Below are 114,722 nucleotides of genomic sequence, written 5' to 3'. Positions count from 1 at the left end.
ACAGCAGCTGATGCTTGATGTACGGGTTACGGAAACGTCCGGTGACTGCACTGGCGAAAGATTCCAGTTCATCACGAGGCAAATCCAGTACCGGAATAATTTCTTCGTAGATGGCTTTTTCAACGAATGCGCAAATTTCAGCATCGTTCATCGCTTCACCTACGGTATCCAGCCCTGCCTGGAACGCCACCGGCACCAGCGCGGTGTGCGCACCGTTGAGGATTGCCACTTTGCGTTCTTTGTACGGTTTAATATCGTCAACAATCAGCACGTTGAGCGGATATTTGTCCAGACGCAGTTCAGTCGCTAAGGATTTCGGCCCCTGAATCACAAACAGGTAAAAGTGTTCAGCGGTGTCGAGGAAACCATCGTGATAACCCAGTTCTTCTTCCAGTTTAGCCACTTCATCACGCGGATAGCCGGTAACGATACGGTCCACCAGCGTAGAACAGAAGCTGTTAGCCTGATCCAGCCATTGAATAAATGCTTCTGGCAGTGCCCACTCTTGCGCATAGCGCAGAACCAGTTCACGCAACGCGTCGCCATTGTAGTCGATCAACTCACACGGGATGATGATCCAACCTTTATCCAGCGCACCGTTGAAATGGCTAAAACGTTCGAACAGCAGACGGGTCAGTTTTGCCGGATAACTTACCGCCGGCGCGTCATCGAATTTATCGCCCGCATGGTAGCTGATACCCGCTTCGGTGGTGTTAGAGAAAACAAAGCGCATTTCCGGGTTGTGCGCCAGTTTCAGGAATTCATCGTATTCACTGTAGACGCTGATTTCACGATTAACCGAGCGAATCAGACGCGCGTCGCTGACCGCTTCACCCTTCTCATTCAGGCCACGTATAATGGTGGTGTACAGACCATCCTGTGTGCTCAGTGACGGTGGGAATGAAGTTTCAATCGGACGAACAACGACCACGCCAGAATTCAGATCGGTGTGCTCATTCAGGAGATCGATTTGCCAGTCAACAAAGGCGCGCAGGAAGTTACCTTCACCAAACTGAATGATACGTTCTGGATACTGTGCACCGGGAAAATCGCGACGATTTAGTGTTTTCACAATGGGTTCCCTTCTGATTAGTCATACAACCTGTTTGAATTGGTACGACAGGTTAGCAAACTTTAATACGCCGAACCCCTGTTTTGATCAACTCCTGATGATTAATGAGCAGTTTTATGAGAAAAGTGTGGCGCGGATCATGGTTTAATCGAGGAACTACGCCTTTTATTCGCTCAATAAAGTGGTAGAACACATTCCGTTTAAATCGCTGTGAATGAATAAAGATGTCAGACAACTTCCTCACCGTAACGCATAGTGCTGGTACGGTTGCGCCCATCTTTCTTCGAGCGATACAGACATGTATCGGCTTCGACCATCAATTTATTAAAGTCATCGGTCAGCGTTCGGTACGATGCGCAACCACTACCGACGCCAATACTTACCGTGAGATAAAGCGTTTTTTGTTGCCAGGTGAACGGTTGCAGTTCAACGCCTTTACGGATTTTTTCCGCCATTAGCAGACCATCGACAGGATTCACCGACGGCACTGCAACAGCAAATTCTTCGCCGCCCATTCGCGCCACCAGCCCCTTATCACCGACAATCTTCTGAATATGCTGGGCAAACACGCTTAACACTTTATCGCCACATTCATGTCCATAGTTATCGTTAATGCTTTTGAAATAGTCGATATCAAGCAGCATGACAGTCAGATGTTGTGTCTGTTTCAGCGATGGACTTTTCAGCGCCTCATAAAGACCGGACCGTGAGTAAACCTGAGTCAGAAAATCAAAGTCGGCTCGCAGCGCAACTTGCTTCATTAGCGAATTGATCGCTGCCACGCTAAAAGAAACCATAATTGGGCATATCGCCATCGTGGCAATACCGAGACGTGCGGAGAACATTTGCGGAATGGAGAACGGCGAACCGACCGAGATATCAATCACTGAATTTGCCACCAGTACGATTTCCACCGCACCGGTGACAAAGGTCAACAGACATGTTACCTGCGGCGTATAGCGCACTGCACACCAGATTAATGCAGGCAGCGGGAACGCCAGACTCCCCGCTCCGCCAATGACTACCGAGGCAATAACCGACACAATAAGCGCGATAGCGGGCATCATCTGTTCTGCTTTAAAGCGCGGCAGCACTCCAGGAATTGCCAACGTCAGCATACAAGGCACGATCAACACGCCCGTTGAGAATTGCTCACTGAACCAGTCCGCAAGCAAAGGCCAGAAATCCAGACTATCAATACTGACCGAACCGATCGCCCCGACAATAGCGCATAATAATGCGGCAATCAGACAGTAATTAAATAGCCGTAAGGCACTTACTGGCTCGTACTTATTTTTCCCCAGACGCTTATCCCGCGCGACCAGTAAGGCGACGGTAACAATAAACATCATATTGGAGAAATTGATAGCCAGTGAAACCAGCCCCCATTCGGTGGTTATGGCATCATAAACCAGCATTGCCACATAACTGATCGCATAGTAATGCAGTCGATTAAGCCAGACATAGCGGGCAAACACCCCCGCCATTACGCCATTCAGCGGCCAGAAAAGAGAAAGTTCGTGAACCAGCCGTAACTCTGCACCAATAAAATAGAACAGCGTGGTTAGCGCAAAAATAGCGATGCTATTACGTAGCAGATGACCTTCCTGGAACAAACGGAAAGTTGAAATGGGCTGTACATGCATTAATTATCTGTCCATACAATTGCTGATGGCAATTATCTCAACGTAATAAGTAAATTCTCATAAAGGATAGCATGTTCGCTGACAGCGGCGGCAAATAAAGATATCCTGGGAATGCTATTTTATCGTTTTCCGCAATTATCATGGCTGATTCATCTGTATAACCAACCAGTGATAGATTACCGCCACGATATAACGTTGTTGTTCCTCGCTTAACGAAACACCCTGCGGAATGTTATGCCACTTAGCCAGACAACCGCGACAACAGGTTGCAGTGGCGTGCTGAGCGATAAACACCGGATGCCCGCGCATGGGGGTTTGCTTACCGTCGTTAGCCGGTAATGCCGGAGCAAGACGTTTAGCGACAAAATCCGCCGCATGTTGTTCGATGACTGGCGCGCCTTTCTCCAGACAATACTGACGCTCTTTCACCCCCAAACGAAAGCGAGAGCGAAATTTTGAACGGGATAAACGCGCGAAGAGTGGATCGAGAGACTGCATTAATAAACCGAACGCCCTAACTGTTTCGTTAATTGTTCAAGAACGGCAATGCCCGCAAGCGAGTTACCAGCATCATCCAGTTCCGGACTCCAGACTGCGATGGCCATTTCATGCGGAACAATCGCCACAATACCGCCACCAACGCCAGATTTCGCTGGTAGTCCCACCCGCCAGGCAAACTCCCCCGCGTTCTGGTACATACCACTGGTCGCCATCAGCGCATTAATTTGCCGCGCCTGCATTGGCGTCACCACAGGTTCATCAATATGAATAGCTTTCCCCTGATTAGCCAGAAAGACAAACGTCCGGGCCAGCTCTACACAGCTCATTTTCAGAGCGCAGTAATGAAAGTAGTTTTGCAGAACGGTTGTCACATCATGATGGAAATTGCCAAACGACTTCATCAGCCAGGCGATAGCCGCATTTCGCGCGGAATGTTCAAATTCGGAACGCGCTACCACCGTATCGTATGAAATATCAGACACACCGCTTAAGCCGCGCACGACTTCCAGCATACGTTGCCGAGGAGCGCTTAATCGCCCTTGCAACATATCGCAGACCACCAGCGCACCGGCATTAATAAACGGATTACGCGGAATACCCTGCTCCATTTCCAGTTGCACTAAAGAATTGAACGGTGATCCAGACGGATCTTTGCCGACGCGTTGCCAGATTTCCTCTTCGGAGTAATGACGCATGGCGACAACGAGACTCAGCACTTTGGAAATAGACTGAATGGAAAAACGTTCTTGTGCATCTCCGGCCTGAAAAAGCTGTCCGTCAACTGTACAGATAGCAATGCCCAGCCGGGAACCGTCTACCGTAGCCAGCGCCGGAATATAATCCGCGACTTTACCCTGACCAATGAGCGGCCGCACTTGCCGCAAGATGTTTTCTAAAATTGCATTATCCATGGCGACTGCCACTTTCTACTCCTGGACCGCAGGTCTGAAAAGACCTGCGAGTATATCAGAGCTGAATATGTAGCGTCAGATCCGGTCTTTCCACACCGTCTGGATATTACAGAATTCGTGTAAGCCGAAATGGGAAAGCTCACGACCAAAGCCACTCTTCTTCACGCCACCAAAGGCGACTCGCGCGTCGCTGGCACAATAACCATTGATAAACACCCCACCGCATTCCAGACGTGCCGCCATCTGTCTGGCCTGTGTTTCGTCGGTGGTGAAAATGGTCGCTGAAAGGCCGAACTCACTATCATTAGCCAGTTCCAGCGCATGTTCTGCATCTTTCGCAATGGTGATTGCCGCAACGGGGCCAAACATTTCTTCCCGAAACGCGGTCATTTCTGGGGTAACATTCGCCAGAACCGTTGGCGGATAGTAGTTACCTGCCCCAGCCATCTTTTCCCCGCCCAGTAACAAACGCGCACCCTGCGCCAGGGTTTTCTCCACCTGATGATGCAGCTCATCACGTAAATCAAAACGAGCCATTGGTCCGAGAGTGTTCTCTTCGTCACGGGGATCGCCCATTTTCAAGGCTGCCGCAGCTGCCACAAAACGTTCGGTAAATGCCGAAGCAATTCCCTCTTCGATAATAAAGCGTTTTGCAGCTGCACAAACCTGTCCGGTATTCTGATAACGTCCGGCTACCGCCGCTTTAACCGCCAGTTCCAGATCGGCATCGTTAAGCACAATAAATGGATCCGAACCGCCCAGTTCCAGTACGCATTTTTTCAGTGCCGCTCCAGCCTGTGCGCCAATAGCCGCTCCCGCACGAACACTTCCGGTCACCGTGACAGCAGCAATGCGCGAGTCTTTAATCATCTGACTGACGCCGTCGTTGTCGGCATTCAGCCAGCCATATACGCCTTGTGGGATACCCGCATCTTTAAACACCTGGGCAATGAGCTGTGCACAGCCCATCACATTCGGCGCATGTTTAAGTAAGTAGCCGTTACCTGCAAGAATGATGGGAACCGCGCCACGCATCACCTGCCATAACGGAAAATTCCACGGCATAATCGCCAGAATTGTCCCCAACGGTCGATACTCAATAACTGCCTGCTGATTTTCCACCAGCGTAGGTTCCGCCTTCAGCATTGCCGGACCATGTTCTGCATACCAGTCACACAAATTCGCCGATTTCGCCACTTCAGCGCGCGCCTGGTTGATTGGTTTGCCCATTTCACGGGTGATCATTTGCGCCATTTCTTCGCTACGGACACGCAGAGCCTTACCGATATCACGCAGTTTTTCAGCACGATAATCTATATTTGTCTCGCGCCAGTCGCGAAAGCCAGCTGCCGCCAGCTGTAGTGCGTTTTCGATATCGTCAGCGCCAGCCCACGGCAGCACAGAAAGTTGTTCACCGGTGGCAGGATTTATCGAAATTGCATGAGTTTCCGGAGTAATGGTCATCGGGGTATCTCCTTTATGAGTCATTGTATGAAGATACGCAGATTTACTCTTGCTTTAAAATGAATAATATTAAGCCACTTATTCACGAATCGAGAATATTATGGATCTGACCCAACTGGAGATGTTCAACGCGGTTGCCGAAGCTGGCAGCATAACCCAGGCTGCAGCAAAAGTGCATCGCGTGCCGTCGAATCTCACTACCCGTCTACGCCAGCTGGAAACAGAACTGGGGGTTGATCTGTTTATTCGCGAGAATCAGCGTTTACGTCTCTCTCCTGCCGGGCATAACTTTTTACGCTATAGCCAACAAATTCTCGCGTTAGTGGATGAAGCGCGGAGCGTTGTCGCTGGCAATGAGCCGCAAGGTTTATTTTCTCTTGGTTCGCTGGAAAGCACCGCAGCAGTTCGCATTCCGGCCACGCTGGCGGAATTCAACCGTCGTTATCCCAAAATTCAGTTTTCACTTTCCACCGGCCCTTCCGGCACTATGCTGGAAGGGGTGCTGGAGGGAAAACTGAATGCGGCGTTTATTGATGGGCCCATTAACCATACTGCCATTGACGGGATACCGGTGTACCGCGAGGAGTTGATGATTGTCACGCCACAAGGACATGCGCCAGTAACCCGTGCCAGTCAGGTTAATGGCAGTAACATTTATGCCTTCCGCGCCAATTGTTCGTATCGTCGCCACTTCGAGAGCTGGTTTCATGCTGACGGTGCCGCTCCGGGAACTATCCATGAGATGGAGTCTTATCACGGAATGTTGGCCTGTGTGGTCGCAGGAGCTGGCATTGCGCTTATTCCACGCTCTATGCTGGAAAGTATGCCGGGGCATCACCAGGTTGAGGCGTGGCCGTTAGCTGAGCAATGGCGTTGGTTAACAACATGGCTGGTCTGGCGTCGCGGTGCAAAAACGCGTCCGCTTGAGGCATTTATTCAACTACTGGATGTGTCTGACTCGGCAAAACAGAGTTAGCAATGAGCTATTTTTGATAGTTCTTGCGGCTAATATGCTCTATATAGTGATGTTCCGATGACTTATGACTATATGGGGCAAATATGGTTACGCCAGTAAGCATCAGCAATTACATATCTCTTCCTGAAGATTTTCCCGTACGTAATATTGCACCTCAGGTAAAAGAAGTTTTAAAGGATTTTATTGATGCACTCAGTACCATAATATGTAATGAAGAGTGGCGCACGTCTTTAAACATCAACTCAGCTACAAAAAAGATATTTAATAACCTTGACAACTTATCATATATTCAGAGGACTTCTTTTCGGGGTAACGACACGCTATACAATGAAAAGGTTCAGTTTAAACTCACTTATCCCGCCAGGAATGGAAGACACAAAGAAAATATTGAATTCCAGGTAGTAATAAATTTAAGTCCTATTTATTTAGATAATTTCCGCCATGATGGGGAAATTAATATTTTTTGCGCTCCTAACCCAAAACCTGTCACTATGGGGCGCGTATTTCAGACCGGCGTCGAGCGTGTACTCTTTCTGTTTCTGAATGACTTTATTGAACAATTCCCAATGATCAACCCTGGCGTTCCCATCAAAAGAGCGCATACACCACATATTGAACCCCTGCATCCGGATCACCATACCGCTGCAGATTACTTACGCCAGTTTGATTTGCTTGTCCTGAATTTTATCACCCGCGGTAATTTTGTCATACTCCCCCGATTATGGAATAACTCTGAAGTTCACAGATGGTTCGTCAATAAAGAGCCTAACTTGATCACCGCCATTCTTGACATAAAGGACAGCGAATTAAAAGAGGATTTATTGCAAAGCCTGATGGATTCATTAGGTTCTAACAAACATGTACTACCCGAAGTCTGTATCTGCTTTTTATCCCTTTTAGCAGAACAAGAATCTCCTCATTTTCAGGAGTTGTTTTTATTTTTCGCCAATATGTTGTTGCATTATCACCAATTTATGAATCCCAATGAAAGTGATTTGAATGACGTGTTGATGCCAGCATCATTAAGTGATGATAAAATTATCAAACATATGGCGCGCAGGACCCTCAAACTTTTTGTAAAAAATGAAACGCCGCCAAAAGTTACTCACAAAGACCTGGTGAAAAACAGGCCTCGCTCCCCTGTCAGATCACCTATACCCGCAACCGCCAAAACGCCAGACCTCCCTGAACGTCATTAAACCGTGATGTTACCGACTCTCTGACGCGGAACAGAATCAGCGTCAGAGAAACGGAAAACGCGATCCAGATCACAAATGCATTGTATTCACATCATTAACCGTTTTAAGATCATTTCATCACTTTTTCGCAACTCACCCGATAATCTGTTATGACAACAAACACTGTTTCCCGCAAAGTGGCGTGGCTACGGGTCGTTACGCTGGCAGTCGCCGCCTTCATCTTCAACACCACCGAATTTGTCCCTGTTGGCCTGCTCTCTGACATTGCGCAAAGTTTTCACATGCAAACCGCTCAGGTCGGCATCATGTTGACGATTTATGCATGGGTAGTGGCGCTAATGTCATTGCCTTTTATGTTAATGACCAGTCAGGTTGAACGGCGCAAATTACTGATCTGCCTGTTTGTGGTGTTTATTGCCAGCCACGTACTGTCGTTTTTGTCGTGGAGCTTTACCGTTCTGGTGATCAGTCGCATTGGTGTGGCTTTTGCACATGCGATTTTCTGGTCGATTACGGCGTCTCTGGCGATCCGTATGGCTCCGGCCGGGAAGCGAGCGCAGGCATTGAGTTTAATTGCCACCGGTACAGCACTGGCAATGGTATTAGGTTTACCTCTCGGGCGCATTGTGGGGCAGTATTTTGGCTGGCGAATGACCTTCTTCGCGATTGGTATCGGGGCGTTTATTACCCTTTTGTGCCTGATTAAGTTACTTCCCTTACTGCCCAGTGAGCATTCCGGTTCGCTGAAAAGCCTACCGCTATTATTCCGCCGCCCGGCATTGATGAGCATTTATTTGTTAACTGTGGTGGTTGTCACCGCCCATTACACGGCATACAGCTATATCGAGCCTTTTGTGCAAAACATTGCGGGATTCAGCGCCAACTTTGCCACGGCATTACTGTTATTACTCGGTGGTGCGGGCATTATTGGCAGCGTGATTTTCGGTAAACTGGGTAATCAGTATGCGTCTGCGTTGGTAAGTACGGCGATTGCGCTGTTGCTGGTGTGCCTGGCACTGCTGCTACCTGCGGCGAACAGTGAAATACACCTCGGGGTGCTGAGTATTTTCTGGGGGATAGCGATGATGATCATCGGGCTTGGTATGCAGGTTAAAGTGCTGGCGCTGGCACCAGATGCTACCGACGTCGCGATGGCGCTATTCTCTGGGATATTTAATATTGGAATCGGCGCGGGTGCGTTGGTAGGTAATCAGGTCAGTCTGCACTGGTCAATGTCGATGATTGGTTATGTGGGCGCGGTGCCTGCTTTTGCCGCGTTAATATGGTCAATCATCATTTTCCGCCGCTGGCCAGTGACACTCGAAGAACAGACGCAATAGTTGAAAGGCCCATTCGGGCCTTTTTTAGTGGTACGTTTTAATGATTTCCAGGATGCCGTTAATAATAAACTGCACCCCCATACATACCAGCAGGAATCCCATCAGACGGGAGATCGCTTCAATGCCCCCCTTACCCACCAGCCGCATAATTGCGCCAGAGCTGCGTAGACTTCCCCACAAAATAACCGCCACCAGGAAAAAGATCAGCGGCGGCGCAACCATCAGTACCCAATCAGCAAAGGTTGAACTCTGACGCACTGTGGACGCCGAGCTAATAATCATCGCTATGGTTCCCGGACCGGCGGTACTTGGCATTGCCAGTGGTACAAAAGCAATATTGGCGCTGGGTTCATCTTCCAGCTCTTCCGACTTGCTTTTCGCTTCCGGTGAATCAATTGCTTTCTGTTGCGGAAAGAGCATTCGAAAACCGATAAACGCGACGATTAAGCCGCCTGCAATTCGCAGACCGGGAATCGAAATGCCAAATGTATCCATCACCAGTTGCCCGGCGTAATACGCCACCATCATGATGGCAAAGACGTACACCGAGGCCATCAACGACTGACGATTACGTTCGGCACTGTTCATGTTGCCTGCCAGGCCAAGAAATAACGCGACAGTTGTTAATGGGTTAGCTAACGGTAGTAACACCACCAGCCCCAGGCCAATTGCTTTAAATAAATCTAACATTGGTGGTTGTTATCCTGTGTATCTGGGTTATCAGCGAAAAGTATAAGGGGTAAACAACGATAAAGTGTCACTCTTTAGCTAGCCTTGCATCGCACTGACCAAAACTTGAACCGATTTAGCAAAACGTGGCATCGGTCAATTCATTCATTTGACTTATACTTGCCTGGGCAATATTATCCCCTGCAACTAATTACTTGCCAGGGCAACTAATGTGAAAAGTACCAGCGATCTGTTCAATGAAATTATTCCATTGGGTCGCTTAATCCATATGGTTAATCAGAAGAAAGATCGCCTGCTTAACGAGTATCTGTCTCCGCTGGATATTACCGCGGCACAGTTTAAGGTGCTCTGCTCTATCCGCTGCGCGGCGTGTATTACTCCGGTTGAACTGAAAAAAGTGTTATCGGTCGACCTGGGGGCGCTGACCCGTATGCTGGATCGCCTGGTCTGTAAAGGCTGGGTGGAAAGGTTGCCGAACCCGAATGACAAGCGCGGCGTACTGGTAAAACTTACCACCAGCGGCGCGGCAATATGTGAACAATGCCATCAATTAGTTGGCCAGGACCTGCATCAAGAATTAACAAAAAACCTGACGGCGGACGAAGTGGCAACACTTGAGCATTTGCTTAAGAAAGTCCTGCCGTAAACAAAAAAAGAGGTATGACGATGTCCAGACGCAATACTGACGCTATTACCATTCATAGCATTTTGGACTGGATCGAGGACAACCTGGAATCGCCTCTGTCACTGGAGAAAGTGTCAGAGCGTTCGGGTTACTCCAAATGGCACCTGCAACGGATGTTTAAAAAAGAAACCGGTCATTCATTAGGCCAATACATCCGCAGCCGTAAGATGACGGAAATCGCGCAAAAGCTGAAGGAAAGTAACGAGCCGATACTCTATCTGGCAGAACGATATGGCTTCGAGTCGCAACAAACTCTGACCCGAACCTTCAAAAATTACTTTGATGTTCCGCCACATAAATACCGGATGACCAATATGCAGGGCGAATCGCGCTTTTTACATCCATTAAATCATTACAACAGCTAGTTGATAACGTGACAACGTCACTGAGGCAATCATGAAACCACTTTTATCCGCAATAGCAGCTGCGCTTATTCTCTTTTCCACGCAGGGCATTGCGGAACAAACCACGCAGCCGGTTGTTACTTCCTGTGCCAATGTCGTGGTTGTTCCCCCATCGCAGGAACAACCACCGTTTGATTTAAATCACATGGGTACTGGCAGTGATAAGTCGGATGCGCTCGGCGTGCCCTATTATAATCAACACGCTATGTAGTTTGTTCTGGCCCCGACATATCGGGGCTTATTAACTTCCCACTTTTACCGCTTTACGCCACCGCAAGCCAAATACATTGATATACAGCCCGGTCATAATGAGCACCGCACCGAAAAATTGTAGACCCGTTAAGCGTTCATCCAACAATAGTGCCGCACTTGCCAGTCCTACTACGGGCACCAGTAACGATAACGGTGCAACCCGCCAGGTTTCATAGCGTCCCAGTAACGTCCCCCAGATCCCATAACCAACAATTGTCGCCACAAACGCCAGATACATCAGAGACAAGATGGTGGTCATATCGATAGTGACCAGACTGTGAATCATGGTTGCGGAACCATCGAGAATCAGCGAGGCAACAAAGAAGGGAATGATTGGGATTAATGCGCTCCAGATTACCAGCGACATCACCGCCGGGCGCGTTGAGTGCGACATGATCTTTTTATTGAAGATGTTGCCACACGCCCAACTAAATGCTGCCGCCAGGGTCAACATAAAGCCGAGCATCGCCACATGCTGACCGTTCAGACTATCTTCGATTAACACAAGTACGCCAAAAATCGCTAAGGCGATCCCCGCCAATTGTTTGCCATGCAGTCGCTCACCGAAAGTAAACGCGCCAAGCACGATAGTAAAAAACGCCTGTGCCTGTAACACCAGCGAAGCCAGTCCAGCAGGCATACCGAAGTTAATGGCACAAAAAAGAAAAGCAAACTGCGCAAAACTGATGGTTAATCCATACCCCAGCAGCAAATTCAGTGGTACTTTCGGTCGTGCGACAAAAAAGATAGCCGGAAAAGCAACCAGCATAAAGCGCAAACCGGCCAACATCAGCGGTGGCATGTTATGAAGCCCCACTTTGATGACCACAAAATTTAGCCCCCATACGACCACTACCAGTAGCGCCAACACCCCATCTTTTCGCGACATTCTACCGCCTCTGAATTTCATCTTTTGTAAGCAATCAACTTAGCTGAATTTACTTTTCTTTAACAGTTGATTCGTTAGTCACCGATTACGACGGCATTAATGCGCAAATAAGTCGCTATACTTCGGATTTTTGCCATGCTATTTCTTTACATCTCTAAAACAAAACATAACGAAACGCACTGCCGGACAGACAAATGAACTTATCCCTACGACGCTCTACCAGCGCCCTTCTTGCCTCGTCGTTGTTATTAACCATCGGACGCGGCGCTACGCTGCCGTTTATGACCATTTACTTGAGTCGCCAGTACAGCCTGAGTGTCGATCTAATCGGTTATGCGATGACAATTGCGCTCACTATTGGCGTCGTTTTTAGCCTCGGTTTTGGTATCCTGGCGGATAAGTTCGACAAGAAACGCTATATGTTACTGGCAATTACCGCCTTCGCCAGCGGTTTTATTGCCATTCCTTTAGTGAATAACGTGACGCTGGTGGTGCTCTTTTTTGCCCTTATTAACTGCGCCTATTCCGTTTTTGCTACCGTGTTGAAAGCCTGGTTTGCCGACAATCTTTCCTCCACCAGCAAAACGAAAATCTTCTCAATCAACTACACCATGCTCAACATTGGCTGGACCATCGGTCCGCCGCTCGGCACGCTGTTGGTGATGCAGAGCATCAATCTGCCCTTTTGGCTGGCAGCTATCTGTTCCGCGTTTCCCATGCTTTTCATTCAAATTTGGGTAAAGCGCAGCGAGAAAATCATCGCCACGGAAACAGGCAGTGTCTGGTCGCCGAAAGTTTTATTACAAGATAAAGCACTGTTGTGGTTTACCTGCTCTGGTTTTCTGGCTTCTTTTGTTAGCGGCGCATTTGCTTCATGCATTTCACAATATGTGATGGTGATTGCTGATGGGGATTTTGCCGAAAAGGTGGTCGCGGTTGTTCTTCCGGTGAATGCTGCCATGGTGGTTACGTTGCAATATTCCGTGGGCCGCCGCCTTAACCCGGCTAACATCCGCGCGCTGATGACAGCAGGCACCCTCTGTTTCGTCATTGGGCTGGTCGGTTTTATTTTTTCCGGCAACAGCCTGCTATTGTGGGGTATGTCAGCTGCGGTATTTACTGTCGGTGAAATCATTTATGCGCCGGGCGAGTATATGTTGATTGACCATATTGCACCGCCAGGAATGAAAGCCAGCTATTTTTCCGCCCAGTCTTTAGGCTGGCTTGGTGCCGCGATTAACCCATTAGTGAGTGGCATAGTGCTTACCAGTCTGCCGCCTTTCTCGCTGTTTATCATCTTAGCGTTGGTGATCATTGCTGCGTGGGTGCTGATGTTAAAAGGAATTCGTGCAAGACCGTGGGGGCAGCCCGCGCTTTGTTGATTTAAGTCGAACACAATAAAAATTTAATTCAGCCTTCGTTTAGGTTACCTCTGCTAATATCTTTCTCATTGAGATGAAAATTAAGGTAAGCGAGGAAACACACCACACCATAAACGGAGGCAAATAATGCTGGGTAATATGAATGTTTTTATGGCCGTACTGGGAATAATTTTATTTTCTGGTTTTCTGGCCGCGTATTTCAGCCACAAATGGGATGACTAATGAACGGAGATAATCCCTCACCTAACCGGCCCCTTGTTACAGTTGTGTACAAGGGGCCTGATTTTTATGACGGCGAAAAAAAACCGCCAGTAAACCGGCGGTGAATGCTTGCATGGATAGATTTGTGTTTTGCTTTTACGCTAACAGGCATTTTCCTGCACTGATAACGGATCGTTGACACAGTAGCATCAGTTTTCTCAATGAATGTTAAACGGAGCTTAAACTCGGTTAATCACGTTTTGTTCGTCAATAAACATACAGCGATTTCTTCCGGTTTGCTTACCCTCATACATTGCCCGGTCCGCTCTTCCAATGACCACATCCAGAGGCTCTTCAGGAAATGCGCGACTCACACCTGCAGTCACGGTAATGTTGATATGCCCTTCAGAATGTGTGATGGCATGGTTATCGACTAACTGGCAAATTCTGATACCTGCACGACATGCTTCTTCATCATTAGCCGCTTTGACAATAATGATAAATTCTTCGCCACCGTAGCGATAAACCGTTTCGTAATCGCGCGTCCAACTGGCTAAGTAAGTTGCCAGGGTGCGTAATACTACATCGCCGATTAAATGCCCGTAGGTATCATTAACCAATTTAAATCGGTCAATATCCAACAACATTAAATAAAGATTCAGAGGCTCAGCGTTGCGTAACTGATGATCAAAGGATTCATCAAGAACCCGACGACCCGGCAATCCCGTCAAAACATCCATATTGCTACGGATCGTCAGCAAATAAATTTTGTAATCGGTTAATGCCGCAGTAAAAGAAAGCAACCCTTCCTGAAAGGCGTCGAAATGCGCGTCCTGCCAGTGATTTTCAACAATAGCCAGCATTAATTCCCGACCACAGTTATGCATATGTTGATGGGCAGAATCCATTAGCCGAACGTAAGGTAATTCATCGTTATCGAGTGGTCCCAGATGATCAATCCACCGACCAAACTGGCACAGTCCATAAGAATGGTTATCCGTTATTTCTGGCTTACTGGCATCTCTCGCGACTACGCTGTGAAACATACTTACCAGCCACTGGTAGTGGGCATCGATAGCCTTATTGAGATTTAACAAGATGGCATCAATTTCCGTTGTCTTCTTGATCATTGCCACTCCTTTTTCACAGTTCCTTGTGCGCGCTATTCTAACGAGAGAAAAGCAAAATTACGTCAATATTTTCATAGAAATCCGAAGTTATGAGTCATCTCTGAGATAACATTGTGATTTGAAACAAAATCAGCAGATAAAAAAGTGTTTAATTCTGTAAATTAAGCCTGCATTATCGCAATTAAAAGGATGACAAATAGCATAACCCAATACCCTAATGGCCCAGTAGTTCAGGCCATCAGGCTAATTTATTTTTATTTCTGCAAATGAGTGACCCGAACGACGGCCGGAGCGCTTTTCTTATCCAGACTTCCGCTAATGTTGATCAGCTGGTCCGGCTGAACTTCTCGTCCATCAAAGACTGCCGCAGGAATAACAACATTAATTTCACCGCTCTTATCGCGAAAAACGTAACGGTCCTCTCCTTTGTGAGAAATCAAATTACCGCGTAGTGAAACCGAAGCGCCATCGTGCATTTTTTTTGCGAAATCAACGGTCATTTTTTTTGCATCATCGGTTCCGCGATAGCCATCTTCTATTGCATGAGGCGGCGGTGGCGCTGCATCCTGTTTTAATCCGCCCTGGTCATCTGCCAACGCATAAGGCATGACAAGAAAACTTGCTAATACAATGGCCTGAAATTTCATACTGACTCCTTAATTGCGTTTGGTTTGACTTATTAAGTCTGGTTGCTATTTTTATAATTGACAAATAAGAATACTGCCAATTGTTATAAGGCATTTAAAATCAGGCAACTAGCTGTCAAATATTCAGAGAATTTTACTCACTAAAGTAAGAAGAAGATTAAAGAGTCTTAAACATATTTCAGAACAATCAGATTTATAAATTTGAAAATTATTATAACGGAAGGGTATACAAAAAAAGTAATTTTGCTGGCGACTGCGAAACGGCATTCGCATTAGCGGTGAAGTTTGCCCTCACCCAGCTGCTGCAATTACTGCTATAACGAGGCTGGTCTGGCGATAAATCCAGGCCAGCCATTGGTGGTGTTTATACGTTCAAGCCACGATGTTGCAGCATCGGCATAATCTGAGGTGCCTTACCGCGCCATTGTCGATACAGGCGTTCCAGATCTTCGCTGTTACCTCTGGAAAGAATCGCCTCGCGAAAACGCCGCCCATTTTCACGCGTTAATCCGCCCTGCTCAACAAACCACTGGTAACCATCATCGGCCAACATTTGCGTCCACAGATAAGCGTAATAACCTGCGGCATATCCGCCACCAAAAATATGGGCGAAATAACTGCTGCGATAGCGTGGCGGTATAGCAGGAAGATCCATATTTTCCGCCACCAGCGCCCGCAATTCGAAATCATCGACATCCTGCATTGCTTCGTTTTCTTCCAGGCAATGCCAGCGCATATCGAGAAGTGCGGCGCTAAGCAGTTCGCTCATCTCATACCCTTTATTGAACAGGCTGGCATTACGCATTTTCTGTTGCAGTTCATCAGGCATTGCTGCCCCGCTCTGATAATGCCGGGCGTAGCGAGCGAATACCTGCGGATGCGTTGCCCAGTGTTCGTTGATTTGCGACGGAAATTCGACAAAATCACGCGGCGTGTTGGTGCCGGAAAGCGTGGCATAACGCTGGCGGGCAAAGAGGCCGTGTAGCGTATGACCAAATTCATGGAATAAGGTTATGACATCATCCCAGAGTAACAACGCAGGCTCACCGGCAGCGGGTTTCTGATAATTGCAGACGTTATAAATTACCGGATGCGTTTCATTCAGCGTTGATTGCTCAACAAAATTGCCCATCCATGCACCGCCGCTTTTTGAATCACGGGCGAAGAAATCACCGTAAAATAACGCCAGCCCCACGCCATTATGATCAAAAATTTCCCATACACGAACGTCAGGATGGTAGACAGGAATATCAAAACGTTCGACAAACTTAATACCGAAGAGCTGATTCGCAGTCCAGAATACGCCTTCATTCAACACCGTGTTTAATTCGAAATAAGGCTTGAGCTGCGCTTCATCGAGATCGAATTTCTCACGTCTTACCTGCTCGGCATAAAATGCCCAGTCCCACGGCTGCGCGCTAAACCCGCCCTGCTGCTTATCGATAACCGCCTGTATGGAGGCTAATTCATCGCTCGCACGTTGACGCGCCGCTGGAACAATTTCCCGCATAAAGTTGAGTGCTGCTTCTGGCGTTTTTGCCATCTGATCGGCGATTTTCCATGCGGCATAATGAGGGAAACCAAGCAGTTTCGCCTGCTGCGCGCGGATCTCCACCAGACGTTGAATGATAGCGCGGGTATCATTGGCATCATTTTTTTCCGCTCGCGTCCAGCCCGCAGTGAACAGTTTTTCACGCGTCGCACGATCGCGCATTTCGGCAAGCGCCGGTTGTTGGGTGGTATTCAGCAGCGGAATCAGCCATTTGTTATCCAGACCTTTCTCGCGAGCCGCCTCTGCCGCCAGCGCAATCTCTTGCTCACTTATTCCTGCCAGCTGCGCGATATCGTTCACAACCAGACCGCCGGATTTATTTGCTGCCAGTAACCGCTGGTTAAACTGGCTGGTCAGGGTCGCAGCTTCTGTATTCAGTACTTTTAATTTTGCTTTATCAGCTTGCGCAAGTTTGGCTCCGGCAAGGACAAAACGTTGATGAATGACCTCCACCAGGCGGATGGATTCACTATCAAGCCCCAGGGATTCTCGGCGCTGCCAGACAGCATCTACCCGCGCGAATAATTCACCGTTCAGATAGATATCATTAGCCAGTTCCGCCAGTTCAGCGGAAAACTGTTCATCAAGACGCTGTAATTCATCATTGGTATGCGCCGCAGTCATCGCAAAAAAGACGCTGGTAACGCGGGTAAGTAATTCTCCGCTTTGTTCCAGTGCCAGAATAGTATTGTTGAAATCAGGCGTTTGCGGGTTAAGCGCGATGGCAGTAATTTCTGCCCGCTTTTGCAGCATTCCCTCATCGAATGCCGGGCGATAGTGATGATTGGAAATTTGATCAAAATGGGGAGCCAGATACGGCAGTGTGCTTTGCACAAGGAAAGGATTCATTGTTGTCATTTTCTTCTCCTGAACGCGAGGTGTTCCATAGCGTAGGCTTACTGATAACGGAGTGCAATCTTGCAAACCAGTATTACCCGCTCTTAAGCATCACGTGCTATGTTATTGACACACAAAAGCGTTGAGGAACAGTGAGATGATCGTTTTAGTAACTGGAGCAACGGCAGGTTTTGGTGAATGCATTACTCGTCGTTTTATTCAACAAGGGCATAAAGTTATCGCCACTGGCCGTCGCCAGGAGCGGTTGCAGGAGTTAAAAGACGAACTGGGAGATAATCTGTATATCGCCCAACTGGACGTTCGCAACCGCGCCGCTATTGAAGAGATGCTGGCATCGCTTCCTGCCGAGTGGTGCAATATTGATATCCTGGTAAATAATGCCGGTCTGGCGTTGGGCATGGAGCCTGCGCATAAAGCCAGCGTTGAAGACTGGGAAACGATGATTGATACCAACAACAAAGGCCTGGTATATATGACGCGCGCCGTCTTACCGGGTATGGTTGAACGTAATCATGGTCATATTATTAACATTGGCTCAACGGCAGGCAGCTGGCCGTATGCCGGTGGTAACGTTTACGGTGCGACGAAAGCGTTTGTTCGTCAGTTTAGCCTGAATCTGCGTACGGACCTGCATGGTACGGCGGTGCGCGTCACCGACATCGAACCGGGTCTGGTGGGTGGCACCGAGTTTTCCAATGTCCGCTTTAAAGGCGATGACGGTAAAGCGGAAAAAACCTATCAAAATACCGTTGCATTGACGCCAGAAGATGTCAGCGAAGCCGTCTGGTGGGTGTCAACGCTGCCTGCTCACGTCAATATCAATACCCTGGAAATGATGCCGGTTACCCAAAGCTATGCCGGACTGAATGTCCACCGTCAGTAATTTTTATACCCGGCGTAACTGCCGGGTTATTGCTTGTCACAAAAAAGTGGTAGACTCATGCAGTTAACTCACTCACAAGCAAGAACGAATGACCGTCGAAACGCAACTTAATCCCACACAGCCTGTCAATCAGCAGATTTATCGTATTCTTCGTCGCGACATTGTCCATTGCCTGATTGCACCAGGCACACCGTTGTCGGAAAAAGAAGTTTCTGTTCGTTTCAATGTGTCACGCCAGCCGGTTCGTGAAGCCTTTATTAAACTGGCGGAAAACGGCCTGATTCAAATTCGTCCGCAGCGTGGCAGCTACGTCAACAAAATTTCCATGGCCCAGGTGCGCAACGGCAGTTTTATCCGTCAGGCCATTGAGTGCGCGGTGGCGCGTCGGGCGGCGAGCATGATTACCGAAAGCCAGTGCTACCAACTGGAACAAAATCTTCACCAGCAGCGCATTGCCATTGAGCGCAAGCAACTGGATGATTTTTTTGAACTTGATGACAACTTCCATCAACTCCTGACCCAGATTGCCGACTGTCAACTGGCGTGGGATACCATTGAGAACCTGAAAGCGACCGTTGATCGCGTGCGCTATATGAGTTTCGACCACGTTTCTCCACCAGAAATGCTGTTACGCCAGCATCTTGAGATTTTCTCTGCCCTGCAAAAACGTGATGGCGATGCGGTAGAACGTGCAATGACGCAACATTTGCAGGAAATCAGCGAATCCGTGCGCCAGATCCGTCAGGAAAACAGCGACTGGTTTAGCGAAGAGTAATTCATTTCCTCTCATCCCATCCGGGGTGAGAGTTTTTCCCTCCGTCATATGGCTCATGCATGCATCAAAAAAGATGTGAGCTTGATCAAAAACAAAAAATATTTTACTCGACAGGAGTATTTATATTGCGCCCGTTACGTGGGCTTCGACTGTAAATCAGAAAGGAGAAAACACCTATGACGACCTACGATCGTAACCGTAACGCAATCACCACTGGCAGCCGTGTTATGGTTAGCGGCACCGGTCACACTGGCAAGATCCTGTCGATTGATACTGAAGGTCTGACCGCAGAGCAAATCCGCCGCGGAAAAACCGTAGTTGTTGAAGGTTGTGAAGAGAAACTGGCACCTCTGGACCTGATTCGTCTCGGCATGAACTAAGCGTGTGAATGCCGCCGATGGCGGCATTGCTTTTTTACTTCACGGAATATTTCGCCACGGTCGCTTTCGCACCATGCGCTAATAAAGACAAGTACGCTTCCGTCACTTTTGCAGTAAACAAGCTATTGTCTGGCAAATCATCACCAAAGATTGCCTTAATCGCCAGCAATGACTGGACGCGCGCTTTCCCTTCGGCACTACTTTGTACAGCCTTCTGAATAACAGGTAACAGTGGGTCACTGATTTCTATCGGATTTCCCTGTTCATCAACACCACCCACATAACGCATCCAACCTGCGACGCCCAGCGCCAGCAGATCGAACTTGCTGTCATGCGCCAGATGCCAGCGAACAGAATCCAACATCCGCTGTGGCAATTTCTGGCTGCCATCCATCGCAATCTGCCAGGTTCGATGACGTAACGCCGGGTTGCTATAGCGTGCAATTAATCGGTTAGCGTAATCTTGCAAATCAACGCCCTGCACTTTCAGCGTCGGCGCTTGTTCCTGCAACATCAAGCCATACGCCGCATGACGATAATGTTCATCTTCCATACAGTCATTAATGTGCTGATATCCAGCAAGATAACCCAGATACGCCAGGAATGAATGACTGCCGTTGAGCATGCGCAACTTCATCTCTTCATAAGGCAGCACATCGCTAACCAGTTCGGCTCCCGCTTTTTCCCATTCCGGACGTCCGGCAACAAAGTTATCTTCGATTACCCACTGGCGGAAAGGTTCACAGGCAACGCCAGCAGGATCGCGCACACCGGTAAGTTGTTCGATTTTCGCCAGCGTATCCTCTGTCACTGCGGGCACAATACGGTCCACCATTGTTGATGGGAAAGTCACGTTATCTTCGATCCATTGTGCCAGTTTTACATCAACGGCTTGCGCGTAGGAAGTGACAACGTCACGCATAACATGACCGTTTTCTGGCATGTTGTCACATGACATGACGGTAAATGCGGGAAGTCCTGCCGCTTTACGGCGAGCCAGCGCCTCGACAATCACCCCTGTTGCAGTTTTCGGCTGGTGGGGATTTTGTACGTCGGCAACGACCATCGGGTGATCGAGCATTAACTGTCCGGTCGCCGGAGAGTGGAAATACCCTTTTTCGGTGATTGTCAGAGAGACAATCGCGATTTGCGGTTCACACATCGCAGCCAACACGGTTTCTAAGCCATCAATCTGTACGTGCAAGGCTTTTTTAACGACGCCAACGACGCGAGCCGTCCACGCATCGGCCGACATTTCCGCAACGGTATAAAGATTATCTTGCTGTTGTAAATCGGCAATTTGCTGTTCGCCGCCGATTAAGTTGACCTCATAATATCCCCATTCACTGAAATGTTCCGTAGCAAGAATATCGGCATACACGCCCTGATGCGCACGGTGAAATGCACCAAAGCCTAAATGAACAATTCTTGGGGCCAGGTTATTACGATCATAAACAGGGAGTGTCGCTTTTGCTGATAACAAATTATTTCCCATAACAATTCCTTAAATATAAATATGGCAAGCTACATGTTTTGTTATATGAATAAAAATCCCCTCTCCGGTAAGAGAAGGGATTGAGGATTTAAAGACTTCTGGAAGGTTGCGCAGCTCTGACAACACGCGGTTGATCTTCCGCAGCGTCTTCCAGCGCACTTAAATCACGGTCTTTCACTTCTGGCATTTTCAGCGCAGAGATTAAACCAATCACTGAATATGCCATGATCATAATGGCGATCGGATACCAGGATTCCGTCATGGTGCAGAAAATACCCGCCAGGATAGGACCAAAACCGGAAGCGATAAGACCACCAATTTCTTTAGAAATCGCCATCCGGGTAAAGCGGTTTTTACAGCCGAACATTTCTGCCATGGTAATGTTTTCCAGAGCAAATAATCCCAGCACCGCACAGTTATGAATCACAATCAGTGCAACCATAATGGTGCTCGGGGCATAGCTTTTATCTACGATGATAGAAAGCATTGGCCATGCCAGCACAATCGCGGAGGTATTCATAATAATATACGGGATCCGGCGACCAATTTTATCGGATAACCAACCAAGGAACGGAATGGTCATAAAGCCGAGAATCGAACTGATCATCAATGCATCTGTTGGAATTGCTTTGTTAAACAATAACGTCTGTACTAAATAGCCTGCAAGGAAAGTCTGAATTAAACCGGAGTTACCAGCCTGACCAAAACGCAGCCCTGTTGCCAGCCAGAAGGATTTGCTCTGGAACATGCTACCAGCAGGTGCAGGTTTTGCTGTCGGTTGGTTGCTGTCGTTAACCTTCTCAAAGACCGGGCTTTCTTTAAGATTCATACGCAACCAGATAGCAAAGACCATCACGACAACGCTCGCCAGAAACGGTATACGCCATCCCCACGCCAGCAGTTCTTCTTTACTGAGAATGAAGAACATAAAGGCCCAGATTGCCGTTGCGCTTAAGGTTCCGCAGTTAGTTCCCATAGCCACAAATGAGGAGATAATTCCGCGCTTACCTTTTGGTGCATATTCCGCCAGCATCGTGCCGGCACCGGAAATTTCCGCGCCTGCCCCCAGCCCCTGAATAATACGCAGCGTCACCAGCAAAATTGGCGCAAACACACCAATTTGTGCATAGGTCGGCAGCACACCAATTAAGGTGGTACAGATCCCCATCATAGTGATGGTAATAAAGAGCACTTTTTTACGCCCGATTCTGTCGCCCATTTTGCCGAAAATAAATGCTCCGACAATACGCGCCACATAACCTGCACCGTAGGTTCCCATTGCCAGAATTAACGCCATTGCCGTTGATGATTCAGGAAAAAATATTTCATGAAACACTAACGCTGCGCCGAGCGAATATAACTGGAAATCCATAATTCACAGGTGTTTTTTCCCATCCTGTGGTTTCCTTGGCGTTTTCTAGGTTTTTTCAGATAGTTGCATTTTTTAAAAAGCATCCTAAGTTCGATCTCAGTGTCTATCTGGGGCCTATTTCTGTCCCATATATGCCCCAAAAAAACTCCCCAACAGATAAGTAGTTTTTTCATGGATTTATGCGTAAAATCAAGAACGGCTGGAAATCATTCAATACTCACACTATCGAAAAATTTACCAGCCAACCGCAGCACGTTCTTGCATAAGGCGTGTCTGCGGTTTTTCAACTATTCAGATACATCACTCCCATCACATTCATTCCTCCGCATCAAAGGCATATAGGCTATATCACCTTGATATTTTTCTTTTTCAGATAAAAACTGTTATCTATGTATACTTTTAAACCCAATCCGTGTAGAGTCTCTGCATAAGATAGTTTGCAGTTGCCGCTTCAGCTTGCGCCATAAACCGCCTGATTTTTGCTGCCACCTGTTAGCATTCCTGTATACCTGAAACGACAATGTTTATCTACGAACTTTAAGAACACCCAAGATAAAAATTGTCAACTATATCATATATAACACATTACTAATTCGAGGCTATATGAACAGCATACTGATAATCACATCTCTCCTTATCATATTCAGCATTTTTAGTCATGCCCTAATAAAATTAGGGATTGGCATATCCAATAACCCAGACAAAACCGATGTATAAGTCAACATATCCTGAATCAGACATACAATATCGCAATGAAAATCAATAATATTTTAAGGAATATCTTCATGAAATCAAAAGACACCCTAAAGTGGTTCCCTGCGCAGCTTCCTGAAGTAAGAATTATCCTAGGGGATGCTGTAGTGGAAGTAGCAAAACAGGGAAGACCTATCAATACCAGAACATTGCTTGATTACATTGAAGGAAACATAAAGAAAAAATCATGGCTGGATAACAAAGAATTATTACAAACAGCGATATCAGTTCTTAAAGACAACCAAAATTTAAATGGTAAAATGTAATATAATAAACTTACTTTTTTATCATTTTTCCACTTTAACAACATTTTGCTCCACTTTTCCACGACCAAACAACTTGAAATCTGGTTAAAATAACACGCAACACTATTCTTCTTCCTTGAGTCCGCCCGGAACTCGAAAAACAAACCGAGTTAAAGCCATTTTTCACAAAATCGATTTTGGGTCTCACCAAAATTACGGGTTTGCATACGCATTCGTTTATTTTCGAACGTGTACATACAAATATGCACAAAAATAATCATAATTATTTTCTGAGATGCATTATGATATGAACACCAATTTCGTATAGAGTCTCACTATGTCTCAAATTTTTGCTTACTGTCGGATATCAACGCTGGATCAGACCACCGAAAATCAACGCCGGGAAATCGAAAGTGCAGGTTTTAAAATCAAACCTCAGCAAATAATCGAAGAACACATTAGTGGCTCAGCAGCAACCAGTGAGCGTCCTGGTTTTAACCGGTTGCTTGCTCGCCTGAAATGTGGTGATCAATTGATTGTGACAAAACTGGATCGCCTTGGTTGTAATGCAATGGATATCAGGAAAACAGTGGAACAACTGACCGAAACAGGTATCAGAGTGCATTGCTTAGCATTGGGGGGCATTGACCTGACCAGTCCAACAGGAAAAATGATGATGCAAGTAATTTCAGCAGTCGCTGAATTTGAACGAGACCTTTTACTTGAACGCACTCATTCCGGGATAGTAAGAGCCCGCGGCGCAGGGAAACGTTTTGGTCGACCACCTGTGTTAAATGAAGAACAGAAACAGGTGGTATTCGAACGAATTAAGTCAGGTGTAAGTATAAGTGCCATTGCCCGGGAATTCAAAACCTCGCGGCAAACCATTTTAAGAGCCAAAGCAAAACTTCAGACACCTGACATATAAAAAATAATCTCGGTGTGAGATGCTTTACGTCTTCCAAGCCCCCTTCCTTGCCGTAAATGGAAAGATACATCTAATTATAGAATTTATATGTTTTACCCTACGGCAGTGCTGGCCATTCAATATCCTGTGAAGTTGACGTATCAACACGGTTCAGCAATACCCGATACTTTTTCCATGCTTCCAGCAACGAGATTTCTTCCTCCGTTGCAATTTCCAGATCTGCAGCATCCTGAAGCGGCGCAATATGCTCACTGGCTACCTGCATCAGGTTGTTTTTTGTTTCTTCCGCCTCCCGGATCCGGAACAGTTTTTCTGCTTCCGTATCCTTCACCCAGGCTGTGCCGTTCCACTTCTGAAACTCCCCTTCCGGCGATAACCAGGTAACATTTTCCGGTAACGGACCGAGTTCAGAAATAAATAACGCGTCGCCGGAAGCCACGTCATAAACCGTTTTACCCCGATGATCTTCAACGAGATGCCACGATGCCTCATCACTGTTGAAAACAGCCACGAAGCCTGCCGGAATATCTGGCGGTGCAATATCGGTACTGTTTGCTGGCAGACCTGTATGAGGCGGAATATATGCATCACCTTCACCAATAAATTCATTAGTTCCGGCCAGCAGATTATAAATTGTTATGGTCCGTGGTTGTTCACTCATTCTGAATACCATTATGCAAGCCTCACAATATAGTTAAATGCGATGTTTTTGACGGTGTTTTCCGCGTTACCAGCAGCGTTAACGGTGATGGTGTGTCCATGTGAGCCAATCGCAACGGAGTGCGTGTGTGCACCAATACCGACAGTATGTGCGTGTGCACCTGCAGATGCTGCTGTGCCGGACAGTGAGTGGCTATGGTTACCATCTGTACTGGTATTAGCTAACGCCCCCGTAGACATACCTACTGAGCCTTGTACACCCCAGGTATTTTGACCTGAGCTTGTATAACCATATTGATAAGTATCTTTAAAAACACTGGGGTTAAATCGACGGCCATCTCTATGGCTGTGATTACCAGCTGCATTCGTGCTGCCACTTAAACTATGGGTATGCGCACCAGTGTTATTCGTGGATTTAGTGCCGTAATCAAACGACGATGTGGTTTTCGTCCCCAAATCAGTACTGGATGCGCTGGCGCTGTGGGTATGCGATTTTATGCCGTCCTGTTCCTGAGACAATACGGCACGACCACTGGCGGGCTTGCCCTTAATCGTCCAGCCACGCATATCAGGGATCACGCCTGACGGATAAGCGGCTGCAAGTTTCGGGTAGGCAGATTTGTCAAAAGTCTGCCCCTGCATCAGGGCATAACCAGACGGAACGGTATCTGATGGCCACGGGATTGGTGCGCCGACTGGGTAGCTTTCTGGTGGAAGATTTTTCGAGGTATAAACTTCTGCCCAGTCTTCCTCAAAACCATAACCGTCTCTTGAAGAACGGTAGAACAGACCACCATTTCTGTAATGCGCCTTCATCTGCAAGGTCTGGCAACTTCCGACTCCGGTATAGAAGTTAACCAGAATATAGCTGTCGCCAGAGCGGGTGACATTATAAGCGCCTGATTCGGCATTCCAGGGAACGCCACCATCCGCATCGGCATATGTATCCGTTGCCCTTCTGGCAAAAGCAGCCACATGCGCGGCGGTTAAAGTAATATCTTTGGAACCATCAAACTCAACACCAGAAACCCGTCTTGGCGTTTGCAGCTTTGTTGCTGTTAATGCATTACCGTTCAGACTTGCGGACAGTTTGGTTCCAATAACCAGTTCGCCGGTTGCGTTATCAATAGCAAACGGTCTTAATGTATTCCAGCCACCATAAACATCACCTTGATTGGTAAGCAGCAGGTAAGTTTTAGCGCCATCATTACGCCATAATGCCCCATACTCCCCACCTATCATTCGAATCTGATTACCACCACGCGCTACAATTTCGTCTGTGGCAAAAAGTTTTTTGCACGACAAGTTATCGTTAACGATTAACGAATGAGACTCATAAAAACCACGCCCACTCTTAAAATCAAGGATAACGTCCGCCGCGATACATTCAGTCGCCGGATTTGTTGCCCCAAACTTATAGGTCGTATCATTAACAACGAGATCAGCACCAGGTGCGGATATTGACAGGCCATCTTCGATAAACGCAAAAACAGGGAAAGCAGCGCCATCAACATAGAACACAGAGCGCAAATCATCGCCCTTATTACTCATCATTATTGAGTGGATGGCTCGTTCATTGTTTTGATATTGCCAGAACATTCCATAAGCATAACGCCCCCTGTCAGTCCAGCCACCAGGCATAACAAATCCGTTAAACTCGCAGTTATTCATCGGATCGCCTGCGGTTCGCGTTGCCGTGGTGATAATGACCCTTGATGCCAGTTCGCTTACTGAGCCAGCAGAACGCATAACAACAACAGGGTAATATTTTCCAGATGTTGCACCTGCAGGAGCGTTAACCCGCACATAACGCATACCACGCTTATCAGCAAAGTCTGTTTTACTGACCGCGTTAATGTTGTTCAGGAAGCGTCCCTTATCGGGTATATCAGCGCCGTTCTGGTCTTTCTGCAGACGTTTCTCTGCATTGTCATAGGCTGATTTTACTGCCTTTGGCGTTGCCGCCAGCGTTTCAGACGTACTGTTGGTCGCACTGCTGAGCTGTACTATCCCCTTTTTCGTCGTACTTGCATCCTCAAGCGCCACGGCGGATGCAATATCCTCTGCCCGTTTTGCCGCTGTCTCGGCGCGCGTTGCCGCGGATTCCGCCGTACTTTTGCTCTGTGCTGCCGCCGTCGCACTGCCAGCTGCCTCTGTCGCCTTCGTGGATGCTGTCGTGGCGCTGCCCTTCGCTGCTGACGCCTGTCTGGTCGCCTCATCTTTTGAAGCAGACGCAGATGATGCCGATGACGCCGCCGAACTGGCGGACGATGCGGCAGCCGTTTTTGAGGATTCTGCGCTGGTTTCCGACGCTTTCGCGTTCGTTTCGGATGTCTTCGCTGCGGAAGCAGACCTCGCTGCTGCGCTGGCCTGTTCAGTGGCTTCGCCAGCCTTCGTTGTGGCTGTTGAAGCAGACGATGCGGCGCTTTCTGCCGATTTTCCGGCGGCGGTGGCACTGGCTGAGGCCTGCCCGGCACTTGTTGACGCTGCACTGGCAGACGACGCAGCCGCTGTTTTTGAGCCTGCCGCAGCCGAGGCGCTCTGTCCCGCTGCCGTTTCAGAAGACCTGGCGTTCGTCTCTGACGTTTTTGCCGCCTTCGCGGAATTTCCTGCCGCTGTTGCCGAGGAAGCTGCGCTACTGGCGCTCGAGGATGCGTTCGTTTCTGATGATTTTGCCGCCTCTTTTGAAGCCGCCGCATCCCGGGCTGAGGTGGCAGCTTCTGACGCTTTCGTAGTCGCGGTGGATGCAGAAGTGGCTGCTGATTGTTGTGACGCTGCAGCATTCGTTTCTGACGTTTTCGCGGCACTGGCACTGGTAGCTGCCGCGCTTTTTGAGGACTCTGCAGCGGCAGCACTTTTTGATGCTTCAGTGGCCTTTGTTGATGCCGTTCCTGCGCTGGAAGTCGCTGACTGAGCCGACGACGCGGCCTGTCCGGCTGACGTGCTGGCTGCGCGTGCTGAGCCTGCAGCATCAGTCGCATGGGTTGCCGCCTCACGGGCTGATGTGCTGGCATCACTGGCTGACTTCTTCGCGGCTGCCGTGTTCTGTGCCACCACGGACGCGTTACGCGCCACCTCTTCCACCATCAGCTCAAAACGGCGCAGTGCCTCCGGACGGGCATCATCCTCCGTCATGGCACCGAGAAAATCATTCAGCGTACCGGGTCGGGAATCTTCATACACTGTGATGGTCCCGGCATGTGACGGCGGGAATCCTTCCACCAACAGAATAACGCTGTACTGACCGTACTCAACGTCCATACTGTAACGCCCGGCTTCATCCGGATTTTCAGATGCCAGCGTGTTCACCACCACCGTGGTACTGTTACGTTTTGCTTTCAGCTGGATTGTGCAGTTCTGTACCGGTTTTCCTGTGCCGTCTTTCAGTACACCTGAAATTTTTACTGCCATATTCACCCCACAAAAAAGCCCGCCTGAACCGGCGGGCTGTCATAACACTGTGTTACCTGGCTAATCAGAATTTATAACCAACACCCACGATGAACCCGTCAGTGCGCCAGTCACCACTGCCGGAGCCTTCATAAGCGACATCAATGGCCACGGATTCGGTCGGGTTAAACTGCACGCCAGCTCCCCACGCCAGAGACGTGTTGCTGTGGCGACCGTCATCACTTCCGGTCAGCACATCGTGCTTTTTCCCCTTGTTGTCAGTTACGCGGAGATAATCCCCGGAGAAAGTCGACACACGGCTGTAAGCCACACCCGCCATCGCATACGCGCTGAACCATTCATTTACGCGCACAGACGGCCCCGCCATTACGCTGAACCAGCGGTTACGAACGGAATCTTCATGCCAGCGGGTATCGCTGTAACGGGTCAGCTGGCGATTCTTGTCTCCTGCATAGCTGAATGACGTCACCAGCCCCAGTGTGTCCGTAAACTCATAACGGTATTTCACGTTAATCCCGTTCAGATCATCACTGCCGGGGACGTTCGTCGAGGCATGAAGATACCCCGCGCTCAGCGTGGACTGATGTTCAGACGCCCATGCAGGCGCACCGGATACGGCCAGACAAATGGCTGCGGACAAAATTGCTGCACAAACTTTACGCATAATTACCTCTCGCTTTTCTGCAATAAAAAAGGCGTCATTCCTGACGCCCTTTATTGGGGTTATAAATATTTCAACGAATACTGATGCCGGAAGCGGCTTTTTTGGTCACAATCACCGTACAGTCGGTGATATTGCCTGCCCCCTGATTGCCTTTCTGGAAAATCTTAAACTCCAGAGTGACGCTTCCCCTGCCACTCGGCATATCAATAACTGCACTGTAACTACCGGGAATGGCCCCTTTAGTTTCTCTGGATGCGATTAATACGCCGTTTTTGCGAACTTCAAAACCATAACCCGTGTATCGCGTGCCTCCTGGGTTATTTCCGCTCCCCGGATCGTCATACGCTATACCGTTAAAAATAATGGGCGGAATAATAATCTGGCGGTCAAAGTTATGATCATCGCTGATGGTGACTGTAACCGTACCGTTTGGTGTTTCCGTGTTACCCCACGTACCGACTTTTTTCGGGAAGGCTTTTGATACAGCTTTAACGAAATCTCCTCTGACCTGGGTCGCCTCCAGCATGCCCTTAATCGTACAGTTCTGGTTAATCGTGACATTGTTGAGCGTTCCTGAGTTCGCATTCACACTGCCACTGATATCCGCATTTTTCGCCGTCAGTCTCCCGTCTGATGTCAGGGAAAATGCCGGAGGATTACCGCCGCTGGTAATGGTGGGGGCCGTCAGGCGTTTCAGGAACACTTCATTCATGAATATCTGATCGCCCTGACCAACAAACATCGGCTTTGTGTTGCCATTCGCAGGATTAATCATCGCAATCCTGTCTGCTGCCAGCAGCACCTGACTCTGCATGCCGTCAGGGGTGTTCTCAATACCGGCACCGATACCCGCAATATAAAGGCGTCCGTCCTGCATCTGCTGCAGCTTCACTGCCCACATGCTGTTCAGGTTATTATTTGTATCAACCTGAACCTTCTGTATCTGCTGGATCGCTGCACTCTGGTCTTCCAGTTTCTTATTGACGGTCTGTGTTATTTCATTGCTGACATCCGTTATGGACGTCCTGATTTCAGTCAGGTCAGGCGCAAGCTGACCGTTATCAATCTGCGTCCACAGCTCCTGAGCCAGATGGGTTTTCCCTATCTCGCCTTTGAAAAAATCCAGATAGCCTGATGCATCATCACTCGGCTGACCGACAGCCTCCACGAATGCCGATTTGCCAACGGTGTTCACACTGCGAACGTAAAAATAATAATCATGGCCCGGTTTGATATTGATACTGGCGGCTATCCAGTACAGTGCCGTACCAAGATAACGCGCGCTGGTTTCAACCTGCCTGATATCCGCAATCCGTTTTTCCGAGAACCAGAACTCAAACTGTACCGTCGGGTCATAAACCGCAAGATGCGGCGTGGCGGTTATCTGAAAATAGCCCGGCGTCAGCTCAATCCGAGACGGCGCTGCCGGTGCGGCAATCCGGAACGATACCGATGCCGGATCGCCCTGCTGTCCCCACGCATTTACCGCCCGGACTGTCAGCCTGTAGTTCCCCAGCGCCAGTTGCGTGAAGCGGTATGTGGTTTCCGTCGTCCGGGCCGTGCTGACCAGCCGCTCACTGCCGTCATCCGCTGCCACGGTCAGGCGAAGCATAAAGCTCACCCCCTTCACCACCTTCGGCGTGTCCCAGCGCGCCAGCACCTGATATTCCCCGCTGTCTGCGGTGACTTCGGCAGTCAGGTGCTGCACCGCTGGCGGCGTGACACCATTCACCGTGCCGCTCTGGTCGCCGTCAAAGTGCGCCCCGTTATCCACGATGGCCTCTTTTTCCGGTACATGCTGCACGGCGGTGATGGCATACGTGCCGTCATCGTTCTCACGGATACTCACGCAGCGGAACAGGCGCTGGCGCAGCGTCGGCAGCTTCAGCCCCCATACGCTGTATCCGGCAACGCCGTCAGGAACACGGCTCACTTTTACCTTCACGCCGTCGGTGACGGACTGGACCTCCACGCTGACCGGATTGCCACTTCCGTCAACCAGGCTTATCAGCGTGGTACCGGAGGATGGCAGCGTGATTTCACGGTCGAGCGTCAGCGTCCGGGTCTGGCTGTTCACAGCCAGCACGCGCCCGCCGATGCGGATACCGGCATAGTCATCATCGCAGATTTCAATAACATCACCCGGCACATGGCGAAGCCCTTCGGCACCCACGCTGAAATCCACGGTCTGCGTCTCCAGCAGCTCCGTTTTAATCAGCCACAGCCCGGCGCGGTGTGCCTGCCCCCGGCTGGTACAGCCAAAGGCATCCATCTTCGTAACATTACGACCGTAACGGGCAATGGCCTGCGTATCTTCAACAAGCTCTGTCGCCGTCTCCCAGCCGTTGTTCGGGTCAATCCAGTTCACCTCAACGGCATTATGGCGGTCCTTCAGGGCGCTGAAGCTGTAGCGGAACGGCGCGCCATCATCCGGCATCACCACATTACTGCGGTTATAGGTCCACACCTTATCCGACGGTCGGTCCTGCACGAACGTCAGCGTCTGCCCGTTCCATACCGGCATACAGCGCATCGCCGAGCAGAAATCACTGAGCACATCCCACGCCTTGCGCTGTGTGGTCAGGTACGCATTACAGGTGATGCGCGGCTCCGTGCCGCCAAAGCCGTCCGGCACTGACTGGTCGCAGTACTGGCCGATAACATACAACGCCCATTTATCCACATCTGCCGCACCAAGACGTTTCCCCATGCCGTAGCGCGGATGGGTCAGCATATCCCACAGACACCAGGCCATGTTGTTGCTGTATGCCGGTTTAAACGTTCCGTCCCAGATACCGCTGTATTGCCGCGTCTGCGGGTTATAATTCGACGGCACCTGCAGAATACGCCCGCGCAGATGATAATTACGGCTCACCTGCTGGCTGCCGAACTGCTCCGAATCCACCTGTACGCCGACCAGTGCCGTGTTCGGGTAGCACTGTTTCACATCGATGATTTCGGTGTATGACGACCAGAGCGTTTTGTTCTGCAGCTGGTCTGTGGTGCTGTCCGGCGTCATCCTGCGCATCCGGATATTGAACGGGCGCGGCGGCAGGTTACCCACCACCACCGATGCCAGATACTGTGAGATGGTTTTGCCTTTAATGGTGATGTCTTTTTCCGTCACCCAGCCACCGTTACGCTGTATCTGAACCAGCAGGCGGACTTCCGACGGATTCCGGTCCCCCTTTGAGGTGGTTTCCACCAGTGCCTGCACACCGAAGGTAAAGCGCAGACGGTCGATGTTTGCAGACGTGATGGTCCGGGTGATCGGCGTGTCGTACTTCACTTCCGTACCCAGCACCGTCTCGGAGCCGGAGGATTCAAATCCCTCCGGCGGTGTCTGCTCCTGCTCACCGGCCCGGAACACCACCGTGACGCCGGAGATATTGGTATTCCCCTCACTGTCCAGCACTGGCGTACTGTTCAGCAGCACGCTTTTTAATCCGTCCACCGGACCTTCAACCGGCCCTTCACTGATGGCGTCTATCACGCTCAGCATCTGCGTGGACTTCAGGTTGTCCTTCGCTTCGCGCAGGGTATGCCCCTTACTGCTTCCTTTACCCATTCCTCACGCTCCATAAATGACAAAACCGCCCGCAGGCGGTTTCACATAAAACATTTTGCATCAGCGACCAATCACCACAACCTGACCACCGTCCCCTTCGTCTGCCGTGCTGATCTCCTGAGAAACCACGCGTGACCCCACGCGCATTTCCCCGTACAGAACAGGCAGAACATTGCCCTGGGCAACCATGTTATCCAGTGACGAGAAATAGGTGTTCTGTTTGCCGTTATCTGTACTTGCTGCCGTGGGCGTCCTGGCTTTCGGTGCCAGCATCTGCGCCACTCCGCCCAGGATCATACTGGCCCCTGCCGCATACATGCCCGATACAGCCGCGGCACCCAGCCAGCCCACAGGGTTCCACCATGCCACCGCAATCAGCGCCGCCCCCAGCACCACCTGAAACACACCGCCACTTTTAGCTCCCGCCAGACGCGGCACGATGTGGATCACGGCACCATTTGCCAGCGGCTCATTAAGACGGGCAGATAATTCGGTTTCACCTGCATCACGCCCGGCAATGCGTACCTGGTACCAGCCGTCGCTCAGTTTCTGACGAAACACCGGGATCTGCATGGCCAGCGCCCGGATGGCTTCGGACCCCGTTTTCACTCGAAGGTCGATGCGGCGGCCAAATCGTTGTAAATCCCCGTAAAGGCAGATGCGTGCCATGCCCGGTGACGCCAGAGGGAGTGTGTGCGTCGCTGCCATTTGTCGGTGTACCTCTCTCGTTTGCTCAGTTGTTCAGGAATATGGTGCAGCAGCTCGCCATCACCACAGTAAATGGCGGCATGATTCGGCACCGATGAACCAAAACAGCACAGCAGCACATCGCCCGGTTGTGCTGATGACAACGGCACCTGATACAGCCCTGTGGCCTCCAGATTATCCAGATAGAGATTCTGACCGTGACGCCACCAGTCATCCCCGCGATGAAAATCCGGCATCTCAATTCCCGCCAGATGGTAAGCATCCCGGAACAGCGTGTAACAGTCCGTCACCCCGTGCTCAAAGCGCCGCCCGGTGAGATGCGGCACACAGCGGAATTTATGAATCACCCCCCGGCAGACCAGCCACCACGGCAAATCACTCTGCACCTGCAGCCGCCGGTCGGCCTCACTCAGCCAGGGCAGACCACCGGGGTGGCTGTGGACCAGCGCCACAATCTCACCCTGCATTTCTGCCTGCAGCCAGTCCTCCGGAGCCATCCGGAAATAATCCTCCGGCTCACCGGAGATATTCACGCAGGGAAAATATCTTTCCCCCTTCGGCGTTCTCACCACGAAGCCGCACGACTCCGCTGGCGCACATCGCCGGGCGTGCGCCAGAATCGCTGATTCTGTCTCTGTCATGGGATTCACTGCGAAAGTTTGTTAATGGAAAGGAAGCCGCCAAAGTTGCCGACGTTATTGCGAAACTTACAGCCGCTCAGGCATTTGCTGCATTTATCCTTCGTGATATCGGACGTCGGCTGATCATATTCATCCGCGACCGCCGGACCGTGATAACCGCACTCATCACCGCGATAGGTCCAGGTGCAGGTGTTGGCCAGCATGATACGTCCCGGAAAAACGGCACCGTCCGTTTCCGTCGGCGTGGACAGTACAAAAGAGGCACTCACCGCGCTCAGTTCGCTGCACTGCTCGATGCGCCAGCGGCTGATCACCTCCTGCTCCGGATCGGCGTCACTGTTTCCGTTGACGAAGTTCACCGCATCCAGAAAACGGGCGTAAACCTTACGCCGGACCACCGTTCCTCCGACCAGACTCTGCAGGTCTTCCGCCATCCCGGTGACCATGCCGTGCAGGTTAGAAACCGTCAGTGTCGGACGGGCAGCACTGCCCTTGCCGTTCAGTTCAAATCCCGTCCCCTGAATGGGATACGCCTGATACTGTCGCCCCTGCCAGGTGACCGGCTCACCTTTTTCGTTCTGCTCATTACAGAAAAAATAACGTTCTCCACCGACCACTGTCAGATCGATTTCCCAGAGCACCACCTGGGCTGACTGAGTGAGGCGTGTCGTCTCATGATGTGTTTCCTGTGGAATATCCTGCATCAGAGACTCCTATGCCACGACCTGTTCAAAATCTGCCGTTATGGTTACCCACAACGCCCCCACGCTTGCCGACCATTTACGACAAACCACCCTGATCGGCTTCCAGTCATAAGGTGGCGTCCACTGAAATGCGCGGACGCCACCGTGCCGTTCCAGAAAGGCTTTTAAAGATGGGTGTTCACATTTACGAACACGTATCGTCACGCTGTAAGTCGACAACTGGTTATTCAGTCCCGCCGCACGACGCTGTTCATAACCATCGCCCAGCTTCACTGTCACCACTTTCGGCTCTGATACCACATTCATATCCGGGCGCACTTTCCAGTGAAACGTCTCCATTACCGATATGCTCCACTTAACCGACCACCATCACGGGCCTGCTGTTGCATAAAGTCCGCTGCCGCTTTTTTCCCAAGGTCATAAACCACCTTCAGGGCAGCCGGACCTATCTGCCCGTTCGTGCCATCGTTATTGATCTCGATGTTGTACTGCGGGGCAAACATCGCCATACCTGAACCACCAATATCCGCCACAACCCCCAGCTTACCGTCAGCACCACGACGCAGTGGCAGAATGGCTTCAGGTCCAGCTTCCCCCATCACACCCGCGCCTTTTGCAAAAGCAAAAAACGTCGGACGGTTAACCACCGTGCCACTGTAACGACTCAAATCAGCAGACTGATAAATCCCCCCATTGGCATTCAGGGAAAGGCTGCTGAGATCAAATCCCAGTACACTGCCAATCCCTTTTATCGATTTCATCATGGTTGCCTGCGCCAGGATTTTCGCCATATCTGACAGCACCGAAGAGGTGAAGGATTTGAAGTTGAGTTTGCCGGTAGTGACAAAAGTTGCCAGGCCATTTCCCATGTTGCTGAAGGCTGACGAGAACACCTGTTCTGCTGTTCCTGCCGTATTGTCTGCATCCACGGTAAAATCCTGAAATGCACGCAGGACTCCGTTTTTCCAGTTACCCTGCACAACTTCAAGCTGTTGCCAGTAACGGCGATTCTCATTCAGTTGTCGGTTCAGGCTCTCCGTCAGCGCCTGCTCGGCCTTTCTGTAGTCATCCGTGTTATATGTCCCTTTCTGCTCACTATCCCGCCTCAACTGCTCCAGCTGTTGCTGGTATTTCTGGCGAAGACTCAGTTGTACCTGATATCGCTGCCGCTGCTGATCACCCATACCCACCGTGGCGATATCCAGGTCATGTTGCTGACGCTGAACGAGCTCTTCTTCAGCCAGTTGACTGGTCAGCTGAATTGTTTTTTTCTTCAGATCGTTGAGTGCCGTCTGTTTCTGAAGCTCCTGCTGTTTTACATCCAGCAGCGTCAGTGCCTGAATCAGTTCATCTTTACGGGCCAGCACACTCTTTTCATCTGCCGTCAGTTTTTTCCCGTCCAGATCGCTGATGCGCTGCTGCAGAGCCAGAAGCTGTTTATGCGCTTCTGTCATCTTTTCAGTGGCAATGCCTGCTGACTGTCTTGCAGCAGCAATCTGTCCTTCCACCTGTGCCTGTTGCTGACTGTACTGCAGCAATAACCGGGTGGCCTCATCATTACGGGTTTCGCGTGTTTTTTTCTTACCGGATGCCAGGGCTTTCTCGTAACGTTCATTTTCACGTTGTATCGCTGCATCCCTGACAGCCTGATCGGCGTACTGCATGGAATTAATACGCGCAATTTCACGCTGATGTCGTGCTGCTTCCGTTTCATTCATCCGGTTCAGTGCAGCATTTTCAGCATTACGTCGTTTTTGTTGCTCCTGATAATTCCGCTCTGCCTGCTCTTTTGCATCCTGCAAATCCTTCTGGCGTTTTTTCTCCTGAAGATCGTTAAGACGCTGCTGATCGTATTCAACCTGAGAAGATGATGCCGTCCAGGGGAGTCTTTTCGCCCGCGACACTTTCTCCTGTAAAGCGGCAATCTGTTCATCCAGCGAGTCTTCACGACCAATATTCATGGCCGCATCCCAGAAACGACTCCACAAATCAGACAGATACTTCAGCGTACTGCCAAGCGCATTGAGGTTATTATCAATATCCGCAGTACGCCGACCGGTTTCCTCTGCCAGTGCAGACATGGCTATCCGTGCAGCATCACTGGACCGTCCCTGATCCCCAAGGACACGTATCTGCTCAAGCTGAGTGGCAGTAAGAAAATGCAGCTCATTGTCCAGAGCCTTCGCGGCATTTACAGGATCATCCTTCAGCCGCTTAAACTGATTTATGGTATCGCTGACCGACTGGCCAACCGATCGCTCCATCTGTGCGGCAGCTCTCGCCACCATACCGATATCGTTTCCACGAAATGCACCACTCCCCACCACCTGAGCCAGCACACCGGCTGCAGCATGTTGCGTGATACCATTCCCGGAAATAGCACGACTGAGCGTCCACAGCTGCCCGGCAGTGACTCCGGCATAATGCCCCGTCAGCGACAACTGGCGGTTAAATTCTTCCCCCTCCTTCTGACCGTCATACCAGGCTTTACCCAGACCATAGACGGACGCGGCAATACCGCCAATAACCCCGCCAAGCATCATGCCTTTCGGTGACATCAGAGTGTCTATCCATCCGGCACGGTTAGCCAGCGTTATCCCGGATCCCCTCAGCGCCCCTAAATTGCCGCGGGCCAGTTCACCTATCAGAACGCCTATCTCCTGGCGGGCCGCTGCACTTTTCAGACCCAGCGAATGCGTGGCTTTTCCTGCCTGCTCCATTTTGCGGATATACACTTCTGCAGCACTGCTTACCCCCAGCTGGGCAGCCTTAGCACGAAGCAACTCAGAAGAAGAAAGATTCTGGCGGGTTGCCTGCTCTTTAAGCTGACGGATAAACGCCACTTTCTGTCGGGTAGCCTCTTCCTCAGCCTGCGTAAGAACACGGGTTTTCGCCGTAACCTCAGAAATCAGCGCCAGATAATCCTGCTGACCAATCCCGCCACTGTTTCTGGACTGTCGGATCTGCTGCTGAATACGCTGTAATTCCTGCAGCCCCGCACTGGCCTGTTTCACACTGTCAATCTGACGATAAAACGCAGCAGCTGCTTTATCCTGAGCCTCCGCCAGAGCCATGGCCTGCGCCTGTTCCTCGCGCATTTTCTGGCTCAGTGCCTCCATACGCTGGCGGGTTTTCTCCACCTCGCGGGCCATGCGTTCATGAGCCTGTGCGTTCTTCTCCACCGTCTGCGCATGGACGGATGCGGCTGTTGCAGCCGAAGACGCCGCCTGCGTTGTCTGCCGGGCGGCCTGAGTCTGACGCTCCATAAAACGCTGCATACGGGCAGAAGACCGTTCTGCATCGCTGGCTGCACCATTCAGAAGGTTTTTGATACGGGGAATTTCATTTTTAAACTCTGCCGCATCAATCCCCAAATCAATGACCAGGTTGGCTATCTGGTCCATAACGCACACCTCCGGAAATACCTTCCCCAAGATGCATCAGTTCTTCGTCCGTTCGCTCCGGTATCCCGTTCTCTTCCGGTAAAAGGCTGAAATCAGCCACCGCAGCATCACTGCTGCCGGACACCATTCTCACGATCAATGCCTTCAGCGAGGCAAACTGCGCATCCATCCACACATCACTGAAGCTCTGCATCCGGAAATAATCGCCCCACTCACCAAGCTCAGTGGCCGACATTTCCGACAGCATCCGCCGCCAGTCTGCCCGCCGGAACTCCCGGGCAAGCCGCATGACAAACTGCATTTCCCGCGTCAGGACTTTTCCGGCGTCAGCACCTCATGCTCCAAATCCCCGGCATTATCAATGGCCCCCATACCGCTCAGCGACAGAACCATCTCCGCCCCCGCACCCAGGGCATCATACGACCATCTTGTAATAACGGATGCGTAAAGCGTCTCAACATCCTGAGACTGTTCCGCATTCCACAGTGAGCGGGAAACCAGCCAGGCATTGATATCCATCCCCATCCGCAGAAAAGCAATCTGTCGTTCAGCCTCCGGCAGTTCTCCCTCCCCGGCATCAAACTTTGCCGTTCGCTGCTGAACAAACATCAGATATTCAATTCTCTGCAGCCCGGACAGCTCACTGAGCACCACGGACTGTTTTTCATAATTAAACGTGTCCTGTTTCAGAAACATCATGTTCTCCACCTGCAAAAAAGCCCCGAATAACCGGGGCAAATGATGAGTATCGTCCTGTTAACCTGCTGCGCTGACAGTCACCGCAGCCACAGCCACAAAATTCCCGTCAGCGGTCATGCCCACAATGCTGACACTGCCCTGCTTCACGCCTTTTACCGTGGCCACAAGTCCGTTCAGGGTAACCGTGGCAGTCTGTGGATCTGACGAATGCACACTGATCGCTTTGTCACTGGCTCCGTCAGGTTTTACTGTAAAGGTCAGCGTGGTGGTTGCTCCCACTTTTACACTGGCAGATGCCGGTGATACTGTCAGCCCGGTAACGCTCACGGTTTCAGTGCCTTCCTCTGCCAGATACGGACGCCCCACACCGCTGATTTTCACAGTGCGGGTCATCACGTCTTTTGAGGCAATGGTTTTACCCAGTGAGCTCAGCCAGCCACGGAAAACATCAACAGTGCCGTTGGGATATTTGATACGAAACGCGCAGACTTCACCGGAGTCGAACAACTGAACCAGTTTTTTCTGCCCGCTGTCACCCGGACGCCAGGCCAGCGTCGCCGAAGTATCACCAACGGATTTCTGCCCCTGGGTTGTCGTTTTCCAGTCTGCATCTTCATCATCGAGATAAGTGTCATCTTCTGCATCAGCGGTCATTTCGCCAGGTTGCAGATCCTTCACCATCGCAAGACGCAGCCAGTCAGTGTCCGATAAAGGGTTCGCAAACGCATCGCCCTTGCCGGTATACATCCAGAACGTCGTTCCCGCACCTTTCGTTTTTGCCAGTGGATTTGGTGTGGTCATTACCACCTCCTTAATTCGTGTACGTGATCTGGTACGTGATTTCCGCCATCGCCCAGGTGGCCATCTCATTATCACGTTGATAGTTAAAACCGAGTGGGATCAGGGTGTCGATGAGTCCGGAAAGTGCTGGTACATCATTCAGGGCCGGGAAAATGGTGCTCTCCATCCACATATCCAGCTCTGAATCCGGTGCCTGTGCCCGGATGAAGACAGCAATATGCAGAACAGCCTGCCAGTCATCTTCATCCGTCATTTTTCCGGTGTACTGAGCATCACTCAGCCACACCGCCACGGCAGGCAGTTCCTGCGCATCAACAAATGCCGGAAGCCCGTCAAAAAACGTGGCGCTGTCTCCACACTGTTCCCGAAGGCGTGCCAGTACGACCTGGCGGATTTGTGTATGTCGGTTCATCGGGTCAGCCATAACCTCAGTTGTTGTTTCAGTGCATACCCCAGCTGTTTCGGCATTTCCGCAGCAATGATGCGGTCGCGGGCATCTTCAAATGCCTGTGTCAGCGGTCCGGACAGCGGGATTTTCACCACATCAATGGGGTAACGATTTTTGCCATCAATACGCCGCATCACATGCCAACGACCATTCGCCAGTTGCTGAATAAACGCATCCCGGAAAAGATATTTACCCACCTTCAGCACACTGCCACGGTACTGCAGTTTTCCACCACGCCGGGCCAGTCTGACCCGGGCTGTCCCCAGCTTAATGGCAGGCAGATTGCCCCGGTTAACGCGGATCCTGGCCGTCATTTTTCCTGACGGACTGGCTTTAAACACCCGGACACGCTGACGTACCAGTTTCAGGGGGATCCCTTTCACCTGGTTATCTCCCGCAACGGTATTCCCGGCAACCTGCCGGGTGGTAACCGAGACCGCTTTCTGTGCCACACGGTTTATCGCCCATGCGCTGGCCTGTGGCACCATACGGGTATCAAGGCTGTTCAGATTGCGGATGGCATTCTCAAGCCCCTTCATCCCACACCTCTTTACTCAATAAAGATCATTGGCTTACCGTTAAAGCGTTCATGCCGTGTGACCGTCCATTGTTGTCCGTCATAAACAACGCGATCCCCGCGCCGTGGGCGGTATCCCGAAGAAAACACCACCAGAGAGACCGCAGGTCCGGACAGAGCATTCAGCTCTGCCAGTGTTTCTCCCGGGATCACAGTCATATCGACATCATTAATCGAGGCTGTCTTTCCCATCTTTCTAACCGTGATAGCATCCATACGCGCTGCCAGCCGGGAAAAGGGATCAGACATTGAGTTTTACCGGCACTTCTTCTGCACTGGTTCCGGCATCTGCCCAGACAACCCCGACCAGCGGATCAGAGCCGCTGTTAGTCAGCTGAACTTTTCCGGACTTCAGATAAACCTTCTTACCCGTTTTCATGTCATCCGTTTTCAGCTTAGGCAGCATAAACACACCTTCGGTCATGCCGTCGCCTGTTTCACCCTGTGGAATATCGGTCAGCGCCACCGCAAAAACATCGCCCACCTGCACCAGATCTCCGCTGCTGATGGCTGCACTGGCAACAATCGCCACCGTTTTTCCTTCTTCTACAAAATTCTTTGCCATAACTGTCTCCGCACAGCCCCGTTCAGGGGCTGATTTCAGGTACAAAAAAAGCCCTTACGGGCCATCAGAGTTGTTGTCTGCGACGTTTACGCCGTACATTTCACCAGACCGCGGTGATCAACTGGCGCGACACCGGCGTCAATACGCACTTTCGTTGTCACGCCATCCACACTGAAGCCCTCCATCTGATCAATATATGGCGTATCCACACCGTTGAGATAAGCCACTTCAATCGTATCGGAGCCTTTTGACGCAGCCAGGTAGAAGGTGGTCTGGCTGTTATCATCAAGACGAGGCTCTGCAATAACGGTCGCAAAATCTTTCACCGGGTTAATAATACCGGCGTTAATGTCAGCCCCCTTGACACTTGAGGAGCGAATGACCTGGTTAGCAACAGACTCCATCGCCGTCGGTACCAGTACGAACGCAGGACGAATATTCAGATGACGCTCCCCCTCTTTCTGAACGCGCATCAACTGGCGGGCTTTATCCAGCGATGCCACGTCCATTGCCGCGCTCTCCAGTACGTTTGCATGTTTCGCTTTATCGAACAGACTTACATTATCTGTGGAGATTTTCGGGTTAGACGTCAGAATGGCATAAACCAGATCGGCAATAGTGGATTTCGCCGCACGGCCCAGCTTCATCGGGACATCGGTCAGCATATTCAGATCATCATTGATAATGGCCTGACGGGTGATACTGAACAGCTCGCCATAGGTCGCCAGTGCAATAGTGGCCTGTTTATCTCCGGTGGTGACGTATTTATATTCTGCCCCTTCACGCACCTGACGCAGAGCACTGAAGCCCCCCATACCCACACGATGGGCAATTTTAAAATCAGACAACTGACCTTTCCGCGTCCACTGTTCATAGGTTTCAGGGGCATCTTCCCAGCCCTGCAGAATGGCTTTGTTCGCAACATCCAGCAGAATATTACCGAAGTCAGACGTACTGTGTGTGAACGCCGCACCGACCATCTGCATCGGGTTATAACTGGAAACACCAATACCACGTTCAGTTAGTGACATACGGGCATATTCACGCAGGGTCATCCCGTTGTAGACATTATCACGTTCGGTTTTTTCAAACCCGGCGCGCGCCATCAGCGCCTGGCGGATCCCGTCCCCCACAAAATTACCGTTACCGGCATAAATATGAGCCGGGGTATTTTTATTGGATGGCGTGGACTCGCGCCCCATCTCGTTCAACAGCTTTTCGCGGGCCTGCTCCAGCGAACATTCAGGATCGGCAAGACACTGAGCCTGCAACGACTGATAACGCCCGCCAAACATGGCAAACAGATCATTAATACCGTTTACACGCGCTTTTTGCTCTGCCAGGACCTGCGCACGGATGCTGTTTTCATCCACCACGGGTGCTGCTGCCTGCACTGGCGTCCGGGAGGCTGCAGGTCCATCATCCTGTACGCGTGGAGCACTGTTGCGTGGCGGAGTAATCATATTTCGAATGGATTCCGGCATCTTTTTAAATTCCTCTGTACGTTTTGACTGAATACATGCCATTGCCTTAACGGCTGGTGTCACCTGATCAGCAAATCCATGTGCCAGACATTCGGCACCGGACATCCAGGTCTCATCCGCCAGCATGGCAGCAATTTCATCGGTGGTTTTCCCGGTTTTCTGTGCATAAGCGGGTAACAGAACCGCCTCAACTTTATCGAGCAGGTCGGCATAGGTGCGCATGTCCTCCGCATCACCGCCCGTAAAGCCAAATGGTTTATGAATCATCATGAAGGTGTTTTCCGGCATAATGACCGGGTTTCCCACCATCGCAATGACCGACGCCATTGACGCCGCCACACCGTCGACATAAACGGTAATGGACGCACCATGTGTTTTCAGCGCATTAAAAATGGCGATGCCTTCAAAGACATCGCCACCCGGTGAATTAATATGGAGATTAATGTGGGTGATATCGCCCAGTGCATTCAGATCACTGATAAACTGCTTCGCTGTAACACCCCAGAAACCAATCTCGTCATAAATATAAATATCCGCGTCACTCTGGTGACCAGCCTGCATCCTGAACCAGGAATTATTCTTCGGACTGGTCGTCGGTGTGCTGCGGCTCCTGTCGTTTCGTTGCGGCACTGCTGCCTCCTTTATCACTGGCCGGATCGGTATCAAATACCAGATCCAGCTTGCGGTTTTCATCAATTTCGGCCTTGCGCCGACGTTTGACATCATCCGGATTACGACCACCAGCACGTACCCAGTCTGATTCTGTCGCCGCTCCACCACGAATCTGGATTTTCCAGGCCTCAGCCTCCTTAACAGGGTCAATCCACGGCATCACCGGTCCGGAATACACCGCGGTATACAGTGAAGAACGGTCAAGATCGCGGGGTAGCCTGATAACACCGGATGCCACAGCCTGTTTCAGCCAGGCACGATACATCGGGCGGGTGACGGCACCAATAAACCAGTCCTGCAGGATCAGGTAGCCATCAGTGGATTCAACCAGCTCCTGACGCTGGGCGCTGTAAGTGCCGTTATAGTTGCGCGCTGTACTGGAAAAACTCAGACGACTGCCCGCCGCCACGGCACGCAACTGACCATTACGAAAAGTTTCAAGGTTAGGATTGGGGCGATCCGACTTCACCATTCCGATTTCTTCGCCGGGTTTCAGATCATCGTAAATAATGCCTGGCTGAATGGTAAGCTCGCGTTCCTTATCCTTGCTGCCATTACCATCCGCTTCATAGCTCTGCCCGTCGCCTTTCCGGATGTACATCCCCAGAGCAGCGGCGATCCTTGCTGCAGTCAGCTCAGAATCTTCATACTCTTTCAGGGCACTGAGGCGGATCAGCACACCGGACAACAAAGACGTCCCGCGCATCTGGTGCAGACGGCGAACAAATTTAAGATGCAGCATTCGCTCTGCATCCACTTCTTTGGTTTCCATCTGCCGTCCGGATACAGGACGACTTTTATACACCAGATATTTTTCGGGACGCCCCCAGTCATCAACAAACACGCCCTGATTCAGCCTGTTGCTCTCATCACTGGTCATGGGAATAAAGTCTGGCTCGAGCGCCTCCAGCCAGAAATGAACACCGGCAGAAGGCGTCAGGCTGTTTATGCGCCCGGAAACCATCTGGGCAAACACCTCACCATCGCGCAGCCAGGTACGCAGCATCAGACGTTCCAGCATCGGACGGGTAAACTGCCCGGTGACTTCCGGACTGACAGACCATTCACTCCATCGGGTGCGTATCTCCGCTGCCAGATCACGGGCAATGGCCCCATTGCGTAATACCGGATGTGGCTCGACAATAATCCCGTTTTTCCCCACCACCCGTTCTTCCAGCTTGTCAAATACACCAATGACCAGATCGTGGTTGTTATCAAGGTAACGGGCCTGCTCACGTAACGACACGGCCCCGTACTGGCTTAACTGGTCGGCAGTTCGGTTCTCCCGTCGGGCTTTGTGTGTCCGCGTCGTTTTTACTGCCTCATAAGCCTGGATCACCGCACGGGAACGCAGCCTTGCCGCTTTCCATCCTGGTGAAAAAACGCCAATCACATCATCAAGAATTGCCATCAGAACCTCGCCAGCCGGTACCCGGGATGCCCCCGTCGTCGTGTAATCAGAGCCGCAAGGCGGCGCTCCCACTCCTGCCGCCCCTGCCGGATCTCAGATAAGTTTTCCATGGTCATCTGCTGACCATTAAAAGTGACGGATTTTCCGTCCAGCACCGCCATTTCAGCTTCCGTATAACGCTGAATCATGGCTTCGATATCATTCTGGTTCATAACCATCCTCCAGAAGTCAGCCAGGGGTTAACATCGTCAGTTACTGTTTTCTTCCGTTTTTGTTTTTTAACAGGCGTGGATACCGGTTCCGGTGAGGATGACGGTTCGGTACTGTCCTGGACACACTCCAGCCAGGTTTCCCGGCTCGCCCACTCCGGTGCATCCGGCCAGCGGATCTTTTCGTATCCATGCAGAATGACCAGAGCCTCGGCATACACCATCAGGTCAAAAGCTTCGTTGGCACCGCGACCCGGCTTACTCCATTTCCCGTCACTGCTCCGCTCTTCATACGTCAGTTCGTCGTAAAACCAGCTCCCCAGCCAGTCAGGGAAATGCACATAGCCTGGACCTGGCGAGTCACGCCATAACGCGTTATTCACCCGGTCTTTCAGGGCATCCGTCTGAAGAAGCCAGAGCGGCACATCACCTGCGGCCTGCGCCCGGCGGCCCGTTCGTCCGGTGTTATCAGGGAATGTACGGCTGATCAGTTTTGCGCGCCGGATGCTGTCACCCTTAAACAGGTAAATACGTTTACCAAGGCCATCACGACGGCAACGACGCCAGAATTTATAGGCATTATCAGTGATCCCGTCTTCACCGCCGGAGTCCACCGCCATTGCCATCAGTCGCATTTGTTGAGAAGGATCGGAGGCCAGCGGCCAGCTTTTATGAAAAACATCCGTCAGCAGGACATCCCAGTCTTCCGGATAGCTGGCCGGATCAATTCGCTGGCTCTCCCCGTCGCAGTCACTGCGCAATGACTGCGTGATGTTGTAACGATCAATAATCCAGCGTTCGCCACGACTGCCATAGCCCGTTACCTGAACCACAAAACGGCGATGACGTCCCGCCTGCACATCCACTGTCGCCACAAGGAAATTAATGCCATCCGGCACACTGCGGGAAGGAACTGGCTCTGCCCGCTGCTCAAGCAGTTCACTTTTTCGTTGCTCCATGCTGGCACGAGGAAGATAAGGCAATCCCCAGTCGGTGTTGATAACCGCCCTGAGTGTTTCTTCGCTTCCTGTCGCTTCATACTCCTGTTCTGCAGTCAGTAATTTGTAAACCAGTTGCGCCCAGGTCTGATACGCAGCAGCTGGCCCTTCCATCCAGAAACTGGCGATACGGGAGCGGCGCGGTTCACCGGAAACGTTGCCGTTACGATCAATGACCTGACCTTCACGCAACCAGACTCCTGCACTATTGAGCTCACGCTTTTTCTCCGCAGTGATAATGCCGCTGCAGTGCGGGCAAAGTAGATACGCCGCCTCACTGGCTTTAAAGGGATCCGGTTCATTACGGTAGCCGGTCATGGCATCCATGGCTGGCTGAAAATATTCACCGCAGTGCGGACATGACCAGTACCAGCGGCGGCGGTCACCACGATTGTAAAGGGAAAGAATACCAGTCGTCGGTGGCGCTTCATGAGGCGACTTACGTCGCCATTTGCTGTCGCAGATGTCACGTCCCGGCGAGCTCTCCACCAGAGTCATCCCGGCGGACATAAATGTGGTGGTACGTTTTGAGGCCAGGGAGAAACCATCACCCTCGCTGTCGATATTCTCCGGAAAACGGTCGTAATCGGTTAAGGCGACAAACCGGTAATCCGACGACGACATAATGTTGACCGAGGGCCAACCAATTTTAAGGAACGAGCCATCCCTGAACGTCTTATCATGGACATTATTGTCGTTACGACGTGGACTCATTCTTTTCTTTACCGCCGCACTGCTTCTGAACGTTCTGTCGAGGCGCTTTTTAGAATGCTCGCGGGCCTTATCTTCGGTCATCTGCACAACGAGCATGTCCGAAGGATCGCAAACGATGGTATAGACAATCCATCCATCGATCAGACCAATGGTCTTCCCTGTTCGCGCAGGACCAACAAAAATCACCGCATCGTATTCACGCGATGCCAGGCAGTTCATGGGCTCAATGATGTAGGGTGTCAGTTCAGGATCCCATGGCACCGAGTTACCAGCCCCCTTAGGAACACGCATGAATTTTTTAACAGCCTCCGAAATCGGCATGCGACGTGGTGGGGAAAATCCTGCCGATATGTCCCTTCCCAAATTTCGGGCTGATGAAAAACCCATTATTCCTCCTAGAGACTCTCTCCTTCTTCATCAGGAATTAATTCAGCAGCACAAGCCTCGTAGGATTTTTCCTGAAGAGTGTATCGCAGGTCATCAATTGCCTGCTGTACAACGCCGACGGCCTGAGGAGTCAGGGCGCAATCGCGTTCAAGAACATCCGGAATTGTCTCCAGAACCTGGACGACAGCCTTTCTCATGGACGAATAGACGATGACTACTTCATCAACGGGGATGAGTTTTCGCTGCTCCTTTTCCAGCTTGATCCTTTCATTTTCAGACTGGTACCAGTCCTTTCTCTCTTTCGGCTCCATACGGGATGGATCATGAACAGAGTCTGCTGCCTCATGCTTCACACTAAACAGGGCTGGCCCGACATGCTGCAGGGCGTAAACGGGGTTCCCCCTGACAGTCGCAGCCACAGGAGTGTTGGCCGCGAGAAGCCGTTTTTTTACTGTGTCCCGGTGAAGCCCAAAGGCCTCAGCGATTTTAAAAACACTCCAGTAATAAGCATCACCGATCCCGCTCACATTTGACATAAGCAACTCCATCTGGCAGGTGAAAATCATGTTTATTTATATATTTCAATTAATTGTAAACTGGTCTAATGACAGGGAGAAAAAAATATTGTACAGGTGAAAAGATAAATAACTTTTAATTATCAATAAATTACCAAACATGCTGCCGCCGCCATGGAAATGCAAAAACTAGCCTTTTTCCGCGACGCTCCCGCCCCGTGGTAGGGACCCCCACTGGGAGGACCCGACAGCCTGACAACCGTTACGAGCATCTGAAACAGAGCTTTACATAATGGCATGGGGATAATTCAGAAGGACATCACAGCATGCCCACACAAATTAGTGTGAGTGTCCTGTTTCTTACTACGCGCAGGACTGACGAGCATGAGGGGAAAATACGCGAACCGAAATGCCTTATCTTCAGAAATGCAGCCGGCATCCGAACTGGACGATATTGTAAATTCACCTAAATACGAGGCATTGCTGTAGTTGAATTGCAGTACTGTATTAGCCTTACAGTGACAGAATACGATATTGACTCTGTCACTTGTGAAATGGTCAGAATGGTTAGCAGTTATGGTGATCAGTCAACCACCAGGGAATAATCCTTCGTATTCTTATCGTGCTTTACTAACGCGGCCTCAATTGCCCTGAATGCTTCCAGAGATACTTGATGTTCTATACATGCAATTACAACATCCGGGTAACCCATCGAAATGGTGCTATTAAGCATAGTTTTTACACGAACCTGCTCCTGGGAGGGGGCATCAGTGTATTGATCTTTATGCATTTTGTCGCTCCATTCGTTTGCTCTTCACTTGCGGCTAAAAATATAACGTCAAATCACTCAGCATGAAAGAGTGAAAGTTTCAGCGCGTTTCCCTTACATAATCTGTCGTTTGTATTCTCTTCAGGCATACCGGAAAGACTAGGTATTGTCACACAACCAATACCATCGACAATCGAGATTTATATCTATTCGGTAATGTTTAAATATAACAAAACCCCGTAAAAACGAGGTTTATGGGTAATTTGTATTGTTGAATAGCATCTGATGAGAAATTGATGCTAATACTATAAACATGCTAGATTAAATCAATCTTGATATCATAGCTTTCAAGACCAGTCATTTTTTCCCGTGCAGTAAACTGGATACTGGTAACTTCTTTCCCGGTCTTTTTCTTAAGCTCAATGATTTTTTTTGTTATATATTCAGAAATATCTGCTTCTGTTTTTGTTTTTAACTCTTCAATGTTCATCATTTCCTCTTTTAGTCTGTTATGACTGTCCTAGTACACAGTAGTGTCAATTATATGGAGCAAACGTATAAAAGATAAGATGAAACATCGCAATAATCAACATACGACGGTCTAAATTTCACACAAACAGATAAAGATGATTATCATTTATTATCAATGCATTAGAATCAAATCAATTCAAGAGTCTCATTGCTGCTTCCAGAATTTCTTCTGAAGTTACATGTCGATCCGCTGCTACATAAATGACTTTATGATCTCCGGTCAGAGATGGAAACCCTGCAGCCATTACAGTGAGGTGTGTTGTTTCGCCATTTGGATATTCACGCATGATGGTGTTAACTCCGGTCATCACTGGCACTACCATTGCTGGTTCAGAGTTAAAAAAAACTATTATTTTTTTCATAATGTTACCGTAATATGTGAGTATCCATCGACTAGACACTAAGCAAAAAAGCTCCCGAAGGAGCCTTCATTTTCACTTTCTTAAATCTAACGACAGATGGCTAACATTTAAGTATTGTGGAATATTATCAAATGTAATCATCATTGATTTACAAAAGATACATTTTGCCCCGAAAGGATTTCTGTCAGAAACATCAAAAGATGATGTTCTATACTGAGAACCATGGCAACACGGGCATCTAAAGTGAATATGGTTTGTAATATTTTCTACCTCAAAGTGCCACTACATGAACAGCTGCAGGGCCTTTAGGTCCGTTCTCAATACCAAATTCGACTTCCTGATTCTCAGTTAACGTTTTGAAATCGTTGCTCTGAATAGCTGAGAAATGCACAAACACATCTTTGCTACCATCTTTCGGCGTGATGAAACCAAAACCTTTTTCAGGGTTAAACCATTTCACTAAACCAGTCATTTTGTTAGACATCATTATTACCTTTTGAAGAAGTTAGCCCTTGGGCAGAATGGTCCGAAAAAAAATATCAGAGAGAAAAACCAACAAGGAAATCTCAAGAGGTACAAATAATAAAATTATAACAATGACTGCTTCAGATAATTTTGTAACAAACCAGAACACCATTAACGCATGATTAACCAACCATAGCAAGGATTACTTTTGTAAAGAAAAACACACGGATGAAACAATAGCTTTATTTATTAATAAAACGTGTCATTCTGTCTAATGACCTTTTATCTTACCCTTAAGATTTCAAGGATTTTGACTCATGGAAGAGTCCTTTTTATTTAAATTTCACATTCAGCGCTAAAAATAATCCGATTTAATATTAATATACATCTGATATTTTTTATCTCTTAAAGATTCATAAATCCGTTGACAAGTCACTCCTGCGATGTAGCGTTTGTCAGCAATTTCAGCATAAAGCTGAGCTTCTGCTGCAATATCTCCGAGCATGTTGGTGAGCATTCCTTCGGCGGCTTTGGTTGTTTTGCCTCTGACGGCAGCGGCAAGATTTGCGGTATGCTGCGCTGCGTCAAGGCGTATGGCATATTTTGTTGCTTCGGCACGCAGCTGGTTAACACTATCAGACAGATCAGCAGCCCTGGCAGAAATTTCAGCGGCTTTCTGTTGTGCATCTTTAACAGCCTCATCACGGGATATACTTCGCCCCTGTTCAATTATTCGAGCAGCAAATTGGACATTTACCTCTTGAGATAATTCGGCAGCATCACGCTCCGCCCATTTTTTTTGCCATCCTCTGTCGCTCCAGACATTACCTACGACAAATCCTACCAACACGAGCAAAATCACCGTGAATATCTGATTCACTGTTCTATCCCCCAGCAGGTTAATGCACTCTCCTGGTCACGACGAATAACCTGACCGTAACAATTATTTGAACGAATGCGGCAATCACGTCCACCGTCCTTTATCCACCAGCGAATCGCCTCGCATGCGCCTTTACGATCACCGGCATTAAGCCGCTTATAAAACGTCGACGGAAAACACTTACCAGGGCCAATGTTATAGGGACAGAATGACGCGATACCGGCTTTCTGTGGCTCGGTCAGTGGAACTTTTATATTGCGCTCCACCCATGCCAGCGCCTTATCACGCTCAATGGCGTTGACCTGGTCGCATTTTTCCTTCGACAGTTTCATATTGGGAAAAACGTTTTTTCCATCCACCACTGTGGCACCCCGACAGATGGTCCATATGCCAGAACCATCGCGGTATGCCATTGTGTGGTTACCTTCTTTTTCGTCCAGAAACTGGTCAAGTATCTGAGGAGCAGATGCGCCAGCACCAATCAGCGCCAGAACGGCAGCCGACAGGCCGTATCTGATTTTTGTGTTCATAGATATTTATGATGAGGACGCTCGTGCTTATTGGCAGGATTTTCAATCTTAAAGGAGTACTGATGCTGCAGATAAGACTCAACTTTTTCTGACAATTTTTCTGCTACTTCCAGGAAGACTTGCCGGACGCTCATTCTGGCTGCTGCCTCATAAAACTCCAGCGCAGCTCCTTCAACACGGTCCATGGCGACATCCAGGCCAAAAATTTCACCGTCAAAGCGTTCTTTGTCCTGTAAGGCTACAGTTACCGTAACTTTATTCTCAAAATTACGGACTCCTTTCACAACCAGTTCATAGTCTTGAGTCATTGGATTACTCTCCTCTCGCAGCCTTACGCCTGTCTTCTTTAATCTTGAAATAAAGATTTGTCAGGTACGTCAGCAGGCCAAATACCAGGCTACCCAGCACACCTATTGCTGCCCACTGTGAGGGCGTGACTTTATCGAGCAGCTGTAAAAACCAGTAGCCAGCACTGCCTGCGGAGGTGCCGTAGGCAATGCCTGTTGAAATTTTGTCCATGGATTTCATAGCCTCACCTCCGCACGGAACGGATGGCATAGTTATTATGTGTAGGCTTCCAGACACATCAATCAGAGCCTTAATTGATATATATGCTGGAGACGATGCAATATAAAAAGCTCGCCGTAGCGAGCTAATAAAATGTATTTCTCTGATATTATGTTTATTTGTATTAGCTCAGACTTGACATCACAGGTTTCGTATATAGAACATCATCAAATCTGTCAGTTTGCTATGAATGAGATATAGTAATTGAAGAGCTAACCTCGCATGTCAAAGCCAGATTTCTGAAAATCTCTGTAGACTTCCGGATTGTTGAAGGCCGGAAATTTGGCTTTATGAGCTGCGGACTTTATCGCTTCGCAATAGGCTTTATCACCGTTACTGGTAGATATTTTTAACGCCGTGCCATCCTGAGAGAATTCCATATGCAACCTGCATTTTTTCCCTTTCCAGTTATGCGGCTCATCAAGTTTGGCATTAATTGCAGCTCTGATTCCCCGCGCTTGCGCCCCCCATTCATCCTGATCATCCCAGCGTCCTGAACTGCAACTACCTGTAGCAGTAGTTTTGTGGCAATCTGAAGGGTGTAAAGGTGTGCATCCCGCAACAAAACCGACCCAAAAAGTCAACATAACGATTTTCTTTAATCCCACTTCTTGCTCCTCAATCCATTAAAATCTCAGCAATAGTAGTTGTTACGTCCGCCACTGGCTCAGAGCTGACTATCCGCTAAATTTAGCTCAGTGCCGTAGTTGTGTCAGAACAAACCTAAGCCGAAACCGTTTATTACAAAACAATAAATATCAGGGTTTAAAATCCAGCACCCCATTTTGAAATACTTTATATACTTCCGGCGAAGGGGGGGCAGGTATATCAGCATTCTTTATCGCATTCATCGCTTCACGACATAAATCGAGGTCTCCACTTTCTCTTTTAACCTCCAGTAGAAGGCCATTCGGGGCCATATGCATTCTCAGTGTACACTCTTTTCCTGAATACTTACTCGCATCCCCGAACTGTTTTTCGATGGCGCTCTTGATTTGATGGGCATACAGACGGATATCCTCACTAACATCAGAAGTACGTTCAGATGAACTCACATACTGTGTCTCTATTGCTTTATCGGAGTAATATGATGTACGGTCATGATAATTTGTCGATACAGCATCACTGCACCCGATAATAATCCCACTAATAATCAACGTAAGAATTGATGCGCTACGAAAACCCATTTTTCCTCACATATGTCATATAGTAAAGGATTATATATACCGTTGTTTTGGACGCTCAAACAGCGAATCAGATCAAATAAAACGCACATTTGTTAACATTTACACAAAGTCTGCGTGGGATATTCTGAAAGAATATCCATAATGTGGAGAGAATCTATTGAAGTGCATGGTGCCGGGTGCCTCCCGGTGAATTCAGTACCAGCACCTGAATCCGCGATTATCCCATATACCTACTCGCTGATTGCCCCTCCGCACAGGGGGATTCACCATGCCAGTTTCTTTTAACAAACTCCCCGCAAACCAGAGAACAGTCAACCGCCTGAATTGTGAAGTATTTAAAAATTTCTCCCGCTAACTGATACCCGGCTAACAGTCTGGCGTTTTCTTTTTCAGCAACGGGAAAGCAACAACCACCACACCCGCCACCAGCACACCGTCAGCCAGCACTGACATTATCCGGCTGCTGCAATGCCATTCACAAAAACAGTAAGCAATCACTTTTTACCGTAACAGGTGATAATCCAGATATGTATCTACCCCAGATGAGTAATCCGAAGTTCATCCATACCACAGGTCCTGGCTATTCTGTTGTACTCCTGAACAAGAGCAAATAATTCTGAATTAGCAACCATGAACTCATCGCAAACCCTCTGTATAGCATCACTATTCAGAATAATAACGTCTCTTCCCGAAAGACGATCAGGAGCACAGAACAAAACTGTCAAACGGCTGAAGGCCTTTGCTCGTGCTGCATTGACTATATCAATACGCTGCCTAAGGATGAAACACCCCGACGCCTCATCAATATTCACTCTACCCACACCATATGAATGATAAATATTTAATGCTGAAAAAACCATTAGACCGTATAACAAACACTCAATCAATACTTAACAGAACTTTTATTTTTGACAAACATATTATGTTTTCAACAATATCCTGAGCCAGGTATATTCCAGTATAAGGCTCTGCCGGAAGGAATCTGGAAGAATGAATATGGCGCGCTGTACTGGATTCGAACCAGTGACCGATTGCTTAGAAGGCAATTGCTCTGTCCGGCTGAGCTAACAACGCTGAATACCGATAATGGACCGCCATCGGGGACCCGCCCCCGCACCAACAACCCTGTTATCGTGTCGTCTGCTCTTCCTGATAAGCTAATGGCGGTTTGTGATGGTGGCCCTTGCTGGATTTGAACCAGCGACCTGGCGATTATGAGTCGCTCGCTCTCACCACTGAGCTAAAGGGCCGGGAGCAGAATAATAACGGTCCGTAATTAATTCCGCAATAAAAAACCCGCTCGGCGGCGGGTTGTAGAAACTCTTCTAACGTCAGGCATAAAAAGCCCATCATTATGACGAATTTACCACAGATTCCGGAAAAATCAACCTTGTTACCTAGTTACCTTTTTTAACTGCCGCTCAGCCCATGCTTCTTCAATATCAAACCGGGTCACCAGCGCATCATAGAATTTCTTAACTGTTTTTTCCCATGACGCGCGTGTTATCTGGTTTGTCACCTCGCATATAGCATTAAATGCCTCCGTTGATGGTAGTCTTTCATAGCCACGACCACCACAACGCTGGCAGTCTCTGATAACAGGCATACCACGTTTTACCGACTCTTCACGGTGAATGGCGACACCACGCCCACGGCAATCCTTACAGGCGGTGGAAACCTCACCCTTTCCGCCACACTCCGGACAGGCAACTTTTACCACCTCCCTGACTTTTTTCCATTCTTCCCAGTAAGACGGATACACACCTTTCGTACACTTTGCCCATACCGGCGGCTTACCATCCGGATACTGGACCTTGTTTGTAAAAACTACGCTTTCAATAAATTTTTCCCCATCGCAACAAGGGCACTGCTTTTTACTCGCTGCGCTGCGGGCATAATCCTCAAAAGCGTACGAAGCCATAATGCGCATCACTACCGGTTTTATTTCTGCCGGAAGTTTTCTCAACGCCGCCACACGATCGCACCGACTGAGTGCATAATCTGCCAGTAATTCTGTTGCCCGCGCCCTGTCATTCATACTGATGCCCATTTTCCCCAGGAACGCAGAAAACCCCATCTCAGCCCGATTCTGTGTCATGCCCTGCGCGGCCATCACATCAGTGATACTCAGCGCATCTTTTGACGTTGAAGCCGATGCATCGGTCAGGCAAGGGGATTTTGGGGAGTAGTATTTCGGTAAATCTTCCAGTTTCATTTTTTGACCTGCTCTTCATGCATTATGGGGTAAATCTTCACCCCCATACGTCCACCAGATACTGGCTGACCACGAACGATATTGATTTCATCAAACTGCTCATCGTCCATTAACACTCCCGCATGCGTCAGCGCATCCAGCGGTGCTTTCAGGATATTGTCCAGGTCGCGACGACGCTTATCCGGTGGCTCTGCAATCACCTTTATCGCCAGCCTTCCGGACAGGCTTAATTTCAGCCGCTGCTGGCGAACAATAAGCGCCACAGCCCGGTGATAACGCTTTCCCTCCTCCGAGATAAAATATGTGCTGCCACGGCGTCGCCAGTAAGTGTTCACCGTCGGCGGGTAAGGTAAAACCAAATCTATGAGCATCAGTCACCTCTTTTACCCAAGCACGCCAGTTGCAAAGGCGTGATCAAGAAAACGAAAAATTAAATCAACCTGAGAACCATGCTTTTCTTCGAACGCCAGCGGATCCGCATGAAGCTCGTTGTGATGCTCCCGACACAGCGGTAGCGTGAAAATATCGTGAGATTTTGTCCCCATTCCGCCCTGACCATGACCAATCAGGTGATGGGGATCGTCGGCTGGCTTACCACAACACGCACACGGCTGTGTCTTCACCCAGCGTGTGTATTTCTCGTTAACCCAGCGGCGACGTTTAGGTCGTTTCATAAAAGATTCCGGAGACTCAGGATCAACGGCAATGCTGACCACCGTCTTTTCCTGTGGTGGGTTCTGTTGCTGGTGGGCGTGAGGCAGCGGCGCAAGATTTTTTGTGCGCTGTTTCAGTATGCTGGTGGCGGTCTGCTCTCCCGGTACGATGTCGCTTTCACGGTACATTGAGCGGATTTTTTCCGCACGCAACCCCAGCGAACGACGTAATACCGCTTCCGGTAGCGCGTCCGCCACCTGATTGCGGACCGCCCACCAGGATAATTCAGCCAGAGATAATTCACGCTCCTGCGTACCGCTTATTGCGTGACCGATGACGTCAATCATCCATGCTGACAGGTTTTGATGAGCAAGTTGCTCGAGTGATTCGGATGTCTGGTCACGCAGCTGGTTGTCGCAGTGCCAGCACAACACCATTGCGCCGGTACCATAACGGTGAATGACGGTTTCGCTGTGATGATAATCGCCGTGTGGCCACTGGCAGGATTTAATATGGCGCAACAGCCAGTCAGACAATGCACCAGCACCACCAGCAGCACGAATCACCCGTGCGTTACTGAAAAACGGCAGCAATGTTTTGTCTTCCACCAGCGGCTGGCGAGCGGCAGGAACGACCCCGGACGGCAGATTACGCATGCTTTTCGGTTCCGGCTCCACCAGTAACCGGGTATTGTGGAATACCGGCATGGATTCACGGCCCGGCTTAACGATCACCAGCCCGAGTTCCGGTACCAGAACAGGTCGAAGTAATACCCGCACGTTACCTCCAGATGCGTTGCTGGAATGTGTGGGACGGACGCGGTGGGCGTTCGGAGTAAGGCAATCTGACTGAGATTATCCAGTGACGGTAGTCGAGGCTAAGGGCTTTTTTAACCTCGTATCCGCGCCTGCGGTAACACTGAATTATCCATTCAGCCTGCTCTTCAGTGCATGGTGGATGCTGGAACCAGTCCGATTTGAATGCATGAAAACGCCGTCCGCACCTGCTGGCAAAGACGGCAGAATCATCAGAATTGTGTAATTTGGTATCGTGCGCCATCGGTTGTCTCTGCTGGCGCAGCAGGTGCCAGTTGTTCAGGCTGGCGTATAAAGTATAAATAAACTGGTTCCAGTGTAAAGCCCCTACATTAATGGAATAAAAGTCAAACAACAGATTGTTGGGATAAACACAACGCTTATTATTAAAAGCGATTAGATAAATTAAATTTTAATGTTATGCAATTTTACCAGATCACCATAACATCTCTTTTGAAACCACCGAAACAACAACCATATCAATATTGATTATGTTAAAGTGAGTAAATATGGAAAACAACAAATCTGCACATTACGCTCCTTTTTTATCTGTGATACTTTTTGTTTTATGCTGTGTGTGGGCATTATTTTTATAAAAATATTTACAGATAAAATAAACCCGCCGAAGCGGGTTAAGTGCGGGTGCATTGAGGATGCCTGACACATCAGAGGTGGCGAGGGATTTCTCCCTCGCCAAGTCTCTTACTCCTCAGGTTCGTAGACTGTGAAGACAGCGACCTCCGTCTGGCCGGTTCGGATTCGTACCTCGCAGAGGTCTTTCCTCGTTACCAGTGCCGTCACTATGACGGTTAAACAGATGACGATCAGGGCGATTAACATCGCCTTTTGCTGCTTCATAGCCTGCTTCTCCTTGCCTTTCGGCACGTAAGAGGCTAACCTAGATTTGCCGTTCATAGATTGAGCCTCAGATTAATGTTAAGCGTCTTGCAGGACGCGTAATGTTAACTGGGGCTTTTCTCTATCTGCCTTTGGTGTTCATGCCTGAGACAGATAGCCTCAAGCACCCGCAGCCATTCTACTTAACTCCCGTCACCTGGCCAATATAAAATCAATCAGAAAGGCGATCCATAAGAACAACAGCAAGACAATAAATTGCCATTACAGCTGCAATAGCCAGCGCACATTTGAGAACCAGCACGACAACCTCCTGTATTGGACGTACACCAGTCCTGATAAATATGAGGCTCTCTCATCATTGATGAGATACAACTATTGGGTATAGTTTCTGTGATTTTGTTCTGTAGAAATGGAACACAACAACCAGTAACCACCAGCGATTCTTTAAATACGCCAAATCCGACGCAAGCTAACCTTCTAGTCCGCTTTGGGCGAAGACCGGACGTTCGATAGGTGTGAACTAGTAACTTTAAAAACATTTAATTACCAGTAAAAAAACAAGAACATACTATCACTTTTCCAATTTTTAATTACCCTTATCAATTTTAAGAAATACATTTCCAATCTCATCAGAATAATCCTGTATTATTTTTGAAATGACGGCATGATCAATGGTTGGTTTTAAGAATAAAAGTGTCACAGTAATCTGCATCAAACTAATAGCAGTAGCATGGGCTGGATCAGCCATTCCTGAATCACTTTGCCCGACCAATAATATATCATCACCAGTTTCACAGAGACCAAGCCTATTTCTCATTGCCTTGGAACCGGTGTGTACATTCTGACTCGCCCACTTATAATAAGGGCGCATGTGTTCTAACTGAACATCTTTCTCAATAGCTCCAAACCCCACTTTATTATGGTTAGGGAAAATATAAGATGCCCACCCATAATTATCTGCATATTTTTTGCCGTATTTTTTTATTAATAGATCAAATTGAACTTTACACTCAGCTATTTCTTCAATAGTTGGACCTTTTGCTTCTAACCGGTGCTCGTACTTTTTGTGTTCCAACATTCCAGTATATGAATCAACCACTTCATGGTAGTAAAAGCGCTCAGCACACTCTTTTCCATGCTTTGCTATAAACATAGCTGTGGCTGCTACCTCATGAAGTGCTCGCCATCTCGCTTGGGCAGCATCTGCAAATCCATTCTTTAAGAGACACAAAATTTCGTTGGCGATGTGGCAAGCTCTTGCGTGATGCCGAACGACTAAATCAAAAACCACATCCTCTTCAGAGGCAGCTTGTGGTCTATAAGAACGATTGAACTCTTCACCGGACTCCGTGCATATCACTATAAGTGTTTCGAGCAAATCAAAAGCCTCTGCCCATCTTGAAATATTTCTCTCAACAAATTCATCACAAAGAGAACGATGTTCTCTAAGCATTGCATTGGCCGAGCCAATAAGAGATTTTTTAACGACAATGGCTATTTTGGGAATTAGGTTATTAATTTCTTTTTCGATATCAGCGTCACCAGATAAATCAAGTCTCTCTTTTAAAAGGCTGTCTATGTGCTCAAGCAAAATATTATGAAAAGTATCCATGTCATATCTCAATAAGTTTTAAATCCATGTGGCACACCCATAATATAAAAATAAACAGCATGCCAGTCTAAGTCTGGCTATTTGTATATCATATCACCTGAAACATTGACAGATGTAACCCACCAAAATATTATCAATGACCACTCTTGGCACAAAGCGAACAACCACGCTAGCTCTACCTTGTGCCATGAAAATGTCAATGCATATCTGAACTAATACCCTTTAATCTAGTAACGTCTAAAATACCTAACATTTCCCTGATAAAATGCCATAATGCGCTGCATAACTTCGCTCTTTCGGCACTCGCGACAGATTATGTTTAGACAACTATCGTAGCGACGTATTTCTCCGTCAGGTAATGACCAGATAAGGTCCGGATCAACCGCAGATGGTTTCTTCAGCTTTGCCCTTGAGAGCTTTTTACGGGCATTTTGCCAGTCCTTACGCGCCTGTTCAGACGGGAATAACCCGTAACCAGAGTTGTATACATCGCCACTGGCAACCAGCTCTCTGGCCAGAACGCTCATCAGATATCTTGTTGCCCCAGTTTTAGTTTCCAGTTGTCGTAACGTCTCGCGCCCACTCTGGCGTACGAGTTCAACAACCTGCCCTTTAATTTTTTCCCGCTCTTCTTGTGTAAAAACTTTTGCCACAAGCCCTCCTGAAAATTACCTCATGACCAGAAATTAACACTTACCCCCTGAAGCCCGGCGGAATTTCGTTATCCGGTTCAGAAATATGATTCACACAACGCTGGTTGTTCGTGCCGCTTACCGGGAGCAACCAGGGGTTCTCAAAATTCCGGTCCGGTCCAAAAAACGTCGTCGCTCGCTGAACAAATTCCGTTCCCGTTTTCCCGGTAGCCGCCAAGTATCTTGCGTAACGCCTCACGCCATCCAGCATGGCCTCTGGTGGCACCCCCTCGCGTAATCTGGCCTTCCAGGCACTGAAAGCGGATTTCTTCGGGTTTGCTCCGGCACGCAACGGGTACTCCCGCCAGACCTGTTCGAACACATCCGGATAATCCACTCGTCCCACAGACAGCCCGGTGTTTTCCGGGACTACCCGATCGGCTTCCCGCTGAATGGCGGAATCGGCTTCAGGCTGCTGCAGTTGGTGTGATTGTTCCGGCCTTTGGGTCATCACCTGCTGCACAGCGCCCGAATCGGCTTTCAGCGCATACGCTGAATCGGCTTCCGGTGTCGTGCCTGCTGGCTGACCAGGATTGACGGTCTGAACATCCCCTGCCTGGTTCGTGGCGTTTTTTACGCCATGGACCATAGTGTTTTGATCTTCTTGATCTGTATCTTTATCTGTATCTTTATATGTCGTGACTCGTCGTGACATGTGCGTGACATTTCGTGATGCGCCGTGACAATCGCCATTTTGTTCCCGCTTTCTTTCCCTCTCTCGCTGCGCCCTCTTGCGCTCTGCAGGAGATTTTGCGGTTTGCGAAATATTGCCGTTGTCCTCTTTAAGCACCTGGCGTTTTTCCCATCCAGTGATTAAATCACCATCAAGTACCCGCCCCTGCATCGTCTGCAAAATTGAATCAATTACCTCTTCTGTCACGTCGAGCGCACTTGCCAAATCTTCTGTCGTGACATCAATGTGACCTCGCGTGACATTTCGTGACGCGCTCACCAGGAGGTGGATATACACTGCCATCACTGTTGCAATTGGCTGCCCTGACACCCTGGCAATTGTTCGCCACTTAGGGTCATTTGGCATGTCATGCCATAATCTGAGCCAGGCGTTAGCCATACTCACCTCTTCTGATACCGAATCTTTTTACTCACGAGTTGCCGGAAGCGATTCGATATGGCTATTATCACTCAATGCACTGCCACAGCATTTCCTGCCGGGCCACCACGGTTCATCTGATTGAAACCGGCGATTGCCACTGCGACAAAATCATCAGCGTCTCTCACCAGTCGCTCCCGCGTCTCCACCAGCTCCCGAAAATAAGCTGAACTGTGGCTGCGCATTCTGGCCACCAGCAAAGGTGGCATTGCCTTTTCGATCGCTGGTAACAACGCCTGAATTTTTTCAACTGCATCAGGGGTGTCTTTCTCTACCCAGCGGAAAATTTTCTGGGTATTGCGAGCCAGGGCTTCCGGATGGCTGTCGTCATGCAGTTCTGGGAACGTCATACCCAGTTCAAAATAAGCCCTGGTTATTTCAGCTGCCGGAACTTTTTCACCGTCCGGATGCGCCCAGGCATTCATCGCCATGCGGATGTGTTCATGCTTGATTTTCATGAATCAAGCTCCTAGAAAGTGGTTGTGTTAACGTTTTGGTATCTTCCAGCTCGGGCCAAATATTCATCCAATCAAAAGGCCTTAGTTGCTGACGTGTAACTTCACCATTACTGGCTCGCTCAATAAGGACACATAACGATGCCCCTAACACTTGACCTTTACTCAATGCCTTTCTTAGATAACCGATGCTGGTACCACACTCGCATGCAAACATACGCTGTTCATCTGACGAAAGAGAATTGAGAAATATTCTTAATTCTTCCATAGCTACTCCTTAGTAAACACAGCAAAGAATACCTACAGGTAAACAAAAGTCAATACCCACAGGTTGTTTACCTTGCAGTAATCGCATCTATTATTTACCTATGGACAAATATGAATTTAGACGACAGCAACTCATCAAAATTCGTGATGAGAAATGCGATGGTAAAGCGGTTAACGTGGCCAGAAAGATCGGGCGCGAGCCTTCTTATGTATCAAGAATGTTGTACCCAGAGGGGAAAAAGGGAAAAAAACGGATCGCTGATGATATGGTGGAGATTATCGAAGAGTCCTTTGGGTTACCCCGGGGATGGATGGATGGTATCGTTTCATCATCAACGAACACAGCCTCCAGTTATGAAACAAGGGTTCTAACGCCACGACAACGTATTTTTTTAGATCTCTTAGACGAACTGCCAGAAAGTGAAGCGGATAACTTATTAAAAACTCTTGAAGAGAAAAAACAGTATTACAATATGATCTACGAAGAAATCCGTAAAAAGAAAGCACAAAACGCATCATAGCTCACCAAACAACTAGTCACCAGTTAAGACACCGCAAAAAGTTACCCATGGGTATTTACTTTTTAAATACCTATGGGTATCCTTCTTTTCATACCAACTCACCCCGCTCCACAGAATGCAGGGCAATACTTCGAGTTACCAGGCAGTGGTCAGGGGTTAAGTAGCCAGCCCGAGGCGTAAGAACATGACGGCAGGGTACAACTTTAATAACTATGCAGCAGGTTTTTGTTCCGCTACCCCGGCGTTAAGGGGAAATGAGGTCAGCATGGATACTATCAATCTTGGCAACAGCGAATCTCTGGTATGTGGCGTGTTCCCCAACCAGGACGGTACGTTCACCGCAATGACGTATACCAAAAGCAAAACGTTTAAAACCGAAAATGGTGCCCGTCGCTGGCTGGAAAGAAACTCAGGTGAGTGATATGGATTTCGACACAATCATGGAAAAGGCTTACGAAGAATACTTCGAAGGCCTTGCCGAAGGCGAAGAAGCTCTCAGCTTCAGTGAGTTTAAACAGGCACTCAGAATAAGAATGTGCTCTCACAATGACGCGGAGCACAAATATGAGAAGCAAAATCAGACCGCAGAAAATTTTGTTCTGGAACCCGGAGAAACGCTTTTCAAAATTCCCGTTACGTGCCCCATTTGCGGTTTTACATCAGAAGAACTTGACGACTCCTGTAACAATCAGGAAACAACCAAGTATGTCGAAGATGATACCGAGTGCGCACGAAGAACGATTATATCCACGAGTCCAAACTCCAGGGCCAATAAATCTCACTTTGAGAGGGTGATTAATCCACTCCCCCAAACCAATAAAAAAGATGCCGGAGGACAAAAAACCCAATGGAACAACGGGATATCTGTCAAAAAAAGACGTTCCATTAAAGACAAACAACGCAGCGCCAACAACTGTAAGCGCTTTATACCAGTAATCAATTTTCATGTTCTTAAGCGGATTTATTGGTGGTTGCGACATTGCTTAATGAATCCTTAAAACTGTGGTGATTTTAAGGATACCACCTCGCCTGACGTGGTTAAAAGCAGGCACACAACACGAAAGCGCACGGCGAAGTTCGTCTCACTGTACGGTGTCGTTAAATTTAATTCGACCGTGCGCTTCCGGTTGTGGCAACCCGCAAAATGGCGCGGCGGTAAGTATGGCGGGGTTATTCCTTCCCCGTTGAGGACACCGGGTTGTCAGGTTGACCATACGCTTAAGTGACAACCCCGCTGCAACGCCCTCTGTTATCAATTTTCTGGTGACGTTTGGCGGTATCAGTTTTACTCCGTGACTGCTCTGCCGCCCTTTTTAAAGTGAATTTTGTGATGTGGTGAATGCGGCTGAGCGCACGCGGAACAGTTAAAACCAAAAACAGTGTTATGGGTGGATTCTCTGTATCCGGCGTTAATTGTTAACTGGTTAACGTCACCTGGAGGCACCAGGCACTGCATCACAAAATTCATTGTTGAGGACGCGATAATGAAAACGTTATTACCAAACGTTAATACGTCTGAAGGTTGTTTTGAAATTGGTGTCACTATCAGTAACCCAGTATTTACTGAAGATGCCATTAACAAGAGAAAACAAGAACGGGAGCTATTAAATAAAATATGCATTGTTTCAATGCTGGCTCGTTTACGTCTGATGCCAAAAGGATGTGCACAATGAATTCAGCATTTGTGCTTGTTCTGACAGTTTTTCTTGTTTCCGGAGAGCCAGTTGATATTGCAGTCAGTGTTCACAGGACAATGCAGGAGTGTATGACTGCAGCAACCGAACAGAAAATTCCCGGTAACTGTTACCCGGTCGATAAAGTTATTCACCAGGATAATATCGAAATCCCGGCAGGTCTTTAAAACAGTTCCGTAATAAATATCCGGTTTCATTCTTATATGCCAGCAATGGCAGGGATTTGTTCATCCTTAAATCTGTCATGAGGTTAAAACAAATGAGTAAAGTCTTTATTTGCGCCGCTATTCCTGACGAACTGGCAACAAGGGAAGAAGGCGCTGTGGCTGTAGCCACAGCCATTGAAGCTGGCGACGAACGCCGTGCTCGAGCAAAATTTCACTGGCAATTCCTGGAACATTATCCGGCTGCTCAGGACTGCGCTTATAAATTTATTGTCTGCGAGGATAAACCTGGCATACCCCGCCCTGCCCTCGATTCATGGGATGCTGAATATATGCAGGAAAACCGCTGGGATGAGGAGTCTGCTTCTTTTGTCCCGGTTGAGACTGAATCCGATCCGATGAACGTCACTTTTGACAAGCTGGCCCCTGAAGTACAGAACGCTGTCATGGTTAAGTTCGACACATGTGAAAACATCACCGTTGATATGGTTATTAGCGCACAGGAATTGTTGCAGGAAGACATGGCAACATTCGACGGACATATCGTTGAAGCGTTGATGAAAATGCCAGAAGTTAACGCCATGTATCCGGAGCTTAAGTTGCACGCCATTGGGTGGGTTAAGCATAAATGTATTCCTGGTGCTAAATGGCCCGAAATTCAGGCAGAGATGCGCATCTGGAAAAAACGTCGCGAAGGTGAACGCAAGGAAACCGGAAAATACACGTCTGTTGTTGATCTCGCCCGCGCCAGAGCCAATCAACAGTACACTGAAAATTCAACAGGAAAAATCAGCCCGGTCATTGCTGCCATTCATCGCGAATACAAGCAGACATGGAAAACACTGGATGACGAACTGGCCTACGCTCTCTGGCCTGGTGATGTGGATGCCGGAAACATTGACGGCAGCATCCATCGCTGGGCAAAAAATGAAGTTATCGACAACGACCGCGAAGACTGGAAGCGTATCTCGGCATCAATGCGCAAACAGCCTGATGCCCTTCGCTACGACCGCCAAACTATTTTTGGCCTTGTCCGTGAGCGTCCGATCGACATTCACAAAGATCCCGTAGCACTGAACAAATATATCTGCGAATACCTGACGACAAAGGGCGTGTTTGAGAATGAAGAAACAGACCTGGGCACTGTTGATGTTCTCCAGTCATCAGAAACACAAACTGATGCAGTGGAAACTGAGGTATCTGATATCCCAAAAAATGAAACCGCGCCGGAAGCTGAACCATCTGTAGAGCGTGAGGGGCCGTTCTATTTCCTCTTCGCAGATAAGGACGGAGAAAAATACGGTCGCGCAAACAAACTTTCTGGTCTGGATAAGGCACTGGCTGCTGGCGCCACTGAAATCACAAAAGAAGAATATTTTGCCCGAAAAAATGGCACATACACGGGCTTACCGCAAAATGTAGATACCGCTGAAGATTCAGAACAACCAGAGCCGATAAAAGTTACCGCTGACGAAGTAAACAAAATTATGCAGGCAGCCAATATCATCCAGCCTGACGCCGATAAGTTGCTTGCTGCATCACGTGGTGAATTTGTTGAAGGGATTAGTGACCCGAATGATCCGAAATGGGTTAAGGGGATCCAGACCCGCGATTCTGTGAACCAGAACCAGCATGAATCGGAACGGAACTACCAAAAAGCGGAACAAAACAGCCCAAATGCGTTACAAAACGAGCCAGAAACGAAACAGCCTGAATCAGTGGCGCAACAGGAAGTGGAAAAAGTCTGCACCGCCTGCGGTCAGACCGGCGGCGGCAACTGCCCTGATTGTGGCGCGGTAATGGGCGACGCAACATACCAGGAAACATTCGATGAAGAGTATCAGGTTGAAGTTCAGGAAGATGATCCGGAGGAAATGGAAGGCGCTGAACATCCACACAAGGAGAACACTGGCGGCAATCAGCATCACGATAGCGATAATGAAACTGGCGAGACGGCAGATCACTCAATTAAGGTGAACGGTCATCAAGAAATCACATCCACCAGCAGGACGTGTGACCATCTAATGATCGACCTTGAAACCATGGGAAAAAATCCTGATGCCCCGATCATCTCAATAGGTGCAATATTTTTCGATCCGCAAACCGGAGATATGGGACCGGAATTTAGTAAGACTATCGATCTGGAAACTGCTGGCGGAGTCATTGATCGGGACACCATTAAATGGTGGCTTAAGCAATCACGCGAAGCGCAATCTGCCATTATGACCGATGAAATCCCGTTAGATGATGCACTGTTACAATTGCGGGAATTTATCGACGAAAACTCCGGTGAATTTTTTGTTCAGGTCTGGGGAAATGGAGCCAACTTCGACAACACGATTTTGCGCCGTTCATACGAACGGCAGGGGATCCCCTGCCCGTGGCGTTACTACAACGATCGCGATGTACGCACAATCGTTGAGCTGGGGAAAGCCATAGACTTCGATGCCAGAACGGCTATTCCATTCGAAGGTGAGCGCCATAATGCACTTGATGACGCCCGTTACCAGGCAAAATACGTTTCAGTTATCTGGCAAAAACTGATCCCGAGTCAGGCTGATTCTTAATGTTCAACTGTCGCCGGTTGTGACTGGTATTCTGCAACCGGCGCTCGTCTGATGTAAGAGATAAAAAAATCGATGAGCGAAGTAATCATGATTGTCTCTCCCGGCAAATGGGTATCCGAAGAGCAGTTAATTGCGCTGAAAGGAATAAAAAAAGGTACGTTAAAAAAGGCCCGGGAAAAATCGTTTATGGAAGGAAGGGAATATAAGCATGTCGCTCATGACGGTATGCCATGGGATAACAGTCCATGCTTTTACAACCTGGAAGAAATTGATCGCTGGATTGAGCGCCAGGCATCAGCAAGACCAAGACGTCATCTTACTTGACTAAAAGCCACACTAACTAATGAGAGAAATTGAAATGAAATATCCGACAGGCGTGGAAAACCATGGAGGGAAATTACGTATCTGGTTTGTTTATAAAGGCGTAAGAGTCAGGGAAAACCTGGGGGTTCCTGACACAGCAAAAAACAGGCGCGTTGCAGGTGAGCTACGCGCCTCTGTTTGTTACGCAATAAAAACTGGTGTTTTCGACTATGCAAAACAGTTTCCCTCCTCACGCAATCTGGAAAAATTTGGTGAGACCCGACAAGATTTAACCATAAAAGAACTGGCTGAAAAATTTCTGGCACTGAAAGAAACTGAAGTCGCAAAAACATCACTCAACACATACCGTGCCGTCATCAAAAATATCCTGAGCATAATCGGTGAAAAAAATCTTGCCTCATCGATTAATAAAGAAAAATTACTGGAGGTTCGTAAAGAGCTACTGACTGGATACCAGATCCCCAAAAGTAACTATATTGTTACACAACCAGGGAGATCGGCTGTAACTGTAAATAATTACATGACAAATCTTAACGCCGTGTTCCAGTTTGGTGTTGATAACGGTTACCTGGCAGATAACCCGTTTAAGGGGATCTCGCCATTAAAGGAATCAAGAACCATTCCGGATCCTCTTTCGCGGGAGGAATTCATCCGTCTTATCGATGCGTGCAGAAATCAGCAAGCCAAAAATTTATGGTGTGTTTCTGTTTATACTGGCGTTCGCCCTGGTGAGCTGTGTGCACTTGGATGGGAGGACATAGATCTGAAAAATGGAACAATGATGATCAGGAGAAATTTAGCAAAAGACCGTTTCACGGTACCAAAAACACAGGCGGGAACCAATCGGGTCATTCATCTTATTAAGCCAGCAATCGACGCTCTCCGGAGTCAGATGACATTAACGAGACTGAGCAAAGAGCATATCATTGATGTTCACCTCAGAGAGTATGGCAGAACAGAAAAACATAAATGCACCTTTGTTTTTCAACCTGAAGTGTCAGCGAGAGTAAAAAATTATGGTGACCATTTTACCGTTGACTCAATAAGGCAGATGTGGGACGCAGCGATAAAACGTGCCGGACTCCGCCATCGAAAATCATATCAGTCGAGACATACTTATGCCTGCTGGTCGCTGACAGCTGGTGCTAACCCGGCATTTATAGCAAACCAGATGGGCCATGCAGATGCGCAAATGGTATTTCAGGTATACGGAAAATGGATGTCTGAAAACAATAATGCACAGGTAGCTTTGTTAAATACACAGTTAAGCGAGTTTGCCCCAACCATGCCCCATAACGAAGCAATAAAAAATTAATTTAATATTTATCAAATAGTTGACACGTATGACTCTTGAAATCCATAAATTCAAGCGCAGTGCCCAGCCATCCCGATACTGCTGCTTTCACCAAATCCTTAGTGCTTCTTTCGTGTTTTTCTATTGTCATAATGGTTATCTCTAAAAAAGAGGTAAGATGCATACTACTTACTCGCCGTTATTGGTATTATTCAGAAAAAGTGAGTAAGACTTTGCAGCAATGCTTTTGATCCTGTTCAAATAAACTAATGGCATCAGCAACATGCTGGAAATCAAACGTATGGGTAATTAATTTTTCTGGTTTAATTAACCCTTTACTTAACCAGTCGATAACGACCGGGAATTTATTTGCATTTAAGCGTGAAGAGAAAATAGAGAGTTCTTTTCCGGTAATTCCTTGCTGAATCACTTCAGACGGTTCACTGGAGAAGCCCATCAATACAATACGTGCCGCTGGAGAAGCCAGCGTTACGGCCTCTTTCAGGATAGAAGGATGACAAGCCGCATCGATAATTAATGTCGGCTTTATGCCTTTTTCAGCGAAAATCTCGCCAAGCGGTGTCTGGCTGTTATTAATCGCCCAGTCAGCCCCGCTCTCTTTCGCTTTTTCCAGTCGTTCATCAATGCGATCGGCAACAATCACATTTTTAACGTTATAGACGCCTTTTAATACCTGAACGATCGTCAGGCCGATTGGACCGGCACCGTAAACCAGAACGGTATCATTTTCAGTCGGTTGACCATGACCGGTTACGTTAGCCGCAATGGTAAAAGGTTCGATCATCACCGCATATTGATCGGCCACTGCTTCAGGAATTTTCCACGCATTTTTTGCCGGAACCACGGCATATTCACTGAAACCACCGTCAGCGTGCACACCTAATACAGCCAGTGTCGTACAAACGTTCGGCTTACCTATAGAGCACGGATAGCAATGCCCACAGCTGACCACCGGATCGACAGCAACGCGTTCACCGACTCTGGCGCTTTCCACGCCTTCACCCACTGCATCAATGACGCCAAAGAATTCATGTCCAATGACGCGCGGATATTTCGCAAAAGGATTATGCCCACGATAAATATGGCTATCTGAACCACAAATCCCGGCAAGTTTCACTTTTACTCGTACTTCACCCGCTGACGGGGTGGGTATTTCACGTTCGATAATTGCCAGTTGATTCGGTTTTTCAATTAAAATGCTTTTCATTATCTTACTCCTTACCAGTTCCACAGCGTGCCATCTTCCAGACGTGCGACTGGCAGATAAGCAGGTTCATAGGGATATTTCGCCGCCAGCTTTTCATCGAATTCGATGCCAAGACCCGGTTTGTCTCCCGGATGCATATAGCCGTTATCGAAAGTCCAGTTGTGCGGGAAGACTTCGAGCATTTGTTCGGAATAACCCATGTATTCCTGGACACCGAAATTGGGGACCCACAGATCAAAGTGCAGCGCCGCAGCCATGCAGACTGGTGACAAATCGGAAGGACCGTGTGAGCCAGTACGTACCTGATACAGCGAAGCAAAATCGGCAATCCGGCGCATACCGGTAATGCCACCCGCGTGGGTCAGCGTAGTGCGGATATAATCGATAAGTTGCTCTTCAATCAGTTGCTTGCAGTCCCAGATGCTGTTGAAGACTTCACCCACCGCGATGGGTGTGACGGTATGTTGGCGAATGAGACGGAAGCATTCCTGGTTTTCCGCAGGCGTCGGGTCTTCCATCCAGAACATGCGATAATCTTCAATGCTTTTACCAAAGCGCGCCGCTTCAATAGGCGTTAAGCGATGGTGCATGTCATGCAGCAAATGTTCATTAAAACCAAACTTGTTACGTACCGCGTCAAACAATTTCGGCATGAAATCGAGGTATTTCTCCGTCGACCACAGCTGCTCTTCCGGCCACTGTCCTTTGGTTGCGGGTTCATAAGCCAGACCTTTACCTTTCGACATGCCGTAGGTGGTTTTCATACCAGGGATTCCGCACTGCACGCGGATGGCTTTGAATCCCAGCTCCTGATGACGGGCATAATCATCCAGAGCTTCATCAATACTGTGACCGGTGGTATGGCAATAAACCATCACCCCTTCACGAGACGCGCCGCCGAGTAACTGGTAAAGCGGCATGTTGGCAGCTTTGGCTTTAATATCCCACAGCGCCATATCAACCGCTGAAATGGCCGACATCGTCACCGGGCCGCGACGCCAGTAAGCTCCTTTATAGAAAAACTGCCAGATATCTTCGATACGGTGTGCATCGCGACCAATAAGCTGCGGACAAAGGTGATCCTGCAAATAAGAGGCCACGGAAAGCTCACGTCCATTGAGGGTGGCATCCCCAAGGCCCGTAATACCGTCCTCAGTGGTGATTTTTAATGTGACGAAATTACGCCCCGGACAGGTAACAAAAACTTCAGCCTTTACGATATTCATGTTCGATTCCTTGCATCGCTTGTCGTGATGCATGAAATCTACGCAACTGAGCTACTACCATACAAGTATGAAGATCAAAAAAAGCCGGAGTGATCACAAAAAAAGGCGTATATTTGCGCTGTGAATGGTTGACAAAAGATGAAATAGAATACCTTTTGTCAGCTGACACTTCCTCGTATCTTATTGATAAAATGGATTTATGTTCCTACGTGCGCCCCCATCCCGCAACAATGATCAACATGCCGCAAAGCGCAATCAACGCCCCCGTCCAGTCATAAAGAGTCAGTTTCACGCCATCCACAACGCGCAGCCACATCAACGCCGTGCAGACATAAACGCCACCATAAGCCGCGTAAACACGCCCACTCGCCGCAGGATGCAACGTTAACAACCAGACAAACAGCGCCAGTGAAATCCCCGCCGGAAGCAACAGCCAGATACTGGCGTTTCGTTTTAACCACAACCAGGGCAGAAAGCATCCAATAATTTCACACAGCGCAGTAGCAAAAAATAGTAACGTTGTTTTAATCATCTTTGTCACTTATTGACATCATGTATAGTTATAGGGCGACATAATATCATCAATATAAACACCCTCCTGGTACGTTTTGCGTTCGCTGTGGATGGTGTAGAATCACCTTTAATCATTCATACAGGGAATGAATTATGAAAATTACTCTCAGCAAACGAATTGGCCTGCTCGCTTTTCTGCTGCCTTGCGCAATGGCATTGAGCACAACTGTTCATGCCGAAACTAACAAACTGGTGATTGAGTCTGGCGACAGTGCGCAAAGCCGCCAGCACGCCGCTATGGAAAAAGAGCAATGGAATGACACGCGCAATCTGCGCCAGAAAGTGAATAAACGCACTGAAAAAGAGTGGGATAAAGCCGACGCCGCTTTTGATAACCGCGATAAATGTGAGCAAAGCGCCAACATCAATGCCTACTGGGAGCCAAATACTTTGCGCTGCCTGGACCGTCGAACTGGCCGCGTTATTACCCCCTAACCTGTTATTGATTTAAGGAATGTAAGGACACGTTATGCCAAGCGCCCACAGTGTTAAGCTACGCCCGCTGGAGCGTGAAGATTTACGCTATGTACATCAACTCGACAATAACGCCAGTGTGATGCGTTACTGGTTTGAGGAACCCTACGAAGCCTTTGTTGAACTCTCTGATCTGTACGATAAGCATATTCACGATCAGAGCGAACGGCGCTTTGTGGTGGAATGTGACGGCGAAAAAGCCGGTCTGGTGGAGCTGGTGGAAATTAACCATGTTCATCGCCGCGCAGAATTTCAGATAATTATCTCCCCGGAATATCAGGGGAAAGGTCTGGCAACGCGTGCCGCAAAATTAGCAATGGACTATGGCTTCACCGTTCTTAATCTCTATAAGCTGTATCTGATCGTCGATAAAGAGAATGAAAAAGCGATTCACATTTACCGCAAGCTTGGCTTTACGGTTGAAGGTGAATTGATGCATGAGTTCTTTATTAATGGTCAATATCGGAATGCCATTCGCATGTGCATATTCCAGCATCAGTATCTGGCAGAGCACAAAACACCGGGTCAGACTCTCCTGAAGCCGACCGCACAATAGCATTAATAATAATCGATAGTATTTTTGATGGTGTAAACCCGTTCGACGGCGGGTTTTACTCCTTCATCAACAATGATTAGCTGACAGTCCACCGGATTGGCGTGACTGTCATATTCACAGCTCTGTTTTACATTACCAACCCGTTGATTATTCAGTAAAGTAACCGCTGTGTAATCTAATTTTTTGATCGGATCCGTTGATGGCGTGGCGCTGACAGATAATGTTTTGTCGTTACTTTTCGTGGTTTTACCCAGCGGATACCCCTGGTCATCATAGCGATATTCCATCTGCATCTGTTTGCTGCTGGCTTTAATCACAAAGCCATTATCATCGGTTTCCCAACTCACCCCAGCAGAAGGTAATTCTGCTAGCTGGCATTTTCCCTGCAAACGAACTCTTTTCTCCAGTGTCTGGGCATCACGGTAATAATTGGCGTCCAGTACCAGGGCAACCACGGTATTATTTTCCAGATCCAGTAATTCGAGTGAATCAAAACAGCCTTCTTCCGACAAAGTCCCCGAAACACGTTTCGTCACTTCACCTTGCTCATCCATTAATGTCTGAGTGAAATCTTTTACCGGACCACGCAGCGGATCAAAATCGAATTCATTAGAGAAACTGGCCATCTCAGGGGTAAATGAAAGTGTTACCTCTGTGCGGTCACATCCTGTGAGGAATATCGCGAGTAAGCATGGCAGTAATTTGTATTTCACAACAGTCACCAGAGAGTAGAGATGATTCTCAATCATAGTAGCAAATACAGTACTTTACACGTTAAATGCTATGCTTAAAGAAGTTATCTTCGCGTAAGGAGCTTATGATGAAACTCTCAACCTGCTGTGCCGCGCTTCTGCTCGCCCTCGCCTCACCCGCGGTACTCGCCGCGCCGGGATCCTGTGAGCGCATACAGAGCGATATATCACAGCGCATTATCAATAATGGCGTACCCGAAAGCAGCTTCACGTTAAGTATTGTACCCAATGACCAGGTTGATCAGCCTGATTCCCAGGTCGTCGGGCATTGCGCTAATGATACGCATAAAATTCTCTACACCCGCACCACCAGCGGTAACGTCTCTGCTCCCGCGCAGTCTACCCAGGATGGCGCGCCTGCCGAACCGCAGTAACACATTATCGACTGCACGCCGGATACGACACATCCGGCGATTTGAACATACAACATAATCCCACCTTATTACTCATACCCTTCTATTGATATGGATTAATAATTCTTAACCCAAAATAGGTAGACTGCCTCTATTGTTAGCGCGCTAAATATTAAATATATAAACTTTTATATAACGATAAAGAACAGGGAGTGAGTTATGTCCAAAAATGAACAAATGGTGGGCATCAGCCGCAGAACACTCGTTAAATCTACCGCGATAGGTTCTCTGGCGCTGGCTGCAGGCGGTTTTTCTTTACCGTTCACCCTGCGCAGTGCAGCGGCAGCGGTACAACAGGCCAGCGAGAAAGTGGTCTGGGGTGCCTGTTCCGTCAACTGTGGTAGCCGCTGTGCACTTCGTCTGCATGTTAAAGATAATGAAGTGACCTGGGTGGAAACTGACAACACCGGCAACGACGAGTATGGCAATCATCAAGTACGTGCCTGTTTGCGCGGTCGCTCCATCCGTCGGCGTATTAATCATCCCGATCGCTTGAATTACCCAATGAAACGCGTGGGCAAACGCGGCGAAGGCAAATTCGAACGGATTAGCTGGGATGAAGCCCTGGATACTATCGCCAGTAGCCTGAAAAAAACCGTCGAACAATATGGCAATGAGGCTGTATATATTCAGTACTCTTCGGGGATTGTTGGCGGCAATATGACCCGCTCTTCACCATCAGCCTCGGCGGTCAAACGCCTGATGAACTGCTACGGCGGTTCACTCAATCAGTATGGCTCCTACAGTACCGCGCAAATTTCCTGTGCCATGCCCTACACCTACGGCAGTAATGATGGCAACAGCACCACGGATATTGAAAACAGCAAGCTGGTCGTGATGTTTGGTAACAACCCGGCAGAAACCCGCATGAGCGGTGGTGGCATCACTTATCTTCTTGAAAAAGCGCGCGAGAAATCGAACGCCAAAATGATTGTTATCGATCCGCGATATACCGATACGGCTGCCGGTCGTGAAGACGAATGGCTTCCTATTCGCCCGGGCACCGATGCCGCGCTGGTTGCGGGGATTGCCTGGGTATTGATTAACGAAAATCTCGTTGATCAACCTTTTCTCGATAAATACTGCGTCGGCTATGACGAAAAAACCTTACCCGCAGATGCACCAAAAAATGGTCACTATAAAGCCTATATTCTTGGTGAAGGTGATGATAAAACAGCGAAAACGCCGCAGTGGGCTTCGCAAATTACCGGTATCCCGGTGGACCGTATCATCAAACTGGCGCGTGAAATTGGCACAGCAAAACCCGCTTATATCTGCCAGGGCTGGGGACCGCAACGCCAGGCAAACGGCGAGCTGACTGCACGCGCTATTGCGATGTTGCCTATTCTGACGGGCAATGTCGGCATCAGCGGCGGGAATAGTGGCGCGCGTGAATCGACCTATACCATTACCATAGAACGCCTACCGGTGCTTGATAATCCGGTCAAAACGTCAATCTCCTGCTTCAGCTGGACGGATGCTATCGATCATGGTCCGCAAATGACGGCAATCCGCGACGGTGTCCGGGGCAAAGATAAACTGGATGTACCCATTAAGTTCATCTGGAACTATGCGGGAAATACCCTGGTTAATCAGCATTCTGACATCAACAAAACGCATGAAATTCTGCAAGACGAATCGAAATGCGAAATGATTGTGGTCATCGAAAACTTTATGACCTCATCGGCAAAATATGCCGACATTCTGCTGCCAGACCTGATGACCGTTGAGCAGGAAGATATTATTCCTAACGACTACGCAGGTAACATGGGATATCTCATTTTCCTTCAGCCAGTCACCAGCGAAAAATTCGAACGCAAACCGATTTACTGGATCCTGAGTGAAGTCGCGAAACGTCTTGGACCTGACGTCTATCAAAAGTTCACAGAAGGTCGCACGCAGGAACAATGGTTACAACATCTGTACGCCAAAATGCTTGCCAAAGATCCGGCGTTACCGTCTTACGACGAACTGAAAAAAATGGGTATCTATAAGCGTAAAGATCCCAATGGTCATTTTGTCGCCTACAAAGCATTTCGTGACGACCCCGAGGCAAATCCACTTAAAACGCCTTCCGGTAAGATTGAAATTTACTCCAGCAAGCTGGCGGAAATTGCCCGTACCTGGGAACTGGAAAAAGATGAAGTGATAAGCCCACTGCCGGTTTATGCCTCAACCTTTGAAGGCTGGGACTCCCCTGAACGTAGTACCTTCCCACTGCAACTGTTTGGTTTCCATTACAAATCCCGTACTCACTCGACCTACGGCAACATTGATGTCCTGAAGGCAGCCTGCCGTCAGGAAGTGTGGATCAACCCTATAGACGCACAGAAACGTGGGATTGCCAACGGCGATATGGTGCGGGTGTATAACCATCGTGGCGAAGTTCGGCTACCAGCCAAAGTGACACCACGCATTCTCCCTGGGGTTAGCGCTATGGGCCAGGGAGCCTGGCACGAGGCCAATATGTCTGGCGATAAAATCGACCACGGCGGCTGTGTGAATACGCTAACCACTCTGCGCCCTTCACCACTGGCGAAGGGAAACCCACAGCACACTAATCTGGTCGAGATCGAAAAAATATAACCCACTACGACCATAAATTTTGACATGACATTTTGTTTGAAAAGCAATAAGTGAGTAATGATGAAAATCCATACCACAGAGGCGCTCATGAAGGCTGAAATCAGCCGTAGAAGTCTGATGAAAACCTCCGCACTTGGCAGTCTCGCGCTGGCAAGCAGTGCTTTCACTCTGCCATTTTCCCAAATGGTCCGAGCGGCAGAGGCACCGGTAGAAGAGAAAGCGGTCTGGAGTTCCTGCACCGTTAACTGCGGGAGCCGCTGTCTGTTACGTTTGCATGTGAAAGATGACACCGTGTACTGGGTGGAGTCTGATACGACAGGTGACGACGTTTACGGTAATCATCAGGTTCGGGCATGTTTACGCGGGCGCTCTATCCGCCGACGGATGAATCATCCTGACAGGTTGAAATATCCCATGAAGCGCGTCGGCAAGCGCGGTGAAGGTAAATTTGAACGGATAAGTTGGGACGAAGCCCTGGATACCATCAGTGATAATCTTCGGCGGATCCTAAAAGATTACGGCAATGAGGCTGTACATGTTCTCTATGGAACAGGCGTAGATGGCGGAAACATCACCAACTCAAACGTCCCGTACCGTCTGATGAACTCTTGCGGTGGTTTTCTCAGTCGCTATGGCAGCTACAGTACCGCACAGATCAGTGCCGCAATGAGTTATATGTTCGGTGCCAATGATGGCAACAGCCCGGATGATATCGCCAATACGAAGCTGGTCGTTATGTTCGGAAATAACCCGGCAGAAACGCGGATGAGCGGCGGTGGTGTCACTTACTACGTCGAGCAAGCCCGCGAACGTTCAAATGCACGCATGATCGTCATCGATCCACGTTATAACGACACAGCTGCCGGACGTGAAGATGAATGGCTGCCCATTCGCCCTGGCACTGATGGCGCACTGGCCTGTGCGATTGCTTGGGTACTGATTACTGAAAACATGGTCGATCAGCCATTTCTCGACAAATATTGTGTTGGTTACGATGAAAAAACGCTGCCCGCCAACGCACCACGTAACGCGCATTATAAAGCCTATATTCTGGGCGAAGGGCCTGACGGCATAGCTAAAACGCCGGAATGGGCAGCAAAAATCACCAGCATCCCGGCAGAAAAAATTATCCAGTTGGCACGAGAGATCGGTTCAGCAAAACCTGCTTATATTTGTCAGGGTTGGGGGCCACAACGACACTCCAACGGCGAGCAAACGTCCCGCGCTATTGCCATGCTTTCCGTTCTCACCGGTAACGTCGGCATAAACGGTGGCAACTCAGGTGTACGCGAAGGTAGCTGGGATCTGGGGGTAGAATGGTTCCCGATGCTCGAGAATCCTGTTAAAACGCAGATTTCCGTCTTTACATGGACAGATGCCATCGACCATGGTGCGGAAATGACCGCGACCCGTGATGGTGTTCGTGGAAAAGAAAAACTGGATGTCCCCATCAAGTTTTTATGGTGCTACGCCAGTAACACATTAATCAATCAACATGGCGACATCAATCACACCCATGAGGTGCTTCAGGATGACAGCAAGTGCGAGATGATTGTTGGCATTGACCACTTCATGACGGCCTCGGCTAAGTATTGCGATATCCTGTTGCCCGACCTGATGCCAACAGAGCAAGAAGACCTTATCTCTCATGAATCTGCAGGGAATATGGGCTATGTGATCCTCGCCCAACCCGCAACCTCAGCAAAATTTGAACGCAAACCCATCTACTGGATGCTGAGTGAAGTCGCCAAACGCTTAGGACCGGACGTTTATCAAACCTTTACTGAAGGTCGCAGTCAGCATGAATGGATCAAATATCTCCATGCGAAAACGAAGGAACGTAACCCTGAGATGCCCGACTACGAGGAGATGAAAACGACCGGGATCTTTAAGAAAAAATGCCCGGAAGAACACTACGTCGCTTTCCGCGCATTCCGTGAAGATCCACAGGCAAACCCGTTGAAAACACCTTCGGGGAAAATCGAAATTTATTCTGAACGACTGGCGACGATTGCGGATACCTGGGAATTGAAAAAAGATGAAATTATTCATCCCCTTCCTGCGTATACCCCAGGTTTTGATGGCTGGGACGATCCCCTGCGGAAAACCTATCCACTGCAGTTAACGGGCTTCCACTACAAAGCACGTACCCACTCCAGCTACGGCAATATTGATGTGTTACAGCAGGCCTGCCCACAAGAGGTGTGGATCAACCCCATTGATGCTCAGGCACGCGGTATCCGTCATGGCGATACCGTGCGGGTATTTAACAATAATGGAGAAATGCTGATTGCCGCAAAAGTGACTCCGCGTATTCTACCTGGCGTTACCGCCATCGGGCAAGGTGCGTGGCTTAAAGCGGATATGTTTGGTGACCGGGTCGATCACGGCGGCAGTATCAATATTCTGACCTCTCACCGCCCTTCACCGCTGGCAAAGGGAAACCCGTCGCACAGCAATCTTGTCCAGATCGAAAAGGTTTAAGGAGTAGCCCATGACCACACAATATGGATTTTTTATCGATTCCAGCCGCTGTACTGGCTGTAAAACCTGCGAACTGGCGTGCAAAGATTTTAAAGATCTTGGCCCGGAAGTCAGTTTCCGCCGTATTTATGAATATGCTGGCGGCGACTGGCAGGAAGATAATGGCGTCTGGCACCAGAACGTGTTCGCTTATTATCTCTCCATCTCCTGTAACCATTGCGATGACCCCGCATGTACAAAAGTCTGCCCCAGCGGCGCAATGCATAAGCGTGAAGATGGCTTTGTGGTGGTTGATGAAGATGTTTGTATCGGCTGCCGCTACTGCCACATGGCTTGTCCGTACGGCGCGCCACAGTACAATGCTGAAAAAGGGCACATGACGAAGTGCGATGGTTGTTATTCGCGCGTCGCCGAGGGGAAACAACCCATATGTGTCGAATCCTGCCCGCTGCGTGCACTTGAGTTCGGTCCAATTGAAGAGCTGCGCCAGAAGCACGGCACTCTGGCTGCCGTCGCGCCACTGCCGCGCGCGCATTTCACAAAACCCAATATCGTTATCAAACCTAACGCTAACAGCCGCCCGACCGGCGATACCACTGGTTATCTGGCTAATCCGGAGGAAGTGTAAAATGGGAAATGGATGGCATGAATGGCCACTGGTTATCTTTACCGTATTGGGTCAATGCGTAGTAGGCGCGCTGATTGTTAGCGGAATTGGCTGGTTCGCCGCCAAAAATGACGCAGACCGTCAGCACATTGTTCGTGGCATGTTTTTCCTCTGGCTGTTGATGGGCATCGGGTTTATTGCCTCTGTCATGCACCTGGGATCCCCACTGCGGGCGTTTAACTCGCTGAATCGAATCGGAGCTTCTGGTCTGAGTAACGAGATTGCTGCCGGTTCCATATTTTTTGCCGTTGGCGGATTATGGTGGCTGGTGGCAGTCATCGGTAAAATGCCGCAAGCGTTGGGGAAACTCTGGTTACTTGTCAGCATGGCGCTCGGCGTCATTTTCGTCTGGATGATGACCTGCGTGTATCAAATCGACACAGTGCCAACCTGGTATAACGGTTACACTACGCTGGCTTTCTTCCTGACAGTATTGTTGAGCGGTCCAATACTTGCTGCCACAATTCTGCGGGCAGCCCGCGTTACATTTAATACCACACCCTTTGCCATCATTAGCGTTCTGGCGCTGATCGCTTGTGCCGGGGTGATTGTGCTGCAAGGTTTGTCTCTGGCGTCTATTCACTCATCCGTACAACAAGCCAGCGAGCTGGTACCAGATTACGCCTCCTTACAGGTCTGGCGTGTGGTATTGTTATGCGCAGGTCTAGGATGCTGGCTTTGTCCGCTCATTCGTCGCCGTGAACCTCACGTTGCCGGACTTGTTCTGGGGCTAATCCTCATACTTGGCGGTGAGATGATCGGGCGTGTGCTCTTTTATGGCCTGCACATGACGGTAGGAATGGCTATTGCAGGTTAACAAATTGGTGCGGGGCAACCCGCACATTTCAGGATGTTAGGAATGACCCATTTTTCACAGCAAGATAATTTTTCTGTTGCGGCGCGCGTGTTGGGCGCGCTGTTTTATTACGCTCCGGAGAGTGCGGAAGCCGCACCTCTGGTTGCGGTACTCACCAGTGACGGCTGGGAAACTCAGTGGCCTCTACCAGAAGCGTCATTAGCGCCGCTGGTGACGGCTTTTCAGGCACAGAGTGAAGAGACTCGCGCCCAGGCCTGGCAGCGTTTGTTTGTCGGCCCGTGGGCTCTGCCGTCTCCGCCGTGGGGGTCGGTCTGGCTGGATCGCGAATCTGTGCTGTTTGGCGATTCAACATTGGCACTTCGTCAATGGATGCGCGAGAAAGGCATTCAGTTCGAAATGCAGCAAAACGAACCGGAAGATCATTTTGGTTCACTGCTGTTGATGGCTGCGTGGTTGGCGGAGAATGGTCGCCAGACAGAATGCGAAGAATTGCTGGCATGGCACCTTTTTCCGTGGTCAACACGTTTTCTTGACGTTTTTATCGAAAAAGCAGAACACCCTTTCTACCGTGCACTGGGTGAACTGGCTCGCTTAACGCTGGCGCAATGGCAATCACAACTGTTAATTCCTGTCGCGGTTAAACCACTCTTTCGATAGGATCACCGTAATATTGCCGGATGGTGACGATTACGCGCAATTCGGCAATAATAGGTTACAGTGTCACGTTTTTTTGTCTCTTAAAGCACGCACTGCTTTTGCGGCTGGCCTCTTTTGCCGCAAAATAGTCGCCCGTGTTTCATTGCCCATTTCTGCTCATGCATCATCTACACATCTATCCGGATCTGCGCACTATGTTCCGCCGTCTGCTTATCGCAACAGTCGTCGGTATTCTTGCGGCCTTTGCCGTTGCCGGGTTTCGTCATGCGATGCTGCTACTGGAGTGGCTGTTCCTCAATAATGACTCGGGCAGTCTGGTCAATGCAGCTACAAATCTTTCCCCGTGGCGACGGCTGCTAACTCCGGCGCTCGGCGGACTGGCGGCGGGTTTGTTGCTGATGGGCTGGCAGAAATTTACCCAGCAACGCCCTCATGCGCCGACCGATTACATGGAAGCGTTGCAAACCGATGGGCAGTTTGATTACGCAGCAAGCCTGGTTAAATCCCTTGCCTCTCTGCTGGTAGTAACCAGCGGCAGTGCAATTGGTCGCGAAGGTGCGATGATTCTTTTAGCTGCCCTTGCCGCCTCCTGTTTTGCCCAACGTTTTACGCCTCGCCAGGAGTGGAAATTATGGATCGCCTGTGGAGCTGCGGCGGGAATGGCTGCGGCCTATCGCGCCCCGCTTGCTGGCAGTTTATTTATAGCCGAAGTGCTGTTTGGCACTATGATGTTGGCCTCTCTCGGCCCGGTGATTATTTCCGCTGTCGTGGCGTTGCTGGTTAGCAATCTTATTAATCATAGCGACGCGTTACTCTACAGCGTACAACTCTCAGTGACGGTTCAGGCTCGTGACTATGCGCTGATTATCAGTACAGGTGTGCTGGCAGGTCTGTGCGGACCACTGTTGTTAACGTTAATGAACGCCTGTCATCGTGGATTTGTAAGTCTCAAACTTGCGCCGCCCTGGCAACTGGCACTGGGCGGGTTGATCGTGGGTCTGCTTTCCCTGTTCACACCTGCAGTGTGGGGCAACGGCTATAGCACCGTACAATCCTTTTTAACCGCCCCGCCACTGTTAATGATCATTGCCGGGATCTTCCTCTGTAAACTGTTTGCCGTGCTGGCGAGTAGTGGTTCTGGCGCGCCCGGTGGTGTCTTTACACCGACGCTATTTATCGGTCTTGCCATTGGCATGTTGTATGGTCGTAGCCTGGGATTATGGTTCCCTGATGGCGAAGAAATGACGCTTTTACTCGGATTGACCGGGATGGCGACACTGTTGGCGGCAACCACGCACGCGCCGATTATGTCGACGTTGATGATATGTGAAATGACCGGGGAGTATCAGCTACTCCCCGGTTTATTGATTGCCTGCGTAATTGCGTCGGTAATTTCGCGGACGTTACACCGTGACTCTATCTACCGCCAGCACACTGCGCAGCATAGCTAAGCGGATGTATTGCCCCAGTTCACGCTGTTCGGCGCGCGGCAGATAAGGCAGTTCACCAATGAGCGGTGCCGGAAGTTTTTTACCCAGCACATCAATGATTTCCGCATAATGCGCCAGTCCTGGATTGATTCGGTTAGCCACCCAGCCAATGAGCGGCAGCCCGTCGTTGGCAATCGCCTGAGCTGTTAGTAGTGCATGGTTAATGCAACCTTCCTGAATACCGACAACCATCAATACCGGCAGTTGTTCCTGCACCACCCATTCAGAGAGCGGACGCAAATCATTCATCAGACTGCGCCAGCCGCCAGTCCCTTCTACCACCACATGATCGACTTTATCGGTCAGGTTTGCCAGGCCGTTTGAAATGAGGGTGTAATTGATTGGGCAACTGTGCGCCACGCTACTTTCTTCTTCGCTTAACGCGATAGGATTAACTGCTTCATAAGGCAGTTCGATGGTTGAAACACTCTGCAACACCAGGGCATCTTTATTACGCAGCCCTTCGGGTGTCTCTTTGCTCCCCTTCGCTACGGGTTTATATCCCGCAACCGTTTTTCCCTGGGAGGCTAACGCTTGTAGCAATGCGCGGGAAACCACCGTTTTCCCTACAGAAGTGTCTGTACCGGTAATAAAGAAACGCTTCAGCATCACTAACTCCACCGTTATGCTTCACAAATATAAACCAGGAAAATAATTAACCTTGAAAGTCTAAGTTATGCTTTCCTGGCCCAAATTGAGATAGCGCAAATTTTGGTAGAACAGTTAAAAAATGTTAACCCTGCAACAGACGAATCAACAAAGAACCGTTATACATCGCGTCTTTTACCAGCGCAGCCCCTGCCATCGTGCCCTGGTTAGAAAACTGAGTACTCTCAACGCTAATGTGCTGACTATACGCAGGAAGGGCCTGCTGACGGATGCTATCTGAGATGACCGGGAAGAGGATATCTGCCGCTTTACTTAACGGTGAGCCAATCAGTATTTTTTGTGGGTTAAATAAATTCACCATGATGGCAAGAATGCGCCCTACATGCGCGCCCACCCCGGTAATGATGTCTTTTGCCAGCAGATCGCCGCGCAATGCCGCCTGACACAATGAGTCCACGGTTAACGGCTGTCCATGTAACATCGAGCTCATGGATTGATTGAGACGCAGCTGTGCCAGCTCAAGAATACTGTCCACACTGGCGATGGTTTCGAGGCAACCGTGATTCCCGCAATAACAGCGTTTCCCATACGGGTCGACCTGTGTGTGGCCTATTTCCACGAGGCTACTGCTGCCTGCGTGTAGCAGATGACCATCGGTAATGACGCCCGCCCCCACGTTGTGATCGATAACCACCTGAATCACATCGCGCGCCCCGCGTGAGGCACCAAACAAGGCCTCTGCCATCGTCCATGCGCTGATATCATGCTGAATATAAACCGGTACGCCGGTATGCTGCTCCAGCGCCTCGCCGAGCGGCATCTCTTTTACATCCTCGTAGAACGGCATGCGATGTACGATGCCATTTTCCGTATCAATAATTCCCGGCAAGGTTATGGCAATCGAAGTTAGACGCTCAAGTTTTTTCTGGTGGCGGATAAAAAACTGATCGATATGGGAAATGATACGATCCAGCAATGGTGAGTCATCTTTTAACGCCAGTTCCTGCGCCTCCTCCACCACCAGTTTGCTGCTCAGATCGCGCAGAGCAAGGAAAATCTCCCCGCGACTAATGCGCAGAGAAAGATAGTGCCAGGCTTCAGTTTCAACCACCAGCCCCACCGCCGGACGGCCACGGTTCCCCGCTTCTTTGATTTCCAGCTCTTGCACCAGGTGTGCTTCGAGCATCTCACGGACAATTTTGGTGATACTGGCAGGAGCCAGTTGCGCCAGACGGGAAAGATCGATACGCGAGACTGGACCAAGCTGATCAATCAGGCGATAAACCGCGCCCGCGTTGGTCTGCTTTATTTGATCAATGTGTCCAGGCTGGTTTTCAGCAACCACCGCATACTCCCTATATTTTCGCGCTCCGAAATAATCTGTAGGCTATGGTGAAGCACTTCAATACGTGTCGTCAAATTTTTACTTAGGCATGTGATTAACAGCACATTTTTCGGGCTTTTTCGCTGAAATTTCCCTCACCTGAGAGCATTCAGCAGATGAATACGAAAGTTACGCGCAGCCGGACTTTGTTCATGATGTTTCGGCCAGACCAACCACATTTCAGAAACCGCATCCTCTTCAGCAATCGGCACCCAGCGCATTTCGTTGAGCTGAACACGTTTAAATGACGCAGGCAAAATTGAAACACCCAGACCGGCGGAAACCAGACCGATGATGGTCATTGCCTCACCCACCTCCTGAGTGATGACGGGCGTCAAATGGTAACGTCGCATCAGCCCGAGAATATCGTCATACAGCCCTGTCCCGACGTGCGGATCAAAAAAGACAAAGGGTTCTTTCGCCAGTTCAGCCAGCGTTACACTCGGGTTATTTGCCAGGGGATGATCGTGCGGGATCATCGCCATAAGCGGTTCATGGACGATGACTGCGTGTTCAAGCGTCTCCGGTAACGCTGTGTTACGCAGCAATCCCATATCCAGCGTTCCTTCAATGAGCGGAGCGATTTGCTCGCGAGTGTTCATTTCGCGGGTTTGTAAATGGACATCGGGATAATCACGGCGAAACAGCGATAACGTATCGGACACTGCCCGAATAAAAGGAGCGGACGAAGTAAAACCAATGCGCAACTCCCCCGCTTCGCCCTGATGCAGCCTTTCAGCGCGAGCGGCAGCATCATCCACCATAGACAAGATTTGCCGACTATCTACAAGAAACTGTTTTCCTGCTGCCGTCAGCAATACACTGCGATTGGTCCGTGCCAGCAGTCGGGCACCAATTTGTTGCTCCAGCGCCTGAATCTGCTGACTTAGCGGCGGTTGCGAAATATTCAGGCGGGCAGCGGCGCGCCCGAAATGCAGCTCTTCTGCAACAGCAACAAAGTAACGCAGATGACGAAGTTCAATATTCATATTTAAAACATCTTATTTGAGATTATTAATATATTAGACAGAACAATTCGATTTTCCTAATCTATTCATAAGCCTGATCCACAGGCATATTTAGCAAGGATTTCAAGTGAGCCGTACTACAACTGTTGATGGCGCTCCGGCAAGCGACACTGACAAGCAAAGCATTTCTCAGCCAAATCAATTTATTAAACGCGGTACGCCGCAATTTATGCGCGTCACCCTGGCGCTGTTCTCTGCCGGACTGGCAACCTTCGCACTTCTCTATTGTGTGCAACCTATCCTTCCGGTGCTTTCGCAGGAGTTTGGCTTAACGCCCGCGAACAGTAGTATTTCACTGTCCATTTCCACGGCGATGTTGGCTATCGGTTTGCTGTTTACTGGCCCGTTATCCGATGCCATTGGTCGCAAACCAGTGATGGTAACGGCGCTACTGTTGGCCTCCATTTGTACGTTACTTTCGACAATGATGACCAGCTGGCACGGCATTTTGATTATGCGCGCCTTGATTGGGCTTTCGTTAAGTGGCGTAGCAGCTGTCGGCATGACTTATCTTAGCGAGGAAATCCACCCCAGTTTCGTGGCCTTTTCTATGGGGTTGTATATCAGCGGCAACTCTATTGGCGGCATGAGCGGACGCTTAATTAGCGGTGTCTTCACGGACTTTTTCAACTGGCGAATTGCGCTGGCGGCAATCGGTTGTTTCGCGCTGGCCTCGGCGTTAATGTTCTGGAAAATCCTCCCGGAATCACGCCATTTTCGTCCGACTTCGCTGCGACCTAAGACGTTGTTTATCAACTTTCGTCTGCACTGGCGTGACCGGGGATTACCGTTATTGTTCGCAGAAGGCTTTTTGCTGATGGGGTCGTTCGTCACGCTGTTTAATTACATCGGCTATCGGTTGATGCTTTCCCCCTGGCATGTCAGTCAGGCCGTGGTTGGCTTATTATCGCTGGCTTATTTGACCGGTACATGGAGCTCACCCAAAGCCGGAACCATGACCACCCGCTATGGGCGCGGTCCGGTGATGTTGTTTTCGACGGGGGTTATGCTGTTTGGTTTACTGATGACCTTATTTAGCTCGCTGTGGCTGATCTTTGCCGGAATGTTACTCTTCTCAGCCGGATTCTTCGCAGCCCACTCAGTAGCCAGCAGCTGGATCGGCCCCCGCGCAAAACGCGCTAAAGGCCAGGCCTCCTCGCTGTATCTGTTCAGTTACTATCTGGGGTCGAGTATTGCCGGGACGCTGGGTGGTGTTTTCTGGCATAACTATGGCTGGAACGGCGTCGGCGCATTTATTGCTCTGATGCTGGTCATTGCTCTGCTGGTCGGGACGAGTTTGCATCGTCGTCTGCACGCCTGAAAAATAAGTCCGGACTGCGGTAAATACCCATCCGGACTTATTGCCTGCTCAAACCAACGTTAATAGCCATCCTAAAATAGACGAAGCGCCAGCCAATTCCCGCAGCGCATCTAGCGTCATCAGGACTATAAGTACCCAAATAAACGGATTCATTTTGCTGTGTGTCATTTATTACTGATGCGCAGTTATTCTACCGCTTTGTAAGTAGTAAAATAGTTAACCTGATCAAGACTACTATTATTGGTAGCTAAATTTCCCTTAAGTCACAATACGTTATTATCAACGCTGTAATTTATTCAGCGTTTGTACATATCGTTACACGCTGAAACCAACCACTCACGGAAGTCTGCCATTCCCAGGGATATAGTTATTTCAACGGCCCCGCAGTGGGGTTAAATGAAAAAACAAATTGAGGGTATGACAATGAAAAAAGTATTAGCTCTGGTTGTTGCCGCTGCTATGGGTCTGTCTTCTGCCGCCTTTGCTGCAGAGACTGCGACCACACCTGCTCCGACTGCGACGACCACCAAAGCAGCGCCGGCGAAAACCACACATCATAAAAAACAGCATAAAGCAGCACCTGCCCAGAAAGCGCAGGCGGCTAAAAAGCATCATAAGAATGCGAAAACTGAACAGAAAGCCCCTGAACAAAAAGCGCAGGCAGCGAAGAAACACGCCAAGAAACACAGCCATCAGCAACCGGAAAAACCTGCTGCACAACCCGCAGCGTAAGTTTTCAACAGTAATACTGGCGCGCCCCCTCGCGCCTGAAAATTACGGTGCTAAGCGGGTAACGTTTAGCACCGCCTTTAGCGGAGGGTAGTATGGTGGGCCGTTATCGCTTTGAGTTCATTCTTATCATCCTTATTTTATGCGCACTGATTGCCACCCGTTTTTATCTTTCCTGATCGTAGTTATCTGATTTTACTCCCACTTTCATCCCGTCCCGTCTATAGTATTTATGAGGGTTTGCTTTTAATAATCATAATTACCCACCAGAGTGTGATATGCGTACAACCATTGCTGTAGTGTTGGGTGCAATTAGTTTGACGTCTGCTTTTGTGTTTGCAGATAAACCAGACGTTGCCAAATCGGCAAACGATGAGGTCAGCACCCTGTTTTTTGGTCATGATGATCGTGTGCCAGTGAATGACACGACCCAATCACCGTGGGATGCGGTTGGCCAACTGGAAACGGCCAGCGGCAATTTATGTACGGCGACGCTGATTGCACCCAATCTGGCATTAACGGCAGGACACTGTTTATTGACGCCGCCAAAGGGTAAAGCCGATAAAGCGGTAGCGCTGCGTTTCGTGTCAAATAAAGGTCTTTGGCGCTATGAGATCCACGACATAGAAGGCCGCGTTGATCCGACACTGGGAAAGCGGTTAAAAGCAGATGGGGATGGTTGGATTGTTCCTCCCGCAGCTGCACCATGGGACTTCGGCTTGATTGTGCTGCGTAATCCCCCTTCTGGCATTACACCATTGCCGTTATTTGAGGGAGATAAAGCCGCGCTTACCGCCGCATTAAAAGCGGCAGGTCGTAAAGTGACTCAGGCGGGATACCCTGAAGATCATCTCGATACGTTGTACAGTCATCAAAACTGTGAAGTGACTGGCTGGGCGCAAACGTCGGTGATGTCGCATCAGTGCGATACCTTGCCGGGTGACAGCGGTTCGCCTCTGATGTTGCATACCGATGACGGCTGGCAATTAATTGGGGTGCAAAGTTCGGCTCCTGCCGCGAAAGATCGCTGGCGCGCCGATAACCGGGCCATTTCTGTTACCGGTTTTCGCGACAAGCTGGATCAACTGTCGCAAAAATAATGTTCAAACGCTGCCCGACAGCGCGGGCAGCGTGTTCATCAGGCAAGTTTCACCATGATCATTCCAGCCAACAGCAAGACCAGGCCAATCCAGCCTTTACGATTTAACCGTTGACCAAACAAGATCCAACCTGCGGCTAACGTGGCGGCAATACCAAACCCGCCCCACAATGCATAAGCGACAGACAAGTCGATCCCTTTAACGGCCTGAGAAAGCGCACTAAAGGCAGCCAGCACCGCCGCCAGGGAGAGCAAGCCAAATATTTTGCGACGAAAGCCGTCAGAAAATTTCAAAAAGACGTTAGCAACGATTTCCAGCACGATTGCCAATGCCAGCCAGGCGGCGTGAACCCATTCAAACTGCGCCATGGTTCACCTCCAGTTCAGGTTTACGCGCTTTACGGGTACCTGATTTGATCAATACAATCCCGGCCACCAGGGTGGTTAACCCGGCAATTTTCATCAGCGATAAACTTTCGTCGAATAACAAAACGCTAAACAAGGTAATAAATAAAATACCGATACCTTCCCACAGCGCATAAGCTACGCCTAAGGCGATCTTTTTAACGGCGAAAGAGAGAAATATATACGACAGAGAAATCATCACCAGCATTAAAATAAAGCCGCCATTTCCCTCACTGACGCTCGCCCATTTCATAGACAGCGTACCGGTAATTTCTGTAGCAATAGCCAGACCTAATAAAATCCAATAAATATACATTGTCCTTCTCCTGCAAGAGAATTATTTTAATTTTCGCTTAATTCAGCGAAACCAAAGTAAAGTGGTCAAGCCCCGCGCATAGCGCAAGCTTAAGCAGAAGAAAGGACTAAAGCGCGTTGCGCCAGTGCTGCTCACCTACGAGCAAGATAGTGGATGAGGTACGAAGATGGGTAAATGTAGAAAATAACGTCCTGAACAAATTGTCCATAATATTACAATTATCCGCAGTGTTGCTTCTCGTCATCGCGGATGATAATTGTCCTCGGTAGTTGAACACGCCTGATTTGTATCATAGCTTAAGAATTAACTCAAAATATTTTCACTTCTTTACCTGAGCGGTTTGATTTTCGTTATGATGACGGAGCGAAAAAGACATTATTATTAGCCAAGGAAGAAAAAACGGGGACAAGCATGGCAAAGCCGATCATCACGCTCAATGGCCTAAAAATCGTCATTATGTTGGGAATGCTGGTCATTATTCTCTGCGGTATCCGTTTTGCCGCCGAGATCATCGTGCCGTTTATTCTCGCATTATTTATTGCTGTTATTCTTAACCCGCTGGTGCAACACATGGTCCGCTGGCGTGTGCCGCGTGTACTGGCAGTGTCGATTTTGATGACCATCATCGTGATGGCGATGGTGTTGCTGTTAGCTTATCTGGGTTCCGCACTCAACGAGTTGACGCGGACGTTACCGCAATATCGCAACTCTATTATGACGCCGCTGCAAGCTCTTGAACCGTTGTTGCAACGCGTAGGGATTGACGTCTCAGTTGACCAACTGGCGCATTACATTGATCCGAACGCGGCGATGACGTTGCTCACCAACTTATTGACGCAGTTATCTAATGCCATGTCATCAATCTTTTTATTGCTGCTGACGGTGCTGTTTATGCTGCTCGAAGTGCCACAATTGCCCGGAAAATTTCAGCAAATGATGGCGCGTCCGGTTGAAGGGATGGCGGCGATTCAGCGTGCGATTGACAGTGTGTCTCATTATCTGGTGCTGAAAACAGCCATCAGCATCATCACCGGCCTGGTCGCCTGGGCGATGCTCGCCGCACTCGATGTTCGCTTCGCTTTTGTCTGGGGATTGCTGGCCTTTGCGCTTAATTACATCCCGAATATTGGTTCAGTTCTCGCGGCAATCCCCCCTATTGCTCAGGTACTGGTGTTTAATGGCTTCTACGAAGCGTTGCTGGTGCTGGCGGGATATCTGCTGATTAATCTGGTCTTCGGCAATATTCTGGAGCCACGCATCATGGGGCGTGGGCTGGGGCTTTCCACATTGGTGGTATTTTTGTCGTTGATTTTTTGGGGATGGTTGTTAGGACCGGTGGGTATGCTGCTTTCCGTGCCGTTGACAATTATTGTCAAAATTGCGCTTGAACAAACAGCGGGAGGTCAAAGCATCGCCGTTCTGTTAAGCGATCTCAATAAAGAGTGACGGCCTCCGCAGAGGCCGTCAGGGTTACAGAGCTTTCAGGATTGCATCCACGCTGGCTTTGGCGTCACCAAACAGCATGTGGGTGTTTTCCTTGAAGAACAGCGGGTTTTGCACACCAGCATAGCCAGTGTTCATCGAACGTTTAAAGACAATCACGTTCTGCGCTTTCCACACTTCCAGCACAGGCATACCAGCAATCGGACTCTTCGGATCATCCTGCGCCGCCGGGTTAACCGTATCGTTAGCACCAATCACCAGTACGGTATCGGTATCAGCAAAGTCATCATTGATCTCGTCCATTTCCAGCACGATGTCATACGGTACTTTTGCTTCAGCCAGCAATACGTTCATATGTCCAGGCAAACGCCCCGCAACCGGGTGGATACCGAAACGCACGTTGATACCACGAGCGCGCAGTTTCTCGGTAATTTCAGCGACAGGATATTGCGCCTGCGCGACTGCCATGCCGTACCCCGGAGTAATGATCACTGAATGGGAGTTTTTCAGCAGTTCCGCTGTCTCTTCTGCGGTGATTTCGCGGTGCTCGCCCACTTCCTGATCATCGCCAGTAGAAGAGCCGTCGGTGCCGAAACCACCCGCAATAACGCTGATAAAGGAACGGTTCATCGCCTTACACATAATGTAAGAAAGGATAGCGCCCGAAGAACCGACCAGCGCACCGGTCACAATCAGCAGATCGTTGCTGAGCATAAAGCCCGCAGCCGCAGCCGCCCAGCCGGAGTACGAGTTCAGCATCGACACCACCACTGGCATATCTGCACCACCGATGGAGGCGACTAAATGCCAGCCGAATACCAGCGCAATGGCTGTCATTATCAGCAATGCCAGCACTTGCAGGCCGACGCTGTCCGTGCGAACAAATACAATCAGCAGCAGGAAGGAAACGACCAGAGCCGCCAGGTTCATTTTGTGACGGTTTGGCAGCATCAACGGTTTAGACGAAATCTTGCCACACAGTTTGCCGAACGCCACCACCGAACCCGTGAACGTTACCGCCCCGATGAAGATACCGAGGAACACTTCCGTCAGGTGAATATTGACCAGAATCGGTGCCATTCCCGCGTCATGATGCAGATAGCTGTTAAAGCCAACCAGCACTGCCGCCAGACCCACGAAGCTATGCAGGATCGCCACCAGTTCTGGCATTTCGGTCATTTCAACTTTCTTCGCCAGCCGGATACCAATTGCCCCACCAATGACCATCGCCAGCAAGATCCAGCCAACATTACCCGTATCCGGTCCAAAAATGGTTGCGATTAACGCAATCGCCATCCCGGCGATACCGAAGTTGTTACCCTGGCGAGACGTTTCATGTTTCGAAAGCCCGGCCAGACTGAAGATAAACAGGATCGCGGCAACAATGTATGCAGCTGTAACTAATCCTCCAGACATATGTTACCCCTTAATTTTTGCGGAACATTTTCAGCATGCGCTGAGTCACGGTGAAGCCACCGAAAATATTAATGCTGGCTATAAGCACCGCGATAAAACTAAGGAAGCTAACCCAGCCGCCCTGGCCAATCTGCAACAGTGCTCCGACAACAATAATCCCTGAAATCGCGTTGGTGACCGACATCAACGGTGTATGCAGCGCGTGCGATACATTCCACACCACGTAATAACCGACAACACAGGCCAGCGCAAAAACGGTGAAGTGCCCAAGAAACTCTTTCGGCGCAACGCTTGCCAACCAGCCGAAAAGGATGATTGCCAGCGCCATCAACGCGTATTTACGCCACAGTGAGCAGGCACATTTTTCCTCAGTTTTCACTTCCGGTGCCGCTTTTTGTGCCGCCTGCGGCTGAGCTGATACCTGAATCGGCGGTGCCGGCCAGGTAATTTCGCCCGCACGGATAACGGTCACGCCGCGAATCACCACATCATCAAAATCAACAGTGATATTGCCGTCTTTCTCTTTGCACAACAGTTTCAGCAGATTAACGAGGTTAGTACCGTAAAGCTGTGAGGATTGCGTCGGCAGACGGCCCGGAAGATCGGTGTAACCAATCACTTTGACACCATTTTCCGTAGTGAAGATTTCACCCGGCACGGTGTATTCACAGTTACCGCCGTTCTGGGCTGCCAGGTCGACAATCACACTGCCCGCCTTCATGGAGTCAACCATTTCACGGGTAATTAGCTTCGGCGCTGGTTTGCCTGGAATAAGCGCGGTGGTGACAATGATATCGACCTCTTTTGCCTGGGCGGCAAAGAGTTCCATTTCCGCTTTGATGAACGCGTCCGACATCACTTTGGCATAGCCATCGCCGCTGCCCGCTTCCTCTTTAAAATCCAGCTCGAGGAATTCCGCGCCCATACTTTGAACTTGTTCTTTCACTTCCGGGCGGGTGTCGAATGCACGCACAATCGCGCCGAGACTGTTTGCTGCGCCAATGGCGGCCAGACCTGCAACACCCGCACCAATCACCATCACTTTTGCAGGTGGCACTTTCCCGGCCGCAGTAATTTGCCCGGTAAAGAAGCGCCCAAATTCATGTGCCGCTTCAACAATGGCGCGATAACCGGCGATGTTCGCCATCGAGCTTAGTGCGTCCAGCGATTGTGCGCGTGAGATACGCGGCACAGAGTCCATCGCCATCACGGTCACGTTACGTTCCGCAAGTTTTTGCATTAATTCCGGATTCTGCGCAGGCCAGATAAAACTCACCAGCGTTGTCCCAGGATTCAGTAACGCAATTTCATCATCTAACGGCGCATTGACCTTCAGAATGATCTCTGACTGCCAGACGCTATTCCCTTCTACAATTTCAGCGCCCGCTTGCACAAACGCTTTATCGTCAAAACTTGCCAGTTGACCCGCGCCGCTCTCTACCGCGACGGTAAAACCCAGTTTCAGCAGCTGTTCCACTGTTTTTGGCGTTGCTGCAACACGGGTTTCATTGGTTAACCGTTCTCTTGGTATGCCAATTCGCATGATATTCCCTTCCATCGGTTTTATTGATGATGGTTTGCCTGTGTCAGGAGCCACACAAGCCGCTCATGTACGAGCTAAATGTTACTCCGTTAAAATAAATTAGTAACAAACGCCCTATAACGTACTGAAAATTATGCCTGTGATCTAGCGCCAAAAATCAGTATTTCGGCGTGAACTCGCAAAATATTAACGATTCAGCCGTGATAGTGGGATAAACACCTTAGAACGGCGGATAAAGACTGATAATTGTCTTCGGCGGTCGGGTAAAACGAGACATCGCCCCGGCACGAATCACTACTTAACATTAAATTAACTTATACAATTCAGTTGCTTCAGTAGTAATGATGCTGATACGGCTGTTTTTTAAGCATAGACGGTCATTTGAGCAGGATTAAAATTGGCTTAAGGAATGTGATATGAAAAATGACGCAGACAGTTACACCGTTTAAATGCAATAATCAGCCACGTTTCTCGTTAATAACAATACCAGTACCTGGTTTGCGCAAGGCGAAGGATTATTTTTATGAAGCTTAAGAACACCCTCCTGGCGTCGGCACTGCTTTCTGCTACGGCATTCTCCGTTAACGCAGCAACAGAACTGACACCGGAGCAAGCGGCAGCGGTTAAACCTTTTGACCGTGTAGTGGTTACCGGTCGTTTTAATGCTATTGGCGAAGCGGTGAAAGCCGTTTCTCGTCGCGCAGATAAAGAAGGTGCCGCCTCTTTTTATGTTGTCGACACTTCTGATTTTGGTAACAGCGGTAACTGGCGTGTGGTCGCTGACCTCTATAAAGCCGATGCTGAAAAAGCAGAAGAAACAAGTAATCGCGTAATTAACGGTGTTGTCGAACTGCCGAAAGATCAGGCCGTTCTGATTGAACCGTTTGACACGGTCACCGTCCAGGGCTTCTATCGTAGCCAGCCAGAAGTCAATGATGCCATCACCAAAGCGGCAAAAGCGAAAGGTGCCTACTCTTTCTACATCGTTCGTCAAATCGATGCCAACCAGGGCGGCAACCAGCGTATTACTGCATTCATCTATAAAAAAGATGCTAAGAAACGTATCGTCCAGAGCCCGGATGTGATCCCGGCAGATTCCGAAGCAGGACGTGCAGCTCTGGCTGCCGGTGGCGAAGCTGCGAAGAAAGTTGAGATCCCGGGTGTTGCGACTACCGCATCACCAAGTTCTGAAGTCGGTCGCTTCTTTGAAACCCAGTCATCAAAAGGCGGGCGTTACACCGTCACGCTCCCGGATGGCACTAAAGTCGAAGAACTGAACAAAGCGACCGCAGCGATGATGGTCCCGTTCGACAGCATCAAATTCTCTGGCAACTACGGCAACATGACTGAAGTCTCCTATCAGGTTGCGAAACGTGCCGCGAAGAAAGGTGCTAAGTATTACCACATCACCCGCCAGTGGCAGGAACGTGGTAATAACCTGACCGTCAGCGCAGATCTGTATAAATAACTATTCAGTTACTCCTATAAGGCGGCTTGATGCCGCCTTTCGCATTTTTAGTCACAAATTTCCCCGCGACCATTGCATGCAGACACATCTCTTCGTAAAATCCCGCGCTTCAGTGGCAAACTCCATTTTTATGCGTTTTGCCCTAATATTTATTCTTCTTATCACGTTTTAATCACTGGATATCGATGGAAAAGAAACTGGGACTGAGCGCACTCACCGCGCTGGTATTAAGCTCAATGCTGGGCGCGGGTGTTTTCAGTCTGCCGCAAAATATGGCGGCAGTTGCCAGCCCGGCAGCACTGCTCATCGGCTGGGGCATTACTGGCGCTGGCATTTTATTGCTGGCCTTTGCCATGCTGATCCTCACGCGCATTCGTCCCGAACTTGACGGCGGTATCTTTACCTATGCCCGCGAAGGGTTTGGCGAGCTAATCGGCTTTTGTTCCGCATGGGGATACTGGCTGTGCGCAGTCATCGCCAACGTCTCCTATCTGGTGATCGTTTTTTCCGCGTTAAGCTTTTTTACGGACACGCCGGAATTGCGCCTGTTTGGCGATGGTAATACCTGGCAATCGATCCTCGGTGCATCGGCTTTATTGTGGATTGTTCACTTTTTGATCCTGCGCGGAGTGCAAACCGCTGCCAGCATTAACCTGGTGGCGACACTGGCAAAATTGTTGCCGCTGGGTCTGTTTGTTGTGCTGGCGATGATGATGTTCAAACTGGATACCTTCAAGCTCGACTTCACCGGACTTGCACTTGGCGTACCCGTTTGGGAACAGGTGAAAAACACCATGCTGATCACCCTGTGGGTTTTCATTGGTGTGGAAGGTGCCGTGGTTGTTTCTGCGCGTGCGCGTAATAAACGTGATGTTGGCAAAGCGACACTGCTGGCGGTTCTCTCCGCTCTGGGCGTTTACTTGCTGGTAACGCTGCTTTCGCTGGGCGTGGTGGCACGTCCTGAACTGGCTGAAATTCGTAACCCGTCAATGGCCGGTCTGATGGTGGAAATGATGGGACCGTGGGGCGAAATCATCATCGCTGCCGGTTTGATCGTTTCCGTTTGCGGCGCGTACTTAAGCTGGACCATCATGGCGGCAGAAGTTCCGTTCCTGGCTGCCACTCATAAAGCATTCCCGCGCATTTTTGCGCGCCAGAACGCACAAGCTGCGCCATCCGCCTCACTGTGGTTGACCAACATCTGCGTGCAAATTTGTCTGGTACTCATCTGGCTGACCGGTTCCGATTACAACACGTTGCTGACCATCGCCTCAGAAATGATTCTGGTGCCCTATTTCCTGGTCGGCGCGTTCTTGCTGAAAATCGCAACCCGTCCACTGCATAAAGCGGTAGGTGTCGGTGCCTGCATTTATGGCTTATGGTTATTGTACGCCTCTGGTCCAATGCACTTGCTGTTATCCGTTGTTCTGTATGCGCCGGGGCTGCTGGTTTTCCTGTATGCGCGTAAAACGCATACACATGATAACGTACTGAACCGCCAGGAAATGGTGCTAATTGGCATGCTGTTAATTGCCTCAGTTCCGGCGACCTGGATGCTGGTGGGATAACGTTCATCCCATCGTTGGATAGCAAAGGAGATAACGATGGGTAAAGCCCAGCCCTTGCCAATATTAATTACTGGCGGAGGTCGTCGCATCGGCCTCGCACTCGCCTGGCATTTCATTAATCAAAAGCAACCGGTGATTGTCAGCTATCGGACGCACTATCCAGCCATTGATGGACTGATTAAGGCAGGTGCGCAGTGTATTCAGGCTGATTTTTCGACCAACGACGGTGTGATGGCGTTTGCCGATGAAGTACTAAAAAGCACCCATGGTCTGCGTGCTATTTTGCATAACGCCAGCGCGTGGATGGCGGAAAAACCGGGAGCGCCACTGACCGACGTACTGGCTTGCATGATGCAGATCCACGTTAATACCCCATACCTGCTCAACCATGCGCTGGAAAGATTACTGCGTGGGCACGGACACGCCGCCAGTGATATCATTCACTTTACCGATTATGTGGTGGAGCGCGGTAGCGACAAACATATTGCCTATGCTGCAAGCAAGGCGGCACTGGATAATATGACCCGCTCGTTTGCCCGCAAGCTGGCACCGGAAGTGAAAGTGAATTCTATTGCGCCATCGCTGATCCTGTTTAATGAGCATGATGATGCCGAATATCGACAACAGGCGCTGAATAAATCACTGATGAAAACCGCGCCTGGCGAGAAAGAAGTGATCGACCTGGTCGATTACTTACTTACCAGCTGCTTTGTCACCGGACGCAGTTTCCCTCTTGATGGCGGTCGTCATCTGCGTTAATGCAGCTTAATCCAGCATATAATCAACACCCATGCGCTTATCCCCCAGCATGCAACAGAACCAACAAAAGCGGCGGGCAAGCGCATCATTCCGGTGAAATACCACAGCGACGCCAGGTAAACAAAATAGGGAATAATCGACCACATGCTAAAAATGATGGTTGCGCGTAAGGCTTCAATGCCGCGTTCGCTGGCAACAATATAATGCGCGATGAGCGCAAAGGTCGGGAAAAGTGGAATCAGCCCGGCGATATAATAATTTTTCGTTTTTGCTAAAACACCAATCAACAGCACTACCAGCGCACCGAGCGCGGCTTTGATTACCAGCCCCATCTTTTTACCTTAACACCTCCATAACAAGTCATCAGTAGAATACCTGATGAAAGCTTGTTTAGAAACGATTGATAGTAAGTAAAAACAGCGCGGTGTATTGTGACGTTTTTATATCTACCGTGAATGTTATGAACACTATCGTATTTGTGGAAGATGATGCGGAAGTCGGTTCACTGATTGCCGCGTACCTGGCAAAACATGATATGCAGGTTACCGTAGAGCCGCGCGGCGACCAGGCCGAAGAAACCATTTTGCGAGAAAATCCGGATTTGGTGTTACTCGATATCATGCTACCAGGCAAGGACGGCATGACCATTTGTCGTGATTTACGCGCAAAGTGGTCCGGACCGATTGTTCTTCTAACCTCTCTCGATAGCGATATGAACCACATCCTGGCACTGGAAATGGGTGCCTGCGACTATATTCTCAAAACGACGCCCCCTGCTGTTTTGTTAGCGCGTTTACGTTTGCATTTGCGTCAGAATGAGCAAGCCACACTGAGCAAAGGTCTTCAGGAAACGTCTCTGACTCCCTACAAAGCCCTGCATTTCGGCACGTTGACCATCGATCCTATCAACCGCGTAGTCACCCTGGCTAACACTGAAATCTCGCTCTCGACAGCTGATTTCGAATTATTGTGGGAATTAGCTACCCATGCTGGGCAAATCATGGACCGCGATGCATTGCTGAAAAATTTACGTGGCGTCAGTTATGACGGACTGGATCGTAGCGTGGACGTGGCTATTTCGCGGTTAAGAAAAAAACTGCTCGATAACGCCGCAGAACCTTATCGCATTAAAACTGTGCGTAACAAAGGCTATCTTTTTGCGCCTCATGCATGGGAATAAGCGATGAAAAAACTGTTTATCCAGTTTTACCTGTTATTGTTTGTCTGCTTCCTTGTGATGTCTCTGCTGGTCGGGCTGGTGTACAAATTTACCGCCGAACGCGCGGGCAAACAGTCGCTGGATGATTTGATGAACAGTTCGCTGTATCTGATGCGTAGCGAATTGCGTGAGATCCCCCCACACGACTGGGGTAAGACGCTGAAAGAGATGGATTTAAATCTCTCTTTCGATCTGCGTGTCGAGCCACTGAGTAAATACCATCTGGATGATATTTCCATGCACCGGCTGCGTGGCGGCGAAATTGTCGCTCTGGACGATCAGTACACCTTTTTGCAACGTATCCCGCGCAGCCACTACGTGCTGGCAGTTGGTCCTGTTCCTTATCTTTATTACCTCCATCAGATGCGATTACTGGATATCGCCCTGATCGCTTTTATTGCCATTTCCCTCGCCTTTCCGGTGTTTATCTGGATGCGTCCGCACTGGCAGGATATGTTAAAACTGGAAGCAGCGGCGCAACGATTTGGCGATGGGCATCTCAGTGAGCGTATCCACTTTGATGAGGGTTCGAGCTTTGAACGACTTGGCGTCGCATTTAACCAGATGGCGGACAATATCAACGCCTTGATTGCCAGCAAAAAACAGCTTATCGACGGAATCGCTCACGAACTGCGAACGCCGTTAGTGCGCTTGCGTTATCGACTGGAGATGAGTGATAACCTGAGCGCCGCCGAATCCCAGGCATTGAATCGCGATATCAGTCAACTTGAAGCTTTAATTGAAGAGCTACTGACTTATGCCCGACTCGATCGCCCACAAAACGAGCTTCATCTTAGCGAACCAGACCTGCCGTTGTGGCTGTCAACGCATCTGGCAGACATTCAGGCAGTAACACCCGATAAAACGGTACGGATTAAAACGCTCGCGCAAGGCCATTATGCGGCGTTGGATATGCGCTTAATGGAGCGTGTGCTGGATAATTTGCTCAATAACGCCCTGCGCTACTGCCATTCAACGGTTGAAACCAGCCTGCTACTGTCGGGGAATAGAGCGACATTAATTGTTGAGGATGATGGCCCAGGGATTGCCCCAGAAAACCGCGAACATATCTTTGAACCTTTTGTTCGCCTCGATCCCAGCCGGGATCGCTCAACCGGCGGCTGCGGGCTGGGGTTGGCGATTGTCCACTCTATAGCACTGGCAATGGGCGGTACGGTTAATTGTGACACCAGCGAACTGGGTGGTGCCCGCTTCTCGTTTAGTTGGCCGTTATGGCATAACATCCCGCAATTTACCTCTGCCTGACACTACGCGCACGGTGGTCAAGTCACCACCATTGTGCTATAAAATAAGGATGTTGTAACTAAAGTGGTTAATATTATGGCGCGTTACGATCTCGTAGACCGACTCAACACTACTTTTCGCCAGATGGAACAAGAGCTGGCTGCATTTGCCGCTCATCTTGAGCAACACAAGCTATTGGTTGCCCGCGTGTTCTCTTTGCCGGAGGTAAAAAAAGAGGATGAGCATAATCCGCTTAATCGTATTGAGGTAAAACAACATCTCGGCAACGACGCGCAGTCGCTGGCGTTGCGTCATTTCCGCCATTTATTTATTCAACAACAGTCCGAAAATCGCAGCAGCAAGGCCGCTGTTCGTCTACCTGGCGTGTTGTGTTACCAGGTCGATAACCTTTCGCAAGCAGCGTTGGTCAGTCATATTCAGCGCATCAATCAACTCAAAACTACGTTCGAGCATATCGTCACGGTTGAGTCAGAACTCCCCACAGCGGCGCGTTTTGAATGGGTGCATCGTCATTTGCCGGGGCTGATCACCCTTAATGCTTACCGAACGCTCACTGTTCTGCACGACCCCGCCACTTTACGTTTTGGCTGGGCCAATAAACATATCATTAAGAATTTGCATCGTGATGAAGTCCTGGCACAGCTGGAAAAAAGCCTGAAATCACCGCGCAGTGTCGCACCGTGGACGCGCGAGGAGTGGCAAAGAAAACTGGAGAGAGAGTATCAGGATATTGCTACCCTGCCACAGGACGCGAAGTTAAAAATCAAACGTCCGGTGAAGGTGCAGCCGATTGCCCGCGTCTGGTACAAAGGAGATCAAAAACAAGTACAATACGCTTGCCCTACACCGCTTATTGCGCTGATTAATCGGGATAATGGCGCGGGCGTGCCGGACGTTGGGGAGTTGTTAAATTACGATGCCGACAATGTGCAACACCGTTATAAACCACAGGCGCAGCCGCTTCGTTTGATCATTCCACGGCTGCACCTGTATGTTGCAGATTAACGCCCGGCTTTCATACTGCCGACCATCTGTTCTGGCCGTACCCAGCTGTCAAACTCGGCTTCGCTAAGATACCCCAGCGCAAGGGCCGCAGCTTTTAAGGTCAGCCCTTCTTTATGCGCTTTTTTGGCGATCTCGGCGGCTTTGTCATAACCAATGTGGGTGTTAAGCGCAGTCACCAGCATCAGCGATTCATTGAGTAATTGATTGATTCGCTCACGATTCGGTTCAATGCCCACTGCGCAGTGTTTGTTGAAACTTTCCATGCCATCTGCCAGCAAGCGCACCGATTGCAGGAAATTGTGGATCACCATCGGACGGAAGACGTTCAGTTCAAAGTTACCGGAAGCGCCCCCCATGTTGATCGCCACGTCGTTCCCCATCACCTGACAGCAGAGCATGGTTAATGCCTCACACTGGGTTGGGTTCACTTTCCCCGGCATGATTGAGCTGCCCGGCTCATTTTCCGGGATTGAGATTTCACCAATTCCGCAGCGCGGGCCTGAGGCCAGCCAGCGGACATCATTGGCAATTTTCATCAGTGACGCAGCCAACCCTTTCAACGCGCCGTGCGCCTGAACCAGGGCATCACAGGTCGCCAGCGCTTCAAATTTGTTCGGCGCAGTAACAAACGGTGCGCAGGTAATGACTGCCAGTTCATCTGCCACGCGACGCGCATACTCCGGATGGGTATTTAGTCCAGTACCCACCGCTGTACCGCCAAGAGCCAGTTCCGCTACATGCGGCAGGCTGTATTCGATATGTTTGAGATTATGCTCCAGCATCGCTACCCAGCCGGAAATCTCCTGCCCCAGTGTTAGCGGCGTGGCATCCTGCAAGTGGGTACGACCAATTTTGACGATATCGGCAAATGCGCGCGATTTCTCATTCAGCGTCTGTGTCAGGGTTTTAAGCTGCGGAATGAGTTGCTTGCGCAGCGCTAGCAGCGCCGCAACGTGCATCGCCGTCGGAAAGACATCGTTGGAACTTTGGCTTTTGTTCACGTCGTCGTTAGGGTGAACTTTACGTTCCATCCCGCGCACGCCGCCGAGTAATTCACTGGCCCGGTTAGCCAGCACTTCGTTCATGTTCATGTTACTTTGCGTGCCGGAGCCGGTCTGCCAGATTGCCAGCGGGAATTCGTCGTCATGCTGTCCTGCCAGTACTTCATCCGCCGCCTGCCGAATGGCGCTCGCTTTCTCTTCAGACAACAAGCCTAAATCTTCATTAACTTTTGCCGCTGCGCGCTTGGTTAGCGCCAGCGCATGAATCAGTGAGGTGGGCATTTTCTCCGTCGAAATGCGGAAATGCTCCAGCGAGCGTTGAGTTTGTGCGCCCCACAGCTTATCTGCCGGGACATCAATCGCCCCCATCGAATCTTTTTCGCTGCGTACTGTATTCATGGCCTGCTCCTCACCTGATTAAATTTTTCTTTCTGTTTTGCTTTCGTTAAGCAACTTTTAGCTCACTCATTATTTACTATTTGATAACAAATGTTTGGTCTTTCGTGCCATGTAAAAAAACCGCCCCGAAGGGCGGCTCTGTTTATTTCACACAGCGGGTGCACTGTGTGAGTTGTATCTGCTGGAAGAAGTCATTTCCTTTATCATCCACAAGGATAAACGCCGGGAAATCTTCCACTTCAATTTTCCAGATGGCTTCCATTCCCAGTTCCGGATATTCAACACATTCCAGGCTCTTAATGCTTCCCTGCGCCAATACAGCTGCCGGACCACCGATACTACCGAGGTAGAAACCGCCGTGTTTTTTACAGGCATCCGTCACCTGCTGGCTGCGGTTGCCTTTCGCCAGCATGATCATACTTCCGCCCTGCGCTTGCAGTTGATCGACATAAGAATCCATCCGTCCGGCGGTCGTTGGGCCAAGAGAACCGGAGGCATAACCTTCCGGCGTTTTGGCCGGACCCGCATAGTAAATCGGATGATCTTTGATGTACTGCGGCAGCCCTTCACCGTTATCCATCCGCTCTTTCAGTTTGGCGTGAGCAATATCACGACCGACGATAATCGTGCCGTTAAGCGATAAGCGTGTAGAAACGGGGTACTGCGACAACTGTGCGAGGATCTCTTTCATCGGACGGTTAAGGTCAACGCGCACCGCTTCGCCTTCTCCCGTTTTGCGCAGCTCTTCCGGAATATATTTGCCTGGATTATGTTCCAGTTTTTCGATCCAGATCCCCTGACGGTTGATCTTCGCTTTGATATTACGGTCAGCGGAACAGGAGACGCCCATTCCGACCGGGCAGGATGCGCCGTGACGTGGCAGGCGAATCACGCGGATGTCGTGAGCGAAGTATTTACCACCAAACTGCGCACCCAGACCAAGATTTTGCGCTTCGATCAGCAATTCTTTTTCCAGTTCCACATCGCGGAACGCCTGACCGTGCTCATTCCCTTCCGTTGGCAATTCATCATAGTATTTAGCGGAAGCCAGTTTCACCGTTTTAAGGTTCGTTTCCGCAGAAGTTCCACCAATCACAAATGCAATATGATAGGGAGGACAGGCCGCCGTACCCAGCGTGCGCATCTTCTCAACCAGGTAATTTTTCAGTTTCCCCGGCGTTAGTAACGCTTTGGTTTCCTGATAGAGATACGTCTTGTTTGCCGAACCGCCACCTTTGGCGATACAGAGGAATTTGTACTCGTCGCCATCAACGGCATAAAGATCGATCTGCGCTGGTAGATTGGTGCCGGTATTCACCTCTTTATACATATCCAGCGGCGCGTTTTGCGAGTAGCGCAGATTATCTTCGATATAAGTGTTATAGACACCGCGTGCCAGCGCCGCTTCATCACCGCCACCGGTCCATACACGCTGCCCTTTTTTACCAACAATAATCGCGGTGCCGGTATCCTGACAGGTTGGCAGAACGCCTTTCGCCGCGATGTCGGAGTTGCGCAGGAATTGCAGCGCCACATATTTATCATTTTCGCTGGCTTCCGGGTCACGCAGAATGTCGGCCACCTGTTGTTGGTGAGCCGGACGCAGCATAAATGACGCATCATGAAACGCCTGACGCGCCAACAAAGTTAACGCTTCGGGTGCGACTTTCAAAATCTCCTGCCCTTCAAATTCAGATACGCTAACGTGTTCGCTGGTTAGCAGGTAATACTCAGTATCATCTTTTTTGAGTGGAAAAGGAGCCTGATAATGAAAGGGTTTGTTTGACATTGTTCTCTCACTTACTGCCTGGTTTGGTTATGCTCTGGGCGGGTGTTCCGTTGCCCTGTTAAAAGCGAGTAACAATATCCTACACACTTTTTTAACAAAAACTGAGACTAGTACGACTTTTTGCGGCTCCAGGTTACTTCCCGTAGGATTCTTGCTTTAATAGCGGGATTAATTTCCACATTAAAACAGGGATTGATCATGCAAAAACTCATTAACTCAGTGCAAAACTATGCCTGGGGCAGCAAAACGGCGTTGACTGAACTTTATGGTATGGAAAATCCGTCCAGCCAGCCGATGGCCGAGCTGTGGATGGGCGCACATCCGAAAAGCAGTTCACGGGTGCAGAATGCCGCCGGAGATATCGTTTCACTGCGTGATGTGATTGAGAGTGATAAATCGACTCTGCTCGGAGAGGCCGTTGCCAAACGCTTTGGCGAACTGCCTTTCCTGTTCAAAGTATTATGCGCAGCACAGCCGCTCTCCATTCAGGTTCATCCAAACAAACGCAATTCTGAAATCGGTTTTGCCAAAGAAAATGCCGCAGGTATTCCGATGGATGCCGCCGAGCGTAACTATAAAGATCCTAACCACAAGCCGGAGCTGGTTTTTGCGCTGACGCCTTTCCTTGCGATGAACGCGTTTCGTGAATTTTCCGAGATTGTCTCCCTACTCCAGCCAGTCGCAGGTGCACATCCGGCGATTGCTCACTTTTTACAACAGCCTGATGCCGAACGTTTAAGCGAACTGTTCGCCAGCCTGCTGAATATGCAGGGGGAAGAAAAATTCCGCGCGCTGGCGATTTTAAAATCGGCGCTCGACAGTCAGCAGGGTGAACCGTGGCAAACGATTCGTTTAATTTCTGAATTTTACCCGGATGACAGCGGTCTGTTCTCCCCGCTGTTGCTGAATGTGGTGAAATTGAATCCTGGCGAAGCGATGTTCCTGTTCGCTGAAACGCCGCACGCTTACCTGCAAGGCGTAGCGCTGGAAGTGATGGCGAACTCCGATAATGTGCTGCGTGCGGGTCTGACGCCTAAATATATTGATATTCCGGAACTGGTTGCCAATGTGAAGTTCGAAGCCAAACCGGCTAACCAGTTGTTGACCCAGCCGGTGAAACAAGGTGCAGAACTGGACTTCCCGATTCCTGTTGATGATTTTGCCTTCTCGCTGCATGACCTTAGTGATAAAGAAACCACCATCAGCCAGCAGAGTGCCGCCATTTTGTTCTGCGTCGAAGGCGATGCAACGCTGTGGAAAGGTTCTCAGCAGTTACAGCTTAAACCGGGTGAATCAGCGTTTATTGCCGCCAACGAATCACCGGTGACTGTCAAAGGCCACGGCCGTTTAGCGCGTGTTTACAACAAGCTGTAAGAGCTTACTGAAAAAATTAACATCTCTTGCTAAGCTTATTAAAGGCTTATAACACCTTCAGGCGGCCAGTCCGCCTGATTTCATTTTATGGATAATCATTATGAATAAATCGCTGGTAGCGGTAGGCGTCATTGTTGCGCTAGGCGTAGTCTGGACAGGCGGCGCATGGTATACAGGCAAGAAGATTGAAACCCATCTCGAAGACATGGTCGCGCAGGCGAACGCGCAACTCAAACTGACCGCTCCTGAATCCAACCTGGAAGTCAGTTATCAAAACTATCATCGCGGCGTATTCAGCAGCCAGTTGCAACTGTTGGTGAAACCCATTGCCGGGAAAGAAAATCCGTGGATTAAAAGCGGTCAGAGCGTCATCTTCAACGAATCGGTTGATCATGGTCCCTTCCCCCTTGCCCAGCTAAAAAAACTGAACCTGATCCCGTCGATGGCATCAATTCAAACCACGCTGGTTAATAACGAAGTTAGCAAGCCACTGTTTGATATGGCAAAAGGTGAAACGCCTTTTGAGATTAACTCCCGCATTGGTTACAGCGGAGATTCCAGTTCCGATATTTCGCTCAAGCCGCTGAATTACGAGCAAAAGGATGAAAAAGTCGCCTTTAGCGGCGGCGAGTTCCAGTTAAATGCGGACAGAGACGGCAAAGCTATCTCCCTTTCCGGGGAGGCGCAAAGTGGTCGGATAGACGCAGTTAACGAATACAACCAGAAAGTGCAGTTGACCTTTAATAATCTGAAAACCGACGGTTCCAGCACGCTGGCAAGTTTTGGTGAGCGCGTAGGAAACCAAAAACTGTCACTGGAAAAAATGACCATTTCAGTGGAAGGCAAAGAACTGGCACTGCTGGAAGGCATGGAGATCAGCGGTAAATCGGATCTGGTCAATGACGGTAAAACGATCAATAGCCAACTGGATTACTCGCTAAACAGCCTGAAGGTACAGAATCAGGATCTGGGCAGTGGCAAGCTGACTCTAAAAGTCGGCCAAATTGATGGCGAAGCCTGGCATCAGTTTAGCCAGCAATATAACGCGCAAACTCAGGCGCTGCTGGCACAGCCAGAAATTGCCAACAATCCCGAACTTTATCAGGAGAAAGTGACGGAAGCCTTCTTTAGCGCCCTGCCGCTGCTGCTGAAAGGCGATCCGGTGATTACTATCGCGCCACTAAGCTGGAAAAACAGTCAGGGTGAAAGTGCGCTGAATCTGTCGCTGTTCCTGAAAGATCCGGCAACGACTAAAGAAGCGCCGCAAACGCTGGCGCAGGAAGTAGACCGTTCGGTTAAATCTCTGGATGCGAAACTGACCATTCCGGTGGATATGGCAACTGAGTTGATGACTCAGGTAGCGAAGCTGGAAGGTTATCAGGAAGATCAAGCGAAAAAACTGGCGAAACAGCAAGTTGAAGGTGCGTCAGCAATGGGGCAGATGTTCCGTCTGACCACCTTGCAGGACAATACCATCACCACCAGCCTGCAATATGCTAACGGTCAGATCACGTTAAACGGGCAGAAAATGCCACTGGAAGATTTTGTTGGGATGTTTGCGATGCCGGCATTAAACGTTCCGGCTGTACCCGCTATTCCGCAGCAGTAATTCACAGCCAAAACGCCGGAGATTTTTCTCTCCGGCATTTTTTTCTTACTTCAGCATAAAGTCATACTGAATACTCATTTTCACATCCCAGTAATTCAGGTGATCGCCCAGTGTACTGCCATCTCGCTTTTCCCGCCCTGTATCGGCAGCAAGAAAGAAATTCATCCCTTGTAACGGCCCTTCGCTGACCCGATAGTTCATACCACCTAAGATACCCGCGCCTTCAATCCGCACATCTCGTTTACTGGATTCATAGCCGCGAGTCACAATCGGTGCAAATGTCAGTGTAAATTGCGGCGTTAAACGATAGTTGACGCCCAATTGCCAGGACTGCATTCCTTCACGGTTACGATCAAGACTTAATGAAAAGGGATAGCCAATGTCGGTATCCACCACGGCACCATTCATTGCATGGCGCAAATAACCACCACTGCCAAATACGCTTCCCCACAGCGCATTCCAGGTCAATTGTCCACTAACCAACGCCGTTTCATTGGGCTGGCTGGTATTACGACTTAAACCTTCGAGTTGCGCGTAAAAACCGAGCAACTCCCCTTTCAACGTATAATTCGGGTCGAGCGGTATGCTTTTCTCGAGAATACTTTGTATCTGATTGGAAACATCTTTCTGTACCGATGCCCCCAGAGAATAGCGACTGGTATCATCATGCCAACTGGCGGCTAAAAAAGAACGTGCGCGATGTTTATCGTATTTTCCCGTCTGGCTGTTATACACCCCTTCATCACGAATACCGGTTGTTGAATCGGTCCATAAAAATACTCGTGAACGCCACATTCCCCACAGATCAATATTTGGCGTTAAAGCCCAATAACCTAATGCTCCTTCAGAAACTGTCGGTAATGTTCGTTGCGAACTGCCAGCCATTAACGGAATACGATAAGGTAAGCTACCATAACTATAATCCGTCCCGAAGCGACCTAATTTAAGCAGACTACTTTCACTGGGTTTTATTTTTACTGCCCCTAGGGCAAAGCCAAAACTTTTATCACCATCAAGATACCACCGGGTACTCATATCAGCACGAGCACCTAATTTATAAACATAATACGCCCCGCCTTCAACACCAATAATATTGGAATAATAACCACTATTGAAATCGAGCAATCCTCCCTGTACCCATGCGTAAATATCTCTTCCCGCGCCAGCACTGGGCTTATCAGCCCTGCGCAATTCGTTTTTCAGTCTGATGCGTAGTCCCGCTTCATCGTCAGCCAGTTGCGCCGCGTAAGCAGAGGTAAGGCCAGAGGCAGCCGTCAGGCAAATAACGGCCATGGCCACTATTTTTCTCATAGTTGCACCTTTGATGTTCTGATTATTTTTATTGAATATTAATTAGTGATATCGCTGATTAATTGCTGCTGCATTTTTTTACGATTATCAATTTCAACCACAATTTCTTTGAATTTTTTATCCGTGAGCGGATAAAACCAGATAATGACGAATGCCAGTAGCATAAATCCGCAAGGTACTAAGGCAATTGATGTGCGGATGCCCATAATAACTTCCGGCGTTTGCACCTGATTGGCAATATATCCGCTTAATCCCAAAATAAAGGCAGGAATTGAACCTCCGATTGCCTGACCGCATTTACGGGTAAATGAGAATAGTGAATAGGTGAGCCCTTCTATTCGCACGCCGGTCAGGTATTCACCGTATTCTACAGTATCAGCTTCCAGTGCCCACATCACGGTCATGGTAACGCCCTGACCAATTGAAGCGATGGCCAACGCAACCAACGCCACCGGCAGTGACCAGACCGAAACCCAAAAGAACAGCAGATAACCGCAGGTTCCCAGCAAAGCGCCAATCAGGAAGGTATTCTTTTTACCGATCCTCGCGACCATCCCCGGCACCAGCGGTGCCGATGCCACAGTACCGACCAGGTTTTGCACCAGTACCAGCACAGTGAACAGCCCGGTATCATTTAACACATAGCGCACGTAGAACAACGACGAGGCGCTGACCGCGAAGGTCGAAATCAGCACACACAGCGCACCGATGCACAACATAAACAGCGGGCGATTCCGTTTCAGGGTTTGCAGACTGATCTTCAATGACGGCTGCGCCACGATACGTACCACATTCTCACGCGTCGATTTGAAGCAGATGAAGTAAAGCACCATTCCGGCAATCGCCAGCACAATCGTCCAGAAATGGTATACCGACACCATCTCTTCCGGACTGGAGTTCTTAATGCTCGGTCCTATCAGAAATGCCAGACAGACAAAGGTCAATGAAGCGGCAATCCCGCGAGCCGCGCCCAGACGGGCGCGGGATTGTGGTTGTTGGGTCATCGCGGTAGCAAGTGAACCATAAGGAATATTCACCAGGCTGTAGCAAAGCCCGAGGCCCATGTAGGTCAAATATGCATACACTACTTTGCTGCTATGGCTCCAGTCGGTCGGTACCCAGAATACCAGCACGCTGAAGATCATTAACGGCGCAGTACCAAAGAGTAAAAACGGGCGGAATTTTCCCCAGCGGGTATTCACACTGTCCACCACTCGTCCGGCAAAGACGTCGGCGAAGGCATCGAATACCCGCACCAGTAACAGCATGGTGCCCGCCGCAGCGGCACCGACGCCAGCGACGTCGGTGTAGTAACTCAACAGGAAGAGCGCCCCCATTGCGAAGGCGAAGTTATTGGCGACGTCACCGAGGCTGTAGCCGACGATGGTGCGCCAGGAGAGTTGTTGATTCATTGTTTGCCTCCCTGCTGCGGTTTTTCACCGAAGTTCATGCCAGTCCAGCGTTTTTGCAGCAGAAAAGCCGCCGACTTCGGTTTGCGGTCGCGGGTGAAGATCCCCTTCTTGTTACCGCCAACGCGCAATATGCCTTGCGAGGTCGCAAAATCGGCGAAATTCCATACCTGTTCACCGACGACGGCGCTGACGCGATCAAAGACGCGGTGATACATATCCAGCCATGCACACTGATACTCTTCACTCCACATGTCGGTGTACATTGAGTGCAGCCCGGCTAACGTATCCACGCCGTATTCGGTGATGATAATCGGCTGATGCAGTTTCTCCTGCCAGGCCAGCAGTTCTTTTTCCAGTACCTTCTCTGCCGTTTCCAAATCGCCGCTTTGGACATACCAACCGTAATAACGGTTCAGGCACAGCACATCAAAGAGATCGCTGATGGTATCGGTGTGAGCGTCGCAGAACATTACATTGACACAGGTGATCGGACGCGTCGGGTCGAGTTTACGCGTTGCTTCCGCCAGTGGCGCGAAATATTCCCGTGCACCTTGCGGACGGGTATCCGGTTCGTTGGCAATACTCCACATCACCACGCTTGGGTGGTTTTTGTCACGCGCAATCAGCTCTTTAATCGCCTGTAAGTGCGCCTGCTGGGTTTCTCCGTTGACTGCCTCTTCGCTGTACAGTTCTTTCGGCTTGTTGCCCGCTTCGAAACCAATGCCTAAAGAGAGGTTAAAGCCGACAGCTGCAGTTTCATCAATCACCACGATGCCATGTTCATCTGCCCAGTCGAGCATCTCTTCAGCGTAAGGGTAATGCGAGGTACGGTAGGAGTTGGCCCCAATCCAGTCCATTAATGCGTGATCGTGCACCATCAACACGTTATCGAATCCTTTGCCGCGCAAATCCGCATCTTCATGACGACCAAAGCCAGTAAAGTAGAACGGTTTGTGGTTGATCAGGAACTGTTCGCCCTTCACTGCTACTGACCGGATGCCGACGCGCAGCGGGTAGAAATCACACTCTGTCTGGCTTTTGGCTGTGACGCATAGTTCATAGAGATAACCTTCACCCGGTTGCCAGAGGTGCGGATTCACCACTTGCAAAGTCCCGCTGGTACCTTGTCCAGTTGCAACCACCTGCTGATCCGCATCACGCAGTTCAACGCTGACATCACCATTTGCTACCACCTGCCAGTCAACAGACGCGTGGTTACAGTCTTGCGCGACATGCGTCACCACGGTGATATCGTCCACCCAGGTGTTCGGCGTGGTGTAGAGCATTACGCTGCGATGGATCCCGGCATAGTTAAAGAAATCATGGAAGTAAGACTGCTTTTTCTTGCCGTTTTCATCGGTAATCACCATTCCCGGCGGGATAGTCTGCCAGTTCAGTTCATTGTTCACACAAACGGTGATACGTACACTTTTCCCGGCAATAACATACGGCGTGACATCGGCTTCAAATGGCGTATAGCCGCCCTGATGCTCCATCACTTCCTGATTATTTACCCACACTTTGCCGTAATGAGTGACCGCATCGAAACGCAGCACGATACGCTGGCCTGCCCAACCTTTCGGTATAAAGACTTCGCGCTGATACCAGACGTTGCCCACATAATTACGAATATCTGCATCGGCGAACTGATCGTTAAAACTGCCCGGCACAGCAATTGCCCGGCTTTCTTGTAACGCGCTTTCCCACCAACGCTGATCAATTCCACAGTTTTCGCGATCCAGACTGAATGCCCACAGGCCGTCGAGTTTTTTGATTTCACGGGTTGGGGTTTCTACAGGACGTAACATAAGGGACTCCTCATTAAGATAAAAATACTGGTCAACCTTTAATCTGATTAGTTAACCAATTCTGTGTTGCACACAGTTATCTGTGAGAAACCCATGGAAGAGAAATGGAAATAAAAAGAACTGACACCGCGATCAAAAAACCAAAAACTGCAATACCCACAGCGTGATATAGATCGCATTAATCTTTAAAACAGCGTTGACATAAGCCACAAAATAAGCAATCGAACGTTCGTTCGAGCATATTGGGAACGATAAACTCTCATGACATATGGCTACGGTGAATATTTAGGGGGGAATTCTCCGAACCCAGGAAGGATATTTTTTGCACAGAGAAATTACGATATGAAACGCGGGCTCAGTTGTCACCAGCCCGCGGAAAGAGAGAGAGGATCAGGATGCGGTTAAGATACCGCCAATCATCGCGCGTAATCCCTGAGCAAACGACGCTTCACGCGCCAGATCTTCCGCTTCGATATCGGCCAGTACACCGTAGGTCAGATCCAGCAGTAAACGTGAAGTCATTGCCGTGTTGATGTCTGGGCTTATCTCGCCTTTTTGCTGGGCATCACGCATCCGCTGGGCAACAAATTCCGTGATCGTCATATGTTTATTTTTAAGCATGGCGGCGACCTGTGGGTTACGCATCCCTTCCGCCATAATTTCGACCACCAGCGCCCGTTGTCCAAAGGCTTCATGGGTGAGAGAGACAATAGACTCGACCATATAGTCAACGAAATGAATCCCTTCAATCGGTTCCCGGAAACGGGCCAGCGCCCTCTCCTGGTCTTGTAAGATAATCGCCTGAATCAAGGCTTCTTTGGAGATGAAATGGTGATAGAGTGTCCCGGGACTAATGGCGCAAGATTTACAGATGGCTTTCATCGAGGCACTGTGAAATCCATTTTCTGAAAAAATCTCTCTGGCAGCATTGAGGATCCGGGTCCGTGTCGGTTGTGCTTCAGTCTGCATGTTATCCATCATTAAACCATTATAGTTAGCGTGAATAACTAGTTTACCGCGTTGTCAGGTGAGCGCCTATCATTGCTGTTGAATAGTGCGAAGGCACACTCTATTCGTATACTTTTCACCCAGCTATTGGTTAACCAATAGCCGTGATTTGGCTGCCAGTTGTTTCGCAGAGACGTTGATGAATTACACACGCTATCCCGGTAAACAACACATACGGCTGTTTACCGGTTCGTTAGTGTATTAATTGAGCTCCTGTACCCCACCACCGGAGACGGTGAGAATTTGTCCGCTTACCCAGCTGGCTGCAGGCGAGCAAAGGAACAGCGCCGCGTTAGCAATATCTTGCGGTTGGCCCAGACGTCTGATCGGCGTGTGCTGTAACATTTTTTGTTCAATTTCTGGTGTAATAACGGATTTCAGGGCATCGGTTAATATTGCCCCCGGCGCAATGCCATTCACCCGAATATTTTTTTCACCCAGGTCAAACGCCATATTTCTGACCAGATGACTGGCCGCAGCTTTAGATGATGCATAAGAAGTCATGTTTATATTTTTATTTTCTGCCGCCATAGAAGTGATGGTCAGAATAACGCCACCGCCATTTTTTTCCATTTCTGGCGCAACAAGTTGTGACAGATGGAAAAAAGAAAACACATTCAGTTCATAAGCACGGCGAAAATCCGCCATTGGCATATCAAACGGTTTAGGACCACCGCCACCGGCGTTGTTAACCAGAATATCAACTTTACCCAGCTTACTGACGGCAAAGTCTGCCAGTGCAGAGAGTTCCTGTTCGGAAGTAATATCACAACGGCAGGCAAATGCCTGACCACCCAGTTGTTGAATTTCATCTACAACATGGTTAGCTGCGTCGGCGTTAATATCACTGACCACCACAGATGCGCCAGCTGTCGCGAATGTAATGGCAATTTCTTTACCAATACCTGCACCGGCACCTGTGATGATGGCACATTTTCCGTCGAGTCTCAGGTTGTCAGAATTAAACACATAAACCTCCTGTGAACTTCAGTAAAAATAAAAGGCACCGCCTGTGTGCCACATTTTTTATCATTAACCTTGAGGAAAGGACACTACCAGGTATAGCAGATAAAGAGAGGATTATTTCGCCGCAATGAGCCGGGCGGGAATAATAAGATTACGTGAATGCGTCTCTTCATGGGTGATTTTTTGCATCATGCGATCCGCAAGTGTGGTACCAAGTTCCCGCGCTGGCGTGCTGGCCCAGGTAACAGGTATATCATCAAGTGTGGTTGGTGTCGCATCAGTAAATGCCGCCAGCGAAACCTGTTGCTCAAAGTAACGATCGACTCCGCTTTCCCCGCTTTGCCGCCCTGCTTTCAGCAAACCAAACCATGCCCCCATCGCAATAGTTTCGTTATAGCAAACCACGGCACTGATGGTCAGGTTATGACGTAAAAGCGCCGTGATAGCTTCCGCGGCTTGCTTCTGGCTGGAAGTGCACTCCAGCACCCAATCACTGTGAAACGGCAGGCCAAATTTTAGTAGAGTTGCACAATAGCCCCCCACCCGTTCTGCCCGGGTTAATGAGGAACTTTGCCCTCCCAGCCAGGCGATACGCTGATGCCCATTGCGAATGAGATGCTCCGTCAACAACTGTGCAGCCTGCATGTTATCCGGGCGAACCGTATCAACATCATCAAGATAACTGGCACGGGAAGCGAAAATCACCGGGATAGCTTTTTCTTCTGCCATCCGTCGCAGGTCATCGCTGCTTCCTGCAGCCCCGGCAATTACCACACCATCGACCCCCTGATTCAGTAACAGTGAAAACCGCTGTGCCAACTGCTCGCCGTCTTTACCGCCGTGAAGCAAAAAAACCATCCGTCCCTGCGCTTCCAGAGCTTCCGTCAATCCGGCCGTTAATTCGGCGTAAAACGGCGCAGATAAATCACGGACGATCAAACCAATGACGCCGCTTTGCCCGCCGCGCAGCGCCGACGCCTGACGATTGCGCACAAATCCCAGCTCTTCAATGGCGGCGTTAACGCGTTCTCCTGTGGCGGTAGAGATTCGCCCTTTGCCACTTAGCACCAGCGAAACGGTACTTACCGACACGCCCGCAGCCAGCGCAACATCATGAATGGTTATTTTTTTGGCGGTAGC

General features: G+C 49.4%; 119 protein-coding genes, 2 tRNA genes and 5 pseudogenes (2 of these 126 cut by a window edge). 47 read left to right on the top strand and 79 right to left on the bottom strand.

Annotation, left to right across the window (positions count from 1 at the left end):
- The 5 genes from uxaB to sad all read right to left on the bottom strand — a co-directional run.
- A protein-coding gene (uxaB, locus tag ACJHXB_RS06435) for a tagaturonate reductase (protein ID WP_000854633.1) crosses the window boundary here: on the bottom strand, positions 1 to 1,072 show its 5' portion. It extends 380 nt beyond the left edge of the window; only the first 1,072 of its 1,452 coding nucleotides appear in the window; the start codon lies at positions 1,070 to 1,072; the stop codon falls past the left edge of the window.
- 227 nt (positions 1,073 to 1,299) lie between these two features.
- Entirely contained in the window at positions 1,300 to 2,718 is a 1,419-nt protein-coding gene (locus ACJHXB_RS06430) for a diguanylate cyclase (protein WP_000558440.1), read from the bottom strand.
- Between the two features lie 138 nt (positions 2,719 to 2,856).
- Positions 2,857 to 3,216 carry a DUF4186 domain-containing protein gene (locus ACJHXB_RS06425; RefSeq protein ID WP_001191032.1) on the bottom strand — a complete coding sequence of 120 codons (360 nt, stop codon included), beginning with the start codon at positions 3,214 to 3,216 and terminating at the stop codon, positions 2,857 to 2,859.
- On the bottom strand, positions 3,216 to 4,142 hold the full coding sequence (gene glsB / locus ACJHXB_RS06420) for a glutaminase B (protein ID WP_000257409.1): 927 nt from the start codon (positions 4,140 to 4,142) through the stop codon (positions 3,216 to 3,218). The genes ACJHXB_RS06425 and glsB overlap by 1 nt, the downstream gene beginning before the upstream one ends.
- A gap of 63 nt (positions 4,143 to 4,205) precedes the next feature.
- Positions 4,206 to 5,594 (bottom strand): succinate-semialdehyde dehydrogenase, encoded by a 1,389-nt coding sequence (gene sad / locus ACJHXB_RS06415; protein ID WP_001306073.1) that lies wholly within the window; start codon positions 5,592 to 5,594, stop codon positions 4,206 to 4,208.
- 100 nt (positions 5,595 to 5,694) lie between these two features.
- Here sad and ptrR point away from each other — a divergent pair, with 100 nt between their 5' ends.
- The 3 genes from ptrR to ydeA all read left to right on the top strand — a co-directional run bounded on the left by ptrR (position 5,695) and on the right by ydeA (position 9,109).
- The gene (gene ptrR, locus ACJHXB_RS06410; protein ID WP_000366514.1) at positions 5,695 to 6,570 is read left to right on the top strand and encodes a putrescine utilization regulator PtrR; all 876 of its coding nucleotides are present in this window, start codon (positions 5,695 to 5,697) and stop codon (positions 6,568 to 6,570) included.
- An 83-nt stretch (positions 6,571 to 6,653) separates the two neighbouring features.
- Entirely contained in the window at positions 6,654 to 7,769 is a 1,116-nt protein-coding gene (gene yneK, locus ACJHXB_RS06405) for a putative protein YneK (protein ID WP_000258614.1), read from the top strand.
- A 149-nt stretch (positions 7,770 to 7,918) separates the two neighbouring features.
- Positions 7,919 to 9,109: an L-arabinose MFS transporter gene (gene ydeA, locus ACJHXB_RS06400; RefSeq protein WP_000210785.1), complete on the top strand. Its 1,191-nt coding sequence runs from the start codon at positions 7,919 to 7,921 to the stop codon at positions 9,107 to 9,109.
- A 24-nt stretch (positions 9,110 to 9,133) separates the two neighbouring features.
- Here the strand turns inward: ydeA and marC are convergent, their stop codons facing one another.
- Entirely contained in the window at positions 9,134 to 9,799 is a 666-nt protein-coding gene (gene marC, locus ACJHXB_RS06395) for an NAAT family transporter MarC (RefSeq protein ID WP_000885033.1), read from the bottom strand.
- Positions 9,800 to 10,010: 211 nt separating this feature from the next.
- Between marC and marR the strand changes: the two genes are divergently transcribed.
- Genes marR through marB form a run of 3 tightly spaced genes read left to right on the top strand, consistent with a single transcriptional unit; the run spans position 10,011 to position 11,099 of the window.
- Positions 10,011 to 10,445, top strand: coding sequence for a multiple antibiotic resistance transcriptional regulator MarR (marR, locus tag ACJHXB_RS06390; protein ID WP_000843419.1), 435 nt, complete (start codon positions 10,011 to 10,013; stop codon positions 10,443 to 10,445).
- Between the two features lie 20 nt (positions 10,446 to 10,465).
- Positions 10,466 to 10,849 (top strand): MDR efflux pump AcrAB transcriptional activator MarA, encoded by a 384-nt coding sequence (gene marA, locus ACJHXB_RS06385; protein ID WP_000091199.1) that lies wholly within the window; start codon positions 10,466 to 10,468, stop codon positions 10,847 to 10,849.
- Between the two features lie 31 nt (positions 10,850 to 10,880).
- Entirely contained in the window at positions 10,881 to 11,099 is a 219-nt protein-coding gene (gene marB / locus ACJHXB_RS06380) for a multiple antibiotic resistance protein MarB (RefSeq protein WP_000803531.1), read from the top strand.
- 30 nt (positions 11,100 to 11,129) lie between these two features.
- On the opposite strand, the gene eamA is transcribed toward marB, so the two are convergent.
- Positions 11,130 to 12,029: an O-acetylserine/cysteine exporter gene (gene eamA / locus ACJHXB_RS06375; protein ID WP_000087219.1), complete on the bottom strand. Its 900-nt coding sequence runs from the start codon at positions 12,027 to 12,029 to the stop codon at positions 11,130 to 11,132.
- 194 nt (positions 12,030 to 12,223) lie between these two features.
- On the opposite strand from eamA, the gene ydeE reads away from it, so the two are divergent.
- From ydeE to mgtT, 3 genes are all read left to right on the top strand, one after another.
- Entirely contained in the window at positions 12,224 to 13,411 is a 1,188-nt protein-coding gene (gene ydeE, locus ACJHXB_RS06370; RefSeq protein ID WP_001054184.1) for an efflux MFS transporter YdeE, read from the top strand.
- A gap of 126 nt (positions 13,412 to 13,537) precedes the next feature.
- Positions 13,538 to 13,633, top strand: a complete 96-nt coding sequence (gene mgtS / locus ACJHXB_RS06365) for a protein MgtS (RefSeq protein WP_000901367.1) — start codon at positions 13,538 to 13,540, stop codon at positions 13,631 to 13,633.
- Entirely contained in the window at positions 13,633 to 13,737 is a 105-nt protein-coding gene (mgtT, locus tag ACJHXB_RS06360; RefSeq protein ID WP_211180496.1) for a protein MgtT, read from the top strand. The genes mgtS and mgtT overlap by 1 nt, the downstream gene beginning before the upstream one ends.
- Before the next feature lie 114 nt (positions 13,738 to 13,851).
- On the opposite strand, the gene dgcZ is transcribed toward mgtT, so the two are convergent.
- Complete coding sequence (gene dgcZ / locus ACJHXB_RS06355) at positions 13,852 to 14,742, bottom strand: diguanylate cyclase DgcZ (protein ID WP_000592808.1); 891 nt, start codon at positions 14,740 to 14,742, stop codon at positions 13,852 to 13,854.
- Positions 14,743 to 14,996: 254 nt separating this feature from the next.
- A complete protein-coding gene (ydeI, locus tag ACJHXB_RS06350) occupies positions 14,997 to 15,389 on the bottom strand; it encodes a YdeI family stress tolerance OB fold protein (RefSeq protein ID WP_000671728.1) in 393 nt (130 codons plus the stop codon).
- A gap of 239 nt (positions 15,390 to 15,628) precedes the next feature.
- Here ydeI and ACJHXB_RS06345 point away from each other — a divergent pair.
- Positions 15,629 to 15,709 (top strand): annotated as a pseudogene (locus ACJHXB_RS06345) (hypothetical protein); the annotation flags it as partial.
- 44 nt (positions 15,710 to 15,753) lie between these two features.
- Here the strand turns inward: ACJHXB_RS06345 and dcp are convergent.
- Positions 15,754 to 17,799, bottom strand: a complete 2,046-nt coding sequence (dcp, locus tag ACJHXB_RS06340) for a peptidyl-dipeptidase Dcp (protein WP_001469151.1) — start codon at positions 17,797 to 17,799, stop codon at positions 15,754 to 15,756.
- 136 nt (positions 17,800 to 17,935) lie between these two features.
- Between dcp and ydfG the strand changes: the two genes are divergently transcribed.
- From ydfG to ydfZ, 3 genes are all read left to right on the top strand, one after another.
- Positions 17,936 to 18,682: a bifunctional NADP-dependent 3-hydroxy acid dehydrogenase/3-hydroxypropionate dehydrogenase YdfG gene (ydfG, locus tag ACJHXB_RS06335; RefSeq protein WP_000636571.1), complete on the top strand. Its 747-nt coding sequence runs from the start codon at positions 17,936 to 17,938 to the stop codon at positions 18,680 to 18,682.
- Positions 18,683 to 18,770: 88 nt separating this feature from the next.
- On the top strand, positions 18,771 to 19,457 hold the full coding sequence (gene rspR, locus ACJHXB_RS06330) for a DNA-binding transcriptional regulator rspR (RefSeq protein ID WP_000215553.1): 687 nt from the start codon (positions 18,771 to 18,773) through the stop codon (positions 19,455 to 19,457).
- Positions 19,458 to 19,633: 176 nt separating this feature from the next.
- On the top strand, positions 19,634 to 19,837 hold the full coding sequence (gene ydfZ / locus ACJHXB_RS06325) for a putative selenium delivery protein YdfZ (protein WP_000214712.1): 204 nt from the start codon (positions 19,634 to 19,636) through the stop codon (positions 19,835 to 19,837).
- 34 nt (positions 19,838 to 19,871) lie between these two features.
- On the opposite strand, the gene ACJHXB_RS06320 is transcribed toward ydfZ, so the two are convergent.
- Together ACJHXB_RS06320 and ydfJ are read right to left on the bottom strand one after the other, a co-directional pair.
- Positions 19,872 to 21,332: a mannitol dehydrogenase family protein gene (locus ACJHXB_RS06320; protein WP_000527815.1), complete on the bottom strand. Its 1,461-nt coding sequence runs from the start codon at positions 21,330 to 21,332 to the stop codon at positions 19,872 to 19,874.
- A gap of 88 nt (positions 21,333 to 21,420) precedes the next feature.
- Positions 21,421 to 22,704 (bottom strand): annotated as a pseudogene (gene ydfJ, locus ACJHXB_RS06315) (MHS family MFS transporter YdfJ); the annotation flags it as partial.
- Between the two features lie 603 nt (positions 22,705 to 23,307).
- On the opposite strand from ydfJ, the gene ACJHXB_RS06310 reads away from it, so the two are divergent.
- The 3 genes from ACJHXB_RS06310 (at position 23,308) to ACJHXB_RS06300 (ending at position 24,630) form a co-directional block, all read left to right on the top strand.
- Positions 23,308 to 23,421, top strand: coding sequence for a YnaM/YnfT family protein (locus ACJHXB_RS06310; RefSeq protein ID WP_120795384.1), 114 nt, complete (start codon positions 23,308 to 23,310; stop codon positions 23,419 to 23,421).
- A gap of 68 nt (positions 23,422 to 23,489) precedes the next feature.
- On the top strand, positions 23,490 to 23,723 hold the full coding sequence (gene ydfK / locus ACJHXB_RS06305) for a cold shock protein YdfK (RefSeq protein ID WP_000836768.1): 234 nt from the start codon (positions 23,490 to 23,492) through the stop codon (positions 23,721 to 23,723).
- Between the two features lie 316 nt (positions 23,724 to 24,039).
- Positions 24,040 to 24,630, top strand: coding sequence for a recombinase family protein (locus tag ACJHXB_RS06300; protein ID WP_000078178.1), 591 nt, complete (start codon positions 24,040 to 24,042; stop codon positions 24,628 to 24,630).
- A gap of 97 nt (positions 24,631 to 24,727) precedes the next feature.
- Here ACJHXB_RS06300 and ACJHXB_RS06295 read toward each other — a convergent pair whose 3' ends face one another.
- The 33 genes and pseudogenes from ACJHXB_RS06295 to tolA all read right to left on the bottom strand — a co-directional run bounded on the left by ACJHXB_RS06295 (position 24,728) and on the right by tolA (position 53,161).
- Positions 24,728 to 25,303: a tail fiber assembly protein gene (locus ACJHXB_RS06295; RefSeq protein ID WP_001351719.1), complete on the bottom strand. Its 576-nt coding sequence runs from the start codon at positions 25,301 to 25,303 to the stop codon at positions 24,728 to 24,730.
- Entirely contained in the window at positions 25,303 to 28,701 is a 3,399-nt protein-coding gene (locus tag ACJHXB_RS06290; protein ID WP_410233472.1) for a prophage tail fiber N-terminal domain-containing protein, read from the bottom strand. The genes ACJHXB_RS06295 and ACJHXB_RS06290 overlap by 1 nt, the downstream gene beginning before the upstream one ends.
- 64 nt (positions 28,702 to 28,765) lie before the next feature.
- On the bottom strand, positions 28,766 to 29,365 hold the full coding sequence (locus tag ACJHXB_RS06285; RefSeq protein WP_001233091.1) for an Ail/Lom family outer membrane beta-barrel protein: 600 nt from the start codon (positions 29,363 to 29,365) through the stop codon (positions 28,766 to 28,768).
- A 70-nt stretch (positions 29,366 to 29,435) separates the two neighbouring features.
- Entirely contained in the window at positions 29,436 to 32,933 is a 3,498-nt protein-coding gene (locus tag ACJHXB_RS06280; RefSeq protein ID WP_113369376.1) for a host specificity protein J, read from the bottom strand.
- Between the two features lie 60 nt (positions 32,934 to 32,993).
- Complete coding sequence (locus tag ACJHXB_RS06275; RefSeq protein WP_244585058.1) at positions 32,994 to 33,542, bottom strand: tail assembly protein; 549 nt, start codon at positions 33,540 to 33,542, stop codon at positions 32,994 to 32,996.
- The gene (locus ACJHXB_RS06270; protein WP_113369375.1) at positions 33,539 to 34,282 is read right to left on the bottom strand and encodes a C40 family peptidase; all 744 of its coding nucleotides are present in this window, start codon (positions 34,280 to 34,282) and stop codon (positions 33,539 to 33,541) included. Before ACJHXB_RS06270 ends, ACJHXB_RS06275 begins: the two co-directional genes overlap by 4 nt.
- A 5-nt stretch (positions 34,283 to 34,287) precedes the next feature.
- Positions 34,288 to 34,986: a phage minor tail protein L gene (locus ACJHXB_RS06265; protein WP_001152409.1), complete on the bottom strand. Its 699-nt coding sequence runs from the start codon at positions 34,984 to 34,986 to the stop codon at positions 34,288 to 34,290.
- Positions 34,987 to 34,995: 9 nt separating this feature from the next.
- Complete coding sequence (locus ACJHXB_RS06260) at positions 34,996 to 35,325, bottom strand: phage tail protein (protein ID WP_000447253.1); 330 nt, start codon at positions 35,323 to 35,325, stop codon at positions 34,996 to 34,998.
- Positions 35,325 to 38,390 (bottom strand): phage tail tape measure protein, encoded by a 3,066-nt coding sequence (locus ACJHXB_RS06255; protein ID WP_097454251.1) that lies wholly within the window; start codon positions 38,388 to 38,390, stop codon positions 35,325 to 35,327. Before ACJHXB_RS06255 ends, ACJHXB_RS06260 begins: the two co-directional genes overlap by 1 nt.
- Entirely contained in the window at positions 38,362 to 38,691 is a 330-nt protein-coding gene (locus ACJHXB_RS06250; protein WP_001161009.1) for a phage tail assembly protein T, read from the bottom strand. Before ACJHXB_RS06250 ends, ACJHXB_RS06255 begins: the two co-directional genes overlap by 29 nt.
- A gap of 8 nt (positions 38,692 to 38,699) precedes the next feature.
- Positions 38,700 to 39,086, bottom strand: a complete 387-nt coding sequence (gpG, locus tag ACJHXB_RS06245) for a phage tail assembly chaperone G (protein ID WP_054628228.1) — start codon at positions 39,084 to 39,086, stop codon at positions 38,700 to 38,702.
- Between the two features lie 60 nt (positions 39,087 to 39,146).
- Entirely contained in the window at positions 39,147 to 39,890 is a 744-nt protein-coding gene (locus ACJHXB_RS06240; RefSeq protein WP_001774465.1) for a phage tail protein, read from the bottom strand.
- Positions 39,891 to 39,900: 10 nt separating this feature from the next.
- Positions 39,901 to 40,302: a phage minor tail U family protein gene (locus ACJHXB_RS06235; protein ID WP_001079419.1), complete on the bottom strand. Its 402-nt coding sequence runs from the start codon at positions 40,300 to 40,302 to the stop codon at positions 39,901 to 39,903.
- Complete coding sequence (locus ACJHXB_RS06230) at positions 40,299 to 40,877, bottom strand: phage tail protein (protein WP_000677132.1); 579 nt, start codon at positions 40,875 to 40,877, stop codon at positions 40,299 to 40,301. The genes ACJHXB_RS06235 and ACJHXB_RS06230 overlap by 4 nt, the downstream gene beginning before the upstream one ends.
- A gap of 11 nt (positions 40,878 to 40,888) precedes the next feature.
- Positions 40,889 to 41,164, bottom strand: coding sequence for a DNA breaking-rejoining protein (locus tag ACJHXB_RS06225; protein WP_001283153.1), 276 nt, complete (start codon positions 41,162 to 41,164; stop codon positions 40,889 to 40,891).
- Positions 41,157 to 41,480 (bottom strand): DUF2190 family protein, encoded by a 324-nt coding sequence (locus tag ACJHXB_RS06220; protein ID WP_001097050.1) that lies wholly within the window; start codon positions 41,478 to 41,480, stop codon positions 41,157 to 41,159. Before ACJHXB_RS06220 ends, ACJHXB_RS06225 begins: the two co-directional genes overlap by 8 nt.
- 86 nt (positions 41,481 to 41,566) lie before the next feature.
- The gene (locus ACJHXB_RS06215; protein ID WP_077628251.1) at positions 41,567 to 43,594 is read right to left on the bottom strand and encodes a ClpP-like prohead protease/major capsid protein fusion protein; all 2,028 of its coding nucleotides are present in this window, start codon (positions 43,592 to 43,594) and stop codon (positions 41,567 to 41,569) included.
- Positions 43,539 to 45,047, bottom strand: a complete 1,509-nt coding sequence (locus ACJHXB_RS06210; RefSeq protein WP_000985945.1) for a phage portal protein — start codon at positions 45,045 to 45,047, stop codon at positions 43,539 to 43,541. Before ACJHXB_RS06210 ends, ACJHXB_RS06215 begins: the two co-directional genes overlap by 56 nt.
- Positions 45,047 to 45,259, bottom strand: a complete 213-nt coding sequence (locus ACJHXB_RS06205) for a hypothetical protein (protein WP_001072975.1) — start codon at positions 45,257 to 45,259, stop codon at positions 45,047 to 45,049. Before ACJHXB_RS06205 ends, ACJHXB_RS06210 begins: the two co-directional genes overlap by 1 nt.
- Positions 45,256 to 47,355, bottom strand: a complete 2,100-nt coding sequence (locus ACJHXB_RS06200; protein ID WP_097454249.1) for a phage terminase large subunit family protein — start codon at positions 47,353 to 47,355, stop codon at positions 45,256 to 45,258. The genes ACJHXB_RS06205 and ACJHXB_RS06200 overlap by 4 nt, the downstream gene beginning before the upstream one ends.
- 8 nt (positions 47,356 to 47,363) lie before the next feature.
- Entirely contained in the window at positions 47,364 to 47,891 is a 528-nt protein-coding gene (locus ACJHXB_RS06195; protein WP_001389340.1) for a DUF1441 family protein, read from the bottom strand.
- 562 nt (positions 47,892 to 48,453) lie between these two features.
- The gene (locus ACJHXB_RS06190; RefSeq protein ID WP_000548593.1) at positions 48,454 to 48,660 is read right to left on the bottom strand and encodes a hypothetical protein; all 207 of its coding nucleotides are present in this window, start codon (positions 48,658 to 48,660) and stop codon (positions 48,454 to 48,456) included.
- Between the two features lie 295 nt (positions 48,661 to 48,955).
- Positions 48,956 to 49,129, bottom strand: a complete 174-nt coding sequence (locus tag ACJHXB_RS06185; RefSeq protein ID WP_001019207.1) for a GnsA/GnsB family addiction module toxin — start codon at positions 49,127 to 49,129, stop codon at positions 48,956 to 48,958.
- A 172-nt stretch (positions 49,130 to 49,301) separates the two neighbouring features.
- A complete protein-coding gene (gene ynfN, locus ACJHXB_RS06180; protein ID WP_000720960.1) occupies positions 49,302 to 49,532 on the bottom strand; it encodes a protein YnfN in 231 nt (76 codons plus the stop codon).
- Between the two features lie 31 nt (positions 49,533 to 49,563).
- Positions 49,564 to 49,602: pseudogene (locus ACJHXB_RS06175) on the bottom strand (hypothetical protein).
- Positions 49,603 to 49,604: 2 nt separating this feature from the next.
- Positions 49,605 to 49,793 carry a cold-shock protein gene (locus ACJHXB_RS06170; protein ID WP_096987386.1) on the bottom strand — a complete coding sequence of 63 codons (189 nt, stop codon included), beginning with the start codon at positions 49,791 to 49,793 and terminating at the stop codon, positions 49,605 to 49,607.
- Between the two features lie 10 nt (positions 49,794 to 49,803).
- A complete protein-coding gene (cspI, locus tag ACJHXB_RS06165; RefSeq protein ID WP_000066495.1) occupies positions 49,804 to 50,016 on the bottom strand; it encodes a cold shock protein CspI in 213 nt (70 codons plus the stop codon).
- Between the two features lie 336 nt (positions 50,017 to 50,352).
- On the bottom strand, positions 50,353 to 50,877 hold the full coding sequence (locus ACJHXB_RS06160; protein ID WP_053263564.1) for a DUF2514 domain-containing protein: 525 nt from the start codon (positions 50,875 to 50,877) through the stop codon (positions 50,353 to 50,355).
- Complete coding sequence (locus ACJHXB_RS06155) at positions 50,874 to 51,407, bottom strand: lysozyme (RefSeq protein WP_001092966.1); 534 nt, start codon at positions 51,405 to 51,407, stop codon at positions 50,874 to 50,876. Before ACJHXB_RS06155 ends, ACJHXB_RS06160 begins: the two co-directional genes overlap by 4 nt.
- The gene (locus ACJHXB_RS06150; RefSeq protein ID WP_000189918.1) at positions 51,404 to 51,715 is read right to left on the bottom strand and encodes a DUF1327 domain-containing protein; all 312 of its coding nucleotides are present in this window, start codon (positions 51,713 to 51,715) and stop codon (positions 51,404 to 51,406) included. The genes ACJHXB_RS06155 and ACJHXB_RS06150 overlap by 4 nt, the downstream gene beginning before the upstream one ends.
- A 4-nt stretch (positions 51,716 to 51,719) precedes the next feature.
- A complete protein-coding gene (gene essD / locus ACJHXB_RS06145) occupies positions 51,720 to 51,935 on the bottom strand; it encodes a phage lysis protein EssD (RefSeq protein WP_000839562.1) in 216 nt (71 codons plus the stop codon).
- 251 nt (positions 51,936 to 52,186) lie between these two features.
- Entirely contained in the window at positions 52,187 to 52,561 is a 375-nt protein-coding gene (locus ACJHXB_RS06140; RefSeq protein ID WP_001348108.1) for a cell envelope integrity TolA C-terminal domain-containing protein, read from the bottom strand.
- Between the two features lie 171 nt (positions 52,562 to 52,732).
- Positions 52,733 to 53,161: a cell envelope integrity protein TolA gene (tolA, locus tag ACJHXB_RS06135; RefSeq protein WP_000506933.1), complete on the bottom strand. Its 429-nt coding sequence runs from the start codon at positions 53,159 to 53,161 to the stop codon at positions 52,733 to 52,735.
- A 141-nt stretch (positions 53,162 to 53,302) separates the two neighbouring features.
- Between tolA and ACJHXB_RS06130 the strand changes: the two are divergent.
- Positions 53,303 to 53,443, top strand: a pseudogene (locus ACJHXB_RS06130) (hypothetical protein); the annotation flags it as partial.
- A gap of 84 nt (positions 53,444 to 53,527) precedes the next feature.
- On the opposite strand, the gene ACJHXB_RS06125 reads toward ACJHXB_RS06130, so the two are convergent.
- The 13 genes from ACJHXB_RS06125 to ACJHXB_RS06065 form a co-directional block, all read right to left on the bottom strand.
- Positions 53,528 to 53,659 carry a DUF3927 family protein gene (locus tag ACJHXB_RS06125; protein WP_000562553.1) on the bottom strand — a complete coding sequence of 44 codons (132 nt, stop codon included), beginning with the start codon at positions 53,657 to 53,659 and terminating at the stop codon, positions 53,528 to 53,530.
- A 499-nt stretch (positions 53,660 to 54,158) separates the two neighbouring features.
- Positions 54,159 to 54,235, bottom strand: a tRNA-Arg gene (locus ACJHXB_RS06120).
- A gap of 100 nt (positions 54,236 to 54,335) precedes the next feature.
- Positions 54,336 to 54,411, bottom strand: a tRNA-Ile gene (locus ACJHXB_RS06115).
- A gap of 143 nt (positions 54,412 to 54,554) precedes the next feature.
- Entirely contained in the window at positions 54,555 to 55,376 is an 822-nt protein-coding gene (locus ACJHXB_RS06110; RefSeq protein WP_021525374.1) for an antitermination protein, read from the bottom strand.
- Positions 55,373 to 55,747, bottom strand: a complete 375-nt coding sequence (locus ACJHXB_RS06105; RefSeq protein ID WP_021536265.1) for a RusA family crossover junction endodeoxyribonuclease — start codon at positions 55,745 to 55,747, stop codon at positions 55,373 to 55,375. Before ACJHXB_RS06105 ends, ACJHXB_RS06110 begins: the two co-directional genes overlap by 4 nt.
- 12 nt (positions 55,748 to 55,759) lie before the next feature.
- Positions 55,760 to 56,809 (bottom strand): DUF968 domain-containing protein, encoded by a 1,050-nt coding sequence (locus ACJHXB_RS06100; protein ID WP_001265033.1) that lies wholly within the window; start codon positions 56,807 to 56,809, stop codon positions 55,760 to 55,762.
- A 1-nt stretch (position 56,810) separates the two neighbouring features.
- Entirely contained in the window at positions 56,811 to 57,089 is a 279-nt protein-coding gene (locus ACJHXB_RS06095) for a hypothetical protein (protein WP_001332495.1), read from the bottom strand.
- Positions 57,090 to 57,547: 458 nt separating this feature from the next.
- Positions 57,548 to 57,703, bottom strand: a complete 156-nt coding sequence (gene hokD / locus ACJHXB_RS06090; protein ID WP_000813256.1) for a type I toxin-antitoxin system toxin HokD — start codon at positions 57,701 to 57,703, stop codon at positions 57,548 to 57,550.
- Between the two features lie 586 nt (positions 57,704 to 58,289).
- Positions 58,290 to 59,315, bottom strand: a complete 1,026-nt coding sequence (locus ACJHXB_RS06085; protein WP_000379313.1) for a DUF5677 domain-containing protein — start codon at positions 59,313 to 59,315, stop codon at positions 58,290 to 58,292.
- 227 nt (positions 59,316 to 59,542) lie between these two features.
- Entirely contained in the window at positions 59,543 to 59,968 is a 426-nt protein-coding gene (locus ACJHXB_RS06080) for a DUF977 family protein (protein WP_001151208.1), read from the bottom strand.
- Positions 59,969 to 60,008: 40 nt separating this feature from the next.
- Positions 60,009 to 61,079, bottom strand: a complete 1,071-nt coding sequence (locus ACJHXB_RS06075; protein WP_021536266.1) for a hypothetical protein — start codon at positions 61,077 to 61,079, stop codon at positions 60,009 to 60,011.
- 71 nt (positions 61,080 to 61,150) lie between these two features.
- Positions 61,151 to 61,576, bottom strand: a complete 426-nt coding sequence (locus tag ACJHXB_RS06070; RefSeq protein WP_000693832.1) for a toxin YdaT family protein — start codon at positions 61,574 to 61,576, stop codon at positions 61,151 to 61,153.
- Positions 61,560 to 61,841 carry a transcriptional regulator gene (locus ACJHXB_RS06065; RefSeq protein WP_000391950.1) on the bottom strand — a complete coding sequence of 94 codons (282 nt, stop codon included), beginning with the start codon at positions 61,839 to 61,841 and terminating at the stop codon, positions 61,560 to 61,562. Before ACJHXB_RS06065 ends, ACJHXB_RS06070 begins: the two co-directional genes overlap by 17 nt.
- A 100-nt stretch (positions 61,842 to 61,941) precedes the next feature.
- Here ACJHXB_RS06065 and ACJHXB_RS06060 point away from each other — a divergent pair, with 100 nt between their 5' ends.
- From ACJHXB_RS06060 to ACJHXB_RS06025, 8 genes and pseudogenes are all read left to right on the top strand, one after another.
- Positions 61,942 to 62,361 (top strand): hypothetical protein, encoded by a 420-nt coding sequence (locus tag ACJHXB_RS06060; protein ID WP_000362155.1) that lies wholly within the window; start codon positions 61,942 to 61,944, stop codon positions 62,359 to 62,361.
- Positions 62,362 to 62,626: 265 nt separating this feature from the next.
- On the top strand, positions 62,627 to 62,782 hold the full coding sequence (locus tag ACJHXB_RS06055; protein ID WP_071607875.1) for a DUF1391 family protein: 156 nt from the start codon (positions 62,627 to 62,629) through the stop codon (positions 62,780 to 62,782).
- A 1-nt stretch (position 62,783) separates the two neighbouring features.
- A pseudogene (ydfB, locus tag ACJHXB_RS06050) lies at positions 62,784 to 62,885 on the top strand (protein YdfB); the annotation flags it as partial.
- 960 nt (positions 62,886 to 63,845) lie between these two features.
- The gene (dicB, locus tag ACJHXB_RS06045) at positions 63,846 to 64,034 is read left to right on the top strand and encodes a cell division inhibition protein DicB (RefSeq protein WP_000854559.1); all 189 of its coding nucleotides are present in this window, start codon (positions 63,846 to 63,848) and stop codon (positions 64,032 to 64,034) included.
- A complete protein-coding gene (ydfD, locus tag ACJHXB_RS06040) occupies positions 64,031 to 64,222 on the top strand; it encodes a lysis protein YdfD (protein WP_001083297.1) in 192 nt (63 codons plus the stop codon). Before dicB ends, ydfD begins: the two co-directional genes overlap by 4 nt.
- Before the next feature lie 92 nt (positions 64,223 to 64,314).
- Positions 64,315 to 66,786, top strand: a complete 2,472-nt coding sequence (locus tag ACJHXB_RS06035; RefSeq protein WP_001537739.1) for an exonuclease — start codon at positions 64,315 to 64,317, stop codon at positions 66,784 to 66,786.
- 72 nt (positions 66,787 to 66,858) lie between these two features.
- Positions 66,859 to 67,110: an excisionase family protein gene (locus ACJHXB_RS06030; RefSeq protein ID WP_000005552.1), complete on the top strand. Its 252-nt coding sequence runs from the start codon at positions 66,859 to 66,861 to the stop codon at positions 67,108 to 67,110.
- Positions 67,111 to 67,144: 34 nt separating this feature from the next.
- Positions 67,145 to 68,425: a tyrosine-type recombinase/integrase gene (locus ACJHXB_RS06025; RefSeq protein WP_000876985.1), complete on the top strand. Its 1,281-nt coding sequence runs from the start codon at positions 67,145 to 67,147 to the stop codon at positions 68,423 to 68,425.
- A gap of 187 nt (positions 68,426 to 68,612) precedes the next feature.
- Here the strand turns inward: ACJHXB_RS06025 and ACJHXB_RS06020 are convergent, their stop codons facing one another.
- The 3 genes from ACJHXB_RS06020 to ACJHXB_RS06010 form a co-directional block, all read right to left on the bottom strand.
- Positions 68,613 to 69,632: a Zn-dependent oxidoreductase gene (locus tag ACJHXB_RS06020; RefSeq protein WP_000836037.1), complete on the bottom strand. Its 1,020-nt coding sequence runs from the start codon at positions 69,630 to 69,632 to the stop codon at positions 68,613 to 68,615.
- A gap of 11 nt (positions 69,633 to 69,643) precedes the next feature.
- Entirely contained in the window at positions 69,644 to 70,858 is a 1,215-nt protein-coding gene (rspA, locus tag ACJHXB_RS06015; RefSeq protein ID WP_001469153.1) for a starvation-sensing protein RspA, read from the bottom strand.
- A 205-nt stretch (positions 70,859 to 71,063) separates the two neighbouring features.
- Positions 71,064 to 71,390 carry a YnfA family protein gene (locus ACJHXB_RS06010; RefSeq protein ID WP_000598292.1) on the bottom strand — a complete coding sequence of 109 codons (327 nt, stop codon included), beginning with the start codon at positions 71,388 to 71,390 and terminating at the stop codon, positions 71,064 to 71,066.
- 134 nt (positions 71,391 to 71,524) lie between these two features.
- On the opposite strand from ACJHXB_RS06010, the gene ACJHXB_RS06005 reads away from it, so the two are divergent.
- Together ACJHXB_RS06005 and speG are read left to right on the top strand one after the other, a co-directional pair.
- Complete coding sequence (locus tag ACJHXB_RS06005) at positions 71,525 to 71,866, top strand: DUF1283 family protein (protein ID WP_000705205.1); 342 nt, start codon at positions 71,525 to 71,527, stop codon at positions 71,864 to 71,866.
- Between the two features lie 34 nt (positions 71,867 to 71,900).
- A complete protein-coding gene (gene speG / locus ACJHXB_RS06000; protein WP_001138584.1) occupies positions 71,901 to 72,461 on the top strand; it encodes a spermidine N1-acetyltransferase in 561 nt (186 codons plus the stop codon).
- Positions 72,462 to 72,463: 2 nt separating this feature from the next.
- Here the strand turns inward: speG and ACJHXB_RS05995 are convergent, their stop codons facing one another.
- Complete coding sequence (locus ACJHXB_RS05995) at positions 72,464 to 73,174, bottom strand: YnfC family lipoprotein (RefSeq protein WP_001445899.1); 711 nt, start codon at positions 73,172 to 73,174, stop codon at positions 72,464 to 72,466.
- 107 nt (positions 73,175 to 73,281) lie between these two features.
- Between ACJHXB_RS05995 and ACJHXB_RS05990 the strand changes: the two genes are divergently transcribed.
- From ACJHXB_RS05990 to clcB, 7 genes are all read left to right on the top strand, one after another.
- Positions 73,282 to 73,587 (top strand): DUF1161 domain-containing protein, encoded by a 306-nt coding sequence (locus ACJHXB_RS05990; RefSeq protein WP_001295396.1) that lies wholly within the window; start codon positions 73,282 to 73,284, stop codon positions 73,585 to 73,587.
- Positions 73,588 to 73,785: 198 nt separating this feature from the next.
- Positions 73,786 to 76,212 (top strand): selenate/tellurate reductase subunit YnfE, encoded by a 2,427-nt coding sequence (gene ynfE, locus ACJHXB_RS05985; protein WP_000041647.1) that lies wholly within the window; start codon positions 73,786 to 73,788, stop codon positions 76,210 to 76,212.
- Positions 76,213 to 76,272: 60 nt separating this feature from the next.
- Positions 76,273 to 78,696, top strand: a complete 2,424-nt coding sequence (gene ynfF, locus ACJHXB_RS05980; protein WP_072146673.1) for a selenate/tellurate reductase subunit YnfF — start codon at positions 76,273 to 76,275, stop codon at positions 78,694 to 78,696.
- A gap of 10 nt (positions 78,697 to 78,706) precedes the next feature.
- Complete coding sequence (ynfG, locus tag ACJHXB_RS05975; RefSeq protein ID WP_000213028.1) at positions 78,707 to 79,324, top strand: DMSO reductase like molybdoenzyme iron-sulfur subunit YnfG; 618 nt, start codon at positions 78,707 to 78,709, stop codon at positions 79,322 to 79,324.
- Position 79,325: 1 nt separating this feature from the next.
- Positions 79,326 to 80,180 (top strand): selenate reductase membrane anchor subunit YnfH, encoded by an 855-nt coding sequence (gene ynfH / locus ACJHXB_RS05970; RefSeq protein WP_000526478.1) that lies wholly within the window; start codon positions 79,326 to 79,328, stop codon positions 80,178 to 80,180.
- A 42-nt stretch (positions 80,181 to 80,222) separates the two neighbouring features.
- Positions 80,223 to 80,837 (top strand): Tat proofreading chaperone DmsD, encoded by a 615-nt coding sequence (gene dmsD, locus ACJHXB_RS05965; RefSeq protein WP_000148702.1) that lies wholly within the window; start codon positions 80,223 to 80,225, stop codon positions 80,835 to 80,837.
- Positions 80,838 to 80,995: 158 nt separating this feature from the next.
- On the top strand, positions 80,996 to 82,288 hold the full coding sequence (clcB, locus tag ACJHXB_RS05960) for a voltage-gated ClC-type chloride channel ClcB (RefSeq protein ID WP_071556282.1): 1,293 nt from the start codon (positions 80,996 to 80,998) through the stop codon (positions 82,286 to 82,288).
- Here clcB and bioD read toward each other — a convergent pair.
- The 3 genes from bioD to ACJHXB_RS05945 form a co-directional block, all read right to left on the bottom strand.
- Complete coding sequence (gene bioD, locus ACJHXB_RS05955; RefSeq protein ID WP_000919226.1) at positions 82,241 to 82,936, bottom strand: dethiobiotin synthase; 696 nt, start codon at positions 82,934 to 82,936, stop codon at positions 82,241 to 82,243. The genes clcB and bioD overlap by 48 nt on opposite strands.
- 124 nt (positions 82,937 to 83,060) lie before the next feature.
- The gene (gene mlc, locus ACJHXB_RS05950) at positions 83,061 to 84,281 is read right to left on the bottom strand and encodes a sugar metabolism global transcriptional regulator Mlc (protein ID WP_000225257.1); all 1,221 of its coding nucleotides are present in this window, start codon (positions 84,279 to 84,281) and stop codon (positions 83,061 to 83,063) included.
- Between the two features lie 134 nt (positions 84,282 to 84,415).
- Positions 84,416 to 85,309 carry a LysR family transcriptional regulator gene (locus ACJHXB_RS05945; protein ID WP_001019557.1) on the bottom strand — a complete coding sequence of 298 codons (894 nt, stop codon included), beginning with the start codon at positions 85,307 to 85,309 and terminating at the stop codon, positions 84,416 to 84,418.
- 106 nt (positions 85,310 to 85,415) lie between these two features.
- On the opposite strand from ACJHXB_RS05945, the gene ACJHXB_RS05940 reads away from it, so the two are divergent.
- A complete protein-coding gene (locus tag ACJHXB_RS05940; protein ID WP_000091841.1) occupies positions 85,416 to 86,669 on the top strand; it encodes an MFS transporter in 1,254 nt (417 codons plus the stop codon).
- A gap of 48 nt (positions 86,670 to 86,717) precedes the next feature.
- Here the strand turns inward: ACJHXB_RS05940 and ACJHXB_RS05935 are convergent, their stop codons facing one another.
- Complete coding sequence (locus tag ACJHXB_RS05935; protein WP_208970848.1) at positions 86,718 to 86,822, bottom strand: KPN_01571 family protein; 105 nt, start codon at positions 86,820 to 86,822, stop codon at positions 86,718 to 86,720.
- 270 nt (positions 86,823 to 87,092) lie between these two features.
- Between ACJHXB_RS05935 and asr the strand changes: the two genes are divergently transcribed.
- The 3 genes from asr (at position 87,093) to ACJHXB_RS05920 (ending at position 88,498) form a co-directional block, all read left to right on the top strand.
- Positions 87,093 to 87,401 (top strand): acid resistance repetitive basic protein Asr, encoded by a 309-nt coding sequence (gene asr, locus ACJHXB_RS05930; RefSeq protein ID WP_001604589.1) that lies wholly within the window; start codon positions 87,093 to 87,095, stop codon positions 87,399 to 87,401.
- A 92-nt stretch (positions 87,402 to 87,493) separates the two neighbouring features.
- Entirely contained in the window at positions 87,494 to 87,577 is an 84-nt protein-coding gene (locus ACJHXB_RS05925) for a hypothetical protein (RefSeq protein WP_000233092.1), read from the top strand.
- Positions 87,578 to 87,676: 99 nt separating this feature from the next.
- Complete coding sequence (locus tag ACJHXB_RS05920; protein WP_001260849.1) at positions 87,677 to 88,498, top strand: trypsin-like serine peptidase; 822 nt, start codon at positions 87,677 to 87,679, stop codon at positions 88,496 to 88,498.
- A 38-nt stretch (positions 88,499 to 88,536) separates the two neighbouring features.
- Here ACJHXB_RS05920 and mdtI read toward each other — a convergent pair whose 3' ends face one another.
- Positions 88,537 to 88,866, bottom strand: a complete 330-nt coding sequence (gene mdtI / locus ACJHXB_RS05915) for a multidrug/spermidine efflux SMR transporter subunit MdtI (protein WP_000046661.1) — start codon at positions 88,864 to 88,866, stop codon at positions 88,537 to 88,539.
- Positions 88,853 to 89,218, bottom strand: coding sequence for a multidrug/spermidine efflux SMR transporter subunit MdtJ (mdtJ, locus tag ACJHXB_RS05910; RefSeq protein WP_000276149.1), 366 nt, complete (start codon positions 89,216 to 89,218; stop codon positions 88,853 to 88,855). The genes mdtI and mdtJ overlap by 14 nt, the downstream gene beginning before the upstream one ends.
- 411 nt (positions 89,219 to 89,629) lie before the next feature.
- Here mdtJ and tqsA point away from each other — a divergent pair, with 411 nt between their 5' ends.
- Positions 89,630 to 90,664, top strand: coding sequence for an AI-2 transporter TqsA (gene tqsA / locus ACJHXB_RS05905; RefSeq protein WP_001118241.1), 1,035 nt, complete (start codon positions 89,630 to 89,632; stop codon positions 90,662 to 90,664).
- 24 nt (positions 90,665 to 90,688) lie between these two features.
- Here the strand turns inward: tqsA and pntB are convergent, their stop codons facing one another.
- Both pntB and pntA read right to left on the bottom strand, forming a co-directional pair.
- Positions 90,689 to 92,077, bottom strand: coding sequence for a Re/Si-specific NAD(P)(+) transhydrogenase subunit beta (pntB, locus tag ACJHXB_RS05900; protein ID WP_000014036.1), 1,389 nt, complete (start codon positions 92,075 to 92,077; stop codon positions 90,689 to 90,691).
- 10 nt (positions 92,078 to 92,087) lie between these two features.
- On the bottom strand, positions 92,088 to 93,620 hold the full coding sequence (gene pntA / locus ACJHXB_RS05895; protein ID WP_001469162.1) for a Re/Si-specific NAD(P)(+) transhydrogenase subunit alpha: 1,533 nt from the start codon (positions 93,618 to 93,620) through the stop codon (positions 92,088 to 92,090).
- Positions 93,621 to 94,143: 523 nt separating this feature from the next.
- On the opposite strand from pntA, the gene ydgH reads away from it, so the two are divergent.
- From ydgH to folM, 3 genes are all read left to right on the top strand, one after another.
- Positions 94,144 to 95,088, top strand: a complete 945-nt coding sequence (gene ydgH / locus ACJHXB_RS05890) for a DUF1471 family protein YdgH (RefSeq protein ID WP_000769322.1) — start codon at positions 94,144 to 94,146, stop codon at positions 95,086 to 95,088.
- A gap of 185 nt (positions 95,089 to 95,273) precedes the next feature.
- Complete coding sequence (locus ACJHXB_RS05885; RefSeq protein ID WP_000412370.1) at positions 95,274 to 96,656, top strand: amino acid permease; 1,383 nt, start codon at positions 95,274 to 95,276, stop codon at positions 96,654 to 96,656.
- 36 nt (positions 96,657 to 96,692) lie between these two features.
- Positions 96,693 to 97,415 carry a dihydromonapterin reductase gene (gene folM / locus ACJHXB_RS05880; RefSeq protein WP_000513672.1) on the top strand — a complete coding sequence of 241 codons (723 nt, stop codon included), beginning with the start codon at positions 96,693 to 96,695 and terminating at the stop codon, positions 97,413 to 97,415.
- Here folM and ACJHXB_RS05875 read toward each other — a convergent pair.
- Positions 97,412 to 97,747, bottom strand: a complete 336-nt coding sequence (locus ACJHXB_RS05875; RefSeq protein WP_000524861.1) for a GlpM family protein — start codon at positions 97,745 to 97,747, stop codon at positions 97,412 to 97,414. The genes folM and ACJHXB_RS05875 overlap by 4 nt on opposite strands.
- A gap of 128 nt (positions 97,748 to 97,875) precedes the next feature.
- On the opposite strand from ACJHXB_RS05875, the gene rstA reads away from it, so the two are divergent.
- From rstA to tus, 3 genes are all read left to right on the top strand, one after another.
- A complete protein-coding gene (rstA, locus tag ACJHXB_RS05870; RefSeq protein WP_001092504.1) occupies positions 97,876 to 98,595 on the top strand; it encodes a two-component system response regulator RstA in 720 nt (239 codons plus the stop codon).
- A 3-nt stretch (positions 98,596 to 98,598) separates the two neighbouring features.
- Positions 98,599 to 99,900, top strand: a complete 1,302-nt coding sequence (gene rstB, locus ACJHXB_RS05865; protein ID WP_000732519.1) for a two-component system sensor histidine kinase RstB — start codon at positions 98,599 to 98,601, stop codon at positions 99,898 to 99,900.
- A 75-nt stretch (positions 99,901 to 99,975) separates the two neighbouring features.
- Positions 99,976 to 100,905, top strand: coding sequence for a DNA replication terminus site-binding protein (gene tus, locus ACJHXB_RS05860; RefSeq protein WP_001469165.1), 930 nt, complete (start codon positions 99,976 to 99,978; stop codon positions 100,903 to 100,905).
- Here the strand turns inward: tus and fumC are convergent.
- Positions 100,902 to 102,305, bottom strand: a complete 1,404-nt coding sequence (gene fumC / locus ACJHXB_RS05855) for a class II fumarate hydratase (RefSeq protein ID WP_001099085.1) — start codon at positions 102,303 to 102,305, stop codon at positions 100,902 to 100,904. The genes tus and fumC overlap by 4 nt on opposite strands.
- A 142-nt stretch (positions 102,306 to 102,447) precedes the next feature.
- The gene (fumB, locus tag ACJHXB_RS05850) at positions 102,448 to 104,094 is read right to left on the bottom strand and encodes a class I fumarate hydratase (protein ID WP_000066644.1); all 1,647 of its coding nucleotides are present in this window, start codon (positions 104,092 to 104,094) and stop codon (positions 102,448 to 102,450) included.
- Between the two features lie 198 nt (positions 104,095 to 104,292).
- On the opposite strand from fumB, the gene manA reads away from it, so the two are divergent.
- Positions 104,293 to 105,468 (top strand): mannose-6-phosphate isomerase, encoded by a 1,176-nt coding sequence (gene manA, locus ACJHXB_RS05845; protein ID WP_410233471.1) that lies wholly within the window; start codon positions 104,293 to 104,295, stop codon positions 105,466 to 105,468.
- A 100-nt stretch (positions 105,469 to 105,568) separates the two neighbouring features.
- The gene (locus ACJHXB_RS05840; RefSeq protein WP_001043335.1) at positions 105,569 to 107,077 is read left to right on the top strand and encodes a YdgA family protein; all 1,509 of its coding nucleotides are present in this window, start codon (positions 105,569 to 105,571) and stop codon (positions 107,075 to 107,077) included.
- A gap of 45 nt (positions 107,078 to 107,122) precedes the next feature.
- Here ACJHXB_RS05840 and uidC read toward each other — a convergent pair whose 3' ends face one another.
- The 6 genes from uidC to malI all read right to left on the bottom strand — a co-directional run.
- Complete coding sequence (gene uidC / locus ACJHXB_RS05835; protein ID WP_410233470.1) at positions 107,123 to 108,388, bottom strand: glucuronide uptake porin UidC; 1,266 nt, start codon at positions 108,386 to 108,388, stop codon at positions 107,123 to 107,125.
- Positions 108,389 to 108,426: 38 nt separating this feature from the next.
- Positions 108,427 to 109,800, bottom strand: a complete 1,374-nt coding sequence (gene uidB / locus ACJHXB_RS05830) for a glucuronide transporter (protein ID WP_001075890.1) — start codon at positions 109,798 to 109,800, stop codon at positions 108,427 to 108,429.
- Positions 109,797 to 111,608 carry a beta-glucuronidase gene (uidA, locus tag ACJHXB_RS05825; RefSeq protein WP_000945908.1) on the bottom strand — a complete coding sequence of 604 codons (1,812 nt, stop codon included), beginning with the start codon at positions 111,606 to 111,608 and terminating at the stop codon, positions 109,797 to 109,799. The genes uidB and uidA overlap by 4 nt, the downstream gene beginning before the upstream one ends.
- Before the next feature lie 390 nt (positions 111,609 to 111,998).
- A complete protein-coding gene (gene uidR / locus ACJHXB_RS05820; RefSeq protein ID WP_000969092.1) occupies positions 111,999 to 112,589 on the bottom strand; it encodes a DNA-binding transcriptional regulator UidR in 591 nt (196 codons plus the stop codon).
- 228 nt (positions 112,590 to 112,817) lie between these two features.
- Positions 112,818 to 113,585, bottom strand: coding sequence for a 7-alpha-hydroxysteroid dehydrogenase (hdhA, locus tag ACJHXB_RS05815; RefSeq protein WP_000483362.1), 768 nt, complete (start codon positions 113,583 to 113,585; stop codon positions 112,818 to 112,820).
- Between the two features lie 111 nt (positions 113,586 to 113,696).
- On the bottom strand, positions 113,697 to 114,722 hold the 3' portion of the coding sequence (gene malI / locus ACJHXB_RS05810; protein WP_000179509.1) for a mal regulon transcriptional regulator MalI. It continues 3 nt past the right edge of the window; the window shows 1,026 of its 1,029 coding nt (coding positions 4-1,029); its start codon lies off the right edge, out of view; the stop codon is at positions 113,697 to 113,699.

This window comes from Escherichia sp. WS3227_2 (genome assembly GCF_046486495.1).
Classification (GTDB): Bacteria; Pseudomonadota; Gammaproteobacteria; order Enterobacterales; family Enterobacteriaceae; genus Escherichia; species Escherichia coli.
The sequence above is the reverse complement of the archived record's forward strand: the minus strand, read 5'-3'. Positions and strand labels throughout refer to the sequence as shown.

Bases quoted from the DNA above. Each gene is read 5' to 3' on its own strand.
- ACJHXB_RS06430 (WP_000558440.1), bottom strand. From the start codon at position 2,718: ATGCATGTACAGCCCATTTCAACTTTCCGTTTGTTCCAGGAAGGTCAT.
- ACJHXB_RS06425 (WP_001191032.1), bottom strand. From the start codon at position 3,216: ATGCAGTCTCTCGATCCACTCTTCGCGCGTTTATCCCGTTCAAAATTT.
- sad (WP_001306073.1), bottom strand. From the start codon at position 5,594: ATGACCATTACTCCGGAAACTCATGCAATTTCGATAAATCCTGCCACC.
- ptrR (WP_000366514.1), top strand. From the start codon at position 5,695: ATGGATCTGACCCAACTGGAGATGTTCAACGCGGTTGCCGAAGCTGGC.
- yneK (WP_000258614.1), top strand. From the start codon at position 6,654: ATGGTTACGCCAGTAAGCATCAGCAATTACATATCTCTTCCTGAAGAT.
- ydeA (WP_000210785.1), top strand. From the start codon at position 7,919: ATGACAACAAACACTGTTTCCCGCAAAGTGGCGTGGCTACGGGTCGTT.
- marC (WP_000885033.1), bottom strand. From the start codon at position 9,799: ATGTTAGATTTATTTAAAGCAATTGGCCTGGGGCTGGTGGTGTTACTA.
- marA (WP_000091199.1), top strand. From the start codon at position 10,466: ATGTCCAGACGCAATACTGACGCTATTACCATTCATAGCATTTTGGAC.
- marB (WP_000803531.1), top strand. From the start codon at position 10,881: ATGAAACCACTTTTATCCGCAATAGCAGCTGCGCTTATTCTCTTTTCC.
- eamA (WP_000087219.1), bottom strand. From the start codon at position 12,029: ATGTCGCGAAAAGATGGGGTGTTGGCGCTACTGGTAGTGGTCGTATGG.
- ydeE (WP_001054184.1), top strand. From the start codon at position 12,224: ATGAACTTATCCCTACGACGCTCTACCAGCGCCCTTCTTGCCTCGTCG.
- mgtS (WP_000901367.1), top strand. From the start codon at position 13,538: ATGCTGGGTAATATGAATGTTTTTATGGCCGTACTGGGAATAATTTTA.
- mgtT (WP_211180496.1), top strand. From the start codon at position 13,633: ATGAACGGAGATAATCCCTCACCTAACCGGCCCCTTGTTACAGTTGTG.
- dgcZ (WP_000592808.1), bottom strand. From the start codon at position 14,742: ATGATCAAGAAGACAACGGAAATTGATGCCATCTTGTTAAATCTCAAT.
- ydeI (WP_000671728.1), bottom strand. From the start codon at position 15,389: ATGAAATTTCAGGCCATTGTATTAGCAAGTTTTCTTGTCATGCCTTAT.
- dcp (WP_001469151.1), bottom strand. From the start codon at position 17,799: ATGACAACAATGAATCCTTTCCTTGTGCAAAGCACACTGCCGTATCTG.
- ydfG (WP_000636571.1), top strand. From the start codon at position 17,936: ATGATCGTTTTAGTAACTGGAGCAACGGCAGGTTTTGGTGAATGCATT.
- rspR (WP_000215553.1), top strand. From the start codon at position 18,771: ATGACCGTCGAAACGCAACTTAATCCCACACAGCCTGTCAATCAGCAG.
- ydfZ (WP_000214712.1), top strand. From the start codon at position 19,634: ATGACGACCTACGATCGTAACCGTAACGCAATCACCACTGGCAGCCGT.
- ACJHXB_RS06320 (WP_000527815.1), bottom strand. From the start codon at position 21,332: ATGGGAAATAATTTGTTATCAGCAAAAGCGACACTCCCTGTTTATGAT.
- ACJHXB_RS06310 (WP_120795384.1), top strand. From the start codon at position 23,308: ATGAACAGCATACTGATAATCACATCTCTCCTTATCATATTCAGCATT.
- ydfK (WP_000836768.1), top strand. From the start codon at position 23,490: ATGAAATCAAAAGACACCCTAAAGTGGTTCCCTGCGCAGCTTCCTGAA.
- ACJHXB_RS06300 (WP_000078178.1), top strand. From the start codon at position 24,040: ATGTCTCAAATTTTTGCTTACTGTCGGATATCAACGCTGGATCAGACC.
- ACJHXB_RS06295 (WP_001351719.1), bottom strand. From the start codon at position 25,303: ATGGTATTCAGAATGAGTGAACAACCACGGACCATAACAATTTATAAT.
- ACJHXB_RS06290 (WP_410233472.1), bottom strand. From the start codon at position 28,701: ATGGCAGTAAAAATTTCAGGTGTACTGAAAGACGGCACAGGAAAACCG.
- ACJHXB_RS06285 (WP_001233091.1), bottom strand. From the start codon at position 29,365: ATGCGTAAAGTTTGTGCAGCAATTTTGTCCGCAGCCATTTGTCTGGCC.
- ACJHXB_RS06280 (WP_113369376.1), bottom strand. From the start codon at position 32,933: ATGGGTAAAGGAAGCAGTAAGGGGCATACCCTGCGCGAAGCGAAGGAC.
- ACJHXB_RS06270 (WP_113369375.1), bottom strand. From the start codon at position 34,282: ATGACAGAGACAGAATCAGCGATTCTGGCGCACGCCCGGCGATGTGCG.
- ACJHXB_RS06265 (WP_001152409.1), bottom strand. From the start codon at position 34,986: ATGCAGGATATTCCACAGGAAACACATCATGAGACGACACGCCTCACT.
- ACJHXB_RS06260 (WP_000447253.1), bottom strand. From the start codon at position 35,325: ATGGAGACGTTTCACTGGAAAGTGCGCCCGGATATGAATGTGGTATCA.
- ACJHXB_RS06255 (WP_097454251.1), bottom strand. From the start codon at position 38,390: ATGGACCAGATAGCCAACCTGGTCATTGATTTGGGGATTGATGCGGCA.
- ACJHXB_RS06250 (WP_001161009.1), bottom strand. From the start codon at position 38,691: ATGCAGTTTGTCATGCGGCTTGCCCGGGAGTTCCGGCGGGCAGACTGG.
- gpG (WP_054628228.1), bottom strand. From the start codon at position 39,086: ATGTTTCTGAAACAGGACACGTTTAATTATGAAAAACAGTCCGTGGTG.
- ACJHXB_RS06240 (WP_001774465.1), bottom strand. From the start codon at position 39,890: ATGACCACACCAAATCCACTGGCAAAAACGAAAGGTGCGGGAACGACG.
- ACJHXB_RS06235 (WP_001079419.1), bottom strand. From the start codon at position 40,302: ATGAACCGACATACACAAATCCGCCAGGTCGTACTGGCACGCCTTCGG.
- ACJHXB_RS06230 (WP_000677132.1), bottom strand. From the start codon at position 40,877: ATGAAGGGGCTTGAGAATGCCATCCGCAATCTGAACAGCCTTGATACC.
- ACJHXB_RS06225 (WP_001283153.1), bottom strand. From the start codon at position 41,164: ATGTCTGATCCCTTTTCCCGGCTGGCAGCGCGTATGGATGCTATCACG.
- ACJHXB_RS06220 (WP_001097050.1), bottom strand. From the start codon at position 41,480: ATGGCAAAGAATTTTGTAGAAGAAGGAAAAACGGTGGCGATTGTTGCC.
- ACJHXB_RS06210 (WP_000985945.1), bottom strand. From the start codon at position 45,047: ATGGCAATTCTTGATGATGTGATTGGCGTTTTTTCACCAGGATGGAAA.
- ACJHXB_RS06205 (WP_001072975.1), bottom strand. From the start codon at position 45,259: ATGAACCAGAATGATATCGAAGCCATGATTCAGCGTTATACGGAAGCT.
- ACJHXB_RS06200 (WP_097454249.1), bottom strand. From the start codon at position 47,355: ATGGGTTTTTCATCAGCCCGAAATTTGGGAAGGGACATATCGGCAGGA.
- ACJHXB_RS06195 (WP_001389340.1), bottom strand. From the start codon at position 47,891: ATGTCAAATGTGAGCGGGATCGGTGATGCTTATTACTGGAGTGTTTTT.
- ACJHXB_RS06190 (WP_000548593.1), bottom strand. From the start codon at position 48,660: ATGCATAAAGATCAATACACTGATGCCCCCTCCCAGGAGCAGGTTCGT.
- ACJHXB_RS06185 (WP_001019207.1), bottom strand. From the start codon at position 49,129: ATGAACATTGAAGAGTTAAAAACAAAAACAGAAGCAGATATTTCTGAA.
- ynfN (WP_000720960.1), bottom strand. From the start codon at position 49,532: ATGAAAAAAATAATAGTTTTTTTTAACTCTGAACCAGCAATGGTAGTG.
- cspI (WP_000066495.1), bottom strand. From the start codon at position 50,016: ATGTCTAACAAAATGACTGGTTTAGTGAAATGGTTTAACCCTGAAAAA.
- ACJHXB_RS06155 (WP_001092966.1), bottom strand. From the start codon at position 51,407: ATGAACACAAAAATCAGATACGGCCTGTCGGCTGCCGTTCTGGCGCTG.
- ACJHXB_RS06150 (WP_000189918.1), bottom strand. From the start codon at position 51,715: ATGACTCAAGACTATGAACTGGTTGTGAAAGGAGTCCGTAATTTTGAG.
- essD (WP_000839562.1), bottom strand. From the start codon at position 51,935: ATGAAATCCATGGACAAAATTTCAACAGGCATTGCCTACGGCACCTCC.
- ACJHXB_RS06140 (WP_001348108.1), bottom strand. From the start codon at position 52,561: ATGTTGACTTTTTGGGTCGGTTTTGTTGCGGGATGCACACCTTTACAC.
- tolA (WP_000506933.1), bottom strand. From the start codon at position 53,161: ATGGGTTTTCGTAGCGCATCAATTCTTACGTTGATTATTAGTGGGATT.
- ACJHXB_RS06110 (WP_021525374.1), bottom strand. From the start codon at position 55,376: ATGAAACTGGAAGATTTACCGAAATACTACTCCCCAAAATCCCCTTGC.
- ACJHXB_RS06105 (WP_021536265.1), bottom strand. From the start codon at position 55,747: ATGCTCATAGATTTGGTTTTACCTTACCCGCCGACGGTGAACACTTAC.
- ACJHXB_RS06095 (WP_001332495.1), bottom strand. From the start codon at position 57,089: ATGGCGCACGATACCAAATTACACAATTCTGATGATTCTGCCGTCTTT.
- hokD (WP_000813256.1), bottom strand. From the start codon at position 57,703: ATGAAGCAGCAAAAGGCGATGTTAATCGCCCTGATCGTCATCTGTTTA.
- ACJHXB_RS06085 (WP_000379313.1), bottom strand. From the start codon at position 59,315: ATGGATACTTTTCATAATATTTTGCTTGAGCACATAGACAGCCTTTTA.
- ACJHXB_RS06075 (WP_021536266.1), bottom strand. From the start codon at position 61,079: ATGGCTAACGCCTGGCTCAGATTATGGCATGACATGCCAAATGACCCT.
- ACJHXB_RS06070 (WP_000693832.1), bottom strand. From the start codon at position 61,576: ATGAAAATCAAGCATGAACACATCCGCATGGCGATGAATGCCTGGGCG.
- ACJHXB_RS06065 (WP_000391950.1), bottom strand. From the start codon at position 61,841: ATGGAAGAATTAAGAATATTTCTCAATTCTCTTTCGTCAGATGAACAG.
- ACJHXB_RS06060 (WP_000362155.1), top strand. From the start codon at position 61,942: ATGGACAAATATGAATTTAGACGACAGCAACTCATCAAAATTCGTGAT.
- ACJHXB_RS06055 (WP_071607875.1), top strand. From the start codon at position 62,627: ATGGATACTATCAATCTTGGCAACAGCGAATCTCTGGTATGTGGCGTG.
- dicB (WP_000854559.1), top strand. From the start codon at position 63,846: ATGAAAACGTTATTACCAAACGTTAATACGTCTGAAGGTTGTTTTGAA.
- ydfD (WP_001083297.1), top strand. From the start codon at position 64,031: ATGAATTCAGCATTTGTGCTTGTTCTGACAGTTTTTCTTGTTTCCGGA.
- ACJHXB_RS06035 (WP_001537739.1), top strand. From the start codon at position 64,315: ATGAGTAAAGTCTTTATTTGCGCCGCTATTCCTGACGAACTGGCAACA.
- ACJHXB_RS06030 (WP_000005552.1), top strand. From the start codon at position 66,859: ATGAGCGAAGTAATCATGATTGTCTCTCCCGGCAAATGGGTATCCGAA.
- ACJHXB_RS06025 (WP_000876985.1), top strand. From the start codon at position 67,145: ATGAAATATCCGACAGGCGTGGAAAACCATGGAGGGAAATTACGTATC.
- ACJHXB_RS06020 (WP_000836037.1), bottom strand. From the start codon at position 69,632: ATGAAAAGCATTTTAATTGAAAAACCGAATCAACTGGCAATTATCGAA.
- rspA (WP_001469153.1), bottom strand. From the start codon at position 70,858: ATGAATATCGTAAAGGCTGAAGTTTTTGTTACCTGTCCGGGGCGTAAT.
- ACJHXB_RS06010 (WP_000598292.1), bottom strand. From the start codon at position 71,390: ATGATTAAAACAACGTTACTATTTTTTGCTACTGCGCTGTGTGAAATT.
- ACJHXB_RS06005 (WP_000705205.1), top strand. From the start codon at position 71,525: ATGAAAATTACTCTCAGCAAACGAATTGGCCTGCTCGCTTTTCTGCTG.
- speG (WP_001138584.1), top strand. From the start codon at position 71,901: ATGCCAAGCGCCCACAGTGTTAAGCTACGCCCGCTGGAGCGTGAAGAT.
- ACJHXB_RS05990 (WP_001295396.1), top strand. From the start codon at position 73,282: ATGAAACTCTCAACCTGCTGTGCCGCGCTTCTGCTCGCCCTCGCCTCA.
- ynfE (WP_000041647.1), top strand. From the start codon at position 73,786: ATGTCCAAAAATGAACAAATGGTGGGCATCAGCCGCAGAACACTCGTT.
- ynfF (WP_072146673.1), top strand. From the start codon at position 76,273: ATGAAAATCCATACCACAGAGGCGCTCATGAAGGCTGAAATCAGCCGT.
- ynfG (WP_000213028.1), top strand. From the start codon at position 78,707: ATGACCACACAATATGGATTTTTTATCGATTCCAGCCGCTGTACTGGC.
- ynfH (WP_000526478.1), top strand. From the start codon at position 79,326: ATGGGAAATGGATGGCATGAATGGCCACTGGTTATCTTTACCGTATTG.
- dmsD (WP_000148702.1), top strand. From the start codon at position 80,223: ATGACCCATTTTTCACAGCAAGATAATTTTTCTGTTGCGGCGCGCGTG.
- clcB (WP_071556282.1), top strand. From the start codon at position 80,996: ATGCATCATCTACACATCTATCCGGATCTGCGCACTATGTTCCGCCGT.
- bioD (WP_000919226.1), bottom strand. From the start codon at position 82,936: ATGCTGAAGCGTTTCTTTATTACCGGTACAGACACTTCTGTAGGGAAA.
- ACJHXB_RS05945 (WP_001019557.1), bottom strand. From the start codon at position 85,309: ATGAATATTGAACTTCGTCATCTGCGTTACTTTGTTGCTGTTGCAGAA.
- ACJHXB_RS05935 (WP_208970848.1), bottom strand. From the start codon at position 86,822: ATGAATCCGTTTATTTGGGTACTTATAGTCCTGATGACGCTAGATGCG.
- asr (WP_001604589.1), top strand. From the start codon at position 87,093: ATGAAAAAAGTATTAGCTCTGGTTGTTGCCGCTGCTATGGGTCTGTCT.
- ACJHXB_RS05925 (WP_000233092.1), top strand. From the start codon at position 87,494: ATGGTGGGCCGTTATCGCTTTGAGTTCATTCTTATCATCCTTATTTTA.
- ACJHXB_RS05920 (WP_001260849.1), top strand. From the start codon at position 87,677: ATGCGTACAACCATTGCTGTAGTGTTGGGTGCAATTAGTTTGACGTCT.
- mdtI (WP_000046661.1), bottom strand. From the start codon at position 88,866: ATGGCGCAGTTTGAATGGGTTCACGCCGCCTGGCTGGCATTGGCAATC.
- mdtJ (WP_000276149.1), bottom strand. From the start codon at position 89,218: ATGTATATTTATTGGATTTTATTAGGTCTGGCTATTGCTACAGAAATT.
- tqsA (WP_001118241.1), top strand. From the start codon at position 89,630: ATGGCAAAGCCGATCATCACGCTCAATGGCCTAAAAATCGTCATTATG.
- pntB (WP_000014036.1), bottom strand. From the start codon at position 92,077: ATGTCTGGAGGATTAGTTACAGCTGCATACATTGTTGCCGCGATCCTG.
- pntA (WP_001469162.1), bottom strand. From the start codon at position 93,620: ATGCGAATTGGCATACCAAGAGAACGGTTAACCAATGAAACCCGTGTT.
- ydgH (WP_000769322.1), top strand. From the start codon at position 94,144: ATGAAGCTTAAGAACACCCTCCTGGCGTCGGCACTGCTTTCTGCTACG.
- ACJHXB_RS05885 (WP_000412370.1), top strand. From the start codon at position 95,274: ATGGAAAAGAAACTGGGACTGAGCGCACTCACCGCGCTGGTATTAAGC.
- folM (WP_000513672.1), top strand. From the start codon at position 96,693: ATGGGTAAAGCCCAGCCCTTGCCAATATTAATTACTGGCGGAGGTCGT.
- ACJHXB_RS05875 (WP_000524861.1), bottom strand. From the start codon at position 97,747: ATGGGGCTGGTAATCAAAGCCGCGCTCGGTGCGCTGGTAGTGCTGTTG.
- rstA (WP_001092504.1), top strand. From the start codon at position 97,876: ATGAACACTATCGTATTTGTGGAAGATGATGCGGAAGTCGGTTCACTG.
- rstB (WP_000732519.1), top strand. From the start codon at position 98,599: ATGAAAAAACTGTTTATCCAGTTTTACCTGTTATTGTTTGTCTGCTTC.
- tus (WP_001469165.1), top strand. From the start codon at position 99,976: ATGGCGCGTTACGATCTCGTAGACCGACTCAACACTACTTTTCGCCAG.
- fumC (WP_001099085.1), bottom strand. From the start codon at position 102,305: ATGAATACAGTACGCAGCGAAAAAGATTCGATGGGGGCGATTGATGTC.
- fumB (WP_000066644.1), bottom strand. From the start codon at position 104,094: ATGTCAAACAAACCCTTTCATTATCAGGCTCCTTTTCCACTCAAAAAA.
- manA (WP_410233471.1), top strand. From the start codon at position 104,293: ATGCAAAAACTCATTAACTCAGTGCAAAACTATGCCTGGGGCAGCAAA.
- ACJHXB_RS05840 (WP_001043335.1), top strand. From the start codon at position 105,569: ATGAATAAATCGCTGGTAGCGGTAGGCGTCATTGTTGCGCTAGGCGTA.
- uidC (WP_410233470.1), bottom strand. From the start codon at position 108,388: ATGAGAAAAATAGTGGCCATGGCCGTTATTTGCCTGACGGCTGCCTCT.
- uidB (WP_001075890.1), bottom strand. From the start codon at position 109,800: ATGAATCAACAACTCTCCTGGCGCACCATCGTCGGCTACAGCCTCGGT.
- uidA (WP_000945908.1), bottom strand. From the start codon at position 111,608: ATGTTACGTCCTGTAGAAACCCCAACCCGTGAAATCAAAAAACTCGAC.
- uidR (WP_000969092.1), bottom strand. From the start codon at position 112,589: ATGATGGATAACATGCAGACTGAAGCACAACCGACACGGACCCGGATC.